Genomic DNA, 115,343 nt, shown 5'->3' with positions numbered 1-115,343 from the left:
AAGGACGCATGCGGGCCGGGTTGTCTGGCTGCGGACTTCATCGAGACGGTAGACCTCATGCTAGCGGCATGGGCGAGATTGCGCAGGTGCGCCCGCGCCGCACAAGCACGTATTGCATGTCACAGGTCCTTGCCGAAGGCGAAAGCCGCGCGGCACCAAAACACTTCCGGAGACCCGAGCCATGACCCATCCGCTGGACCTGACCGCCAAGGCGATCGCCGACGGCATCCGCTCGGGTGCCTTCAGCGTCGAGACAGTGGTGGGCGAGTCCGTCCGCCGCACCAAAGCGGTCAGCCAGACCCTCAATCCGTTCGCCATCATCCGCGAGGAACAGGCGCTGGAAGCCGCGCGCCAGGCGGACCTGGCCGTGGCGCGTGGCGAGGCGACCGGGCCGCTGCATGGCGTGCCGTTCGCGGCCAAGGACCTGACGCCGACCGCCGGCGACCTGACGACGCTCGGTTCATGGACGCGTGGAAACTGGGTGCCGACCGAGACGGCGCTCTGCATCCGCCGCCTGGAGGCCGCCGGCGCCATACTGATGGGCAAGACGACGACGCCGGAGTTCGCCTTTTCCAGCTTCACCAACAGCCCGCGTTGGGGCCTGACCCGCAATCCGTGGAACCCAGAGCGCACCAGCGGCGGCTCTTCCGGGGGAGCGGGGGTAGCCGTGGCAACCGGCGTCGTGCCGTTCGCGGAAGGCACGGACATGGGCGGCTCGGTGCGCATTCCGGCTGCCTTCTGCGGTGTCGTCGGATTGAAGCCCAGCCTCGGCCGTATCCCGATGACCATCCTGCCAAGCGTCTTCGACAACATCTCGCATTTCGGACCGCTGGCGCGCAGCGTTGCCGACGCCGTCGCCTTCATGGAGACGGCGGCGGGCGGCAGTGACGAGGACATCACCTCGCTGCCGATCGGATTCGACGGCGCGGCGGCACGGCGAGAAGGGCTCGAAGGCAAGCGCTTCGCGCTGTCGATCGACCTCGGCTATTACGCCATCCAGCCGCAGGTCGAAGCGGTCATCCGCCAAGCGGTCTCCGAGATGCGCAGGGCTGGTGCCGTCGTCGACGAAGTGCCGATGGGCTGGACGCGCGCCGTCAACGACGAATGGTTCGATCTCTGGTGCGTCTTCATGTCGGCCTTCTTTGGCGGCGAGCTCACTGACCATCGCCACCATATGGACCCGCCGGTCGTATCCATGATCGAACGCGGGCTGGCAATGAATGCGACCGCCTACAAGCGGGTCGAGCTGTTGCGTACCTCCATGTGGCGCGACATGGCGCGGCTCTACGAACGCTACGATGCCCTGCTGTGCCCGACCTGCGCCATCACCGCGCCTGCCGTGACAGAGACCGATGACGACCATGCCGCGACACTGCCCGACGGCCGCTTCAAGGGGCTCGACCTGACCTGCCCCTTCAACATGCTGCCGCAATTGCCGGCGCTGTCGCTGCCGGCCGGATTTGCCGCTGACGGGCTGCCGGTCGGCCTGCAGATCGTCGGACGGCGCTTCGCCGACGAACAGGTCCTGTCCATGGCGGCGGCCGTGGAAGCACGGTTGACCGCCGCCGGCCTCAATGCGCCGCCGATGGCCGCAGTGGGCCGGTCGCTGGAACGTTGAAGGAGCGATCAGGTCTCATCCTCACCCGAACCGCGCAGCCGTCCACGTGCCACCCGCCGCATTCGACTCCACCGCCGCCGCGACGAACTTCACGCCGCGGGCGCCGTCGACGACATCGGGCACCTGCGCGGCGCGCGCCGGATCGACGGCGCCACCCGAACGATGGGCGCGGATGATGTCGGCGGCGTCGCGGTAGAAATTGGCGAAGGCCTCGATATAGCCTTCGGGATGCGCCGCCGGCATGCGCGATACGCGGCGGCTCTCTTGCGTCGAGCCATGGCCGCCGCGCACCAGCGTGCGGGTTTCCTCGCCGTAGATGGAAAAGCGCAGTTCCTCTGGCCGCGCGCCAGACCATTCGAGCCCGGCTCTGTCGCCATAGATGCGCACCGACAGATCATTATAGTGGCCGGGCGATGTCTGGCTGGCCAGGATCGTGCCGCGTGCCCCGCCTGTCCAGCGCACCAGCACATGCGCGTTGTCGTCGAGCCGGCGCCCCGGCACCGCGGTGAACAGGTCGGCCGAGACAGCCTCGGCCTCGCAGCCAGAGATGTAGCTCGCCAGGTTGAAGGCATGCACGCCGATATCGGCCAGCACCGCCGACTGCCCTGCCCTTGCCGGGTCAGTGCGCCACTCCGCCTGCTTCTGGCCCTCGGCGTCGATCGGTTTAGTCAGCCAGTCCTGGACATAGGCGCCATGCACGGAAACGATGCGCCCGAGTTCGCCCGCCGCCACCATCTCGCGCGCCTGGCGGACCATGGCGTAGCCGGTGTTGTTGAGGGTGACGACGAAGCGGCGTTTTTTCGCCCGCGCCAGCGCCACCAGCGCCTCGGCGTCGGCCAGCGTCGTCGACAGCGGCTTGTCGCAGATCACGTCGATGCCGGCTTCGAGGAAGGCTGTCGCGATCGGCGCGTGCAGATGGTTGGGGGTGACGATGACGACCGCCTCGATGCCGTCCGGCCGCGCCGCTTCGGCCTGCGCCATGGCGCGATAATCGGCATAGCTGCGCTCCGGCGCGATGCCGATCTCGGCGGCCGATGCGGCGGCGTTCTCAGGATCCGAGGACAGCGCGCCGGCGACCAGCGCGATCTGGTCGTCGAGGCGCATGGCCAGCCGATGCACGGCGCCGATGAAGGCATTGCGGCCGCCGCCAACCATGCCGACCCGCAAACGTTGGCGTGTCGATCCATCCGATGTTGCATAGACCATGATTTTTCAAACTCCTCCGGGCGGGCCGTTTCTGAGGACGTGCGAGCCAACGGCGCCGCCAGCGCTTTCGAACACGATTTCCAATTTCCATATTGTAAAACGATCGTGCCGCGCTAGCCTGAAATCATGAGTGGGGCAGGCAAAACATCCGGACGGTCCATTGCCGACGAGGCGGCGACCCGCAAGCGCGGGCGCTCGCTGGCGGCACTCGGCTACATCCAGCCGCAGACCTATGAGGAACTGCGCGCGGTGCTGTCGTCCGGCACGGTGCATTTCCCCAAGCGGCTGCGCCAGGTCGCCATCTTCCTGTGGCAGCATCCGAGCGACGTCGCGCTCGGCACCATCGCGCAGGTGGCGGCACAGGCCGGCGTGCAGCCTTCGACGCTGGTGCGCTTCGCCCAGATCTTCGGCTATGCCGGCTTTTCCGATTTCCAGGGCCTGTTCAAAGACCACGTCAAGGGCTCATGGCCGGAAGGACGCGGCGAGCAGCGGGCCGAGACCGAACCCAACGCCAACCTGCATTTCCTGCATGGCATGGTCGGCGCCTCGCAGGCCTCGCTTGGCCGCATCGAGAGCGGCTTCGACGTCAAGAGTTTCGAGAAGATGGTGGCGCTGCTGGCAGCCGCCGACCTGATCTATGTCATCGGCTCCAAGCGCGCCTTCCCCGTCACCACCTATCTGTCGCTGACGCTGTCGCAGCAAGGCGTGCGCAACGTGCTGGTCGACAATGTCGGCTCCACCGCGCTCGACCAGGTCGGCTGCATCGGCAGGCAGGACGCCGTGCTGGCGGTCTCCTTCAGTCCCTACAATTCGATCACGCCCGACCTCGTCGCCGTGGCGCATGAGCGCAACGCCCGCATCGTCACCATCACCGACAGCACCTTCAGCCCGCTGATCCGGCTGTCGGACGCCTGGCTGGAGGTGGTGGAATCCGACTTCGCCGGCTTCCGCTCGCTGGCTGCGTCGCTGGCGGTCGGCATGGCGCTGGTCCAAGGCGTCGCCGCGCGCCGTGGCCAATGAAGCGACACTGGCACAATTGACTATCGGGAATTCACGTTCCATATTTCTAAAAATAGAAACTTTGTTCCGGGAGGAGGAATGGAGCTTCAACTCAACGGCAAGGTGGCGCTGGTCACCGGTGCGACGCAAGGCATCGGCCGCGCTATCGCCGAGACACTCGCGCGTGCCGGCGCCGGCGGCCTGCTGGTCACCGGCCGCGAGAAGGCACGCGGCGACGCGGTGGCGGCGGAGCTTTCGCAGTTGGGCACGCCGACCGTCTTCGTCGCGGCCGACCTCGCCGACCCCGAAGCCCCCGACCTGTTGGCGAAGGCCTGCATAAATCGCTTCGGCCGCATCGATGCTTTGGTCAACGCCGCCGGCTTGACCGACCGCGCGTCCTTCCTGGATGCCGACCTCGACGACTGGGCGTCACTGTTCGCCGTCAATGCACGTGCGCCGTTCTTCCTGATGCAGGCAGCCATCGCCGACATGAAAAAGCGCGGCCAGGGCGGCGCCATTCTCAACATCCTGTCGATCAACGCGCATTGCGGCTCGCCGGAACTCGCCGTCTACTCCGCCACCAAAGGCGCGCTGGCGACGCTGACCAAGAATGCCGCCAACGCCCATCGCGTCGACCGCATCCGCGTCAATGGCATCAATGTCGGCTGGACCGACACGCCGGCCGAACGCGCCATGCAAGCCGACACGCTGGGCAACGGACCCGGCTGGCTCGACGCCGCCAACGCCTCGCAGCCTTTCGGCCGCCTGTTCTCGACCAACGATATCGCGAACCTTGCGGTCTTCCTGCTCTCCGATGCGGCGGGACCGATGACCGGCACGCTGGTCGACCAGGAACAGTGGGTGATCGGGGCGAACCGGTGAGCGTTGCCGCCTCCCCCGAGACGCTTGGGCCTGCGCTGCTCGATCGTTTGCCTGCGACTGTCCAGAAGCCGGCCTATGACCGCGCGACGCTTGCGCCCGGCATGGCCCATCTCGGCGTCGGCGCCTTTCACCGCTGCCATCAGGCCGAATACACCGACGATTTGCTGGCCAGTCATTTCGATCGCTGGGGCGTGGTCGGCATCAACATCCGACCACCCAGCCTCGCCGGCACGCTCGGCAGCCAAGGCGGCCTCTACACGCGGCTGATCCGCGAAAACAGCCGCATCGAAGCGCGCGTCATCGGCAGCATCGTCAAGGTTGTCGACAGCCAGGCGAGTGCGGCGCCAGCGCTCGAGGTCTTGTCCTCCCCAGACATCGACCTTGTGACGATGACGGTGACGGAAAAAGGCTATTGCCACATCCCGTCGAGCGGCGTGCTCGATCTCGACAATCCAGACATCGTCCATGACCTTGCCAACCCGGAGAAGCCGCGCAGCGTTCCCGGCATCATGGCGCGGGCATTGGAACTGCGCAGGGCGACGCATGGAAGGCCGCTGACCCTTCTGTCCTGCGACAACATCCCGACCAATGGCACCATTCTGGCCAATGTCGTGCAGGCCTTCGCGCAGCGGCGCGGCAACGCCCTCGCCGACTGGATATCAGCCCACGCCGCTTTCCCCTCGGCCATGGTCGACCGCATCGCGCCGGCAACCACGCAAGCCGACCTCGACACAGTCCAGCGGCGCTATGGCTACCGCGATGCGGCGGTCGTCGTCAGCGAGCCGTTCCGCCAATGGGTGATCGAGAAAAAGTTCGCCGGCCGCGTGCCGCGCTGGGACCGGGTCGGCGCCAGCTTCGTCGACGACGTAACACCGTTCGAGCATCTCAAGATGCGGGTGCTCAACGGCGCGCAGACGACGCTCGCCACGCTCGGCGTGCTGGCCGGCTTCGAGCACACATCAGACGCCATCGCCGACCCGCTACTATCGGCCTTCGTGCGGCGCATGCTGGTCGAGGAGACGCTGCCGACACTGATGCCTGTGCCGGGCATGGAGAAGCTTGCCTATGTCGCCCAATGCCTCGGCCGGCTGAAGAACACCGCGATCCGCCATCGCAACCACCAGATCGCCACCGACGGCTCGCAAAAGATCGTCCAGCGCCTGCTCAACCCAATCCGCGAGCGCTTGCGTCAAGGCGCAAGCATCGCGCTGCTGGCGGTGCCGGTCGCCGGTTGGATGGCCTATCTGATCCAGGCTTCGGAAAAATTCGGCAAACGCTGGCCAGTGTCGGACCCCTATGCCGGCAAGGTCGCGGCGATTGCCGACGCAACCGGCCGCGATGCACAGGCGCTAGCGTCCGGCATCCTTGCCATCGACACGATTTTCGACCCCGGCCTTGCCGTGAACGATGTTTTCCGTAGGGCCGTCACATCGGCGCTCGACGGCTTGCTTTCGGACGATCCGATGGCAACCGTCAGGCGCAATTTGAAACAAGCCGACACCACACGGTTGAAGCGGCCCGCACAATCGGCATTATAGGAGCTGGGAGGCACGATGAAACTTGGACTGCTCACCGCACCCTTCGCGGAGACGCCGCTTGGCGAGGTCGCCGGCTGGGCAAGTTCGGCGGGTTTCGAGGCGCTGGAAATCGCCTGCTGGCCGAAATCCTCCGGCGCCAGCCGCCGTTATGCCGGCACCAGCCACATCGACGCCGCCTCGACCTCATCCTCACAGGCGAGCGAGATCGTCGCCTCGCTGGCGGAAAAGAATATTTCCGTCTCCGGCCTTGGTTACTACCCCAATCCGCTGCATCCCGATCCCGCGCACCGCGAGGCGGTGATCGGCCATCTCAAGAAGGTAATCGTGCTGGCTGCCAATATGGGCGTGCCGCTGGTCAATACCTTCTGCGGCGGCGATGCCTCGAAAACCGTCGACGTCAACTGGCAGGAGGCGCTCACGATCTGGCCTGATATCGTCGCCCATGCGCGCGACCATGGCGTCAAGCTAGCCTTCGAGAACTGCCCGATGATCTTCAGCTATGACGAGTGGCCGGGTGGGCACAACATCGCCTATTCGCCACAAATCTGGCGCCGAATCCTCGAGGCTTGGGGCGGCGATGTCGGCATGAATTTCGACCCCTCGCATCTGGTCTGGCAGATGATCGACCAAGCCCGCTTCATCCGGGAATTCGGCCCCTACATGCTGCATGCTCATGCCAAGGACCTGATGATTGACCATGATGGACTTTATGAGCACGGAATCCTTTCGGCTGGGATAGGCTGGCAGGTGCCGCACATGCCGGGCCTCGGCGATGTCGACTGGAAAATCATCTTCTCCGGCCTCTACCGGGCCGGCTATGACGGCCCCATCATCATCGAGCACGAGGACAGGCGATTTGAAGGCAGCGACGATCAGGTAAAGCGGGGCTTCCTGCTTGCCCGCGACGTGCTGCGACCGTTCGTCAAATGACCGCGGAAATGCATGTCGCCCAAAGGGCGGAGAATTTCTGGGGACAGCGACATGCGAGAACAAGAATTTAAGCCGCGCCGCCTGAATCTCTTTCTACGCGACGCGGTTTAACGACTTGGAATTGAACTGAAAAAACAATGTGGAGGAAGTCTGACATGAAAAAATATCTGACCATGGTCCCGCTGCTTGCCGGCGCGGCCTTCCTGGCCTCGGTGGGCGCCTCGTCCGCTGCGGGCAAATACACCATCGGCATCTCCAACACCGTGCAGGGCAATGGCTGGCGCGAGGAGATGGTCTGCGCCATGAAGGCGCAGGCGTTGGCTTCCGGCGAGGTCGCCAAGCTCAACATCGCCCACCGCAACACGGATGCTGCCGGCCAGCTGGAAGACATCCGCAACCTGATCAGCGCCAAGGTCGACGCCATCGTCGTCAACCCGGCCGATCCGGCCGGCATCAAGGCGGGCCTCGAGGAAGCCACCAAGGCCGGCATCGTCGTCGTCGCCGTCGACCAGGCGGTCACCGAACCGTCCGCCTACATCATCTCCAACAACCAGGAGCAATACGCCTATCTCGGCGCCAAGTGGCTGTTCCAGCAGATGGGCGGCAAGGGCGAGGTGTTCTACATGCGCGGTGCGGCCGGCGCGTCCGCCGACAGCGACCGCGACAAGGGCTTCAAGAAGGCGCTGGCCGAGTTCCCCGACGTGAAGGTCGCGCAGGAAGTCTTCACCGGCTGGCAGCAGGACCAGGCCAAGCAGCAGATGCTGTCCTTCCTCGCCACCGGCACGCCGATCAACGGCATCTGGACGTCCGGCATCGACAACGTCATCGTCGACGCGCTGGTCGAGTCGCAGGCGCCGCTGGTGCCGGTGGTCGGCGCCGACAATGCCGGCTTCGTCGGCCAGCTCAGCTCGGTCAAGGGCCTCGTTGGTGCGGCGGTGACCAACCCCGGCTCGATCGGCGGTGCCGGCGTGACACTCGCGCTGCAGATCCTCGACGGCAAGAAGCCGGCGCAGCAGACCGTGCTGGTCGAGCCGCAGCTGTGGGAGAACGCGACCGAGGAAGGCAAGGCCAAGCTGAAGGCTGCCGCCGACCCGTCGCTGAGCCCTGAATGGCCGGTCTCTATCTCGATCCCGGACTGGACCACCTACACCAAGGACCAGATCGTAGCGTGCAAGGGCCCGGGGGAGTAGGTCTGGGGCTTCGCTGCTGACTATCGGTCGGCGCTGCCCCTCACTGTCCTGCCGGACATCTCTCCCCGTGAATGGGGAGAGAGCAGCTGGCCGCAACGCCAGTGACATCGCCCTCTCCCCGTTTCTATAGGGAGAGGATGCCGGCAGGCAGGTAAGGGGCGGCGTCAACTCGAAATGATTTGAGCCACATGATCGAGAACCAAACAATTTGACCACCAGTCCCCTCCTCGACGCCACCGGCGTCGCCAAGAATTACGGCGCGGTTGCCGCGCTGCGCAACGCGTCGCTGTCCGTCCTGCCGGGCGAGGTGCATGCGCTGATGGGCGCCAATGGAGCCGGCAAGTCGACGCTGGTGAAGATCCTGACCGGCGCTATTTCTGCCAACGCGGGCCGCATCCTGATCCGGGGCGAGGCGCGTGACATACGCTCGCCCGCCGCCGCGCGTCGCGCCGGCCTGTTGCCCGTCTACCAGGAGCCGTCGCTGATCCCCGATCTCGACGTGCTGTCCAATCTGCGGCTGACCGGCACGCCGGTCGAGCCGTTCCGCGCCTGGGTGCGCGAACTCGGCATTCCCGACCTCGATATCCGCGACACCGCGCGCGACATTCCGCTGGCCGTGCTGCGCGTGCTCGACCTGGCGCGGGCGCTGGCCGTCGAACCCGACGTGCTGCTGCTCGACGAGATGACCGCGGCCCTGCCCGCCAACCTTGCCGAAAAGGTGCTGGAAGTGGTGCGTCGCCAGGGCGACAGCGGCCGCGCGGTGATCTTCATTTCCCACCGCTTCGTCGAGATCTCGGCGCTCTGCGACCGCGCCACCGTGCTGCGCGACGGCGAGACCGTCGGCGTCGTCGACATCGTGCCCGGCGTCGAGGAACAGATCGTCGAGCTAATGCTCGGCGCCCGCATCGTGAAGACCCATGTCGCGGCGCGCAGCGCTGCCCAGAAGGCTGCGCCCGCCGCTGCCCGCCCGCGCCTCTCGGTGCGCAATCTGCGCGTCGGCACCAAGCTCAACGACGTCTCCTTCGATCTCGCCGATGGCGAGGTCGCCGGCGTCGTGGCGCTCGAAGGCCAGGGCCAGGACGAGCTGTTCGCCGCCCTGGCCGGCTCGATCCGGCCGTCTGGCGGCGCAATAGAAGTCGACGGCCAGCCGGTGAAGTTTTCCCACCCGATCGACGCTATCCGCGCCGGCCTCGCCTATGTGCCGGGTGACCGCGCCGAAGCGCTCGCCATGCAGCGCTCGGTGCGCGAGAACATTGCCCTGCCCTTCAGCGCCGCCCTGCACAACTGGGGGCCGATTGCCATGCGCCAGGAGCGCGCCAAGGTGGTCAGCGCCATCGAGCGGCTGCAGATCGACACCCGCGCGCAAGGCGAGGTGCAGCGCCTGTCCGGCGGCAACCAGCAGAAGGTGACCATCGCCCGCTGGATCGCCGCCGACACGCGGACCCTTTTGTGCTTCGACCCGACGCGCGGCATCGATGTCGGCACCAAGCAGGAGATCTACAAATTGCTGCGCGAGCTCGCCGGCCACGGCAAGTCGGTGCTGTTCTACACCTCCGAACTGGAAGAGGTGCAGCGCGTCTGCGACCGCGTCGTCGTCATCTTCGGCGGCCGTGTCGTCGATATCTTCCCGGTCGAGGAGGCCGACGAGCCGGCGCTGATGCGCGCCGCCTACGGCCTGCCGCGCGGCGCCAAGGCCGATATCGGCATCCTTGCCGATCCCCACTCCTCCTCTCCGGAGACCTCGCGTTCCCCGGATTCGACCGCGCCAGGGACGACGCCATGAGCCATTTCCTGCGCCGCCAGGGCTGGGTCTTCGGCCTGTTCGTCCTCTTCGTCGTGCTGTTCATCGTCACCAGGCTGATCCAGCCGGCCTATGGCAGCAACGATTTCGGCTCGCTGGTGCGCGCCGTGCTGCCCTACGCCTTTGCCGTCGCCGCACAGACCGTGGTCGTCATTGCCGGCGGCATCGACCTGTCGGTCGCCGCCATGATGGCACTGACCAGCGTCACCGCCGCCTCGATGATGAATGGCGCCTCGGAGGAATACGCGCTGTTCGTGGTGCCCTTCGTGCTCGCCATGGGCCTCGTGCTCGGCGCCGTCAACGGCCTGCTCATCGTCGTCACCCGCGTGCCCGACATCGTCGTCACGCTGGCCACTTTGTTCGTGCTGCAGGGCGCTGCGCTGCTGGTGCTCGACGCACCGGGCGGTGCCGCCGCCGAATGGCTGAAGGGGCTGATCTCAGGCACCGTGCCGATACCGGGCCTGCCCGACGGCATCGATGCCTGGCTGCCGAAGGCGCTGCTGGTGCTCGTCATCTGCCTCTGCATCATCTGGATCCCGCTCCGGCGCTCGCGCCTCGGCCTCTCCATCTACGCCATCGGCTCGAGCGAACTGGCGGCGTTCCGGAGCGGTGTGCCCGTCGCACGCACCCGCATCATCGCCTACGCGCTGTCCGGTCTGTTCGCCGCTTTTGGCGGGCTGGCGCTGACCATGAGCACCGGCATCGGCGCGCCCATCCCCGGCCCCTATCTGCTCGCCAGCGTCGCGGCGGTGGTGCTGGGCGGCGTGGCGCTCGGCGGCGGCAAGGGCGGCCTGCTCGGCCCGATCGTCGCCGTCTTCGTCTTGCGGTTGGTGCGCACCGACCTGACGCTGCTCGCGATTGACCCCAACGTCACCGCCATCATCGAAGGCGCCATCATGGTCGCCGTGGTGATGTTCGGCGCCTTCATCACAATGCGGAGCCGGCAGTCATGAGCAATGCCGCAACCATCCCCCAACCCGTCCCCTTCGGTCGCCGCGTCAAACGCTTCATGGCCGACCGGCCGCTGATCCCGCTGATCATCCTGCTCGTCATCCTGGTGGTGATCCTGCAGATCCTGCGCCCGGGCATCGTCAACGAACGCTGGATCGCCAACACCATCAAATTTGCCATCCCGTTGGCGATCCTCGCCGGCTGCCAGACCATGACCATGCTGACCGGCGGCATCGACCTCTCGGTCGGCACGGTGGCGACGATGAGCGCCTTCATCATGGCGACGCAAGTCGTCAACCAGGACCCGGCGGTGGCTTTCCTGCTGGCGATGATGCCGGCGGTGCTGATCGGTCTCGTCAACGGCATCGGAGTCGGCGTCTTCCGCGTCCACCCGCTGATCATGACGCTCGGCACCAGCCTGATCGGCACCGGCTGCCTGCAGGTCTACCAGCGCACGGTGATTGCGTCGGGCGCCAAGATCCCCGACTTCCTCGCCTGGCTCGGCACCGGCCTGACATACGGCGTGCCCAACGCCCTGCTGCTCTTCGTGCCGCTGGCCGCTCTGATCGTCTTCACTCTCAGCCGCACCGGCTTCGGCCGCCTGCTCTACGCCGTCGGTGACAATGAGCGCGCAACGCGCCTCTCCGGCGTGCGCTACTGGCAGGTGATAACAGCGCTCTACGTCATCTCCAGCGTGCTCGCCGGCATCACCGGCCTGCTCTATATCGGCCTGATCAAGGCGCCTTCGCTGTCGCTCGCCGAACCGCTGGTGCTGCCTTCGGTGGCCGCAGCCGTGATCGGCGGCACCTCGATCTTCGGCGGCCGCGGCGGCTACACCGGCACCATCATCGGCGCGCTGATCCTGACCGTGCTGACGACGCTGCTGACCATCCTGCAGATGCCGGAGGGAGCGAGAAGGATATTGTTCGGGCTGATAGTGCTGTTCGTGACGGCGGCTTATCTGCGGATTGTGGAGGAGCGGTAGGGGGTGGCGATGAAGCGACCGTCAGTTCCTGACCGTAGTGGACAATCCGCATTCACACAGACCCCAAGCGGTGGCTGATCAGATAGGCCGCTAAAGGACCTTTTTCGCTCGCTGATCGCCTTGGTCCGCCAAGTCCTTGCATCGGCCGACGAAGCGGCGCCAGCCACCGAAGGACGAGATGTCGGAGGCACCGCTGAGGCCAGCGGTCTCAACCAGAAAACCCTTGGCCGAACTGCCGTCCTCAAGCTCGATGGTGCCGATGCCGAGCGGTGGCGGGATGGCCGCGACGAAACGGCCGAAGGCATCGGCGGACAGCCGCCAGACCTCGACCTCGACCGCGGAGCCGCCTTCGGCGACACGGATCAGCCCGGGCTTTGGCACGGACTGACCGGCCAGCGCATAGAGTCTGTAGGCGGCGGAGGTTCTTGCCGCGCGCGAGAACTGTGCGCCGAGCTGGCTTAGCTGGCCGTTGAGCGGCATGCCCGAAAGATGCGCGCCAACAACCACCAGATCGATCATCTCATCGGGCGCGCATTCGCCAAGGGGCGCGTGGCTGGGCTGCTGCCAGCCGGTTGCACCGAGGACAAGGCCGCTGGCGGCATGGATATCCCGGGCCAGGGCCGCTATGAGGACATCCCTGCCCGCCGCAGCGAGCAAGGTCACGCTCATCGGCAGCCCATCATCGCGCTTGCCGGTCGGCACGGCGATGCCGCACATGTCGAGCAGATTGACGAAATTGGTGTAGGTGCCGAGCCGGCTGTTGGTGGTGACCGGATCGGCGAGCACCGCATCGAGCGCATAATGCGTTGGCGCGGTCGGCACGCAGAACAGGTCGACCGAGGCGATGACCGAAGCGAGCTTCGCCTTGTAATCCTGAAGCGCATAGAGCCCCTTGAAGGCGTCGGCCGCCGAAAGGCTTCGCGCGCCGCCGATGATCTTGCGCGTCACCGGATGCATGGCCGCTTCGTTGACCTCCATGAAGTCGCGGACCGCCGCGTAACGTTCTGCCACCCAGGCGCCTTCGTAGAGAAGGTTGGCGGTGGCGTAGAAGTCGGCGAACGGGATTTCGACCAGCCGGCAGCCAAGCTTTTCCAGCAAGGCAAGAGCAGTCTCGAACCCGACCTGCATGGAAGTGTCGCCAAAGAATTTCAGATCGACCTTCGCAGGCACACCGACGCTCAGCATCGGTGGGCGCGCGGTCAGGGCCGGCACCTTGATCGCGCGCGAATAGGCGTCGGCGGCATCCTTGGCAGCGGCGACGCCGAACACCGCATAAGCGTCATCGACGGTCAACGCGAACACCGAGATGCAGTCGAGCGTGCGGCAGGCCGGCACGACCCCGGCGGCTGACAGCGCACCGACGGTTGGCTTCAGCCCGACGATGTTGTTGAGACCGGCCGGAATGCGCCCGGACCCAGCCGTATCGGTGCCGAGCGCGAAGGAGACGATGCCACGCGCCGTCGCCACTGCCGACCCCGACGAGGAGCCGCCGGGGACCAGGCTGGCATCGACGGCGTTCCTCGGGATCGGATACGGCGTGCGCACGCCGACAAGGCCGGTGGCGAACTGGTCGAGATTGGTCTTTCCGACCACCAGCGCACCAGCGGCCTTCAGCCGGGCGACGACAGTGGCGTCCTTCTCCGGCATATAGGCATATTCGGCGCAGGCCGCCGTGGTCGGCAAGCCGGCGACATCGATGTTGTCCTTCACCGCGAACGGCACGCCCCACAGTGGCTTGGTGACCGGATCGAACGGTCCGAGCTTTTGCGCCTGCGCTAGCAGGTCCGCCTTGCCGGCGAGATGGATGAAGATGCCTGGATCATCGGCTGCCTCGACGCGGGCATGAACGGCATCGATCATGGCGGCGACAGGGACACCGCTGGCATAGGCCGCGTGCAGGCTGCCGATGTCGAAGCGGATATCGCTCATTTCGCCTCCCCCAGAATGATCACCGGCAGGTCCCACTGGATCAGCACGACGCAGCCGTCCTTCGTCCACACCGAATGCTCGGTCCCGACCGGGTTCAGGATGACGCTGCCGGCCGGATAGTCGCCATTTTCGTCGCTCTGCGTGCCCTCGAGCACGACGATGGTTTCAAGCCCGGCATGGCGGTGACGCGGCACGCCGGCGCCGGCCCGGTAGTTGAGGATCGCCACCGAGGGTTCGACAGGTCCGCCCTTCAGCAACCAGTGCACCGTGATGCCCTCGCGAAAAGGCTCGAATGTCATATCGCGCCAGCCACCACCGATAAGGCCGGCAAAACTCACATTAGCCATTGGCAATTCCCTGCAGCACCTGGTCGGTCGTCGCTGTCCAACCGACGATGGCGCCTTGGGCGCGGATCATGGCAAGGGCCGCTGCCTTGAACTCCGGGAAATAGCTTTCCGTTGCGTCTTCGGCCAACAGGCACTCATAGCCGCGATCATTGGCCTCGCGCATTGTCGTCTGTACGCAGACCTCGGTGGTGACGCCGGCGAAAACGAGTTGCCGCGCGCCAAGCCGCCTCAGGTCGTCGCCAAAACTGGTCGCGTAGAAAGCGCCCTTTCCCGGCTTCTCGATAACGATCTCGCCTGGCAGCGGCGCCAGTTCGTCTAGGATTGCCGTACCCGGCTCACCGACGATCAGCACGCGGCCCATCGGCCCGACATCGCCGATGCGGATCGACGGATTGCCGCGGTTGCGCTTGGCCGGCGGCAGATCGGAAAGGTCGGCCCTGTGGCATTCCATCGTATGGATCACCGGCAGGCCGGCGCCGCGGAACCCCTCGATCAGCTTCTTCACCGTCGGCACGATGGCCGTGACGCGGCTGACATCGTTGCCAAGGCTGGCGCCGAAGCCGCCGGGCTCGGCGAAATCGCGCTGCATGTCGATGACCACCAGCGCCAGGGTGCCCAGCTTGAAGCCGAAGGCAAAAGGCTGCGCATCGATTTCAGCCATCAGTGATGCCCCGCCATATGCTCGCCAATGGTCTGCACGCTCGCCTGCGCTATTGGCGTCTCGTAGACCAGCGCGCCGTCCGACATGACGAAGATGCGGTCCGACAGTTCCAGCAGCTCGTCGAGGTCTTCCGACATCAAAAGCACGGCCGCACCCGCATTGCGTGCCTTCATGATGCGGGCGCGGATCTCGGCCACTGCCGAGAAATCGAGGCCGAAACAGGGATTGGAGACAATGAGCAAGTCGACCTCGCCGGTCAGTTCGCGCGCCAGCACGGCGCGCTGCACATTGCCGCCCGACAGCGAGGCGATGGGCGACGACAGCGATGCGGTCTTGACCTTGAACTGCTCGACCAGCCTGGTGCTGAACGCGCGGATGGCACTGGTGCTGATCCAACTCACCGGCCTGCCGTTGCCGTCCACGTCGAAGGTGCGGAACGAGATGTTCTCGGCGACCGTCATTCTCGGGGCGCAGGCATTCTTCAGCGGCTCCTCCGGAATGAGCCGCACGTTGAGCGCCCGCGCCTCGGCGCGCGTCGCGGCATAGGTCGAGCCGCGCACCAGCACCTCGCCCGCCTCGCATGGACGCTGGCCGGCCAGCACTTCCAGAAACTCCTTCTGGCCGTTGCCGGAAATACCGGCAATGCCGACAATCTCGCCCGAGCGCACGCCGAGATCGACGATGCTGATCGACTTCAGCCCGGTTCTATCGGGCGCCTTCAGGGACCTGATCTTCAGCACCGTCTCGGCATCGGGTTTCGGCGCGGCGCGGCTGTCGAGCGCGGCGATCGGCTGGTCACCGATCATCATCGCCGCCATCGCCTTGTGGTCGAGGTCGGCGACGCAACCGGTTCCCGTAAGCTTGCCCTTGCGCAGCACGCTGACATCGTCGGCGAAGGCCGTAACCTCATGGAACTTGTGCGAGATCATCAGCACGGTAAGGTCGCCTGCTCTTGTCATGTCGCGGACAAGACCCAGCACCTCCTGCGCCTCGCCAGGCGTCAGCACCGAGGTCGGCTCGTCCAGCACCAGGAAACTGCGGCCGAGATAGAGCTGCTTGATGATTTCGAGCTTCTGCTTCTCGCCGGCCGCAAGCTCCGCCACCTTCACATCGAGTGGCAGCTTGAACGGCATCCGCTCCATGAACGCGGCAAGGTCGGCGCGTTCCTTGCGCCAGTCGATGATACCTGGAACCTTCTCGCGCGAGATGACGAGGTTCTCCGCTCCCGTCAGCGACGGCACCAGCGTGAAATGCTGGTAGACCATGCCGAGCCCGACCGCCGAGGCGCCCCTTGGACTGGCGATCTTGACTTCCCGATCATCGACCAGGATGTCGCCGGAGGTCGGGTGATAAAAGCCCATCATGCATTTGACCAGGGTCGACTTGCCGGCACCATTCTCGCCGAGCAGCGCGTGGAAGGAGCCTGCCGGCACCTTTACGGAGACGCCGTCCAGCGCCGTGAAGCCGCCGAAGCGCATGGTCATGCCGATGGTTTCGACGCCGACCGCTTTTCTGACGTTGTCACTCATCGTGGCCCCTCATGGCATCCCCTCAGGGCAGCTGCGCGACGAGCGCCTTCGAATTCGACACCGTGCCGAAGACGCCGCCCTGCATCTTGATCATCTTGATGGCCGCCAGGTGGTTGCCGTGGTCGGTCGCCCCACAGCAATCCTCCAGCATCATGCACTCATAGCCGCGGTCATTGGCCTCGCGCATGGTGGTGTGCACGCAGACATCGGTGGTGATGCCGGTCAGCACGATATTCTGGATGCCGCGCTGGTTGAGGATCAGCTCCAGATCGGTCGCGCAGAACGAGCCCTTGCCGGGCTTGTCGATGATCGGCTCGCCCTCGATTGGATAAAGATCGGGGATGATGTCCCAGCCCGGCTCGCCGCGCACCAGGATGCGCCCGCAGGGACCAGCATCGCCGATGCCGGCATTGATGCGGCGCGAGCGCCAGCGCTTGTTGGCAGGCAGGTCGGCGAGATCGGGCCGGTGCCCCTCACGCGTATGGATGATGGTGTAGCCCTTGGCCCGCATCGCCGACAGCACGGCCTTGATCGGTTCGATCGGCGCGCGCACCAGCGACAGGTCATAGCCCATATGGTCGACATAGCCGCCCGGCCCGCAGAAGTCGGTCTGCATGTCGATGATGATCAGCGCCGTGTTGTCGGGCCGCAGATCGCCATTGTAGGGCCACGGATAGGGCTCGGCGTCGATCGTGTGCTGGATGAATTCGGCTCTGGCGTTCATAGGCAAAACTCCAGTCTCATTTGGTTATCGACAGTTCACCCGGCGCACCCGCGAGCGAGCGTGTCGGTGACGAGGTGGCGATCATGATGATGAGGGTGAGGATGTAGGGAGCGGCGTAGAACATGTAATAGCCCTGCGTCACGCCGACCGATTGCAGCGCCGGGCCGAGAGCGCCCGCCCCGCCGAACAGAAGGGCGGCGGCAAAGCAGCCGAGCGGGTTCCAGCGTGCGAAGATGACCAGCGCCACTGCCATCAGGCCCTGGCCCGACGAGATGCGCTCGGTCCAGCTGCCGGGATAGTAGAGCGACAGATAGGCGCCGCCGATGCCGGCCAGCGCGCCGCCGACGCCGGTGGCCAGTAGCCGCACCGTATCGGGGTTGAGACCCATGGCGCGGGCCGCGTCGGAACTGTCGCCGACGACGCGCACGATGAGGCCGGCGCGGGTGTTGCGGAAGGCCCACCACAGGATGACCGAAAGCACCGCCCCGATCAGGAACAGCACGTTGACGTCGAGCGCGGCCTGCACCTGCAGTATGTCGGACCAGCCGCCGAAGGGAATGGCCGGCAAATTGGGCGCCTTCGGCTTGATGAAAGGCTTGCCGAAGAAGAAAGCCAGGCCCGAGCCGAACAGCATCAGCGCGATGCCGATGGCGATGTCGTTTACCTTCGGAAATTTGCAGATCCAGCCATGGAACAGGCCGAAGCACAGGCCGGCGCCGGCTGCGGCGAGTAGGCCGAGCCAGGGCGAGTTGGTCATAACCGCCACCGCATAGGCGGTCATGGCGCCGAAGACGAGCGTGCCTTCGAGCCCCAGATTGATGCGGCCGGAACGCTCGGTGATCGCCTCGCCCAGCGAGACGAAGATGAAAGGCGTCGACACGCGGATGGCGCCGCCCAGAATGGCCAGCGGCACGCCCCAGAGGCCGATCTCGGTCGCGTCCATCAGGCGGCTCCCTTCCAGAGATCGGGATTGAAGGCCTTGAGGCGACCATAAAAGGTTTCGCTGAACAGGATGACGATGAAGATCATGCCCTGGAGCACAAGCACGGTGGCGTCTGGCAGGTCCATGCGGCGCTGGATCAGCCCGCCCGAAGCGTCGATGCCGCCAAGCAGGATGGCGACCGGGATGATGGCCAGCGGGTTGTGGCGAGCGAGGAAGGCGACGAGGATGCCGGTGTAGCCGTAGCCCGCGGCGAGCGAGGCATTGGCGCTGCCCTGGACGGCGGCGACTTCCAGCATGCCGGCGAGCCCGGCAAAGCCGCCGGCCAGCGCGGTGAAGCCGACGATGAGCGGCCCGACGGCCAGCCCTTGCACCTGTGCCGCGCGCACATTGCCGCCGGCGATGCGCGCGGCGAAACCCCAGCGGGTCTTTTCGATCAGCACCCAGGACAGAATGCAGGCGAAGATACCGGCGACAAGCCCCCAATGCACGTCCATGCCCGGAATGTTGCCGATGCGATAGATGTCCGCCAGCGGCTGCGTCGACGGCTTGTTGAGCGAGGCCGGATCGCGCAGCGGCCCTTCCACCAGCTGGTTCATCAGCGCGATGGCTATGTAGGCCATCAGCAGGCTGGAGATGGTTTCGTTGACAGCTCGGTAGTGGCGCAGCGCGCCGACGGCACCGATCCAGATGCCGCCGGCGGCCATGCCAGCCACGCCCATGGCAAGAATGACGATGAAGGATGGCGCGCCGCTCAGCGCCACGCCGATGGCGGCGGCACCGACGCCGCCGAGCACGATGGCGCCCTCGCCGCCGATGACGACGAGGCCAAGCCGCGCCGGCAGCGCCACGCAGAGCGCCGCCAAAAGCAGAGGTGCGGCCCGCGACAGCGAGTTCTGGATGGAGAACCAGGAGCCGAAGCCACCCCGCCACATGGTTTCATAGAGCAGGACCGGCGACTTGCCGACAGCCAGGATGAACAGGCTGAACAGGGCCATGCCGACGACCAGCGCCACCAATGGAATGACGAAAGCTTCCGCCCGCCGCGCGATCCATTCCAGCGCCGCCGGATATCCTTTGGCGCCGAACATTACCGGCACGCCGGCCCCTGTCACCGTATCCGCCATCGCCCCGTTCCCCTCTGATCAGGCGGTCGAGCCGACGACCCCGTCGACCAGATAGTCCATGCTTTCGAGCTCGATCGCGGTCTCCGGGAAGGCCTGGCCTTCGGTGGCGACGACGACGCCCTTGTTGCTCTTCAGCGGACCCTTGATGACGGCGAAGCCGCCCTTCATCATCTCGGCCAGCGTGGCGTCGAACTGCTTGCGCGCCGGCTCGCCGACGGCGGGGCCGAGCGGGCTCATCTTGACGAAGCCGTCGGCCAGGCCGCCGCGGGTGAAGTTCGGCAGCGGCTTGCCGCCCGTGAGGTCGTCGACGAACATCTTGTAGACCTTGGCCCAATTCCATTCCGCGCCGGTGAGATACTTTTCCGGCGCCAGCGGGCTCTGGTTGGCGTGATAACCGCAGACGAAGGCGCCGCGGCCGGCCGCGGTCTCGACCACGACCTTCGGGCTGTCGACATGGCAGGTGATGACGTCGGCGCCCTGGTCGACCAGCGCGTTGGTGGCTTCGGCTTCCTTGACCGCCAGCGACCATTCGCCGGTGAAGATGACCTGGCAGGTGATCGTCGGATCGACAGAACGTGCGCCGAGCAGGAAGGAATTGATGTTGAGCAGCACCTGCGGGATGGGCTTGGCCGCAACGAAGCCGAGCTTCTTGCTCTTCGAGGTGTGACCGGCGACGACGCCGTTGAGATACTGGCCCATGCCGATATAGCCGAAATACGAGCCGGCATTCATCGGATGCTTGTCTTTGTTCCACATGCCGCCGCAATGGCGGAACTGCACGTCGGGGAATTTCGCGCACATGGCCAGCATATGCGGGTCGAAATAACCGAAGGAGGTCGGAAAGATCAGCGAGGCACCGTCGAGGTTGATCATCGATTCCATCGTCTTCTGGACATCGACCGTCTCCGGCACGTTCTCCTCCTCGACGACGGTGATGCCCTCAATGCCCTTCAGCGCCGCCGCACCCTCGGCATGCGCCTGGTTGTAGCCATAGTCGTCTTTCGGCCCGACATAGATGAAGCCTACGGTGGCGGCGGCGGCAAAGGCCCGGCTGACGGGAAAGGCCGCGGAGGCAAGTCCGAGTGCCGCTCCGGCGGCGGAGGTCTTGAGCAACTGGCGGCGGTTAAGCATGGATCTGTCGGTCATGTGAATGCTCCCCTGTAGGACCCATCCGGGTCGGTTAACGCCTTCTCAATAAAGTGCATGCAATCACCGTGCCAATTCAGGAATCGAAATTTCGTCAATGAAATCAATTGATATGGAAATGATGCGTGCACAAGTGAGAGGCAATTGCATGCACTTTTTGCCTTGAAAACAGCCAATTTGACAGGCAGATTAAAACATAGGCATAGAGGTTGCGGCCTGAGTCGGGATCATGCCGTTTGGCCGCTGGATTTCATGGCTTGAGACGCCGAAGCATGGGAGGCGAAGCGGACGTGTCGGGAAAGCGCAGCTTGATCCGGTCGGGCACGACCGTCGATCAGATGGTGCGGGCGATTGGCGACCGCATCGTCACCGGCTTCCTTCGCCCAGGTGAAAAGCTCGACGAGACTTCGCTTGCCGCCCGCTTCGACGTATCACGCACGCCGGTGCGCGAGGCGCTCGGCCAGCTCAGCGCCATGGGCCTGGTCGAGAGACGACCCAATCGGGGCGCCATCGTCGCCGTCGTCACGCACGAGCATCTCGCCTCGATGTTCGAGAGCATGGCCGAACTGGAGGCGATCTGCGCCCGCTTTTCCGCCGAGCGCATGACCAGCAGCGAACGCCGCACCTTCGAGATCGAGCATCAGGCCTCGGCCCGGCTGGTGCAGCTGGGCGCCGAGGAGGACTATGAATATTTCAACACCGAGTTCCACAGCCGGCTTTATCGCGGCGCTCACAGCACGCATATCTGCGAAATGACCGTGATGACACGCAGCCGGCTGGCGCCGTTCCGCCGCGCGCAATTCATGCTGCCCGGCCGTCTGGCCAAATCCTGGCAGGAGCACGACGCCATCGTCACCGCAATCATGCGCGGCGACGGCGCTGCCGCCGGCAAGGCTGCGCGAGACCACGTCTCGATCGTCAGCGAGGCAAGCGCCGTCTTTGCCATAGGCGACCAGCCGAAGGCCGGAAGCACGACACCGGTCACGGCGGGCTGACAATCCACCTGGCGGCGGCACCTGGCGCCGAAGATGCGGCCAGCTTGAGCGCCCGTCTTCCCCCCACACTCCCCTGCCGCTGGCCGCTGGTGCTGCCTTCGGTGGCCGCCTCGGTGATCGGCGGCACCTCGCTCTTCGGCGGCCGCGGCGGCTACACCGGCACCATCATCGGCGCCGTCCTCACCCGCACCGTGCTGACGACGCTGCTGCCCCCTCCTGCAAATGCAGGAGGGGGCAAGGCGGATCTTGGTCGGGCTGATCGCGCTCGTGACGGCGGCGTATTTGCTGATTGTGGAGGAGAGGTAGGGGCGCGGACCCGAATGTCCGCTTCGCGCCGCATAGCGGTCATTTCGGCCCCGTCGCGCCCCCCAAAAGCGGAGGTCGGCTACGGCGAAACGGTGACAACTCTCGCCGCCACCTTTGCATTGCACAGTGTGTAGACGCGAAATTCAAAGGTGCCCATTTCATCTCCTTTTTATGGATCCTTAGGCCCAGGACTGCAGCACGGCTGCGTCCGCCAGGATCATGAAAGTAAAGCCGATCGCCGGGGCGAGGTGCTTGAAGCCCTCGCGTGCCTTGATCAGCGTGCCCAGCGCGGCGAGGATCAAAAGCGTGAGACCAACCAGCGCGATGATTCGCGTGGATGGAAACAGCAAAGCCGCTGCCCCTGCGAGCTCCAGACCCGCCGTCAACAAACGCCACCCTTTGGGGTAGCCCCAGCGTTGGAAGTCCGCTTCGGCGTTCCCGGCATTGATGAGGTTGGCCAGGCCTGCGCCGGCGAACGCCAGCGCAACGATCCCGTTCAAAACCAGGGCGACGCTCATCGCGGAGCTCCTTCCGTCGGGTAGGCACCCATCTGGTGTAGGACCTCCTGCAGATTGAGTTCGTCCCAGTGCTCGACGAACCGATCACCTTCGACGCGCCAGATATCGATCGAGCGCATGGTAATTTCGGCGCCCGATGCCGGAACACCAATGAACGGTCCGGTGTGGCGGGCCGTGTAGGTGTAACGGCCGACGACGCGGTCGCCGACGGCAAAGGCGTCCTCGACGACGACGTGGGTGTCGGAGAGCGTTTCGAACCAGTGGCCCATGAACTCAACGACACCGGCCAGGCCGGGCCGGACGCCGGGGTTGTGGTTGACGTAGTCTTCAGAAACCAGTTCGGCGAAGCGTTCAGCGTTGTGGCTGTTCATGATGTCGGCGAACAGGTGAGCTAGATCGACGGGGTTGCGCATGTTGACCTCTATGAGTTATAAGGCGATACACAATCGTATCGTATAAAGTCATATAAGACGGAATCGTATCGTATGCAAGAAGGAAGTTCCAGAAAGTGGCGGGACGACGATCCGCGCAGGCTGCGGATGGCCGAGACGAGGGCTTCGATCCTGCGTGCGGCGCGTCCCATTCTGCTGAGGGATGGCCTCGGCGGAACGACGCTGGACCGGGTCGCGGCGGAAGGGGGCATCGCGAAAATGACCCTCTATCGTCACTTCCCAAGTAAGGAGGCGTTGTTTGAGGGCTTGGTCACCGCGATGTGTGAGTACATGCGCGAGGGAATCGAGAACGCCGCGACACCCGACATCAACAAGCCCAGGGCGGACCGGCTTGCTGAAGAGTTGCACGCCTTCACGACGGCCCTTCTTGAGCCGGACGCGCTGGCGCTCTATCGCTTGATCGTCGCTGACGGATGGCGCTTTCCCGCTCTGTCTAGGGCGTTTGACCTTTCCGGCACGCGCGTTATTCGGCAGCGCATAGCGGGGTTACTTGAGCCTGGCGCAGTCCCTTCCAACGAGTCACTGACAATCGCTGGCGGGATCGTGGCGCTGGCACTAGGGGATGCCTATCAGCGCGCGATCATGGGCATCGTCGAAGAGGGAGACGCCGAGGTGTTTGAACACCAAATCGAAGCTGCCATTGCTTACGGGCTTAGCCGCCATAGCCCTTCTTGAACGTCCGCTATCACCATCTGATTGTCAGAAGCTGACGGACCGCTTCCGGCCCATACTGAGACGTTGCGGCCTTGATGCTAAGCGTCCGTCCACCCTAGTTCTCGGGGGAAAAGTTGCCGAAGTGCGAGAGGCCGAAGCGCGAGGCCACGGCCGTAACCGTTTGCTCGCCGGGGTGGCGCGGAGCACGGTGCGGCGCTATGCAGTTGGTGAGTGTAGCTGCTAACCCCAGCGATTGAACGAGGGGACGGTGTCCGTGAGACCGCGTTCTGCGCCGTGCGGTCCCACGGGCAAATGGACAACGCATTCCCGCACACGTCTCGCAGTAAAGTTGGTATGTATATGCGAGGGAGAGGGTAACAGATGAAACACAATCTTGGCTTGCTGTCCGACGCGACGCCGACGCTCCTGTTTCCGAAGACGTGATGCAAAAGCAAGGTCAGGTCTCATGTCTTCTCCAGATGTGACCGGCTCATCCCGCCCCGCGGGCTGGGGCTTGGCCCCAAAGCTGTTTACAACCCTCGTCCTTCTTGGCGCGATCGCGGTCCTGGTGACCGGGGTGCTCGGTTACTTCCGCGCCCGCGACGCTCTCGAAAAAGCAGTCTTCGACCAACTCACGGCCGCCCGTCAGACCAAGGCGCGCCAGGTTGAAACCTACTTCCGCACGATCCGGGCGGAGCTGCGCCTGCTTGCCACTTCCAAGATGGTGGTCGATGCGACACGCGAGTTCCGGATCGCGGTCGACGAACTCGACCGGGCAGGCGCGCCGCCTGAACTGCGGCAGAAGGTCGGCGATTGGTACGCTGAGAACGTCATCCCCGGAATGACGCGCACCCTGGGCAGGGAAGCAGCCCTGTCGGACTACCTGCCGGTCGGTGGTGCCCCCTACTATCTGCAGTATCACTACATTGTGGAAAATCCCAACCCGGCGGAGCGGCGCAAGCTTCTCGACGACGCCGGCGACGGAAGCGAATACTCCAGGCTGCATGCCATATATCATCCATTGATGCGCGCTGCGGCCACCACGGTCGGCTTTTTCGATTTCATGATTGCCGATCCCAAATCAGGTCGCCTGATCTATACGGTCGAGAAAGAGGTGGATTTCACCACGTCCCTTCAGTTGGGTCCGTACCGCCGCACCAATGTCGCGGCCGCCGTCGTCCGCTGCTCGCAGATCGCAGACCCTTCAGCCATCTGCCTCGAAGATTTCGCCTCCTATGCGCCATCAGGCGGCGCACCGATTGCCTTCATGGTAGCACCGGTGATTGCCCAGGGCGTCGTCATCGGCGCGCTGGTCGCGCAACTGTCGAATGATGAGATCGACAACGTTGTCACCGGCAACCGCCGCTGGCGGCAGGAAGGGTTCGGCGACACGGGTGAGGCCTATCTCGTCGGACCCGATTATCTGGCGCGCTCTGGCCCGCGGGCGTTCTACGAGAACCGGGATAACTTCTTCGCCGACCTCAAATCCGCCGGCGCTTCGGACGAGGAGATCGCCGCCATTCAGCGCTACGGGACACCAGTGCTGCATCAGCGCATCGACACCAAGGCCACCCGTGCCGCGCTCGCCGGTGTCGAGGGCGCAGGCGAGATCATCGGATACCGTGGCGTCCCGACGCTCGCTTCGTGGGGCCCGCTCGCGATTCCCGGCGTCAACTGGGCACTCGTCGCCAAGGTCGACAGCGCCGAGGCCTTCACACCGATCGCCCAGCTCCGCAGAGACCTGCTCGTCGTCGGCGGACTTGCGCTGCTCGTGGTGGCCGCCACCGCCGCCTGGCTCTCGCGCGCGCTGCTCGGACCGCTCCGCGATCTCACTGCCGGGGTGAAACGTTTCTCTGCTGGCGACTATGCGGTCAGCGTGCCGGTCCGCACGCGCGACGAGATTGGCGAGCTCTGCTCAGCCTTCAATGGCATGGTTGAGGATCTGCACCAAAAGAATGTCGTGATCGAGAACAAGAACCGCGAGAACGAGCAGCTGCTGCTCAACGTCCTGCCGGCACCGATCGCCAACCGGCTGCGCGCTGGCGAGGAGAGGATCGCCGACGGCTTCGCCGAGGTCACGGTCGCCTTCGCAGACCTGGTCGGGTTCACGGCACTGACATCGGGGATGCCGCCGCACGATGTCGTGACGTTTCTCAACGGACTCTTCACGCGCTTCGACGTTGCCGCCAATGATCTCGGTATCGAGAAGATCAAGACGGTGGGCGACGCCTATATGGCGGTGTGCGGCCTACCCGTGCCGGTGGCCAACCACGCCGAGCGCATGGTCCGCATGGCCATCCGCATGGTCCACATTACCCGCGAGCACGCGATGGAACACAACGTCTCGATCAAGGTCAGGGTTGGCGTCAACAGCGGGCCGGTGGTCGCCGGCGTCATTGGGAAGAGTAAGTACATCTATGATTTATGGGGTGACACAGTGAACCTGGCGAGCCGCATGGAGTCTGGCGGAATTCCCGATTCTGTTCAGGTGACGCGCCCCGTCTACGAACAGCTCAAGGACCAATTCGTCTTCGAGCCGCGCGGCGCTATCGAAGTCAAGGGCAAAGGAAAAGTGGAAGCCTGGGTATTGAGATTTTAGCCGCGGGGGCACCTCCGATGCCAGCTTGCCCTCGACCTGTCCGCCGCCAATGGCTTTCGCCGCGGCGCGACTGGGCGCCCTGATCCTCACCGTGCTGACGACGCTGCTGACGATCCTGCAAATGCCGGAGGGGGCAAGGCGGATCTTGTTCGGGCTGATCGTGCTGTTCGCGACGGCGGCGCATTTACGGATCGTGGAGGAGCGGGGAGTGGGGCGGGAGTGGCTGCTTTGGGCCGAGAGAGGACTGGCAGCTTCAAGACTCGAATCGTCAGAAGCGGACATTCAGCTTCTTGGGGGCATCGATGTGATCTCCCCGAAGCCGACATCGCCCCTGGCTCTTCCCGCATTGCTCTCGATCGCGCAATTGCACCTTGCGCGCCTATCCCGATTTTCGGATCGGAATTGAAGCCAGTTGCTAGTCGGGCAATCCTGCCAAGCGCATGCATTCGATGAGGTCGTCAGCCATCTTGGGGTCAACAAACATTGGATTCTTCCGCAGGGCACGCAGCGAGTAGCGCGGAATCAGGCGGAGCAGCTCGTCGACGTAATGCTTGGCTTCCTTGGGGCGACCTTGACGAGCATAGGAACACGCCAATGTCACTAGCGCGCCGAACAGAGCGGGATCTTGTTGAAGCCCCTTCTTCGAAACGTCGATCGCTTTTTCATAATCGCCGAGGAAGAAATAAGCGTGTCCCATCGCGTCATATAGCCAGGTTCCGCGAGAATCGCGTGGGTTGCCGCGTTCCGCTCTTTGGCAAGCAGCCAAGCCACCTTCCAAATCGCCACGAAACACCAGCGCATGCCCCAAGACCGCGTAGGCCTCGGCATAGTTCGAATTGAGCTCTATCGCCCGTTGGGCCACCCTGATGGCCTGCTCTGTCTCTCCGGTCACCGCCAGCATGAACGCCAGAGACTGATTGGCCTGCGGGTTTGTTGGCGCCAGGTGAACCGCCTTCTCCGCCCAGCGCCGGGCCTCTTCGAAGGCCAGGCGCGCCGGACGAATCCATCCGCGCAACCCGATGTGCACGTGGCATTGACCAAGCAGGGCGTGAGCATTGGCGAAATCGGGGTCGATCTCGATCGCTCTTCTGAGATCGGCAATCGCCGCTTCCACATCCTGCTTCGTCATCCTGTGATAGGCGGCGATCGCCCGCAAATAGTGGTCCCATGCACCGAGATCGTCCGGCCGTTTTCCTCGCGCCCGCTCGATCTCAGCCAACGTGATTTCGGGTCCGACTACCGACGCGATGCTGGCCACGATGTCGTCCTGCAACTCGAAGAGATCATCCATCTTGCGGTCGTATCGCTGTGCCCATACATGGCGATCTGACTCCGCATCGATCAACTGGGCGTTGATTCGCACGCGGTCACCGGCCCGGCGCACACTGCCTTCGAGAATATACCGGACCCCGAGCTCCCGCCTAATCTTCTTCACGTCAACGGCCTTGCCCTTATAGGTAAAGGCGGAGTTGCGCGCGATAACAAACAACCATTCGAAACGCGAAAGTGCCGTCGTCAGATCTTCGGATATGCCATCCGAGAAATACTCTTGGGCATGATCATCGGACATGTTGTCGAACGGCAGGACGGCGATCGACGGTTTGGCCGGCAAGGGAATAGGGCCAGCCGGTTGGCTCGACACGCTCGCCGCAACCACTCGATACGTCCGTACGGGATCTGCGATATTTCTTACCTGGTGAGTTCCGAAGTCCTGGAACCCGGCGTCGAGTTTGCCTTTTACCTGATCGAAGGCCATGCCGGAGATACAGATGCCGCCTGGGTCAGCCAGCTTTTCAAGTCGCGCCGCGACGTTGACGCCATCGCCATAGATGTCTTCGCCATCGATGATGATATCGCCTACATTCACACCAATCCGAAAGGAGATCGACGCGCTATCGGGCATTGCGAGATTTCGTTCGGCAACGCGACGTTGAATGCAGACTGCACAGTCCACCGCATCGACCGCACTGGCGAACTCAATTAATGCTCCATCGCCCATGAGCTTCACCAGACGCCCTCGATACTCGGTGAGGATCGGGCTTATCAAATTGCGGCGCAGTTCCTTGAGCGCACTCAGTGTTCCTGTCTCGTCCGCTCCCATGAGGCGGCTGTAGCCCACGACGTCAGCCGACATTATAGCAGCAAGACGCCGCTGAACGCGTTGCTTCGTCATTCCCTTCCGCCTCTGGCTAACGCTGGTCGCAAGTGTATCGCCCACTGCCTTGGTGTGTCTACGAAGGTCTCGTTTCCCCAAATTCGACAGGCCACCGCGCGATGCGGCGACTGGCGCGGATCCGTCAATCGGGCATGGTCCGCCGTGGAAGAAGGAGCGCGAGATGATCGCTGAGGTCGCTCATCGTAACCGGCGCCGTGTCTGGAACTGCTTGCCCAAACAGGTACATGCCGGGTGCCTCGACTACGCCGCCGTCGTGACGTGTCCGGCCTTTGCGACGACTTTAGAGAACGGCAGGTTTGACAAATGCCATGGCGCCTCTCGAATGTCCGAGAAAGGCGCAAAGCTGTCGTTCACGTCGCGGCAGAGGTAGGTCGGTCTTGGGTCAGAAGCGCGGCCGATCATCAAGTGCCGCCGCCACGCGCACGCCGCCCCGCCCCTCACCAAAACCCAACCAGCGATCTCAGCATCGCCTTGGCGCCAACCGCTTGCCGGCACGTCTTGCGAAACCCCGACCGTCCTCAAGCACGTCATCGTCGATGTCCCTCAGGATGATGCGCGCATTGCGCCATCCGAGCCTGGCGAGGGCGGATGCCAGCTCCGCGCGGGCGGAGTTGAACGGGGTCTGGTCAGCTGTCGGGGTAGCGGCCTGGTCGATGTCATTGCTGGCGCCGAGCGTGTGGCGTGGCATGTCCACGCTGCTGCGGACGTCGAACGGCCGGGAACGGCCAAGAAAATGCGAGACTATATGCAGGGACAGAGCCGGTTCTGAAACGAGCTGCTCATAGCTTACGAAATGCACCGGTGCGCCGGCGCGGCGCAGGGAATCCATGGCGAAGTAGAACTGGTTCCAGTAGTCGGCCGGCGACTGGAACCTGTATTCCATTCGCTTTGGCTGCGTGAAATCCTGTCTTACCTCAAACGGCTTGCTGACAAACGAGCCGAGATTCCCGTTCGGCTTGAAGATGGTATCGTTCCTGGCCAGGCGATACCACGACAGGATCTGGCTGACCGGATCCTTGCTCATGACGATGATGGGCAAGTCGCCATAGTCTATGTCGCGCCCGTTCATGAGGGCTGGAAAAATCCCGTGTTTCCAGAACCCCTGATCGAAGACGACCGGCACGCCCAGATAGCGTTCGAGCAGATATTTCGCGAGATTTGTGCCCGATCTCGGCACCCCCATGACTCGCACGGCGGCATCGCCATGCAGAGTCCGCGCCCCGCCGGGGGTCGACGTCTTCACGATCGTTCCCATTCCCGAAAACATCGGCAGCTCACCCATTGATTTGCTCCAGCTGCGGCCTTGCTTGCGCGACCGTGGGGACCCAGGCTCGGCTCGAGCCGAGCGCTGTGACATGGTCGACTATGGTCGCGAAAAATTCGCGCTCGCGGATCGGTCGGTATCGCAACGCGATCGTTGCACGCAGCTGGCCGAGCCACGCCGGATCCGTGCAGGCTTTGGCGACCGCCGCGCACCATGCCTCGACATCGCGCGCCGGAATTGTCGGCATCAGGCCTTGCGTCGCCTCCGTCAGGGATGGCGCATCCGAGATGAGAACCGGCAGTCCGAAATCGAGGCACTCGGCCGCTCCCAGGCCCCAGCCCTCCACCGCGGACGGGTAGACGCTGAACTCGGCGTCGCGATAGAGCTCCGCAAGCTGCCGGTCGCTGAGATTGGAGCGGAACTGAACATGCTCGCCAAGCTCCGGATGCTGCGCCATGAAGGCGACCAGCTCCTCGTACATCCACCCCCATCGGCCGCACAGCACGAGCGTTGGCAACCGCTCACCCAGCAGCGGCAGGAGTCGATGCCAGACCTTGAGCAGCAGGATGTGGTTCTTCCTGATCTCGATCGTCGAGCAGTAGAGAACGAACTTGCGGCCCTGGTTCTGCCGCTCGAAGGACATCTCGCGATCGGCGACGCCTTCCCTGAGAAAGGCGCCCGGCGATGCAACCGCGACCAGCGGAATCCGACGAAAGCTGGAAGCGCTCGCATGGCATCTCACCCGCTCGGCGGTGTATTTCGACACGCAGATGAGCAGGCGCGAATTCTCCAGCTGCCATGCCGTGTTGCGCACGAAGCCGCGGGCGTGATGAGGACCGACGAATTGCGGGAAGTCGATCGGGATGAGGTCGTGCATCAGCGTGAAGATGCCGGACCTGGCTTTGTTCGGGCGCTTGATCGCGGCAAGTTCGTGCACGCTGGCGCTCGAGAGAAAGCACATGGCGTTCTCTTCCTTCAGCGGATCCTTTGTATCCAGCCTGCATGGACACAGGGCTGATTTCATGATCTTGAAAAGGCGGATGGCCGTCTTGGACAGCTGAAACTTCAGCCCCCTTCTCTTCTCGCTGCCCGAGAGGAAGATCGCCGCCACGCGATCGAACTCGCGCCCGGGAGCGAAGGGGGCTGCCCGCATGATCGACAGAACTTTCCAGAGGCGGGCCAGATACGAGCTCCCCTCCCCGCCGACAGGCTGCTCCAGCTCATCGTCAACCAACTGCCTTAGATAGCGAAGTTCCGCGTCATCCAGCATCTGGCCCCGCCCGTGCGCGTCGACGATGAAGAAGCCGATCGGCGAGGCCTTCCATCGCAGCGCCTGACGAATGAGTGCCGTTTCGACGCGCGGGATGCCCACCGGCGGATGAGGCCCCCAGCGGAACGGCAGGCTGGCATCGATATACAGCTTTTTCAATGACTTACCCTTGCTGTTGCGATCGGCTCTATCAGGCAATTCTTCTGCCGGGACAGACCTCACACCGATCAAGCCGCATGGTTGCGGCTGTGCTTGTTCAGATCTGCGCCTCGAGGTGCCGGCTTTCAAAAGGGCGCCCCAAGGGTTGGGTTTCAATACGTGGGAAAATTACCCACGTCAAGCGCACCGCACAAAAACCGTCCCCGTCAGGAAGGACGGTCGCCGCGGTTCGCCAAAGGTCAGATGGGAAAATGAAGCGGCGGGAGTTGATTTGTGGGTAATTTTCCCACAATCTGATCCAGTCAGCGACGCATGCAGATGAGGAGCACGTGACCGGACCTGCCACGCAGGTGTGCCGGCATCAAAGTTCGGCGGATCACTCGCCCCCCGTGTGATCCGCGGAAAGCAGCCGTACCCAAAAAGCTCGAACAAGCCCCCCTTAACGAGCTCGTCGTACGGCCGCGCCGGCCGGTCTGTCTCATCGCAAAGGACAGACCGGCCGGATCGCCGCTTCCTCTGGAGGAAGTTCGCTTCCTCTGGAGGAAGTTCGCTTCCTCCGGAATAACCCGATCGCTAGGGCGCGCCTGGCCCGCCGCCAGGACCACCTGGACCGCCGGGCTGGCCCCCGGGCGGCTCGCCCGGTCCGTTCGGCCCCCCTGGCGGCTGACCGGGCGCACCAGGTTGGTCTGGCGATCGTTGGCCGGCATTCTGCTCACGCGACGCCGATACGATGTTGCCCTCACGATCGAACCCGACAGCGAGAAACGCCCGGACATTGGCTGTCGATTTCGAATCGCCGTTCTGGTCATCGACGGCGACGCCCAGCCCCGATTCCAGCCGCTGTCCCCGGCGCTGCAGGAAAGTCTCGTAGAGCACGTTTGCAACCGTGGCCTGCGGGACCGGAGCTTCCGCCTCCAGATGCACCACCTTGTATCCACCCTTGGCCTTGGTCAGGGTCAGCTGAACGCGCCGGTTGGCAAGCGCTGACGATTCCGGTCCGATCTTGAGCCGTCCGACCAGCAATGCGCCCGACTTCACGATTGCCAGGCCGCGAACCGAATAGTGCGACTCATGCGGCCTGGCCTCGACCAGGCTCGCGACGATTGTCCCATCGGGCCGACGGATGCCGTGGACGGCCACGATATCGCCCGTCGCGATCTTCAATCCGCCCAGAATCTGGCTGATGTCGACCTGCTGGCCCAGGACCCGCATCGACCCGGCGCTTGCGCGTTCGACAGGCCCAATCACCTCGCTGGTGACATGGATCGCAGAGGTGACGACGAGCCCTGCCTTTTGCACCACCGCGACCCGCACGACATGCCCCATCTTCAGGCTGCTCGAGTTGACGCGGACGCCATCCACCCAGACCGGCACATCCGGCTGATAGCTAACGCGCACGTCATTGACGAAAATACTGCCGAAGCGCTGTATGGTTCCCACGATGCCGGTGCCGCCGATGCCTTGATCGCCGTCCATCCCCGCAGTCCAGCCGGTGCCGCCAATCCCCTGGTCTTTCGACGGCTCCGTCGCTCTTGCGAACAGGCTGAAAAACACTGCCGGCACGGCAGCGCCGAGCGTGAGGAAATCGCGCCGCGTCGGCCTCCGGTTCCAGCTCATGCCGTCTCTCCGCCAGCGCCCTTGTGCTGGGGCAATTCCTCGGCAACCAGCGAAGTCCCATCGGATCTCAGAATATAGACACCGTAGTTCCACCGGCTGGTCCCGCCGGGATCGGTTTGAATGGCCTGGTTGGCGTATTTGTTCAAACGCAGCAGCGTTTCGACCGCGACTTCGCGGCTGTAGATTTCGAGTGATCTGGCAAGGTCCGCGGACAGGCCGTCATAGTGGACGGCCCGTTCGAGGAAAGGCGGATCGTCGGCCATGACGTTTTCGACCGCGGCGGCCGCATGGTCGCCGAGATTCCGGGCAAAGTAGTAAAGCCGAACCTCGCCGTCTCCGCGCGGCACCATGGCCCCTTCCATCAGGACAATGCGATCCTTCCCGTCGATTTCAACCAGCTGCCGGTCAAGCCAATCGTCCAGAACAGCTCTCGGCCGCAAATCGCGGGTTACCGATTCCACAAGGCCGGCAAATGACGGCCCTCCCGCCTCACTCGTTCGCGCCAGGGGCAACGGCACGCCCTTGGCGTCGACAAACAGCGGATCCGCAAGCCAGCGCGCGACAATCGCACTCGTCCTGGAAACGGACTCGGGCACCACCCGAACCGGCGCGCCGGCGCCCCTCAACCGGCTGACTTCCTTGCGGTGGACGCCTGTCAGCAAGCTGACCCTGCTGTCCGTCTGTTGCTTGTCGGGCAGCGCAAATTCATGCTCCGCCACATTGACATAGAGCTGACGCAACAGATCGACGAAGGTTGGAAACGTCACCCCGCACTTGATGGCCAGCCGCACCAGGGGGCGAAGAACCCGGTTCAACGCGTTCTGGACCCAATCGGGATCCAATTGTCCCGCCGATCTGCTCATCGCCGTCCCTCACAATTCCGAAAATCGGCCATCCATCTTAAAATTCCGCGCGAAAATAGCGCGTGGGAAATGCTTCCACAATAGGTTGACATGTGTGATATTTTCCCACAATATGCATCGCCGATACGATCGCCGACGGAGATGTCTTTTGAAGAAGCCTTATGCAAAACCAGCCATGATCAAGACGCAAGCAATGGTCGAGGACGTTCCAATTCAATTCGGTGACATCACCGATGCCTATTTCAGTAAGGAGAGGCGCGTCGATTCCATCGTTCCCATTGCCGCTGGTATTGTATCGTCTTACGTCACGAACAACGCCCTGCCCGCAGCTGAACTCCCCGAGTTCATAAACACGATATACGCTTCGCTTAAGGCCATTTCAGATGGGATTCCCGACGTCAGGCCTGATGCGGTCAAAGCTGCTGTGCCTGTAAGAAAATCCGTCACACCCGATTTCATCGTCTGCCTGGAGGACGGCAAGCGTTTCAAGTCGTTGAAGCGGCATATCGAGGCGCACTATGGTCTTACACCGGATCAGTATCGAAAGAAGTGGAGCTTGCCTTCCAACTACCCGATGGTGGCGCCAAATTATTCCGCAACCCGCTCGAAACTGGCCAAATCCATGGGCCTCGGCCGAAAGCCAAAGTAGTTTTTCGGCCGGCTAAGACGGAGGCCATTTGAGGATGGTGGGCGGAAACTGGCGCCGCCCACCTCACACCGCCAGACGCCCCTGCTCCGCCTCTTCGGCGTTGGGGTCGCCCGGTGCGGTTGCCCAGGCCAGCTCAACCAGCGTCACGGTGCGCCGGCCTGTCCCGTCGAGCTGGCAGACGATGAGGCCCTGCTCCTCGATATAGGTCAGCAGGCGCCGGGCGCGGCGCAGCGAGTGGGAGCCGTAGGCGCGGGCGATCGCGGCATCGCTCGGGCACGGCCAGCCCTCCTTCGCGGCGCGGGCGATCATCATGAACACGCCTTGCATGTCGTCGGGCAGCAGCGAGGCGCGCACCGAGACGTCCTGCCAGGCGTCATCGCCTGCCGCCATGTCGGAGCCGAGGCCGGCGCGGGCGCGCGTCAGCATGCGGCGGAACTCCGGTAGATCCGGCACGACCGAAGCCAGGCCCTCGATGCGGCAACGCACGACGAACTCCTGATAGAGCACACCGATGACGCGGAAGCCCGCGTCAGGTTGGGCGAGAATGGCGCGCAGCACACGGTCGACGCGCTCGCGGCGCTCGGCCAGATCCTCGGCGCTGATTTGCGGCTCCACCGGATCGGGGCGGATTTCCAGCGCCGCCGACTTCGCCGCCATCAGTTGGTCGAGCAGGTCGGGCGACGCCGTCCGGCGCGGCGCGCGCGCGGTCTCGGGCGGCGGCGCTGCCAGAATGATGGCGCGCGCGTCCTCGAGCGCGGATTCCGGCAGCGGCATCAGCCGCGGCGTGCCATTGCGCGGACTTGTATCGGTCGGGCCGATGCGCAGGCCGAGCGGCCGGCGCGACAGCGCCGGGCCGAGCGCCATGAACTGCCCGCGCTCCAGGTCGCGAAACGCCTCCGCCTGCCGCCGTTCCATGCCCAAAAGGTCGGCGGCGCGCGCCATGTCGATGTCGAGGAAGGTGCGGCCCATAAGGAAATTGGACGCCTCGGCGGCGACGTTCTTGGCGAGCTTGGCCAGCCGCTGGGTGGCGATGATGCCGGCAAGCCCGCGTTTGCGGCCACGGCACATCAAATTGGTCATGGCGCCGAGCGAGAGTTTACGCGCCTCGTCGGAAACCTCGCCGGCCACCGCCGGCGCGAACAGCTGCGCCTCGTCCACCACCACCAGCATCGGGTACCAGTGGTCGCGGGCAACCTCGAACAGCCCGCCGAGGAAGGCGGCGGCGCGCCGCATCTGGTTCTCGGCGTCGAGCCCTTCGAGATTGAGCACGGTGGAGACGCGGTGGATGCGCGCCCGCTCGCCGGCGCTCTGCAGGCCGCGTTCGGTATGCTCCTCGGCATCGATCACCAGGTGGCCGAAACGGTCGCCCAGTGACACGAAGTCACCTTCGGGGTCGATGATGGTCTGCTGCACCCAGGGGGAACTCTGCTCCAGCAGACGCCGCAGCAGATGCGATTTTCCGGAGCCCGAATTGCCCTGCACCAGCAAGCGGGTCGCCAGCAGCTCCTCGAGGTCCAGGGTCGCCGGGGCGCCTGCGGTCGTGTGTCCCATCTCGATCGCAACGGTCATGGTCGACTCAGGCGCTCCTTCGCAGACGGACTTATCAACCGGATCACAGCCCGTCGAGCGCCGATGGCCGGCCGCTGCGCGTTGCGCACAGCTGTGGGACCGTCTCCGGACCGTCGCGGACAGGCGAACCCTGTGGATAGTAACCAGTCGTTCACCATGTGCCCGCGTTCCGTTTGAAGACGTCCTGCATACGCGTAGCCTGACCTTGCATCGCGTCCCCAACGTGGTGCGTCCCAACCGCCCCCTGGCGACCGACGTTTTCAAGTTCCCTCTCTAAGTATATGTCGGTCGCCAACTTCGGCTCACCCCCGCCGGGTTCTGACTTCGTCAGGACTCGCCCGCTGGCGCAAACTTTGGGTTGACCGCCCCTGACGGCGAGGCGACACTTCCCCGACGCTAGAGGTGCGAGGAGGAATTGCGATGGACGAGCCCGAACGGTGGCGCCACATGTCGACGGCGCCGAGGGATGGCAGCCGCATCCTTGTCACGGTTCGCCCGTCCGAACAGGGACCGGCGGAAGTCGACCTCGCCTATTGGTCACGCGCCGACCAGTTCGCCAGCGAAGGCTGGCGCGCGTCGGACTCCTCGCCCGGGCGCGTCGTCGAATATGCCGAACCGGAACTGAAATGCTGGATGCCGCTGCCGACAGCCAATCTCAGCCGCGCCTCCATGCCGGCGCCCTGGGAAGGCGAAGATGCCCAGCAGCTGGACGGCTCGGGGATTTGAGAATGGGTTTCCCTTCTCCCCTCAGAACAAAAACGCAGCCGTGGCGGGATTCGGGCCGGTGCGGCCGTCAGGCGAATCCATGCCCCTGATCGTCTGCAGGTCCTGCGCGTCCAGCTCGAAATCGAAGACATCGAAATTGGCGGCGATGCGATCCCTGCGGATCGACTTTGGAATGACGATCAGCCCTTCCTGAAGGTGCCAGCGGATGATCGTCTGCGCCGCGGACTTGCCATGCTTCCTGGCGATGCCCGCGATGGTCGCGTCGCTCAGCAGCCGGCCGCTGCCCAGCGGGCTCCAGCTTTCGATGCGGATGTCGTGCCTGGCATGAAAGTCCCTGATGCCGCGCTGCTGGAACTGGGGATGCAGCTCGATCTGGTTGACGACGGGGGTCACGCCGGTCTCCGCGATGATCCGCTCCAGATGATCCTGGTTGAAATTCGACACGCCGATCGACTTGATGCGGCCGGCCTGCCTGAGTTCGACTAGCGTCTTCCACGCCTCGACATACTTGTCCTGGCCGGGCACCGGCCAGTGGATCAGAAACAGGTCGAGCTGTTCGATGCCGAGCTTCTCCATCGTCTCGTCGAAGGCCTTGAGGGCTGCGTCGCGCTGGTGTGCGCCGTTGCGCAGCTTGGAGGTGATGAACAGCTCGCCTCGCGGCATGCCGGCGGCGCGGATCGCCTCTCCGACGCCTTCCTCGTTCTGATAGCCCTCGGCGGTGTCGATCAGACGGTAGCCGGCCTCGATCCCCCAGCCCACCACATCAGCGGTGATGTCCTGATCGACCTGCCACACGCCAAGGCCAAGCTGGGGAATGGCGGCGCCGTCGTTCAATGGTAGATGTTCAGGCATATCGGATCCTTGCAAAGATGGTCCAGGCGGTCCGCCCGGTGCACGCCCTATCTAGGTTCGACAGGGGGCAACGGCCAGTCCGAGCGGACGAATTGCGTAAGGATTTCGGACCCCTCGCCGTCAATGGTTCGGCACAGCGGCCTTACCGGGGACGCCGCACCGCGCGCACCACCCCGGCGGATACGCTGCCGCAGAAGAGGCGGTCGCCGCCATCGGATTCCAGCCCTGAGACGCCCACGCCGGCCGGCATGTCGAGCTTCTCCAGAACCTTGCCGGTTTGCGGATCGACGCGGCGCAGGTCGCTCTGCTCGCCTTCCCAGGTGGCGTGCCACAGCTCGCCGTCGACCCACGTCACGCCGGTGACGAAGCGGTTGGATTCGATGGTGCGCAGGATTGCCCCGGTCTCGGGGTCGATCTGGTGTATCCTGCGCTCGCGATACTGCCCCACCCAGAGCGTCCCTTCGGCCCAGGTCAGGCCTGAGTCGCCGCCGCCGCCGGGCGCCGGAATGGTCGCCAGCACCTGACCGGTATCCGGGTCGATCTTCTGGATGCGGTCGTTGGCGAGCTGGAAGAAATGCTGGCCGTCATAGGCCGTGCCGGCATGCGCTGCGACATCGATCGAGCGCAGCGCCTGCCCGCTTTCCGGATCGAAGGCGTTCAGCTTCTCGCCCGAGGCAAACCAGACATTCTGCCCGTCAAAGCTCACCCCGTGCACGGTGTTCACACCCGCAAAGGGTCCATACTCGCGCAGGATTTCGGCCGCTGAATGTTTCATGTCTTATCCTCACCAAGGTCGGGCATGCCCGTTTGTTTGAGCATCATCTTTTCCGAAAACCGGATTCCACTTTTCGGGATCATCTTCTAGCCGTTCGGCAGCGGTGCCGGGAGTAACAAGGTGGTCGTGAATCCCGCCACCGGCGGTGTCATCCAGCGGCGCGCCCGGCCGTGCCCGAACGACTGCACCTTGCCGGCCTCGCCAAGCTGCTCCAATGCCCGCTGCACGCTGCGCTGGCCGGTGCCAAGCGCCAGCGCCAGCGCCGAGCTCGCCCAGGATTCCCCATCGGCAAGGAAGGCCAGCACCGCCGCGTGCCGCTCCTCGATCGGCCGCGCCAGCACCACCACCTCGCGCGCCTGGCGTGGCGCCAGCGCGAAGCCTTGGCTCGTCGCGCCGATGTCGGTAAGCGTGCGCAGTTCGGCGCGCAGCCGGCCGATCTCGACCCGCAGCCTGGCCCGATGCGATTCATCGGCGTGCCTGCCGCCAAAAGCCTGTGCGATAAGCGTCGCTCGCGACACATCCGCCGGCCATGCTTCGGCCAGCGTGCGTGCCAGTGCAAACAGCACCGGGCGCGTTGCCAGCGAGATCGTGGTTTCCTGTTGGCGCACGATATAGCGCAAGGCATCGACGACCAATGCCGGCGACGCTTGCAACGCCTCGACCTCCTCGAGCAGCAACGGGCGCTGCTGGCCACGCGCGATCAGCCGCGCCGCTGGCGTGTCCAACGCCAGGAATGCGCTGTCGACCTCGGCCATCAACCCCGGGATGCCGGCCCGGCGGGCGGCGTGGCGCGCCCACTCCAACGCCGTGCGCGCGGCTCTCGTCTTGAGGCGCCGCATCGCGATGCCGGCGACGGCCAGTTCGTGCGCGGCTCTCGCGGCCGGCGGAAGCGGCGCCGGGTCGAGCCCGGCCAGCACGTCTTCAGCCTCGTCGAGGCGCCCAATCAGCAACAGGCGCCGCACTTTGAGGTGGCCGGCATGCGCGGCGTTCAGCCGGTCGCCATGCTTTTCCAGCGTCGCTCGCGCCGTATCAAGCGCCTTGGCCGGCCAGCCGAGGTCACGTGAGACCAGCGCGATCTCGGCCTCGGCGACGACGCATCTGGCGCGCGCCACCGCCTCTTTCGGCCCGAAGGCGCGCGCGGCCCGCCGCAGCAGCGCCTTGGCACGGTCGAGGTCGCCGAGCTGTGCCATCGCGATGCCGCGCAACGCCAGCGCCGGCGCGTCCTCGCGCAAGGCGACGCGGTCCAGCGCGCCGAGCGGATCGCCCGCGGCCAGCGCCAGTGCCGCTGCCGTGATCAGCGAGTCCATTCAAATCCCGTCACACTTGTAACTCCCACCCTCAGCACTGCTCGCCCTAACTTAAGTCATGACCGCCAACCAGCAAGCCGTATCGGCAACAGGCGGCACGCTAGGGAGAACGACAATGACCGGGATGATGACCTAGCCATCAGGACTGGCTGAAGGCGCCGTAGCCGCCGTTGACGCCAATATCGGCATTCGCTAGCCTGAGCATCTCAGGTATAAATATTAAGCATCTCATAAGGGATAACTGACAATGCCTGACTCCGAAGACCTCCCTCTCCACGCCACGAACGGCACGGCCGGACGCCACCCCTGCTGCGGTGGGCCTGTCCAATCAAATCCCGTCACACTTGTAACTCCCGCCGCAGCACTTCATCGCCCTACTCTACCGCACGATCCGCAAGCAACAACACGCCGCCACGGCACGACGACAGACTGACAAAGGAGACGAGCAATGACCAAGCACACAGCAATGAAGACCCCACCGATCGTTTCACAGCAGGCGTGGGAAGCCGCGCGCGAAGAGCTGCTGGTGAAGGAGAAGGCAACGCTGCGCGCCAAGGACGCGCTGGCGGCCGAGCGCCGGCGGATGCCATGGATGGAAGTGGACAAGGCCTATGTGTTCGAAGGGCCGAATGGCAAGGCGAGCCTGCTCGATCTGTTCGAAGGCCGCCGCCAGCTGATCGTTTACCGCGCCTTCTTCGAACCGGGGGTTCATGGCTGGCCCGATCACGCCTGCCGCGGCTGTTCGCTCGGCGCCGACCAGGTCGGCCACCTCGCCCATCTCAACGCCCGCAACACCACGCTTGCCTACGCCTCGCGCGCACCGCAGGCCGATATCGCACGGCTGAAGAAGCGGATGGGCTGGGAGATGCCCTGGTACACCATCACAGACAGCTTCGACAAAGACTTCGGCGTCGACGAATGGCACGGCCACAACGTGTTCATCCACGACGGCGATCGTATCTTCCGCACCTATTTCATCAACAGCCGCGGCGACGAGGCGATGGGCACCGTCTGGAGCTACCTCGACGCGACGCCGCTCGGCCGCCAGGAGATCTGGGAGGACTCGCCCGAAGGCTATCCGCAGACGCCGCTCTACAGCTGGTGGAACTGGCACGACAATTACGAGGCCGCACCCGACCAGAAATGGGCCGAAGTATCGGCTGCCGGCGAGGCGGCGTTCCGGGACAAGGGCCAGTAAGGACCAGGCTGAAGCTCCTGGCCGCCTATCCAGCTTGGGTTCCTCGCCCCGCCAAACGCGGGGGCGAGGTGGCCACGAAGCGGGCGGAGAAGGGGCTTTCGTAGGGCGCAGCCCCTCTCCGTCTTGGCTTCGCCGAGCCACCTCTCCCCCACATTGTGGGGGAGAGGAACTCAAGTCCCGCCGGGTCGCGTCGCGCACAGAGATATATCCATCAAGGAAAACACCATGAGCGATATCCATTCTGGCACCGGCAGTGAGGCTCCTGAAAACATGGTCTCACTTGGCATCGCCGACTGGCTGTGTCTCGCCGCGGCGCCGGCCTTTGCATTGATGGCACTGTTCACCTGCATTCAGGGCGAGTCCTCCGCGCTGTGCATCGGCGCCAGCGCCTCGCCCCTCACCGGCATGCCGGCGATGTATCTGATGATGAGCGCCGTCCATCTGGCGCCCTGGCTGAGGGTGATGTCCGGCCGGCAGGCTCGCCAACAATGAGGCTGGTCAGGCTGAGAGCACCGGGGGGCTTGGACAACCTCGAACTGGTCGAGGAAGACCATCCCCAGCCAGAGCCGGGTGAAGTGCTGGTCAGGATCCGCGCCTGTTCGTTGAACATGCGTGACGATTTCGCGGTGCAGGGCAAGGTCCCGTTCGCAGATGGCCGCGTTCCACTCTCCGATGGCGCAGGCGAGGTGATTGCGCTCGGCGACGATGTCGATGCGTTCAAGGCTGGAGACAGCGTCGTCAGCACCTTCTATCCCTGGTGGCTGGGCGGTGAGATGATGCCGGCCACCCGGCGCGACATACCGGGAGAAAGTTTTGACGGCTTCGCCAGCGAGTATGTCTGCATGCCGGCGCACGCCTTCACCAAGGCCCCGGTGGGCTATACGCATGTGGAGGCGGCAACGCTCACCTGTACGGGCGTCACCGCCTGGCGCGGCCTGGTTGTGTGCGGCAAGGTCAAGCCCGGCGACACGGTGCTGCTGCTCGGCACGGGCAGCGTATCGCTGTTTGCGCTGCAGTTCGCCAAAGCCGCCGGCGCCCGGGTCATTGCCACCTCTTCCGACGAGGAGAAGCTGGAAAGGCTCGCGCTCCTCGGGGCTGACGCCGTCATCAACTACAAGGCCGTGCCGGACTGGGGCCGCAAGGCCAGGGATCTGACCGACGGACGCGGCGTCGATCACGTGATCGAGGTTGGCGGGCCCGCCACGCTGGCGCAGTCGATAGCCGCATGCCGGACGGGCGGCCACATCGCCCTGATCGGCGTCCTCACCGGCTTCGCGGCGGAAGTGTCGATTCCGGCCCTGTTTTCGAACCAGATCCGCATCAGCGGCATTTCCATTGGCAGCAGGGCGGACCAGGAGGACATGATCCGAGCGATAGAGGCCAACCGCCTGAAGCCGCTCATCGACCGCCGTTTTTCGCTTGAGGACATCGCCGCCGCCTTCACGCACTACGAAGCGCAAAAGCATTTCGGCAAAGTCTGCCTCGAACTTTGAGCGCCCCGGACGCGCCCTGCCCGCCGCCAACGCGTCGACCATCCATCAGCAACCGCTAATTGACAGTCCGAAGGAAACGGCGCTGACTGACTGCACAGGTGGATCGCGGCAACAGGCGGGCGATATCGACCGCCGCCGTCACCTGGGGAGGATGCCATGCCAACAATCATTGGCCATCACAACATCACGAAAGACAGCAAGCACTGGCTCAGTTCACCCAAGCGCAAGGAGCTTTTCGGCTCCCTTGGGATCACCAACATCCGCACATTCGTCGATCCGCAGAACCCGAAACAAGTGGCTCTGATGATGGACGTTCCGGACATGGATGCCCTGGCGGCAATGATGCAGAGCCAGGCAGCGGCCGACGCGATGGCCTTCGATGGCGTGGTGCCGGAGTCGCTTGTGATCCTGGTCGAAGCGAAGGGCTAAGGCCCTGCTTTCCATTCGACCTAATGCAGGTGCCTGAGCTTGTCGGGATTGCGCATGACATAGATGGCCGCGATCTTTCCGTCCTCGATGTCGAGTGCGGTCGTCTGCAGTTCGCCATCGGCTTCCAGCGTGACGAAGCCGGGCAATCCGTTGACGAAACCGACACGAACAAGCGTCGAGCCGTTCTTCTGAAGCCAGGCCGCCACACGCTCATATTGCTGCATGACGGCATCGAAGCCCAGCACCACTTCCGTGGCTGCCGGACGCTTTCCGCCGCCGTCGGCATGGGCGCTGACATCGGCCGTCAGCATCGCACCAAGCTCCTTCATGTCGCCGCTGCGCGAGGCCGCGAAAAACGCCTCGGCCAGTTCGAGGCCGCGTTGCTTTTCCACCTTGAAACGCGGTCTCGCCTGGCGGACATGGGTGCGCGCGCGGGCGGCGAGCTGGCGGCAGGCGGCAGGTTCGCGCTGGATGGCGGCGGCGACCTCCTCGAACCCCAGCCCGAACACATCGTGCAGCAGAAACGCCGCCCGCTCGAGCGGAGAAAGGCGTTCCAGCACCAGCATCATCGGCAGGGTGACGTCTTCCACTTCGTCCTCTTCCACGACGGGATCGGGAAGCCAGGGGCCGACATAGGTCTCACGCCGGCGGCGCGCGGATTTGAGCTGGTCGAGACAAAGCCGCGTGACGGTGCGGCGCAGGAATGCCGCAGGCTCACGCACCTCGCTGCGGTCGGCCCGCATCCAGCGGACGAAGGCCTCCTGCACGACATCCTCGGCGTCCGCCACGGAGCCAAGCATGCGGTAGGCGACGCGCATCAGCGTCGGACGCAGCGGGTCGAAACCCGCCGCCGCATGCTCGGATCCCGCGTTCGCCATCAGGCGGCCGCCGCCTTGGCCGCGGACCTGATCGCCGCCGGATCGGCCCAGCCACCGAACCCGACCGCGAGGCGGTTGTAGCCATTGATGACATTGATCATCAGGGTCAGCTTGACTTGCTCCTCCGGCGTGAACTCCGCCTCCAGGGCGTCATAGGCGCTTTCATGCGTATGGCCTTCGCAAATCCGCGTCAGCGCCTCGGTCCAGCCGAGCGCGGCGCGTTCGCGATCGGTATAGCAAGGCGCCTCGCGCCACGCCGACAACAGGTAGATGCGCTGCTCGGTTTCGCCGTCCTCGCGCGCAAACACCGTATGCATGTTGAGGCAATTGGCGCAGCCGTTGATCTGGGATGCACGGATCTTCACAAGCTCGGCCAGGCTGGGCTCGAGGCTCGAGGAAATGGCAAAGGCGGCGCGTTGCCATTCCTTCATCAGCGAAGGGGCGGCGGCGAAGAGATCGAGTTTTGCGGTCATGATTGGCTTCCTTCTGTTGGTGCCGACATCATGACGAGGCAGGATCCGCCGGTGTGACATGCAGGTTAATTTTCTGGCGCGGCCAGATTTCGGTGCGCGTCGTCAGAGCGAGCGAGAGGCAACACCACGGTATGCTGCGGCTTTCGCGCAAACGGCGCCGCGCAGATTGCTTCATCTCCCGGCCGCCTCGGCCGTAAGCGCCAGCATGACTTCGGCCTCGAAAGCGCCGGGCGCATGGTTAGCCTCGACCAGTTGCCGTTTATCCCATTCACGGGCGATGCGACCTTCTGCCAGAAGCACGGCGCGGTTGCATAGACCGGGAACGGCTTCCACGACATGGGTAGAGATGATGACGGCGTGGCGACCGCTGGCGGCCACGGCGCGGATGATGCGCTTGACCTCCCAGGCGGCGAGCGGATCGAGGCCATTCAGGGATTCGTCGAAGATCAGCAGCGGCGGCGCGCCGAGCAATGCCGCTGCGATGGCAATCTTGGCCCGCGTGCCAAGCGAATACTCCGCAATCGGCCGTTCGATCCAGCGCCTCAGCCCCAGACGCTCGGCGACGTCGACGCAAGGCCAGTCGTCTTCTGCGCAACCGCGGATCGATGCGACGAGCTGGAGATACTGGCGTCCGGTGAGCGCCGTCGGCAGTTCAGGCGGATCGATGGCCAGACCGAAGCCGGCTTTGGCGCGCTTGGGCGCGCTGGCGAGATCGACGCCATCGATCGCCACACTTCCTGCGTCCAGGCGGATCTGACCGGTGATCGCCTTGAGCAAGGTGGACTTGCCGGAACCGTTGGCGCCGAGCAGGCCGAGGATGTCGCACCGGTTGAGTGCCACGCCGATGCCGCTGATGACAGAGCGGCCGCCATAACCTGCGCTCAGGCCGAGAACGGCGAGAACTTCGGCAAGATCGTCGCTGCTATCCATGGCGATACCTTTGTTGTGCCCTGTGCCACAGCCACAACACCAGTGCAGCAAAGCCGATCAGCACAGTGCGGCTGTATTCGAGCGACTCGTAGCTGGTGTAGGCGATGGCGCTGAGGAAGCTCAGCGCGGCGACGAATGGGGCGGTCATGAAATAGGCGGCAAAGACCGCATAGGCGCCGTTCAGCACGAGAAGCCAGAAACCGCTGGCTAGCGGCATTGCCCAGGCCGAAGGCTCCGCCGCCACCGCAGCGCCAGCCGACAACAGGAAGAAGGCGACCGACAACTGGAAGGGAAGCCGCGCCAGGCGCAGCCAAGCCCTGGTGAAACCCAGCGGGGCGGTGCGCAGCACGGGCGATCCAAGCGGGTGGAAACGCGCGCTCAGCATGAACACGATGAGGCCGCCGGTCAAACCGGCCATGGCGGCCGGGCCGGCGCTGCGATGGATAAGGCTGGTGGCGGCGGCAAGACCGGCTGCCAGACCGAGCAGGGCCGCCGCTGCGATCAGGCGCCACGACGGCCTCACATGGCCAGCCGGCAACCCCCAGGCCCAGCTGCCGAGCCATGCTGGAGTCGAACGGTCGAAGGCGCTGAGCAAGGGGCGGCCTGCGCCCCTTGCGACGGCCAAAGCCGCCGTGCCGACACGGATCCGCCCAGGGTCCCTCCACAGGCGCCAGCCGGCTGCCGTGCCGAAGCCGGCGGCAAACAAGATCGCCGCGCCGAGGGTCCAGACCGGCGCCAGCGGTTTTGCAATTACGGCACAGCCAAGACCGACCGCTGCCGCGACCGTGACGGCAAGCGGAACACCCAACGCAAAAGCCGCGACGGCGGCCATGCGCCGGAGTTCTCCTGATGACAAAGGCAATGCCTTCAGGAAAGGAGCGAAGGCTCGTGACAGGCAAAGGCCGGCGAGAGCGCTGCCGCTGAGGCCTCCAAGGCCGACAAGTGCTGTCGGCAAGCCAAGCAGCCACAGCGCCTGTGCCCGCCGCAGCGCGGCTGCCGCCGCTTGTAACGCGACAACGATGTCGGCAATGGCATAGGCAAGCAAAGCACTGCCGCCGAGCGCGATCCAGGCAAGGTCGCGGCGGCGCATCGAACGCAAGCCAGCCAGCAACTCGCGCCGGAGCAGGGTCAGGACAAGCCTGTCGTGCCGCATTGTTCCATCCTCGCGATCGCCAGCCAGCTTGGATATCGACATAAGTCGGCGGCGATTGTGCCGCCAGTAGGGCCGCGGCGGTTCAATTTCCGCCACCCCGGTAGGCACGGGCTATGCGTTTGAACCGGCATCGATGCGGCCGGCACGGCAATCATCGAAATAGCCCTGCCGGGCGACTCCGCCGCGCTTAGGTCGCGATATCATTGACCGGTAGCAATGGCTTGGGGAGGTCAACCTCCCCAAGCCCGATGCGCAGCTCGATCTCGATGTCGCGGCAGATTTGTGAGATCGGAACATCGTTGGCGTTGCCCTCGAAAGGGTTGGCGCTGCTCTCGCCGACCTGGTCGAGAGACATGTATGCCCAACCCAGAAGCGTGCTGAACGGGATCGTCAGCCAGATCGCGATCGGGCCGAGCGCGCCGCCCAGTTTGCCCATGTCGGCAAAGACCGGAACCACGCCGAACGGCAACAGCGTGCAGAAGATCATGACGAACATGGAGCTGACGATGGCGTATTGCCGCGGATATGGGTTGTTCTTGATGCGATCGCAGCGCACCTGCTGATCATGGAAGTCGCGGATCAGCTTCGTGAGCTCGACATAGATCTGCGGAGGGATTTTGGCCTCCTTGAACAACCCATTGACCTGGACCGATTGCATTTCAAGCAGGGTTATCGCCGGATGCGGCGACTTCAGGACGTCGTCGGACTGTTCGCCCAGCAGCGCAGGCAGTTCATTGGCAAGCGAGCCTGAATCCTCCTGGATATGGTAGCGCCGCCGGAATTCGACATTGGCGGCCCGCCCCATGGATTCCCATGGCATCGGCCGCCGCAGCGCGAAGCGTAGTGCCGTCAACCAGGCGAGATGGTGGTAGATGAGTTGCCTGGCTGTCGGCACATCGTTGAAGTCCCTGCAGAAATTGGACCACATCCGGCTGCTGGCTGTAATTTGCGCAAAGGCCTGCAGGGCTTCACTGCTGCGGGTGAATACCTGCGAATTCTTGAACCCGGCAACGAGGGACACGGTGGTGCCGAGCACGAGCACCACCGACCATGGCACCGAGAACCCGGCGATGCCCGGAAGACGGTAGGCCGCCACAGCCAGTCCGCTCACCACCACCATGTAGATGACACTGCGCCGTGACCAGAGTGCGAAATCTGTCACCTTGTAGGAACGGCCTACATACATCGGATGCCCCCGAAAGCGTGGACGAAAAGCAAATCAAGTCATCACGCCTAGCATACCGTTTGCTCATCATGAATGGCCGTTCCTGGCATGGAACAGAGTCCAACAGGTCACTGAACAAGCCTGCTGTTGCAGGGTCGATATCAAGTCGCCCTCACCGCGCCTTCCCCGCCCCGAAACGCAACCCGTCCATCAGCAGCGACACCAGCCGGCGCGAGCGGTCGCGCCATTCCGGGGTGTCGGGCGCCGAGTAGATGCCGGACAGCGCGTGCAGCACATCGGAAGCGTCGACGTCGCCGCGGATGGTGCCGTCGGCCACCGCCGCCTCGACGAGTTGCCGCAGGGCCTGAGACACCCGGCCCGACGTGTCGGAGAACAGCGTCGAATTGGTGGTGAGCAGGATGCGCAGGCTGGTCGCCAGGCCGCGCTTGGTGGCGATGTAGTCGACGAAGCGCTGCATCCACTGCTCCAGCGCGACATCGGACGGATGTTTTCCGGCGAGTTCGCCGGCAGCCGCGCACAACCCTTCCGCCTCGCGCCGGTAGACCACCTCGACCAGATGCTCGCGCGTCGGAAAATGCCGGTAGAGCGTTCCGATGCCGACGCCGGCGCGGCGCGCGATCTCTTCCAGCGACGCGTCGATGCCACGCTCGGCAAAGACGGCGGCCGCCACCTCGACCAGCCGGTCGCGGTTGCGCTGCGCGTCGGCGCGCAGCGGCTTGGTCTCTGCGACCTCTTCAGCGATGGTTGACGGCTCGGCAGCCAATTTTTTTCTCCACGTTGTGTCAGGGGCTTGAACCCGGCCGGGTCAACCCCCACGTAATAAACGGAGGCGCCTCCGCTTTAGTGGAGTGCCTTCATCATATAAGAAGGGGAACCGGTATGTCACGTCTTTCGAACCGCCCCGCCATCTTCTGACGCCCTTGCCCTCGCCTGCCCCGGCACCAAATCATCCCCATCCGCGTCAAGCAACTGGAGCCAGACGCCCATGACCAAAACGACAATTCCCATCCATCTCGACATCAACGGCCATCGCCACACCCTGCAACTCGAGCCGCGCGTCACGCTGCTCGATGCCTTGCGCGACCGGCTCGGCCTGACCGGCACCAAGAAAGGCTGCGACCACGGCCAGTGCGGCGCCTGCACCGTGCATGTCGACGGTGAGCGCGTGCTCGCCTGCCTGACGCTGGCCGCGCAGGCCGAGGGCCGCACCGTCACCACCATAGAGGGGCTTGCACGGGAGGGCGAACTGCATCCCGTGCAGGCTGCCTTCCTCGAGCAGGACGCCTTCCAGTGCGGCTATTGCACCCCCGGCCAGATCATGTCGGCGGTCGCCTGCATCCGCGAGGGCCATGCCGGCTCCGACGACGAAATCCGCGAATACATGGCCGGCAATCTCTGCCGCTGCGGCGCCTATCCGCACATCGTCGCCGCTGTCCGCCAGGCAGCCCTGGAGGTCGCATCATGAGGGATTTTTCGTACCTGCGCGCCACGTCGGTCGAGGCGGCACGCCAGGCAGCCGCCCTGCCCGGCGCCATGCTGCTTGCCGGCGGCACCACACTCGTCGATCTCGCCAAATGCGGCGTCGCCGAGCCCGACAGCCTGGTCGACATCACCCATCTCAAGGGGCTGGCCACGATCGACGTGAGCGAGCGCGGCGCCACCATCGGCGCACTGGCCAAGATGGGTCATGTCGCCGACCACGCCGACATCAAGCGCCGCTTCCCCGCCGTCTCCGAAGCGCTGTGGCAGGCGGCTTCGGCGCAGATCCGCAACATGGCGACCATCGGCGGCAACCTGATGCAGCGCACGCGCTGTCCCTATTTCCGCGATCCCTCGAATTTCCCTGCCTGCAACAAGCGGGAACCCGGCAGCGGCTGTTCGGCGCTCGGCGGCGTCACAAGAGGACACGCGGTGCTCGGTACCAGCGACGCCTGCATCGCCATGTATCCGGGTGACCTGGCCGTGGCCTTGGTCGCTTTCGACGCGATCGCCCATCTCGGCGAGCGCCGGGTTTCGGTCGACGACTTCTTTCTCTTGCCCGGCACCACGCCCGACAGGGAACACGCGATCGAACCGGGCGAAATGATCACCGCGATCGAGATCCCCGGCTCCGCCGCCGCGCGGCGTTCGACCTATCTGAAGATCCGCGACCGGCAATCCTACGAGTTTGCCGCGGCAAGTGCTGCTGTCGGCATCGAATTCGAGGCCGACGGACGCACCATCCGGGACTTGCGCGTGGCGCTCGGCGGCGTCGCGACCAAACCGTGGCGGGCGCGGGCCGTGGAAGAGGCGCTGAAAGGCAAGGTGCTGGAGCCGGACGCCGTCCGCGCCGCCAGCCTGCTCGCCGTCGAAGGCGCCGTCGACCATGGCGCCAACCACTACAAGATCGAACTGGCGCCGCGCGTCGTCGCCCGCGCCATCCTAAAAATGGGAGAAACGGCATGACCGTTCACAACATGAGACATGGTGATGCGTCCGATGGCGGCGCCGATGCCGTTGGCGGCCGGCTGTCGCGCGTCGACGGCCCGACGAAGATCACGGGCTCCGCGAAATACGCCGTCGAGCAGCAACTCGAAGGGCTCGCTTACGCCGTGCTGGTCGAAAGCACGATTGCATCAGGCAAGGTGCGCTCGATCGATACCGCAGCGGCCGAAGCAGCGCCTGGCGTGCTCAAGGTGTTGACGCCGGACACCATCATCAGCCTCAGGACCGCCTCGGACTGGTTCGGCACGCCGCCGCCCGATGCGCCCTATTGCCCGCTGGCGCGCGACATTACCTTCTCGGGCCAGCATGTCGCTGCCGTGGTCGCGGAAACCTTCGAACAGGCGGTCGCCGCCGCGGCACTGGTCAAGGTCAGCTATGACGAGACCCCTTCCATCGTCGACCTCAGCGATGCCAAGGCCGGTGACGGCATTCCGATCGACGCCATGACCAAGGAATGGGGCGACGCGCAAGGCGCCTTCGCCTCGGCCCCGGTCAGGATCTGCGCCGCCTACAACACGCCGCGCGAATACCAGGCACCGATGGAGCCGCATGGCCTCATCGCGCACTGGCAAGGCGACAAGCTCACCGTGTGGGAGCCGAGCCAGTGGCTGGACGGCATGGCGCGCACCTATGCCGAATGGTTCGGCGTGCCGTTCGAGAATGTGCGGCTGGTCTCGCCCTATATCGGTGGTGGCTTCGGCTCCAAGGCACTGGCGCTCAGCCATGGCGCGGTGGCAGCGTGTGCAGCGAAAATGCTCGGCCGGCCGGTGAGGCTGGTGATGACCCGGCCACAAACCTTCACCGGCTATGGCGGACGCGCCGCGACACGCCAGACGGTGACGATCGGCGCCGACGCGGACGGAAAAATCCAGTCGATCGTGCATCGCGGCATCAATGAAACGTCGATCGACGGCATGTGGGTCGAGCCGCTGGGATCGGTCACCTCGATCATGTACGCGACGCCGAATTTCTCGTCGAAGCAGAATGTCGTGCGGGTGAATTCGGTGGTGCCGGGCGCCATGCGCGCGCCGGGCGAAAACCCCTCGGCCTTCGGCATCGAAAGTGCCATCGACGAACTCGCCTACGAGGTCGGCATCGATCCGCTGGAGATCCGCCTGAGAAACTATGCCGAGCAGGATCCGCACGCCAAAAAAGCCTGGTCGACCAGGCAGTTACGCGAGGCCTTTGCTGCAGGTGCCGAACGCTTCGGCTGGTCGAAGCGCGGGCCCGCACCGCGTTCGATGCGCGACGGCAACCAGCTGATCGGTTGGGGTGTCGCCGCCGGCACCTATCCGGTGCGGCGCGCCTATGGCGAGGCAATCGTGCGCATCCTCGCCGACGGCTCGGTCGAGGTCGAAAGCTCCTCGATCGACATGGGCCAGGGCACCTACACGATCCTGGCGCAGACCGCCGCCGAGACAGTCGGGGTGCCGGCCGACAATGTCGTGGTGAAGCTGGGCGACTCCCGCTTCCCCCGCGCCGGCGTCGCCGGCGGGTCGCGGCTGGCCGGCGTCATGACCGGCGCCGTCTACAAGGCGGCAACCGCGGCGCTCGACCAGTTGGTCGGGCTGGCGATCAGCGATCCGCGCTCGCCTTTCCACGCACTGCAGGCCAACACGCTGGTCGTGGCCAACGGCCGTATTTCATCGCCGCGCGGCGACGGTCCCGATCTCTCGATCGCCGAACTGCTGGCGAGCGTCGGCCGCGACCACATCGAGGCCACCGGCGACACCATGCCGGCCAACTCGACGGCGCAGGATCGCTACAAGAACTACACCACCATCGCCATGGCGCTGCCGCACACCGAGGGCGACTATTCCCGCCACAGCTGGTGCGCGCATTTCATCGAGGTGCGCGTCGACGAGGATTTCGGCACGGTGCGCGTGTCCCGCGTGGTGTCGGCGCTGGATTCCGGTCGGCTCTACAATCCCAAACTCGCCGAAAGCCAGTGGAAGGGCGGCATCATCATGGGCATCGGCCAGGCGCTGCTCGAAGAAGGCATCATGGACCGCCGCCACGGCCGCATCGTCAACAACAACCTCGCCGACTATCTGGTGCCGACCAATGCCGACATTCCCGATATCGAGGTGATCTCGGTCGGCATCCCCGACCTGCACTCCTCGGTGCTTGGCGGCAAGGGCGTCGGTGAGCTCGCCATTGTCGGCGTCGCACCGGCAATCGCCAACGCGGTCTTCCACGCCACGGGAAAGCGGGTGCGCGACCTGCCGATCACACTGGAGAAGCTGATCTAGAAGTGAACCTGCCATCTCCCCTTTGAGGGGGGATGGCCATCACCCCCCGCCTCGTCAATCTCCAGCGTCTGCCCCTTCCCTACCACTCCAAGCCGAACACCAGCTTGCTGAAGTGCAGGCCGCCGGCGGCTATGTGGGTGTAGGCTTCGGCCGCTTCGTTCGGTGAAAACACCTTGTCGACAACCGGCTCGATCCCAGCCGCACCGATGGCGCGGGCGGCGTCCTGAAGGTCGGACACCGATCCGGTGTTGTTGCCGACCACCTTCAGCGCCTTGATGATGATCGGCAGCAGATTGACCGTGGCCTCGGCGCCGGTGACGAAGCCGATGGTGAACAGCGTGCCGCCGGGCGCGGTGGCGTTGATGGCGCGGGCGAAGGTGGCGGAGCCGCCGGTCTCGACGACGAGGTCGGCGCCAAGGCCGCCGGTCAGCTCCAGCACCTTGCCGTCCCAGTCGGGCGTCGCGCGGTAGTTGATGAGATGATCGGCACCGAGTGCCTTCGCCCGCTCCAGCTTCTCGTCCGACGACGAGGTGATGATGACGGTGGCGCCGGCGGCTTTCGCAAGCTGCAGGGTGAAGATCGAGACGCCGCCGGTGCCGAGCAGCACGACGACGGAGCCCGGCCCGACATCGGCGGCGCGGATGGCGTTCCAGGCGGTGGTGCCGGCGATTGGCAGTGTCGACGCCGCCTCGAAGGAGAGATGCGCTGGGACCGGCACGACCGAATTGGCCGGCAGCGCGACATATTCGGCCAGTGACCCCGGCAGCGAGATGCCGCGCATCTGCGTCATCTCGTAAGGCCGCGGCCGGCCACCGATCCAGCGCGGCTTGGCATGGGCGACGACGCGATCACCGACTGCGAATCTCGTAACGCCCTCACCCAGCGCGACGATCTCGCCGGCGCCGTCGGCGACGGGGATGAGCGGAAAGCTCGGTCCGGGATAATTGCCGCTCGCCACCGCGACATCGACGAAATTGAGGCTCGCCGCGCGCTGGCGGATCAGCACCTCGCCACGCTGCGGTTCGGGGGTGGCAACGGTGGTGGCGCGGAAGGCGTCCAGCCTGGGTTGGCTCAGTTCGATGGCTTTCATGGTTTCACTCCGGTGGGACGATTGATGGGTTGAGTGAACCTAGCTGCTGCGCTATCTCTGGATAATCCTTGCCTTTTGCATTTGAGTACTGCGAATCATGCAGCAATCACACGAACCAGCGGCCCTTGCCGAAATGGCGGCCTTCGCAGCCATCGCCGAGGCGCGTTCCTTCACCAGGGCGGCAGCGCGTGTCGGGCGCGACGCGACCATCCTGTCGCGGCGCCTGCAATCGCTGGAGGAGCGGCTGGGCGTCAGGCTGCTCCATCGCACGACGCGCAGCGTGTCGTTGACGGCAGCCGGTGCCGAATTCCTGGTGCGCGTGCGCGCCATCCTCGCCTCCGTCGACGAGGCCGAGGCCGCCGCGTCGGCACATGCCGGCGGCGGCCCGCGCGGCCTGCTCAGGCTGGCGCTGCCCGGCACGTTCGGGCGCATGTGGATCGGGCCGCTGCTGCCTCAATTCCTTGCCGAATTTCCCGATGTCCGCATCGAGGCCGAATTCTCCAATCGCTTCGCCGATCTGGTCGCCGAGAATTTCGACGTCGCCGTGCGGCTCGGCGCGCTGGAGGATTCGCGCCTGGTGGCGCGCAAGGTAGCGACGCGGCGCCGCCTGCTCTGCGCCGCCCCCTCCTACCTCGCCCGAAGGGGCAGGCCTCAGACACCTCAGGCGCTGCTCGAACATTCCTGCCTGGGCTTCAGCGGCTTCCAGACCTTTCCGGCCTTGCAGATGATCGACCGCGAGGGCCGGCGCGTGCGCGTCGAGGTCTCCGGGCCGTTGGTCTCCGACGATGCCGAGGTGCTGGTCGAGGCCGCCGTGCAAGGCGTCGGCCTGATGATGAGCACCGACTGGCTGGTTGGCCGCGAGCTTGCCGACGGCCGGCTGGTGCCGATCCTGGAGGACTGGACGCTGGCCGACGAAGGCGCGGTCTATGTCGTCACGCCCTCCGCCAAGGGACAAGCCGCCAAGACCCGCGCCTTCGCCGACTGGATCGCCAAGCGCTTCGCGCCGGAGCCGCCCTGGCGGCGGTGAAGCGCCGGTCTCCTCACAAAGGGGGGATTACGCGCTCTCCGCTACTTCCCCTGCTGCTTCATGAACTGGCTGAGCAGATCCACCGGCAGCGGGAACACCACCGTGGACGAGCGCTCGCCGGCGATGTCGTGCAGGGCCTCGAAATAGCGCAGTTGCATGGCCTGCGGCTCGGCCGCCAGGATCTTGCCCGCCTCGACCAGTTTCGCCGCCGCCTGCTGCTCGCCATCGGCGTTGATCACCTTGGCGCGGCGCAGCCGCTCGGCCTCGGCCTGCTTGGCGATGGCGCGGATCATGCTCTCGTTCAGGTCGACATGCTTGATCTCGACATTGGAGACCTTGATGCCCCAGGCATCGGTGCGCTGGTCGAGGATCTCCTGGATATCGCTGTTGAGCTTGTCGCGCTCGGACAGCATTTCGTCGAGTTCGTGCTTGCCGAGCACCGAACGCAGCGTGGTCTGCGCCAGTTGGTTGGTGGCGGCCATGAAGTCCTCGACCTGGATGATCGCCCGTTCGGCGTCGACGATGCGGAAATAGAGCACCGCGTTGACCTTCACAGAGACGTTGTCGCGCGAAATCACGTCCTGCGGAGGCACATCCTGCACCACCACCCGCAGATCGACCTTGACCATCTGCTGGATGAAGGGGACGAGGATGATGAGACCGGGACCTTTGACCCCCGTGAAGCGGCCGAGCGTGAAGACCACACCGCGCTGATATTCCCTGAGAATGCGAATGGCCGCGGACAGGAACATGACCACCACCAGCGCAAGCAACAGATAGGCCACGTAACCGATGCTCATTTTTTTGCTCCATTCCTTCCGGCGTCGCGCCGCCGCACCGTCAGCACGAGATCGCTGATGTCGGTCACCTCGACGCTGTCGCCGGGTGCGATGGGTTCGTCGGCCTTCGCCCGCCAGCGCTCGCCCTGGGCCAGTACATGGCCCTCGCCGCCCTGCCAGTCGAGAATCTGGGCCGACAGTCCGCGCATGGCCTCACCGCCGACACGCGGCAGGCTCTTGCGCGCCGCCCAGACATAGGTCCCCGTCAGCAGCGCCAGCCCAAGCGTCAGCGCGGCGGCGGGACCGATGACGGCCCATGACACGGCGAAGCCCGGACCTTGGGTCTTGAGCAGCACGGTGGCGCCAAGCAGAAAGGCGGCCACGCCGCCGAGTCCAAGCACCACGGTGGGATTGAAGGCCTCGACGACGAGGAAGGCGACGCCGAGCAGCATCAGGGCGAGGCCGGCATAATTGATCGGCAGGAGATTGAGCGCATAGAGCCCAAGCACGAGGCAGATGGTCCCGATGACGCCGGGCGCCACCGCGCCGGGGCTGGTGAACTCGAAGATGATGGCGTAGACGCCGACCAGCATCAGGATGATGGCGACGTTCGGATCGGTGATGACGGAGAGAAGCCGGATGAACCAGCCGGGTTCCAGCGTCTCGACCGGCAGCCCTTTGGTCGCCAGGACCACTTTCCTGCCTGCTACATCGACGGTCCGCCCATCGGCCAGTTGCAACAACTCCGTGGTGTCGTGGGCGACGAAGTCGATCACATGTTCCTGCAGCGCCGCATTGGCCGAAAGGCTCGCCGCTTCGCGCACGGCTTTCTCGCCCCAGTCGCCATTGCGCCCACGCAATTCCGCGAGCGAGCGGATCAAGGCAACCGCGTCATTGGTCACCTTGGCCATCATCGCGTCGCCCGCCGGCCGCCCGGTGGCGTCCTTCTGGTCGCCCTTGTCCTTCTCGCCGCCTGGAAGCGACGGCAGGCCGCCCATCTCGACTGGCGTCGCGGCGCCCAGATTGGTGCCGGGCGCCATCGCCGCGACATGGGTGGCGTAGAGGATATAGGTTCCGGCGCTGGCGGCATGGCCACCGGCCGGCGCGACATAGCCGATGACGGGCACCGGTGAAGCGAGGATATCGGCGATCATCTCGCGCATGGAGGTGACCAGCCCGCCGGGGGTATCGAGCTGAAGGATGAGAACTTCGGCGCCCCGCTTGGCGGCTGCTTCAAGCGCTTCCTCGAGCTGCCTGGTGCTTGCCGGCCCGATGGCGCCGTCAATGGCGACGCTCAGCGCAACCCTCTCGCTCCCGGCCGAAGAGAAGGGAGAAAAGACAGCTGCGGCGACGAAAGCCGCGGCAAGAAGGGCCACCCGCGCGAAGGTCACGCTCAAAGCTCCATGGATTCAATATGGGTTGTATTTTGGCGAAGTCCATGAGGGGAGCTCACGTCGAGGAACGAGGCTGAGCGCGCAATCGCCCTGTCGGGGAGATGGCCGGCAGGCCAGAAGGGCGCAAGAGCAAATACGCGCAGACATGCGCCCGACCTCGCCAGGCCGGCCGGGCTCGTCCGGCAACTGTGGTCTCTGGAAAATCTACTCCGGCGACGGCACCGGCGGCCGCGATGTCAGCGCCGCACCGAAGGCGGCGGCAATCACGGCGGCGATGCCGGCCAGTTGCGGCGCTGTCAGGCTCTCATGCAGGAACAGAAAACCCATCAGCGCGCCCAGGCCCGGCTCCAGGCAGGTCAGCGTGCCGTAGATGCGGGCCGGCATCCTGGTCAGCGCCACCATCTCCAGCCAGAACGGCAGCGCGCTGGAGAACAGCCCGACCAGCAGCGCGCTGGTCAGGATCGATGGCGCGACCAGCGCGGTTCCTGCCTGCGCCACGCCGAAGGGCAGCACCAGGACGGCGGCGATGGCCATGCCGTAGGCGGTGGTGCGCGAGCCGAGTTCGGCGCCCGCCTTCTGGGCGAGCACGATGTAGAGCGCCCAGAAGCAGCCGGCCGCCAGCGCCAGCATCACCCCGGTCGGATCAAGTGGCTGCAGCGAATGAACGAAGGGCGACAACAGCACGATGCCCGCAATGGCGAGCGCGATCCAGGCAAAGTCGCCGGCGCGCCGCGAGGTCAAGGTCGCCACGAGAAGCGGACCGGAAAACTCCAGCGCCACCGCGATGCCGAGCGGAATGGTCGCGAGCGCGGCATAGAACAGAAGGTTGAGCGCGCACAGCGTCACGCCATAGGCGATCAGCCACGGCATGGTGGCGCGCGACGGCCGCATCTGCCACGGCCGCAGCACCGCGATCAGCATCAGCGCGCCGACGACGAGCCTCAGCGTCGTCGTTCCCTGCGCGCCGATCAGCGGGAACAGGCCCTTGGCGAAGGTGGCGCCGATCTGGATCGACACCATGGCGCCCATGAGTGCCGCGATCGGCAAAGGCGCCGCTTCGCGACGGGCAACCGGCGTCGATGTCACTTTGGTCCGTCCTCCCTGCCGCGCGCGTTAGGCCGCATGGATGCCGAATACGGGCAACCGGCCCGCCTGTCGTGAGGCAGGGCGGACTGTCGGCTGGGGCAAGGGCCGGCATCAGCGGTTCGAAAGTCAGCCAGGCATCGCTAAGCGGCGGACGCGACCGAACGCTTGAAGACGATGGTGACCCTCGTGCCCTCGCTGGCGCTCGAATTCACCTCGAATTCCGCCTTGGCATTCTCGGTCAGCGAGCGGGCGATCAGCGCGCCGAGCTTGCCGCGCTTGGGCCATGTCTCGCCTTCCGGCAGGCCGATGCCGTCATCGGCGACGACGATGCGACAGCCATCGCCATCGACGATGCTGTGCAGCGTGATCGTGCCGCCGTCGCGCCCCTGGAAGGCATGCTTGAGCGCATTGGTCAAAAGCTCGTTCACCACCAGCCCGGTCGGCATGGCGACGTTGATCGATACCGGATAGGTGTCGACCTTCATGTCGAGGCGGATGCCCTCGACCGCGTGCGAGTTCATCACCGCCGACGCGATCTGGCTGAGATAGACGCCGAGATCGACTTCATCCTTGTCATCGTCGCCCGACAGCGTCTGGTAGAGAATCGCCAGCGCGTCGACGCGCCCCGCCAGCCTCTCGAAACGCTTCTGGTCCGGCTCGGCCGCGTTGCGGGTTTCGAGGCGGATCAGCGCGGTGATCATCTGCAGATTGTTCTTCACCCGGTGCTGCAGTTCGCGCAACAGCGTGTCCTTCTCGCGGATGCGCTCGTCGATCGAGCGCGCATCCTCCGTCTCGCCATGGGCCGAGACGTCGACCAGCGCCACCAGCCGGAAGCAGACCTTGCCATTGTCGTCCTCGATGACGTTGGAATAGACGTCGACGATCGCCGGTTGGTCTTCTGTCCGCTCCAGCCGGAACGTGCCGACGAAATCAGTCTCCTCTACGACCGCCTCGAAGAGCGCCCGATCCTTCTGCTGGTGCAGGCCGGTGCCGGAAAGCGCCGCCCAGTGTTCCCGGGCAAGCTTCGCCGCCTTGAGACCGGACAGTTTCTCGAATTCCGGATTGGCATAGACGACGCGCTCCTTCGAACCCAGGTCCGAAACGGCAATGGCGATCGGTACCTGGTCGAGGAATTTCTTGAACTGTTCGCTTTCCAGCGCGCTGGCAAGGTCCGGCGTTTCGAGCAACTGCTCGACCGCTTCGGCCTTCTGTGTATCGGATGTCATCTGCGGCGCCTGTGCTGTACGTAGGCGCCATCAATATCAGCGATGCGGCCAGCCCGCCATCGCCAAAGCTGGAGGCGGCCTTTCACGCGCCGCGTAGCCGTCTCGAAGTCGAGGCCTCGCGAACCGATCAGGGCACCGCCAGCTTCGACGCCAGCCGCGGGCCGGTCTTGACGTCGATGATCTCCGGCTTCGCACTGTCGACCGTGCCGTCCCAGCCGCCGCCGAGTGCCTTGTTGAGGGCGATGTAGTTGGTCGCCAGCAGGACACGGCTTTGCAGCAGCGCGTCCTCCGCCGAATAAAGCGACCGTTGGGCGTCGAGCACATCGAGGAGGCCTGTCTCGCCGGCCTTGTAGAGCGTGCCTTCGAGGCTTGCCGCCTCGCCATAGGATTTCGCCGAAGCGGCAAGCTTGCCGATCCTGATGCGCTCCTGCGCCAACAGCACGAGCGCATTCTCCACATCCTCGAGCGCCGTCAGCACCGACGACCGGTAGGCGATGAAATACTGATCGCGCTGCGCCTTGGCGACCTCGACGGCCGCCTGCAGCTGGCCGGCATTGAACAGCGGCACGCTGAGCGTCGGCCCGAACGACCAGCCGATCGAGGAATTCTGGCCGAGATCGCCGAGTTTCAGGGCCGCCGTGCTGATGTCTCCCGTCAGGCTGACCGAGGGATAGCGCGCCGCCTCGGCCTGGCCGATCCTGGCGGTGTATTGCGCGTATTGCCGTTCCGCCATGCGCACGTCGGGGCGCGACAGCAGGATGTCGGCCGGTATCCCGATCGGCATCGGCAGGCGCGGCGTCGGAATCGGCGCGCCGCGCTTCAGCCGCTCGCTGAGTGCGGCCGGCGGGCGGCCTGTCAGCACCGAGATACGATGCACGGCCTCGGCATAGCTTGCTTCCAGCGTCGGAACCGCGGCTTCGGTGCTGCTCGCCTGCCCCATCGCCTTGGCGACATCGGCGGCGGTTGCCGTGCCAGCCAGCGCCATGGTGCGGGTGAGTTCGGCGGTCTGCCTCTGCGATGCGGCCGAGCGCCTGGCGAGCGCGATGCGGGCCTGATAGCCGCGCGCCTGGGCATAATAGGATGCGACATCGCCGACCAGGGTCAGCAGCGTCGAGCGCAGCTCGTCCTCGGAAGCGTCCAGTCCATAGCGTGCGGCCTCGACGCCCCTGTGGTTGGCGCCGAACAGGTCGAGTTCCCAGCTGGCATCGAAGCCGGCCTGGTATTCGCTGTAGATGGCGCTCGAGCCTGACGTCGCCACGGCCGACTTGTTGCGGGTGACCGAGCCGGAGCCGTCCACCGACGGCAGCAATGTGCCGACGCTCTGGCGATAGCTGGCGCGCGCCTCGCGGATCTTGGCCTTGGCGGTGGCGACGTCGAGATTGCCGGCAACCGCTTCGTCGACAAGCGTGTTCAGCACGGGATCACGCAACCTCTGCCACCATCTCGACAATTGTGCCGGCTGGGCGGGTTTGGCCGGCTTCTGGCCGCTCCAGTTTGCCGGCATCGGCAGGATGGGCGTCTGATAATCGGGACCGACGACGCATCCGGCGAGCAAGGCGGCGGAGAGCATAGGCGCAAGGAGGTGCCTCGCGGCCACCGAGCCACGTTCGAAACCTGTCATGTGAAAACCCTTATTGCTGGTTGGCTGTTGCTGGCGTCTCGCCCGTATCCTGCCCAGTATCCAGTTTCGCCGCCTTGCCCTTGAAGATGCGGCGCACCGTGACGAACAGCAGCGGCACCAGGAACACGCCGATTACGGTTGCCGCGATCATGCCGCCCATCACGCCGATGCCGACGGAGTTCTGCGCGCCCGAGCCCGCGCCGCTGGCGATCGCCAGCGGCGTCACGCCGAGGATGAAGGCCAGTGATGTCATCAGGATCGGCCGCAGCCTCTGTCGCGCCGCCTCCAGCGTCGCCTCGACAAGACCCATGCCTGCCGCCTGCCGCTCGATGGCGAACTCGACGATGAGGATGGCGTTCTTGGCGGCGAGACCGATCGTGGTCAGCAGCCCGACCTTGAAATAGACGTCGTTGGTCTGGCCGAACAGGCTTGCCGCCAGCAGCGCGCCGAAGATGCCGATCGGCACCGCGAGCATGACCGCGAACGGGATCGACCAGCTTTCATAGAGTGCTGCCAGGCACAGGAACACGACCAGCGCCGAGATCGCGTAGAGCGACAGCGCCTGGTTGCCGGAAAGGCGCTCCTGGTGCGACAGCCCGGTCCATTCGTGGGAATAGCCGACGGGCAGCCGCGCCACCAGCCTGTCGATCTCGTCCATCGCGGCACCCGAGCTGATGCCGGTGGCCGCCGCCCCCTGGATCTCGACCGCCGCCGAACCATTGTAGCGCTCAAGCCTGGGCGAGCCGAATGTCCAGTGGCTGGAGGCGAAGGCCGAGAACGGCACCATGACGCCGCTGGCATTGCGGACCTGCCATTTGTCCAGGTCTTCCGGCTGCATGCGGAAGTTTGCGTCCGCCTGCAGATACACCGGCTTCACCCGGCCCCGATCGATGAAGTCGTTGACATAGTCGCTGCCCCAGGCGGTCGAGAGCGTGTTGTTGATGTCGGCGAGGCTGACGCCCAGCGCGCTGGCCTTTTCCTGGTCGATGTCGATCGAGAATTGCGGCTGGTCTTCCTGGCCGTTGGGCCTTGTGTTGGCGAGCACCTTGCTCTGCGCCGCGAGGCCCAGAAGCTGGTTGCGCGTCTGGATCAGCGCATCATGGCCGGCGCCATTGATGTCCTGCAGGTAGAAATCGAAGCCGTTGGTGTTGCCGAAGCCCTGGATCGCGGGAGGCGCAAGCGCGAAGACCTGCGCATCCCTGATCTTGGAGAACGCCCCCATGGCGCGGCCGGCAACCGCTTGCGCCGCCAGGGCCGGCGATTTGCGTTTGGCGAAATCCTTCAACGGCACGAACGCAATACCGACATTCTGCCCGGCGCCGCCGAAGCCGAAGCCGGAGGCGGTGAAGACCCCTTCGACGGCGTCCTTTTCGTCCTTGAGATAGTGGTCGGTCACTTGGGCCAGCACCCGCTCGGTGCGGTCCTGCGTCGCGCCGACCGGTAGCGACACGCTGGTGATCAGGATGCCCTGATCCTCTTCCGGCAGGAAGGAACTTGGCAGCCGGGCAAACATCCATCCCATGGCGACAACGATGGCCAGGAAGACGGCGAGGAAGCGCCACGACCGGTTGATGATGCCGTGCGAACCGTCGCGGTAGGCGGTGGTGCCGCGGTCGAAGACACGGTTGAACCAGCCGAACGGACCCGTCTGCGTCGCATGGTCCTTGGCTGGCCGCAGGATGGTGGCGCAAAGTGCGGGCGTCAGCACCAGCGCTACGAGCACCGACAGCACCATCGCCGAGACGATCGTCACCGAGAATTGCCGGTAGATGATGCCGGTCGAACCGCCGAAGAAAGCCATCGGCACGAACACCGCCGAAAGCACGGTGGCGATGCCGACCAGCGCGCCGGTGATTTCGGTCATCGATTTGCGCGTCGCCTCTTTCGGCGACAGCTTTTCTTCCTGCATCACGCGCTCGACATTCTCGACGACGACGATGGCGTCGTCGACGAGCAGGCCGATGGCCAGCACCATGGCGAACATGGTCAGTGTGTTCACGGAATAGCCGAACAGCGACAGCACGCCGAACGTGCCGAGCAGCACCACCGGCACGGCAATCGTCGGGATGATAGTGGCGCGCAGGTTTTGCAGGAAGATGAACATCACCAGGAACACCAGCACGATCGCTTCGGCCAGCGTCTTGACCACCTCCTCGATCGACAGCCGCACGAAGGGCGAGGTGTCGTAGGGGTAGACGACCTCGACCCCTTGCGGGAAGGTCGAGCTCAGGCGGTTGATCGTCGTGCGCACCGCCTCGGCGGTGCTGATGGCGTTGGCGCCGGTCGCCAGGTTGACGGCGACACCGGCAGCCGGCTGGCCGTTGTATCTGGCGGCCGTCGTATAGCTTTCGGCGCCGAGCTCTACGGTGGCGACGTCGTTGAGGCGCACCAGCGAGCCGTCCGTCGTGCTCTTCAGGATGATGTTGCGGAACTGTTCGGCGGTCTGCAGCCGGCTCTTGGCCGTCACCGTTGCATTGAGCTGCTGGCCCTTGCGTTGCGGCATGCCGCCGAGCTGGCCGGCCGAAACCTGCGTGTTCTGCGCCTCGATCGCGGCAGCCACGTCGCTCGGCATCAGGGCATATTTGGCGAGCTTGTCCGGATCGAGCCAGACACGCATGGCATAGCTGGAGCCGAACAGCTGCGTCGAGCCGACACCTTCGACGCGCTTCAGCGTGTCGTTGATGGTGCTGTCGACATAGTCGGCAAGATCGCTCGAGTTCATCTTGCCGTCGCTGGAGACGAAGCCGATGACCATCAGGAAGCCGGTCGAGGATTTGGAGACGGTGATGCCGTTGCTCTGCACCACCTGCGGCAGTTGCGACTGCACCAGCTGCAGCTTGTTCTGCGTCTGCACCTGGGCGGTGTCGGGATCGGCTGCGGTGGTAAAGGTCAGCGTGATCGAAGCCGAACCGGTCGAGGTCGAGGTCGCCGTCATATAGTCGAGATTGTCGATGCCGGTCATGCCTTGTTCGATGACCTTGGTGACCGAGTTCTCGACTGTCTGTGCATCGGCGCCGGGATAGGTCGCGCTGATGTTGACCGTGGTCGGCGCAATCTGCGGATACTGCGAAATCGGCAGCGTGTTGAGCGCCAAAAGGCCGCCCAGCATGATCACGATGGCGATCACCCAGGCGAAGATTGGCCGGTTGATGAAGAATGCGGACATCGCCTCAGTTCCCGGTCGAGGCGCCTAGCGCCGGTTTTTGGCCGCTGTCGGCCACCGTGGACGATGGCGCCGGCACTGAGGAGGTCTGAGCGCGGTCCTTGACCTCGCCGGTCGTCTCGTCGATCGTCACTTCGACACCCGTGGCATCGCCACCAGGGCGCACGAGCTGCATGCCCTCGACGATGACGCGGTCGCCGTCGCCGACACCGGAATCGACCAGCCAGCTGTTGCCGACACTGTTGCGGACCGCGAGCACGCGCGTCTCGACCTTGCCCTGCGCGTTGATGACCATCGCGGTGGCCTCACCCTTGGTGTTGCGGCTGACGGCGCGCTGCGGCACCAGGAAGCTGTTCTGGGCGACACCCTCCTCGACCAGCGCCCGCACATACATGCCGGGCAGAAGCAGGCGGTCGGGATTGGGGAACTCGGCCCGCAGCGCGAAGGTTCCGGTGGTCTGGTCGACATTGGCACCGGCGAATTCCAGCTTGCCGGTCTGCGTATAGATGGTGCCGTTCTCGAGCTTCAGCTTGACGCTGACGTTGGGGCCGCTGAACTTCAGCCGACCTTCATTGATGGCTTGGCGCAAATTGAGCAAATTGGTGCTCGATTGCGTGACATCGACATTGATCGGATCGAGCGCGCGGATGGTGGTGAGCAAGGTATCTTGGTTGGCGGTGACCAGCGCTCCGGGCGTCAGCGAGGACTTGTCGATGCGGCCGGCGATGGGCGCGGTGATCTTGGTGTAGTCGAGGTTGATGCGCGCGGTCTCGACGCTGGCCTTGGCCGACGCCACATCCGCGTTGGCCTGTGCCAGCGTGGCGGCGGCATCGTCATAATCTTGTTTGGAAACAACGTTCTGCTTCAGCAGGCCGGCATAGCGGTCGAACTTGGCCTGCGCGGTCGGAACCGCCGCTTCCGCCTTCTGCTGGGCCGCTTTCGCGCTGTCGTAGGCTGCCTGGTAGCTTGCCGGATCGATCAGGTAAAGCGGCTGCCCGACCACCACCTCGCTGCCCTCCTTGAACAGCCGTGCCTGGATGATGCCGTTCACTTGCGGACGCACATCCGCGGTCAGCGAGGCTGTCGTGCGCCCCGGCAGTTCGGCGGTGATCGCGACCGATTGCGGATGCAGGGTGACGACGCCGACCTCGGGCTTGCCGGCCGCGCCCATGCCGGCGGGCGCCTTGCTTGCCTCCTGCGAACAGGCCGCCAGAAGAACGGTGGCGGCGAACATTGCCGCCCAGGGCACGAGCCGGCGTTGCTTGGCCGACAAAGCAGGCTGACTAGGCTTGATAGGCATGGCCTTGATGATCTTTCGCTGGAGTTGCGGTCGCCGCCAGGGCATCGGATCGTTCAACCAGGAGCCGGCCGAGGAAGCGCTGGATGTCGTCCATGAAGGTGTAGACGACCGGCACGTACACGAGGCTGAGCACGGTCGAGGAGATCAGGCCGCCGATCACGGCGATCGCCATCGGCGCCCGTGTCTCGGCGTCGGCGCCGATGCCGAGCGCAATCGGCAGCATGCCCGCGCCCATCGCGATCGATGTCATGACGATTGGCCGCGCCCGCTTGCGGGCAGCGTCGAGCAGTGCCTCGAAACGGCTCATGCCGCGCTCCTTCTCCGCCACCAGCGCGTGCTCCACCAGCAGGATCGAGTTCTTGGCCGCGATGCCCATCAGCATCAGTATGCCGATCAGCGGCGATATGCCAAGCGCCTTGCCCGTGACCAGCATGAAACCGAGCGCGCCACCGACCGAGAGCGGCAGCGCGACCAGGATGGTCACCGGCTGCACGAAGCTGCGGAACAGCAGGACCAGCGTCAGGTACATCAGCAGGATGCCGGCGGCGATCGCGGTGGCGAAGCCCGAAAACAGTTCCTGCATGCGGGCGGCGTCGCCGCGTGCGAGTTCGTGGACACCTTCTGGCAGATTTTGCATCGCCGGCAGAGCGCGGATGGCCGTGGTTGCTTCCCCGAGCGTGATGCCGGAAAGATTTGCTTCGATCGTGGCGCTGCGGCTGCGCTCCACCCGCGCGATGCTGTTGGGCCCGGCGCTGAAGCTGATGTCGGCGACCGCGCCGAGCGGTACCGTGCCCTTGCTGCCGGTCAGCGGCAGGACGGCGAGTTTCGCCGGGTCGTCGATGGCGCCGTCGGGCAGTGTGACGACGATCGAAACCTGGCGGTCGCCAAGGTTGAATTTCGGCAGGCTGGTGTCGGTATCGCCGATGGTGGCGATCTTCACCGTATCGGCGATCTCGGTCGGCGTGATGCCGAGTTGGGCGGCTTTCGCACTGTCCGGGCGCACGATCAACTCCGGCTTGGTCGTTGCCGCTGTCGAGGTCGGATTGCTGAGACCCGGGACCAACTTCATCTGGTCGATCAGTGCATCGCTGGCTTTCTGCAGCGCATCGCCATTGTCGCCGACCAGCGCAATGGACACCTTGGCGCCCGAAAAACCATCGGCGCCGAACTGGATGCGCGCGCCGGGAATATCGTTGAGCCTGGGAGAGGTTTCGGCCTCGAATTGCTGCTGGCTGACATTGCGCTCAGCGCGCGGCTTCAGATTGACAGTGACATTGGCGCTGCGCACCTCGGCCGACGTCGAACCGGGGTTCGGTCCGCCGCCGGACGTGGCCGCCGTGCCGATCGTGGCAAAGACGCTGTCGACCGCAGGCTCGCCCTTGAGGCGGCTGGTGATCTGCTGCACCACGGCCGCGGTCTGTTCGATGGTCGATCCCGGCTGCAGTTCGACTGATATCACCGAGCGACCGCGATCGGCCGCCGCCATGAATTCCGTCGGCAGCTTTGTCGCCAGCGCCATCGAGCCGGCGAAGAAGGCGATGCCGGTGACGAGCGTGATCCAGCGATGGTCGAGCGCCTTGCGCAGCAACCAGAGATAGGTCGGCACCCAGGCCGGCATGTCGTCCTCGCTGTGGCCGCCGGCGCGCACCAGATAGGCGCCCATCAACGGCGTCAGCATGCGCGCGACCAGCAACGAGAACAGCACCGACACGCAGACTGCAACGGCAAACGAGAAGAAGAATTTTCCAGGAATGCCGGACATGAAGGCGACCGGCAGGAAGACGGCGACGATGGTCGCAGTGGTCGCCACCACGGCCAGCCCGATCTCGTCGGCGGCCTCGATCGCCGCCTGATATGCGCTGCTGCCGGTCTGGCGCATATGGCGCACGATGTTCTCGATCTCGACGATGGCGTCGTCGACCAGAATGCCGACGACCAGCGACAGAGCCAGCAAGGTGATGTTGTTGAGCGAGATGTCGAACGCCGCCATCACCGCGAAGGTCGGGATCAGCGACAGCGGCATGGCGACCGCCGACACCAGTGTGGCCCTGAGGTCTCGCAGGAACAGCCAGACGACGCCGATGGCAAGCAGCGCGCCGAGCCACAGCGCTTCGAACGCGGCATCGTAGCTTTCCTGCACGAAGCCGGAGGACGAAGTGACCTCGGTGAATTTCGCCGCTGCGGTCTTGGCGCCGATGTCGGCGATCGCGGCGCGCGCGGCCTTGACCACGTCGATCTCGCTCGAGCCGACGGACCTGTAGATGTTGAAGGCAACGACCTGCTTGCCATCGAGATAGGCGGCCTGGCGTGGCTTTTCCCAACTGTCGACCACCGTGCCGAGATCGGAAAGCTTGACGTCGCCGGCGCCCGACAGCGCGATGCGGGTGTCGGCCAGCGCCTCGACGGTCGAGGCACTGGCCAGCGTTCTGACCGACTGCTCCTGTCCGCCGATGGCGGTGCGGCCGCCGGGCTGGTTGACGTTGTTGGCAGCGAGCGTCTGGCTGACATCGCCGGCACTGATGCCGAGCGCGGCCAGCCGATCGGGATCGAGCTCGACCCGGATGACCCGGTCGACCCCGCCCGAGCGGGTGATCTTGGACACGCCGTCGACACCGAGCATCGCCTTGGCGACGTCGTTATCGATGTACCAGCTCAGCGCATCGGGCGACATGGTGGGTGCCTCGACCACATAGGTCAGCACCGAATTGCCTGTTGCGTTGACCTTTGCAACGACCGGCGCCTGGGCCGCCGCCGGCAGACTGGATTGCACGCCGGAGACCGCATTGCGGACGTCATTGGCGGCCGTCTCGGGATTGGTGTCGAGCGTGAACTCGACCGATGTGACGGAAGAGCCTTCGCTGATCGAGGTCGAGACATCGTCGACGCCTTCGAGCGTCGCCACGGCGTTCTCGATAACCCGCGCGACCTGCACTTCCATTTCGCTGGGTGCGGCACCCGACTGCGAAACCGTGACGGTGACCATCGGCAGGTCGATGTCGGGCATGTTGTTGGTGCGCAGCTTGGTGAAGCCGTAAAGGCCGGCGATGGTCAGCGACAGGAACAGCACGATGGTCGGCACCGGGTTGCGGATCGACCAGGAGGAAATCGCGTTCATCGGGCGATCTCCCTGGCAGCTGTGGTATCACCGGCACCCGCCTCGCTGGTGGCGACGCGCACGAGATTGCCATCGTTCAGGAAACCGGCGCCGGCAACGACGACACGGTCGCCTTGCGACAGGCCGCTGGAGACCGCGACCCGTCCATTCTGGCGCGCACCGGTTGCAACCGGACGCGCGTCGACCTTGCCGGCCGCGTCGACCACGAAGACCGCCGGCTTGCCATCCTGCCAGACAAGGGCGGCCTCGGCGACACTCAGCTGCCGCGAAGCCGCGGTCGCTATCTCCACGCGAGCGAACATGCCCGGCCGAAGGCCAGACCCCTCGCGCAACGAGACGTAGACGGTGGCAAGCCGCGTGGTCGAATTGACCGTCTCGGCGATCGACGAAACCTGGCCCTTGCTGCTGCGGCCAGCAGCATCGATGACATTTGCCATCTGACCAACCGAAACTGCGGCCAAGTCTTTCTCGGCAACCAGGACGCCGACCTCCAGCCTGCCGTCACGGATGATCTTCATCACTTCCGTGCCGGCCTGAACGATCGAGCCCGCAACGGCAGGCCTGCTTGAGACGATGCCGTCGAAGGGCGCCCGGATGGTGGTTTGATCGAGCTCCGCCTGTAATTTCTGGGCGACGGCCTTCGCCTGCTCGACCTGCGCCTTGTCGGTCTTGACCGCGGTCGCTTTCTCTTCCGCCGTCTCGATGCTGATCGCCTTGCTCACCAGCAATTTGTCGGCGCGCCCGGCGGCGGATTGGGCCGCATCGAGCGTGGCCTGGGCCTGCACAACGGCGGCATTCTGCTCGGCCACTTGCGCATTCAGCAGCAAGGCGTCCAGCCGCGCGACAACATCGCCCGCCCGGACATGGTCGCCTTCGGAGACGAGCACCTCGGTCAATTTCAGGCCCGATGCCTCGGCGCCGATCGTGGCCTCCTGCCAGGCGGCAATGGTACCCGTGGCGCTGATCGATGAGGCAATTGCCTCGGACCGCACCTTTTCGACCGAAACCGTCAAGGTCGCGGCGCGCGGCGCCGCCACCGCCTGCGCGGCGGGATCGACTGTCGCGCGGCCATAGGCGCTCAGCGCCGCCATGGCGCCCAGGGCGATCAGCACCGCCGCCAGGGCAAGATATGTCTTATGCGATCTTGCGGTCATGATTTCCATGGCTGTTGGATCGTTCCGAAAGCGGAAGCGACAGGCGCCAGGCGGCGGAGCTCAGGCGGATCGCGCCCTTCAGCGTGTCGACCGGCAGGGCCGGCGGCATCGCCGCACGATTGACGCGAGCGGCATGGCCGAGCGACAAGCTCGGGCCGACCGATGCGATCAGCCGCAGCATCATGATGGCTTCCCACATTGCTTCCATTCCATGATTTGAACGATCGGATGGCGACCGCCATCGCGCAAAGAAACCGGCCGGCCCGAGAACGGGTAGGATATCGGGCCGGCCGGCGCGCAGCCGGTCAGAGTTGCTCGCCGTTCCCGGGCTGGGGCGGCTGGAGCTGTCTGTCATCGTTGGGCAGGCCTCGGGGGCCGGCTGCATCCTCCGGCGGGCCGCCCCAGGGACCGGGGGGTGGTCCGTGGGGGCGATCCGCCGAAGCGAGGATTTCGAGCTGTTCGGGGGTCAGCGTCGCGCGAAGTGCGGCGATCGCGTCCTTCAGCTTGCCGGCCGAGACCGCCCGTTTGGTCACCTCGTCCGCCAGTTTCTCCTGGAAGGCGAAGGGGTCGGGCTTGCCGCCCTCGGGGCCCTTGGCTTCAAGCCCGCCCGGACCATGATCGGGCCGTGGCAGCGCCAGCACGGCCTGCAGGGCGCTGGTGTAGTCGCGCCAGGCATCGAGCTGTTCGGTCCGCACGCCAATGCGGGTCTCGAGCGCCGCCAGCCGGGCCGCCAGCATGAATTCCGGCGGCGGTCCCATGCGGCGGAGACCAAAGCCTTCCGGCCCAAAACCTTGCGGCCCAAATCCTTGCGGCCCATGCCGCATCGGCCCATGCGGACCGGGCCAGGGCATCGGGCCATGATCTCGCCCTTGCTCCGGGCCATCCTGCAAGGCCATGACTGGTGGCGCCTCCCCGGGTGCCGTGGCGGGGTCGGGCTGCGCCGCCAGCACGGGATGGATGGCCGCGGCGGAAAACAGGCCGAGCGCGAGAAGTCTGCTTCGCATGATGTTGTTCCTTTCTCTCATGCTTCGGACGGCCATGAGGATAGGAAGCGTGTTTGTCCGCTTCGCGTCGGCGTGTTGCCGAAGGTTTCCGCAAAAGGGCAATTTGTTTCCGAATGTTTCCCGCGCCCTGCCGGAAACATTCGGTTGCAATTTTCCGTGCCGCTTGGGCGCGGCTCTCCCTATAATCGCGGCCAAGCAAGGGCACGGTCATGCAGTCACAACCGCATATCCTGGTCGTCGACGACGACCGCGAGATCAGGACGCTTCTTCAACGCTATCTCGACGGCCAGGGCTTTCGCGTCTCGGTGGCAGCGGACCGGCGCGAATGCGAGCAGAAGCTCGCCACCGGCCAGTTCGACCTGACCGTGCTCGACGTCATGCTGCCGGACGGGTCCGGCCTCGATATCTGCCGCAGCCTGCGTGACCGCAAGCCGCACATCCCGGTCATCCTGCTGACGGCGCTGAAGGAGGACGTCGACCGCATCATCGGCCTGGAGCTCGGCGCCGACGACTATCTCGGCAAACCCTTCAACCCGCGCGAGCTGACCGCCCGCATCCGCGCCGTGCTCAGGCGTTCGACACCCGAGGAGGCTCCTGCGCCGCCGCGCGCCCGTGTCTACCGCTTCGCCAGCTACAGGCTGGAACCGGACACCCGCAAGGTGACGGATGCGCAAGGCGAGGTCGTCGATCTCACCGGCGCCGAGTTCGACCTGCTGCAGGTGTTTCTCGACCGTCCCGGCCGCTTGCTGTCACGCGACCAGCTTCTCGACCTGACCCAAGGCCGCGAGCGCGACCCCTTCGAACGCTCGGTCGACGTGCTGATGAGCCGGCTGCGCCGCAAATTCGCCGAGACTGGCGACGGGCCGCTGTTCAAGACCGTCCGAAACGGCGGCTATCAGCTCACCGCGCGCGTCGACACCGTGGAGAACCACGCATGAACTCGCTGCGCCGACGCCTCATCCTGTTGCTGGTCGCCTCGATCGTCGGCGTGGTTGCCCTGGCGACGGCCGCCGTCATCAGCGTCCGCGGTGGCGGGCCGCCGCCGGAATTGACCGTGCCCTGGGTTGCCCAGCAGATGGAACTCGTCGTGCGCCTCCTGCCCGGCCCGATTCCGGACGTTCTACGGGTGCAATTCAGCGACCATGCGGCAGGCGGCAAGGTGGATCGCCCGGAAACGGCGATGCTCAACGACATCCTGCGCCGCCGCGGCCTCGACGTCCTGGCCGTCGTCAGCGACAAGGCGGATGAGCCCGGCCAGCTTGCATCGGTGCGCCTGCCCGACGATCGCTGGGCGATCATGGAGGTTCCCCACATCACGCCGCCAAGACGCGAGTGGCTGGTCCTGGCCGGCTGGATCTCGCTGATCGTCGCCGGCGCCACGGCTGTCTCGGTCTATTTCACCGCCGTGCTGATCCGGCCGCTCGAGATGCTGGAAGCCGCGGTTTCCAAGATCGGATCGGATGGCATGCTGGCGGCGGTGCCGGAAGTCGGTTCGGCCGAGGTCAAGGCGACGGCACACGCGCTGAACCAGCTCTCGTCCCGCCTGAAGACCGCCATGGAAAGCCGCATGCGCCTGGTCGCCGCCGCCGGCCACGACCTGCGCACGCCGATGACGCGCATGCGGCTGCGCGCCGAGTTCCTCGATGACGAGCGCGACAAGTGGCTTCACGATCTCGACGAGCTCGACCGCATCGCCGACAGCGCCATCCGGCTGGTGCGCGAAGAGGTGAACCAGGATGCCGTCGAGCCGGTCGACCTGCAAAAGATGGTGCGCGATATCGAAGCCGAGATGGTCTCGCTCGGCCATGCCGTATCGATCGGGCATCTCGATGCCGTTTCGGTGCAAGCCGGCGCGCTCGGCCTGCGCCGGGCCTTGCGCAACCTGATCGTCAACGCCGCCACCCATGGCAAGGCATGCAGCATCGACCTTGCGGTGGCCGACAGTCGTGCCGTGCTCACCATCTCCGATCATGGACCGGGTATTCCGCCGGAGCTCCTGAACAAGGCGTTCGAACCCTTCTTCCGCGTCGACCCCGGCCGGCTGCAATCCATTCCCGGCGCCGGGCTGGGCCTAGCCATCGCCAAGGAAATCATCGAGCGCTACGGCGGCACCGTGACGCTGGAAAACCGCAAGAGCGGCGGGCTGGCGCAGACGGTGGTGTTCGAGGCGGTGTGATGCGCAAGACGGCGCCGGCACGGCCCGGTTTCACCAGGCAAGCGCGCCCCGTCGCTGACATAGCGGGCGGTCGGGGTCGGCATCCAGGGTCGCCAGCCGCACGACGATCTCGAACGCGCCGCTCCCCTATGCGATGCCCTTGTGCCCGTTGAGGTCGGTGGCGATGTGGCCGGGCGCTGCGCCGTTGACTATGAAAAAGCCGGTGACCATGCTGCATCGCGAAAAACCCCAATGATTCCAATTGATTCGCTACTATGTCGAACCGAGTCCATATAGGCAGAATATAGATTTTCGAATTTTTGTACGTGATTTAAGAAAAATCTGAGCTTTTCTGATTTTTTCGAGCCGGGAATTTTTCAAAACTACCGGAGAGAACAGGCCCGGACGCTTAACAAAAGGCTGAAATGCTGCAGACACCGCCAAAGAAAATGAAAATCTGGCGGGTTTTGTCAATATTTAGCGCCTGCTCACACAAGTATTTCGGTCTGGTAAATTTTTTGTGTTGCGCTGCACAATGTGGTAGCCGAACCATTTCCCGGGGGACTCGTTTTGCGACTAGACATACGCCGTGAAGGATTCCGCCAGGTTGACCATCTTGAGTTGTTCGTGCGTCGATTTCGAGCCCGGGCTGAGCGGACTCGCAAAGCGCGGGTTTGATGCTGCCGCCGCCATGGCGGGCCGCCTTGGCCTGCCGTTCAAAATGGCAAGCTGGCAGCTTCATCGCGGACATCACCGCGGCGGACGCCCCTGATGGCAAACACCCGCGACATCCAACTGGATGCACTGAGGGCCATCGCCGTGACGATGGTGATGTATTCGCATTTCTTCGCGGCGGGAGGATCTTCGTTCTGGGGCCATATCGGCGTGCGGCTGTTCTTCGTGCTGAGCGGCTTCCTGATCACGCGCGTGCTGCTGGAAGCGCGGGCGGCCGCCGAGTTTCAAACCGGCCCTGCGTTGCGATCCTTCTACATCAGGCGGGCGCTGCGGATATTTCCTCCCTATTTCGCCGTCCTGGGCTTCGTCTGGCTGTTTGACCTGGAACAGTCGAGGGCATCGCTGATCTGGCATGCGCTCTATCTGTCGAATTTCTGGTATGCGCTGCACAATAACTGGACGCCCTGGGTTCTCTGCCATTTCTGGAGCCTGAGCATCGAGGAGCAGTTCTATCTCGCCTGGCCACTGATTGTCCTGCTGGTTCCGCGCCGGCGCTTTGAGCCGGTCTGCATCGCCGTCATCCTGCTGTCGCTGGCCTATCGCTTCTACTGGCCGATCACTGCCACCCCGGCGCTGGCACGCGACCTGCTGCCGCCGGCATCCATGGATGCGCTGGCGTCGGGTGCGCTGCTTGCCTGCTGGCGGTCCAGAGGCGCTGCCCTGCCGCAATGGATGCGGCTGGGCTGGCCTGCCTTGGCGGCCGCATTCCTGATGATCGAGTGGTTTGTCCCTGCGCCTGCAGATCCGGCGCTGGAATGGGCTCGCTGGCTGCTGCTGCAAGTCCTGCCCCTGGTACCGCTGATGGTCATCGTCACCGCCTGTTCCAGCGGCCTTGGCGGCATCATCGGCAAGCTTGCCGAACTGCCGCCGCTGCTGGCTCTCGGCCGCATCAGCTACGGCGTTTATCTCTATCATCCGATATTGCTGTCGCTCGCCGTCAAGTCGCAGCCCTGGATCCCGCTCAATGTCTCGGAGCAAGGGCCCGGGCGGCTGCTGGTTGCGAGCGCCGCCACGATTGTCGTGGCCTCGATCTCCTGGCTGATTTTCGAAAGGCCGCTCAACCGCCTGAAGCGCCACTTCCCCTATGTCGCGCCCGGCCATGCCGCACGCGCCGGCCATGCCGGCTGGTTGGCGAGGGCGCCCGGCCGATTGCCCGATGGCCGCGCGCCATCGCTCGACCTCCAGCGAACGGAAGCCAGACGATGACCGCCGTGCCGCTCGTCTCCGTCCTGCTGCCGGTCTACAATGCCGGGCCCTATCTCGCCGCCGCGCTGGGAAGCATCCTGCGGCAGGACTACGGCCGCCTGGAGATCATCGCCGTCAATGACGGATCGACCGACAATTCGCTCGAGATCCTCGAGCGATACCGGCAGGCCGACAGCCGCATCTCGATCATCTCGCGCGAAAACCGTGGCCTCGTCGCGACGCTCAACGAAGGGCTGCGAAAAGCCCAGGGCGAGCTGGTCGCGCGGATGGACGCGGACGACGTCGCCTATCCCTGGCGCTTGTCGCGCCAGGTGGCGCTGTTCGAGCGGCGGCCGGAACTCGGTTTTTGCGGCGCCGGCGTCGATATGTTGATCGGCGGCCGCATCGCCAGGGGCAAGCCAGATCCGGTGTTCCAGCTCGGCCGCATTCCCATACTGGCGATGTTCTTCACGATCTTCATGCACCCGACGGTCGTCTACAACAGGAAGGTCATCGAAGACCACGATCTCCACTACGACAGGACCTATAGGCACGCCGAGGATTTCGATCTTTTCAGGCGGCTGGCCGGCCGCTATCCGGCTGCCATGATGCCCGAAAACCTGGTCGTCTACCGAGTCCATGAGGCAAGCGTGACCAGCCGGCACACCAAGGAGATGCGCAGGACGCATTTGCGGATCGTGGCCGAGAACCTCGAGCGCGAAGGCCTCGCGGAAATCACCCAGGACCTGCGCGAGATCGGCGATGCGGTCAGCCTCGACACGGTTGGCCGTGCGGCCAACTTCATCGTCGCGCTGGAGGAGCGGATTGGCTTGCTGCCGTCCGACACGCGGCCGAGCTTCGAAGCCGGGGCGCTGAACCTGTTCTATTTCCTTTACCAGCTCGTCGCCGACGAAATGCAGCCCTCCCTGACGCATGAATTGCTGACGCGGACCGCGAAGTGGAACGTCATCCGGCGCCGCGAGCGATATGCGCTGCGGCCCGGCGCCTGGGCACCCTGGCTCAGCCGCGCCTCGCTGTCGGCCGGCAGGCACGCGGACGCCATGGCATACTTCTTCAAATCCGCGCCCGCCGCGGCGCTGCTGGCGCCTTATGAGTTGAGCTAGGGGGATGACCGTCAAGACCCACCAACTCCTGCAGCGCGATCGTTCGACGGCGCTTGACGCCGTCCCCGCCGGTCCGCGACCGGAACGATCGGCGCCTGAAGTCAGCTTCATCATCTGTACGCGCAACCGTGTCGCCGTGCTCAAGGCCTGCATCACGTCGGTGCAGGCCGCGTGCCGCGCCCATGCCGGCTTCGCGGCCGAACTCGTGGTCGTCGACAACGGCTCGAGCGACCGCACGGCGGAACACCTGGCCAGCATTGCCGCTACGTCGGACATTCCATTCACGCCCGTTTGCGAGCCACGTCCCGGACTGGCGGCTGCCCGCAACGCCGGTTTGAGGCGCGCGCGGGGCCGTGTGCTGGTCTTCGTCGACGATGATTGCGCGGTCCATTGCGACTACCTGCGCGATCTGGAGCGACACTACGCGTCCGGGGAACACTGGCTCATCCGGGGGGGCCGTGTCGAGCTTGGCGATCAAAGGGATCTGCCTTTCACGATCAAGCGCTCGCGGGTACGCGAGCGGCTGACGCCGGATGTTCATCCCGGCGGTTTCGTGCTGGGCTGCAACATGACGATGCACCGCGATGTCGCGGCCCGTATCGGCTATTTCGACGAACGCTTCGGCGCCGGCGGGTCAATGCGGTCGGCGGAGGATACCGATTACCTCGTGCGAGCGGTGCTGCTCGGCATCGCGGTCGAGTATGTGCCCGACATGACGATATTCCATCATCACGGCCGGCGGGATCGCAAATCCATCGAAAAGCTCCACCGCGACTACAGCCTGGGCAATGGCGGACTCTGCCTGAAACATGTTCGCCATGCGCCCTGGCTGCTTCGTCATTTCTACTGGGCCGCGAGAGCGGCTTTCCGGGAATTGGCGGGCGGGCCTGCGTTCGATCGTGAACTCAACCTGTCGCACTGGCCGATCGTCGGCATGAATTTGCTCGGCGCGGCACGATTTGCGGTTCTCCTGCTGGCGAGACGGCCGCAAGATGCGCCGGTGCGGCAGGATCAACAGGCAAATGCCCAAGTGAGCGAACCGCTGTAATGCCATTGCTGCCGCCAAGCCTGCCGATGCTGTTCCGGGCGCTCGGAAAGAGGCAACTGCGCCTGCTTCCGGCCGTGGTGGTTCTCGGCCTGGCCAGCGCCGTCCTCGAAGGCTTCGGCATCGGCCTGATCATCCCGTTGCTGGGCATTATCATGGGGCACGGGGATGCAGCGGGAATGGCCGGCTTCTCGGCCGTCCTGCAGCATGTCGGAGCGGGCCTGAGCGAGCGCGACCGGCTTGTCGTCATTTCGATCGCCATCCTCGGCTCGATCCTCCTGAAAAACGTTTTCGCCTTCGCCAACACGCTGCTGACGACCTTCATCTACGGCAAGGCAAGTCATTCGATCCGCAGCGCCTTGTCGGAGCGGCTCTTGCGGGTCGGCTACCCGTTCTTCCTGCGGCAGAGTCCGGGCCGGCTGCTCAACATCATCTCCAACGAATCCTGGCGGGCTTCGGATGCGATCCAGATCATGCTGTCGGCCATCGTCAGCGCATCGGCCGCCATCATCCTTTTGGCTTTTCTGCTGCTGCTTTCGTGGCGCATGACGCTGTTGGTCACGCTGGGACTGGCCGCCGTCCAGATCGCGCACGCCATCCTCTCGGCCAATCTGAAAGAGCCCAGCCGCAGCGTCGCCTCGCGCAACTCCCACCTCGCATCGCAGATGCTGCATCTGGTGCATGCCGGACGCCTGATCCGCATCTTCGGACAGGAGAGCCGGGAGAAGGCGATCTTCGATACCGCGTCCGATGCGGTTCGCCGCGCCTCCTTCGTCCTGCTGGTGCGCCAGGGCGCGCTGCCGCCGCTGACGGAGGTTCTCCACGCCGTGCTGTTTCTGGCGGTGGTGATCGGCGCCTGGCTGGCGCAGGTGAGTTTCCCGCTGATCATCGCCTTTGTCATCCTGCTCTACCGGCTGCAGCCGCATATGCGGGCCCTGCAAGGGTCGTGGAGCCAGCTGCAGGGCCTGAGCGGATCGCTCGAAGAGGTGACATGGATGCTGGATCCGTCCGGCCAGCCGCAACCGCCGCAAGGTGACGGACCGTTCCACGGCTTGCGCCAGGGCATCGAGTTCGATGACGTGACGTTCACCTATTCCGGCACCGACCAGCGTGAGGTGGTGCTGCATTCGGCGACGTTCGAAATCCGCGGCGGCCGCTCGACGGCGCTGATCGGCCGCTCGGGCGCAGGCAAGACGACGATCGTCAATCTTCTGTGCCGCTTCGTGGAACCGGACACCGGCAGGATCCTCGTCGACGGATCACCGCTCGATGAGATCGACGCCAGCCAGTGGCGGCGGCACATCGCACTGGCCAGCCAGGAGCTGGAACTGGTCGATGGCACCATTTTTGAAAACATAACCTACGGCCAGGACGCGGCCACGCCCGGCGATGCCGAGCGCGCCGCGAGACTGGCCGAGGCGCACGAATTCGTCGAACGGCTTCCGCTGGGTTACGACACGGTCGTTGGCTACAGGGGTGTCAATCTTTCGGCGGGGCAGAGGCAGCGGATCGCTCTGGCCAGGGCCCTGGTGCGCGATCCCGATCTCCTGATCCTCGACGAAGCCACCAATGCCGTGGACGGACTGTCGGAAGCGGCCATCGTCGAGACCCTGAAGTCGAGAGCCGGCCGCCGCACGACCATCGTCATCAGCCACCATCACAGCACCATCTCGTTCTGCGACGACGTGGTGATCCTCAGCGGCGGCCGGGTGAAGAAGCAGGCCCCTTTCGGCGCTCTGGCGTCGCTCTCCATGGACGAGCTTTACCAGCACGAGCCGCCCGCCACCCCAGGCCGGGCAGGAGCCAGGCGCCGTCGCGCGGAGCCGACGAAGTGAGCTGGAAGCAATTCCAGGAAAAGTGTGAAACGGTTTCCCCGGGAAAAGCGCATAGCGCTTTCCCTGAGGGAATTGCGTCAAGACAAAGAGATAGAGCTGTTCGCCGTTTCCGTGAAACGGTGAACTGCTCTACGGCGTCGCGCGGAGGTTCCTGCGGGCGCGCCGCCTGCCCGCTGCACGTGCTTTCTCCGCCACCACGCCGGTGATCTCGACCACGCTGCCCTCACGCGGTCTGCCGTTGGTGGCCTTGTGCAGCCGCTCGTAGGGCAGCAATTCCTTGATCCGGGCATTGAGGGACACGATTTCGGCCCTGAGGTCCTCGCATTCCTGCCTCTGGACATCGAGCTGTATCTGTTCCGACGCCTGTTGCAGCATAAGCTGTGAAAGATTGGCGTTCACTTTCGAAAGGTTCGCCTTGTCGCTATCGTTTTCATCGGCGAGCGCGGACAATCTTTCATCGGCGATTTTCTTTTCGGCCAGCGTGTCGTTCAATTCAGTCTTGAGCCTGGCGATCTCTCCGGTGGCCTCGCTGTTCTCGTTCGAGGCCGACTCCAGCCGCGATTGCAGCTCCTGGATCTCGGAACGCAACCCGCGCATCTCCGTCTCGCTGCGCGCCAGTTCGGCTTCCCTGTCACCTTCCACCATGCCGGCCGCTTCGGTCATTTCCGACAGCTTCGCCTGTGCCGCCTCGAGCGACTTCTGCAGCCGCATCTCCTCTTTCTCGCTCTTGCCGAGCGCGGCCAGCAGTTCCACAAGCCGCGCTGCTTCGCTGGCATGGATCGCCGAGAGCTCGTCGAGCCTGTGGCGTGCCTGGGATTCCCGCTTCAGCGCCTTGTCGAACTCGATCGACAGGCTGACATGTTTTTCCCGCAGCATCTTGCTCTCGCGCAAGCGCCTGTTGGCCTCGACTGTCCTGGCGGTCAGCCGCTTGGCGATGTCGCCGAAATCCGCGTCGCGTCTTGCGCTCGCATTGGATGTCTCCGCGAGTTCCAGCCTTGTCGCGGCAAGCGCCGCGCGAAGCGCGTCCCTGTCCTGAACCAGGCTTGTCTCGCGCTGTTGCAGCACTTCGCAGGTGCTTTCACGCTCGCGCAGCTTTCTGCCCGCGTCGTGCAGCTTTTCCGACAGCGTTCTTTGTTCCGCGATCAGGCCGGCATTCGTCAGCTCCAGCTCGTTGGCGCGAATGATGTCGCCGTGGAGGATGTTGAGGTATTCGCGCGTCAAATGGTGTGAGGTCGCGATCTCCGACAGCTTGCCGTTGATATCGTCCAGATAATCCCTGGCGTCATGGAAGAGCCCTTCGAAGGCACTCAACGCAGCCAGTCGGGTCTGGGTGTGGGAGGTCAGTCGTGGCCCGGTTTCGGGACTGTCCGCATCGCCGGGATCGTTTGCATTTGCAGCACTGTCCCCATTTGCCGCAATGGCCTCAGGTGGCGGCTCGTCAGGGCCTGCCGCGGCATCCGCGCCATCGCCGCTCTTGGGCGGCGCCTCGTCCTCGGCGTCGAGAGTCGCATCCAGCGCATCCGCCAGATCGATCTCGAGGTCTTGAATTGCTTTATCTACGTCTTCAGCACGCTTGATCAGGCCCTTGAAGTTCATGGCCGAATACCCCTTACGCCATACCCCAACTTGCTACTTAACGAATTGCTAACATATCCTTACATCCGCTAATTGCGCAGGGGAAGCCCCCCATTGGCGGGAGGCAAGGTCGGCACATTTGGGGTTTGGATGCCGCGAACAACCAACGCCGCGGCCGTGGGAAAGCTTGTTCCTTGCCTCACGAGTGTGGGGGGCCGAAGGACAGGCAAGACCCGTGGCGCGCCCCGCGAGATGGCTCGGCAAAGCCGCGCGGGACCTTCAGGGTGGAGATGTGCCGCCGAGAAACTCGCCGCATCCCGGCTTGCCGGACTGCAAGGTGATTGTCGCAGGCGAGACTGAGTGCCTACCTCAAAAGGCGTCTCAGCTGCTTTTGGGGCCGGCACCAACTGGATCGGGGGCCGCTCACTTGGCGCGTTGCCCAGCGCGATGGCGACCCGGTCGCGCCCGTTGCCCTTGGCATCGTAGAGCGCGTGATCCGCGGCATTGGTCAATTCGGCCCAGCCGACGTGAACTTCCGGGTGGGGGTGCTGGCGCAGCCCCCGCCCCGATCCGCTTTGCGGGATCGACCCCCAGGAGTAAAGTCAGCCTGCCATGGCAAGCGGCACGGCGCTCTTGTTGGGGATCTGGATGTCGATTTCCAGCGTCGACATGGTCTCGCCGCGGTCCATCGAGACCTGCAGGTAATCCTGGTCGATCTGCACATGCTTGGCGATGACGGCCATGATCTCCTCGCGCAGGATGGAGACGAGGTCGGGCTGGCTGCGGTTGCGGCGCTCATAGGCGAGCAGCACCTGCAGCCGCTCGCGCGCCACCGGCGCACTGGAGCGCCGCTTGAAGATGTCGAGCAGGTTCATGCCGCCCTCCTTCCCAAAAGACGATCGAGGAAACCCTTGCGCTCGAACGGCACGACGACCGGCAGCTGTTCGCCCTCGAGCCGCCTGGCGGCGTCGATATAGGCTCGTGCCGCGGCGTTGAGCGGTTCCGACAGCGTCACCGGCGAACCGAGGTTGGAGGCCCTGAGCACATCCTGGCTCTCGGGAATGATGCCGAGCAGCGGTGTCGACAGGATCTCCAGCACGTCGTCGATGGAGAGCATTTCGCCGCGCGAGGCGCGCGCCGCGTCGTAGCGCGTGACCAGCACATGCTTGGCGATCTGTTCGCCCTGCTCTGCCCTGAGCGTACGGGCATCGAGCAGGCCGATGATGCGATCGGAATCGCGCACCGAGCTCACTTCCGGATTGGTGACGATGACCGCCTCGTCGGCAAAGCGCATGGCGAGCTGCGCGCCGCGCTCGATGCCGGCCGGGCTGTCGCAGAAGACGTAGTCGAACACCGAGCGCAGCTTGTCGATGACTTCGCCGACGCCCTCCTCGGTCAGCGCATCCTTGTCGCGCGTCTGCGAGGCCGGCAGCAGGAACAGCGTCTCCACCCGCTTGTCGCGGATCAGCGCCTGCGACAGCTTGGCCGAGCCCTGGATGACGTTGACGAGGTCGAACACCACGCGGCGTTCGGCGCCCATGATCAGGTCGAGGTTGCGCAGGCCGACGTCGAAGTCGACAAGGGCCACCTTCTTGCCGGTCTTGGCGACCGCGGCACCAAGGGCTGCCGTCGAGGTCGTCTTGCCGACGCCCCCCTTGCCCGAAGTGACCACCACTACCTTGCCCATGAAAATGCCTCCGTTGTTGTTGCTTTGTTGTTCCTGGTCGAGCGGCCCGGCCGCCCAATATCGGTCGAAATCGATGTCAGCTCAGCGGCGAAACGCGCAGCGCGTCGCCGTCGAGAAACGCCTGCACCGGCTTGCCGCGCGAAACACCTTCCATCTCCTCGGCGGTGACGTACCAGCCGTCGACCGCCAGCAGCTCGGCCTCGTTGCGGCGGCAGAAGATGCGCGCGCCCTTGTTGCCCAGCGCACCCGCCGAAGCGCGCCCGCGCAGCGTGCCATAGACATGGATCGACCCGGCCGCGATGATCTCCGAACCGGACGCGACCGAGCCGAGCACGATGACATCGCCATGCGGATGCACGATCGCCTGGCCGGAGCGGATCGGCGACTTGATCATCAGCGTGCCCGAAGCCTCCTGCGGCTGTGCCGCCTGCGGCTCGCTTTCGCCTGTTAGGCTTGCGCCAGCCTTGCCCTTGCCAGCAGCGCCCGCATCCGCGCGCGCCTCAAGCACCTTGCCCTCGGCCTTGTCGGAAACCTCAGCCCTCGCCTTGCGGCCGGGCAGCAGGCCATCGGTCGTCGCCTCCTTGGCGCCGGTCAGCACCGGCGGCAATTCGGCGCCGAGCGCGGCCCCTTCGAGCTCGATGGCATAGATGCGGATGCCGCGCGTGCCGAGCTCCGCCACCAGCGCCGCGATCTCGCTCGCCTGCGGCTTCATCGTGTTCAGATCGAGCAGCACCGGGCGGCCTGAGAAATAGCCGGGCGAGTTGCCGATCCAGTGGTCCAGCCCCGACAGCCAAGCCCCCAGGGGCGCCTCCGGCGTCAGCGTGAACGCGACGAAGGAGCGGGCGCGAAAGCGAATGGATTTGGCCTCAAGGGGAGCGGCAAAAGTCACTGGCGGCGAATCCTTACTGATAGGTAAACGCTAGCGAGTGAATGGTTAACGAATGGTTAATGGGAGGGGGGTGCAACTTAGCCAGCAGCGCGAGAAATCGGAAGGTCGAATAGGGCCATTATCTGACGCTGACCTGCTACATGCAGAGCCGCAAGCGGCCAGTCGGCTTCCGGAAGATCGCTGCAGCAAAGCGGCCGTTCCGGTTTCTATACCAGCCAGACCGCTAGTCGCGATGCACCGTTAGTGCCTTCGACCCTGAGCACGCTTCCAACGCTGATCCGCCGTAATCTCAAGAATACCAGCGGCGGCGGCGCGTTGTAGCCAGACTTCGGCTTGGTGGGTCTCAAGACCGAAGTAATCAGCGATGTTCGAGGTGCCTTGGGGGGCGTCGAGGGCGGATAAGAGCCGATCACGGAATAGATTAAAGAGAATGTCTCGATAGGACTCTTCGACTTCCTGCTGGGCGGTAGCTTGTTCGTTCGTTGAGAAAAGGGGCAGCGATTCTGGTGCGTCCATCCTCACTTTAAAGAGCGAGCGGATCGGCTGTGCGCGGTTTAGCCACCCGCCAGAAATCTCAATCAGGCCTTCGTTGAGCAGAGCAACATTTCCTTCGCGCGTTTCATGGCCGGTCCGGACAAAAGCCGGAGCCCAGCGATACTTCAGGTTCTCGATGGCGCCATTCCATGTGCCGCCTTTAACGTCACTGTCGGCGACGATCACGACGTCTCCGGCCGCATAAATGTAGCGGTTGCGCTCCATTGCCTGTGTCACGGTGAAGCGAGCGTCCGGCTCGACATGGGACATGAGCAAGAGCTTTCCGCTGCCGATAGCCTGTCGATAGCGTTTTGACAGTACCGTCTTAGAGAGCGAGTCTGCGAGGATGCCTACGACATAACCGCCGTTATCAAGTCCTCCGTCCATTGCAGCCCGGTCTACGCCGCGAGCATCTCCCGACACTGTAACCACACCTTCCGCGGCAGCGCGTTCGCCAATTCCATGTGCGAAGCGGAGGCCTTCCTGCGTGGCATCACGCGATCCGACAACGCCCACCGTTGGACGCTCCAACAATGAAAGATCGCCGGCATAATAGAGGATGGGAGTCGATCCGCCTTTGAGTAGCTTCCTGAAACGCGCGGGGTAGCTGGGATCTGCTCGACTGACCAATCGAATGCCGACCTGGCTCCAGGATTCGACCGCAAGAGCCAAGGCAGTGCCGCGCGAGATCAGGAGGCTAAGCCGTTCTCGATCGACTGGAAGGTCGTCCGGCAATTGCCGAAAAAGGTCAGAAGGGCGCAGTCCACGTTGGTGCAGGGTCTGGGCAACCCGATTGAATTCCATGCGTGTGAGGGGTTTCGCCTTGCCTTCGCCAAATCGCCCTACGAGCAAGGCGGTTGCCTGAGCGTCAGTCGAAAGCGAAGTCGTCATCATCCTGCATTACTCGCAGATGCCAATGCTAAGGCCAATGGAAAAACCAGTCCGCTGCCAGCGGCCCGCAGTAGCGCTCCAACGACAGTCAGCGACCAGCGGGAGTCGGCAATGTCATCCACCAGCAAGACCGGACCATCTTCGACCTCGTCTGGATCGACTTCAAATGCTCCGTCCAAGTTCTGGGCCTGCTGCCAATTGTTCATCATGTTGCGCTGCCGCTGCGTCTCCTGAACTTTGGAAACAGCAGGTCGGAAGGGAATTTCAAGCGCCGCCGCCAACCGCCGCGCGAAATCGGGAACGAGCTCCTCTGATCGGAGGGATGGGATACAAGTCACCCATTCAGGTGCCGGATCCGGTCCCCAACGCTCAATCATCTCAACACAAGCGTCGACGAGTTCGTCAGGAAAACGCCCATCTTCTTTTCCCTGCTCAACAAGCGGGGCCCAACCCGCGTCTCGCCAGATTGAAAGGGCACGACCTTCCTCGTTGCGAAGCTCAGGCCGGATGTTGCCACGCCATCCGTAACTCTCGAACGCGCCAGAAATCCACTGCCGGCGCGCATCAAGTGGCACCTCGCTGCGCTTAATGAAGCGCGCGGCTGCAGTGGTAATCGCGCGATCAGGAAGGATGTCGATGAGGGGCTCGCCGAGGCATACCTCGCATTGCCCGCATTCAGTCGCCTCGAGATCGTCCAACTCGTTGCCTAGAAATTCCATCAAACAGGTCTCCGCGCGCGCATAGTCCTGCACGCGCCGCCATTCAGCTTCTCTTTGCCCCGCCAGCCGTTCAATGCGTGGCCTGTCGACGGCATAGGGATTGGGAGTCCTGTACCAGCGCGAGTCCAGCTTCGTGATGGGGGGATTGTCCTCGACAGCGAGAAGCTTGAGGACTTTCTCGAGCTGACCCCTGCGAAGGTTCACAATCTGAAGAAGGTCATTGATGCTGAGCCCATCATCCGCATCATCCAATGCCGTCAGCACTCGCTCGACATCTCGGTTTCGAGGGAACGCCGCATCGATAAAGTAGCGATTGATTTCGTCGTCTTCTTCGCCGGTCATTAGGATGCCGAGCGCGTGGGCAATGCCACGCCCAGCGCGACCTACCTGTTGATAATAGTGGACAATCGATTGTGGAGCTTGGAAGTGTATGACGAACGCGAGGTCGGGCTTATCGAAGCCCATCCCCAAGGCATTAGTCGAGACCAGAGCCTTAATTTCATTGCGTAGCAACCGTCCCTCGAGTGCCTCGCGAGCGCCTTCGTCCCCATCCGCCTGCCCAAGCGCCCCATAATAGGCTTCGGCGGCAATGCCTTGATCTTGCAGCCATGCCGTCACCGACTTCGCGTCGCGTACGGTCGAGGTGTAGATGATGCCGCTGCCCTCAATCCCCGGAAGCGCGAGCGCCAGCCACGCCAATCGAGAAGCGCGATTTGGCAGATCGACTGTCTGCAAGGCTATGGTCTCCCGCGTGAGCGGACCTCTCTGCAACTCCGTATTGTCGCCGAGCTGAATCAGGACATCCTGCACCACACGCTCATTTGCGGTCGCAGTCGTCGCGAGCACCGCGACATTGGGCGGAAGCTCTCGGAGCAGCCGGTTGATCCGCTGATAGCTTGGCCGAAAATCGTGACCCCAGTCGGAAATACAGTGGGCTTCATCCACCACGAGGAACGCAATATTCTCGGCAATGGGGAGCAGGCATTCTTCCAGAAACTCCGGATTCTCCAGCCTTTCCGGCGAGACAAGGAGCAAGTCGACGTTGCCGGCCCGGACCCGCGCCATGATCTCGGGCCACTCATCCTGGTTGGTGCTGTTGACGGTCTCAGCTGTCAGATGAAGTCCACGCGCAGCTACGATCTGGTTGCGCATAAGCGCGAGAAGGGGGGAAATGATCAACGTTGTCCCGGCACCCTGGTCGCGCAAGATCCTCGTCGAGAGGAAATAGACCATGCTCTTGCCCCAACCGGTCCGCTGGACAAGAAGTACGCGCCGACGCTCATTGGCGATGGCGTCGATAGACGGCCATTGCCCCTCCATGAATTCCGCGGCCTCATTGCCAAGGGCTTGGCGCAACAGGCTGAGAGCTTCCCTTCGAGTTACCAAGCCTTCGCTTCCCTTTTGCTATATGATGGTGGCGCCGGACCAGTGACGTTACGAGAAATTAAGTTTGGCCAATCCGACATCGGTTGGACCGCTTTTTTTGAAGGTTCGACTGTCACAGCTTACATCAAAGAAACCGTGTAATATGCATTTCATTTGCGCTCGGCCCTATCTCGGCAGGATCAAGTCGAGGTCGAATCTAACTCAGATAGGCCCCAATGCAGCCGAGATGGGGCGCTTTCCCACCATTTGCAAGGCTCGACGAAAGGACCTTTAATAGCCTTGGATGCGAGCGAGATCTTTAAGCCATGCCAAGCCGGAAAAAGGGCCATCATCTCGAACGCTGGGAAGTCGCGATGGTCAAAGCAATGCTCGCGACTAAGAGGTACAACGATCAGGACATCCTTGCCTATTTCACGCGGCCAACGCGCTCAATCAACCACCGGCAGATTTCGGAGATCCGGTCGGAAAAGAAGCACAAGGCGATCAAGCTCGCCAATTCTGACCAGCTTGCCGAATTCCTGAATTGTTGGCCGGACGTGGATGGTGAGACAGGCCTCAGCCTAAGGGGCGACGAACTGCTGGTGAAGGCCCGCGAGGCGATGATCGCCGCAGTCCACAACTTCAACTCAGCGGGCCTTCATTTCCGCGCAGAGATATTCATCACCACAGCTATGATCGCTTGGACTTACCTCTGCCATGCATGGTTCAAACGTGAAGGGATCGACTATCGCTACAAAACCAATGGCGCGCCCAAGCTCTTAGGAAGTGGTGCTGAAGCGTATTGGGAGCTAGGCAAATGCTTACGCAACGACAAGCTGCCCGTCGCGAAGGCGGTGCGGCAGAACCTTGAGCTATTGCTCGAGATACGGCACGAGATCGAGCATCGCTCGACTGACCGAATCGACGATGCGCTCGGGCCGCTGATGCAAGCCTGTTGCCTCAACTTCAATGAGGCGATCAGATTTTGGTTCGGCGCGCAGTTCGGGCTCGAGCGCCGCTTGCCGATCGCGCTGCAGTTCGTGACATTTGATGCAGCGCAGGCCGCTGGTCTTAAGAAGGGCCCTTCCCTTCCCCCAACGATCGCTTCCATGATGGACGCCTTTCACGCGAAAATGAGCGACGACGAACTCAAGGATCCCGCGTTCACCTATCGCGTCGCGTTCGTACCGAAGCTCGGCAGCAAGGCGAGCAAATCAGACACCGCCGTCGAATTCATCAAGCCGAATTCGGATGAAGCGCGGGCGATCAATGCGGTATTGCTCAAGGAGATCGACAAGGTACGCTTTACTGCCGGGCAGGTAATCGATGCGATGCACGCAGAAGGATATCCGAGGTTCAACCAAGCAGCGCACACCTCACTATGGAAGGAACTGGATGCCAAGGATCCGACAAAAGGGTTCGGCAAGGTTGGTGACTACAAGAACACGTGGGTCTGGTTCGACAGTTGGCTCGCCCGGGTGCGCGCGCATTGCCAAGAGAATGCCAGCAAGTACGTGGCTGCTGTCTGAGCTTCCGCTTTTGGGAAACGGTGCTACTGGCTCGACGACTGCCATGCGGCGCGAAGTAGCCATTTGTAGCACAGAGAATGAAGGTCTCCGCTGGATGTGCAACGGGCTTTCAGAGTGGTTGCCGTGGCCTAACGTGTATCGCCATTGCGACCGCCATACTAACGGAATTACGAACAACTCAACCCCCTCACCGCCTCTTAAAATACTGCACTCATGCTTCTCCGCCGCCCAGCGCGACGATCATGAAGCAGCCCGCCCCAGGCGCAAAACACCAACCTGACCTGCAATCCAGGCGGGATCGATTGGCGGGCAATTGGGAATCCTCCCGTCGCAAGCACCCACTGCGACGCGACTCTAAAGCAGGTCTTTCGACCGGCGTGGGCCGTTGGATTGCACCCGTGCATAGAGTTTGTTGACACGATGGAACACAGTGGCATTGCCACGAGTGGAACGACGGCCCTACAAACGCCTGACGACGAATTCTCAGGATGGGCAGGCGCTACCATGAGTGGCTGGTTGCATACTCTTCCACTCGCTTGGATGGCTCTCGTCGTGTTCGGGGCCACCTATATCGTCGCGTTCATCTTGCACCAGGGCATCGCCGCCCTTTCCGTGGGCTCCACGGCGCGATCATTCAAGGCGCTTTCGCCTGGCATGTTGCCGCCGCTCGGTATCATCTTTGGCTTGTTTGTGGCGTTCACCGCGGCTCAGGTCTGGAGCGACAACGATCACGCCAATGCGGCAGTCAATCGCGAGGCCAGTGCATTGCGGTCGGTCGTGGTTCTGGCGAGCAGCTTTCCCGGGGAGCCCGAGGCGCGCTTACGCACGCTGGTGCGCAGCTACATCGAGGAAACGACGAGCCAGGAGTGGCCGCTGATGGCCGAGAGCGCGGCGACCCTCACCATAAGCCCGGCGCTCAACGAGGCACTGCGGACGACACTGGCTTTGGCGCCAGGCAATCCCGGCCAGGAGATCGCGCAGCGCGAGATTGCGAGGTGGCTTGAAGACGCCTTTGAGGCGCGTCGCCAACGGATTCTCGTCAGCTCAGCACAAGTCAACCCCACGAAGTGGGCCTGCCTGATCCTGCAAGCCTTCTGTGCTCTTCTCGCGATCGCGATCGTTCATAGTGACAACCGAATGGCATCGGCGATCGCTCTTGGAACTTTTGCGACCGGCGTGGCGGCATCCGTTCTCTTGATTCTCGCCCACGATCGGCCCTTCACGGGAGAGATCGCAGTATCGCCGCAGCCGTTGCTGCAAGTCATGCCGGAAGCCAAAGCGGGCGGCGGCGAATGATACAAGTGCAGAGACGGGTCAATTCCCACTTCGGTGTGGCGCCGGTGACCATGACTGTTTTCGGGATCATTTCGACAGTCCGCGACGAGATCGCCTCGCGGCACTGAGGAAGCAGAATACCAAAACAGCAGCCCCTACGACTCGTCCCTCTCATCGCGCAAATTGGACACAACGCGGCGGTTCTGCGACCTGCAGGCGGCGTTGGGGCAGTCGCGGACGAGCCTGTCCTTGCCGTAGCCCTTGGCCCACATGCGGTTGCGGTCTATGCCGCCGGCGGCGAGGTAGTCCATCACCGTATCGGCGCGCTTCTGCGACAGCGCCGTTTCACTTGCGCCGGGATCGTCGGCGAAACCCTGCAGCTTGAGCAGCCAGCGCGGATGCTTTGCCAACCAGGCGATCTGGGTGTCGAGGGTGGCCTTGGCGACAGAATCGAGCGCCGCCGAACCTTGCGTGAAATAAATGCGGCGGCCGACATTGAGGATAAAATCCTCCTCGCTGCCCGGCTGGACGTTCTGGAAGGCGGCAACCTCGGCGTTGGTGACGTCGGGCGTGGAAGGGGTCAGCGTGGTGCTGGTCGAGCAGGATGCGGTCAGCACCAGCAGGCCGGCGGCGAGCAGGCGGCGCGTGTTTTCAATCATCCGGTTCATGAGGCGCCAATCATTCGACAGTGGTGGAAGCAGGCGCCTGGTCGGCGATGTGCGGCAGGACCTCCACCGCGGTGCCGATCGGGCAGCGCTGGTAGAGGTCGATGATGTCTTCCGGGAACATGCGGATGCAGCCGCTGGAAGCGTCGGTGCCGATGCTCCATGGCTCCAGCGTGCCATGCAGGCGGTAGCCGATGTCGGCGCCGTCGCGGTACAGATAGAGCGCGCGCGGCCCGAGCGGATTGTTGGACGCGCCGCCTTCGATCATGGGCGGTAGCTCCGGCCTGCGCTTACGCATTTCCGGGGGCGGGACCCATTGCGGCCACAACGCGCGGCGGTCGATTGTCGCGCGGCCGTACCATTTGAAGCCCTCCTTGCCGACGCCGACGCCGTAGCGGATGGCGGTCTTGTTTTCCATGATGAGGTAGAGGAAGTGGTGGCGGGTATCGACCACGACGGTGCCGACCGTCTCGCTGCTGAAATACTTGACGATCTGGCGATGCCATCTCTTGTTGATCTTGGCGAAGTTGGTCTTGCGATAGACAAAATTGTTGTCGCTGGCGGTACCGGCGAAATAGGATTTTGCCGTCGCGGCTTGAACAATATTGCCGGTTGCACCGACCGCGACCAGCGCCAGGCCGCCGAGCACGACATCCCTGCGTGATAAAACCATCGGCAATCCCCCATGCCTTAAGCCTGGTGGACCATAGTAGAGAATGATTTCGCCTCAAAGTGGAAAATGCTGCGTTGCCAGACCAGGGTCGAGACTCAATCAAAGCCAGAACGCTATTGTGGTAGCGAGGGTGAGCCGATTTGCTTGGAGAGAGTGTATGATCACGACAGACCGGTTGAAGCTCAGGCCCTGGCGAGAGGCGGATAAGCCCCTGTTGGGCGTTATCCACGCCGATCCGGAGGTGATGCAGTTCCTCGGCGGCACGAAGACCGCCTCTGAGACCAGCGACGTCGTCGAACAACTGATGCGACTTTCCGAAGGCGGCGAGCCGATTTTCTGGGCTGCCGAGCGTATCGGCGACGGGGCGTTGCTCGGCGCGGTCGGCCTGCATCGCCTCGGGACCGATTTTCCTTTCGGCCCGGCCCTGGAGGTGGGCTGGCGGCTTGCTCGCGACCATTGGGGCAAGGGTTATGCGACCGAAGCCGCTCGCGCCGCCCTCGACTATGCATTCGGCAGCCTGGATGCGCCGCGCGTGTACGCATTCACCGCATTGGCGAACAAGCGGTCCGAAACCGTCATGCAGCGGTTGGGGATGAAGAAGGTCGAGGGCGGCGAATTCGCTCACCCTGACCTGTTGCCGACCGATCCGAGCTCAATGCACATGCTGTATGTCGCCGAAGGGACAGTGTGGCAGTCGGGTACCTAGTGCAATTGCGAACAACTCAGCTCCCCTCAATACCGCCTAAGATACCGCACCTCACGCTCGTGCTTCGCGACTGCCTCGCCTTGCTTGGTGTCGGAGCAGGCTAGTCGTGCTAGGATCGCCGGTCGGCGCCCTGCTGCCTCTGCGCAACGCGGCTGCAAGTGCCGGTTGGCGGGCTGACGGCGGCAGATTTTCCCGGCCGCAGATTTTCTGCAGGAGCAAGGGGGCGGTGATGAGCGCAAGGGACCGATTTTTCCGCAGCCTGATGATGGCTGGCCTGTTTGCCGGTGTCTTCTGGATGGATGCCGCCCTGGCGCAGGACGCGGGGTGTAGGTTCGAGCAGGTGGCCGCTACGTCCCGGCAGGTTCTGAGATGTCGGCAAGGCCTTACCATCATTGTCGAAGGCGGCTCTCGTTTCACGCTGGTGGACCGCGATCGAAACGGCATTGTCGATGCGGTCAGGTTGCGGCGCAAGGCGCTGCTGCTCAATGCTCCGGCCGGCTCGATCCCGGATGGCTTCGCGGTTGTCACCCCGCAGGCGATCGCCGCGGCGCGCGGCACCAAATGGGTCGTTGACGTCGGCCAGGGCAAGACGTCAGTTTTCGTCCTCAGGGGCCGCGTCGCCGTAAACCGGCCGGCGTCCAGCGCCGGCGTGGTGCTGGCGCCGGGCGAAGGCGTCGACGTCGCGGCCGGAACAGGCCCACTGACCGTCAAGCGCTGGCCCGCCAAGCGCGTTTCCGCATTGCTGGCCCGTTTCGGCCAGTGAGCTGCCGTGAGCAGGCGAGCGCTTCCGACGCTGATCGCGCTCATCCTGGCGGGTCTTTGGGGCGCCGGCCTGGGCGTCGCGCACTGGCGCGGCAATTTGTGGTTTCTCGATCGCGTCGAAGCAACGATGACCGATCTTCGAACGCTTGTTCGAGGACCAGCGAGGCCACCGGAGCTGATGACCATCGTCGCAATAGACGATGAAGCGGTGCGGCGCGAGGGTACATATCCCCTCAGCCGCGCCACCCTTGCCCGGCTTGTCGATACGATAGCGCGGCTTGGACCGAAAGCCATTGCGCTCGACCTGCTGCTGGTCGATTCCGGGGCAGAAGACAACGACGAGGCGCTGGCGCGTTCGCTGCGCGGGGGTGCAAGCGTCATCGCTGCCGCGGCGGTCTACCCCGGAGGTGAACAATGGACGGTGGGGGAAGGACCCATCGCCCGCGTGCCGAATGCCGAGCGGTTTCTGTGGCCCCTGAAAGCGTTCTCGGATGTCGCGGCTGTCGGCGTCGTCAACGTGGCCACCGACAAGACGGGAACGCCCCGCTTCGTGCCGTTGCTGTTTCGGGCCGGGGATCGGCTGGAAGCGTCTTTCCCCTTGCGTGTCGCCGCCATGGCGGCAGGACAGGATCCGGAAATCGCAGCCGATCATCTATCGCTGGGCGGACGCTCTATCCGGACGGACATCGGTCACATCCTGCCCCTGACATTCTATGGCCCCCGCGGCACGATCCACACGATCAGCGCGGCGACCGTGCTGGACGGAAAATTCGACCCCGGCACGATCCGCGATCGAATTGTCGTGATCGGAGCAACGGCAACCGGCACCGGCGATGTTTTCCCGACACCGTTCGATCCCATACTGCCGGGCGTCGAAGTCATATCGACGGCGATTGCCCATCTGACGGCCGGCGACGGAATAGTGCGAGACCAGTCTGTCCGGCTTGCGGACGCGGGCTTTGCGGTGGTGCTGCCAATGGTCCTTGTCGGGCTGTTGGCATGGCGGCGAAACGCCGGCGGCCTGGCGGCGATCGCCGGCGTGGTCCTGATCTGGCTGGTGGTCAACATGACCGCTTTCTCGCACCACATCTGGCTGAGCGCCGCGCTGCCGATGACCGCCGCCGTGCCGCCGGCCATCCTGTTCGGGGCCGCGCAGCTTTGGCTGGGCAGGAGCCGGGCGCAATTTTTCGCAACGCAGAGCCAATTGCTTCAACGCGTTGAAGCCCCAGGCATGGGGGAGTGGCTGGCCAGGCACGGCGACTTCCTCTCGGACCCCGTTCGGGGAGATGCCGCCATCCTGTTCATTGACCTGTCCGGCTTCACCGGACTGAGTGAATCCCTGGGACCGGTCGCCACGCGCGAGCTCCTGAACGGTTTTCATGCGTTGGTCGGCGAAGAAGTGACGAACTGCGGCGGCGTCGTCACCAGTTTCATGGGTGACGGAGCCATGATCCTGTTCGGTCTGCCGGAACCAGCGGCGAACGACGCCTTCAATGCCGCCAGCTGTTGTGTGGCGCTCTCCAGCCGCACCAACGATTGGCTCGCCTCGTTGCCGGCAGCGACGGCATCCCGGCTCGGCTTCAAGATTGGAGCCCACCACGGAACAATCGTCGCCTCTCGGCTCGGCGGCGAAGGCCGTCAGCACATCGCGGCCATAGGCGACACAGTCAACGTTGCCAGCCGGTTGATGGAGATCGCGGCCGACCAGAATGCCGAAGTCGCGGTGAGTGACAGAATGCTCGATGTCGCCGGCCGCGACTGCGCGCTGTTCAAATCCGGCACCCTGAAAGGACCCGTGGAAACACAGATCCGTGGGCGATCCGGCTCGCTCGCAATCTGGCTTTGGCAGAGTGCAGGGATGCCGCAGTAGAGGGTTGCCGCCAGGCCTGCGGCTTGCCTGCCCTGCCAACAGCGCCCCTCAATGCCGCTTGAAATACTGCACCTCGCGCTCGTGCTTCTCCGCCGCCTCGCGCGTATCGAACGTGCCGAGGTTCCTCCGCTTGCCGGTCTTTTCGTCCTTCTTGCGCGCGCCTACCCTCACGCCGCGAGTTGGACCTCGCGGGCGGCCGCGATCATGACACTCGCGAGCAAGCCGTAGGCTGCCTCCCAGGCCTCGCGCACCGCCGGCGTGAAAGCTGGGCCGAGGCCGGCCGCCAGCGTCTCGATCAGCGCCTGGCCGACGATCGGGTAATGATGCTCCTCGACACCGTAGGTGACGTGACGCTTGGCGAGTTCGCGCACGGTGGGCAGGATGGTCTCGGCACGATCCAGACCATGCACGACAAAGCCCAGACTCGCCATCAGCTTGGCGCCTTGCTTGGTCATGTCTCTCACCGGAAACAGCGCCCGAAGATTCCCGTCGATAGCGAACAGGCGTTCATAGAACAGGGCGGCGGCAGCCGCGCGTATCGGGACGACTTCGCGAAAACTATCCTGGACTAGTCGAATCTGGTCGGGTGTCATCGGCGCGCTCCTGGGTTTGTGGGCAAGGCTCAACTATCTCCCCAGGGCGTTTCGCACGCATGTCGCCTATCGCGTCGATGTGTTTCAGTTATGTCTCAATCTGGTTTCAGGTTGCATTCAGTTGTTTTCAATTTCCTTCCCGCGCCGCAATGTTCGGCAGCCCATCACCTCAATGCCGCTTGAAATACTGCACCTCGCGCTCGTGCTTCTCGGCCGCCTCACGCGTATCGAACGTGCCGAGGTTCCTCCGCTTGCCGGTCTTTTCGTCCTTCTTGCGCGAATAGAGGCGGTATTTTCCGTCCTTGAGTTTCCGGATCATCTGCCGCTCCCTGGATCGATCAGGATTTCCGCTTGGCCTTGAGGCTGCGGGCGGCTTGCTCGACAGCCGCGCGGTCGTGGCCCAGCCTGTCGATCAGCTCCTGCGCCTCGTCGCCCGATATGCCGGTGCGCACCGCCAGCGCCTCGACCGCCAGGATGTCGGAGCTGGCGATCTCGCTTGTTTCCGGCAGGGCGTCGCCTGCCGTCAGCGGCAGGGCTGCCTCGCGGTCGATCTCGGCCGCTGCCTGGTGCCAGTGCCGCTCGGGGTCGCCACCGCCTTCGCGTTCCCAGAGCTCGTATGCGCGCTGCTGGATTTTCTCGTGCCGTTCGTCGCCCATGTCGGTTCCTCCGTTGCGTCAGGGAAGAACGCGGCGCCAATCCAAACGATCCAAAAAATTTGCGTGATCCTGCGCGAAGAGCGTGACCCGCACGAAGGTTAGCGCCCTACGGCGCCCCCCTCTGGCCTGCCGGCCACCTCCCCCACTTGTGGGGAGATTGGCAGCTTCGGCGCCGGCGTTTTTCTCGTGGCCGGTCATTGGCGCAAATCAGCACCATGGACGAATATGTAGCATCGCTGCCCTCACCATGTCAAGAATAAATTCCTATCGCAAGCCACAGGAACAAAAGCCGCCGACCCGCCGGGCTGGCTGCCATCAGGCTTGTTGACCTGAGCTCGCAGCCCTCAGGCGGACGGTAGGAAAAGCGCTCAGACACACTCCAGAAACAAAACTCAACAGTTCGGAAAAACTGGCGAAAAGATCGGCTGGCATAAGCATCCCGCGCGGCCGGAAATTGGCCGCGCTACGCGTTGCCCGGCCAGGACGAGAAAGTATGGAAATGGATCACGGTGTCGATATCGCCGAACTGGATGCGGCCGAACTGGACGCGGCAAGACCGGGCAGCCAGCCCGAGACTTACCGCACAAGCGTCGATGCGCTCGTAAGGGTCGCTCACCACCCAGCAACAGTCGCCCGCGGCCAGATCCTGACGGGCGCCGACTTTGCCCGGCAGGGCCAACCCGGTGAGCGGCTCGATACGGTCTTCGAGCAGCTTGCCGAGACATTTGCGGCGCTGCCGGCGGTGATCTCCGACGGTCGTGTCTGGACGTATCGGGAGCTGGACAGCCGTGCCAACCAGTTCGCCCGCCTGCTGATCAAGCGCGGCGTGCGAAGGGGTGACCGGGTCGGGCTTATCCTCGACCGGTCGGCGGAGACCTATGTTGCGTTGCTGGCGGTGATGAAGGCAGGCGCGGCCTTCGTGCCGCTGGCCACCGCGTTTCCGCAGGAGCGGATGACGCTGATCATCGAAGACGCCAGCGTAAGCCTGATCGTCACCATCGCCGCCTATGCGTCGCGAGCCGATCAACTGCCGGTTCCCCACTTGCTGATCGACAGCGCCGGAGCCGAGATCTCCAGACAGTCCGGCGCGCCGCTGAAGCCGCATGCCAAGACCGCTGTAGCGGACGATACCTGCTACATCCTCTACACCTCGGGCACCACCGGCAAGCCCAAGGGCGTGGTCATCAGGCACCAGAGCTTCGTCAACTTCATCCGGGTCGCCGCCGCATCCTACGGCTACCGGCCGGGCGATCGTGTCTATCAGGGCATGACCATCGCCTTCGACTTTTCCTCCGAAGAGATCTGGGTGCCATTCGTCGCCGGCGCGACGGTCGTGCCGGCACCTGRCCAGATGCCGCTCGTGGGCGAGGAACTGGCGGATTTCCTGCGCCACCATGACATCACCTGCATGGCCTGCAGCCCGACCCTGTTGTCGTCCATGGCCAGCGACGTGCCCAGCCTGCGCACGCTGCTGGTCGGCGGCGAGGCCTGCCCGCACAATCTGGTGGTGCGCTGGTCGAAGCCGGGGCGGCAGATCCTCAACACCTACGGCCCGACCGAAGCGACCGTCACGGCGACGATGGGCGCGCTGACGCCCGACAGTCCAGTGACGATCGGCGCGCCGCTGCCGACCTACTCGATCGTCATTCTCGACGCTTCGCTGCCGCAGCTTGCCGAGCCGGGCGAACTGGGTGAGATCGGCATCGCCGGCATCGGGCTCGCGGTCGGCTATCTCAACAGGCCGGACCTGACGGACCAGAAATTCATCGCCGATTTCCTCGACCTGCCCAACAACCCGTCCAGGCGCATCTACCGGACCGGCGACCTTGGCCGGATCAACGACAAGGGCGAGATCGAGTATAACGGGCGCATCGACACCCAGGTGAAGATCCGCGGCTATCGCATCGAACTCGGCGAGATCGAGGCGGTGCTGCTCGACCAGCCCGAGATCGCACAGGCCGCCGTCACCACCTGGGAGATCGAGCCCGGCCGCGTCGAACTCGTCGCCTACTACGCGCCAAAACCCGGCCTGCCGGCGATCTCCCGCGCCGATCTCGCCCAGACGATGAAGCGGCGCCTGCCCGATTACATGGTGCCGTCCTACCTGGAGGAACTGCCTGTCATCCCGATGACGGTCTCCAACAAGGTGGACCTCCGCCAGCTGCCGAAGCCGACAAGCATCCGGCTTTCGGCCGGCCGCACAATGGTGCCGCCCGGCAATGACGACGAACGCTTTTTGGCCGACGCACTGGCCGCGGTGCTGAAATTCGACGAGGTGTCCGTGGAGGACAATTTCTTCGACGATCTCGGCGCCAACTCGCTGCTGATGGCGCATTTCTGCGCGCGCGTGCGCACCCGCAAGGAATGGGCGACGACGTCCATGCGCGACATCTACCTCTATCCGACCGTGGCGCGCCTCGCCAAACACCTGAGCGTGGCGGAGGAGATGACGACGGCCACCAACGAGCCCGTTCTCACCCGCCAGGCATCGGATCTTGCCTACTGGACCTGCGGCGCCGCGCAGCTCGTGTTTTACGGGCTCTACAGCTATGGGGCGCTGTGGGCGGTCAATGACGGCCTCAACTGGATGTACGACGCGCTCGACGACCCGCTGCAGCTCTATTTGCGCTGCGTGGCGCTTTCGGCCGCCGTGTTCTTCGGCATGTCGGGCTTTGCCGTCGTCGCGAAATGGGTCCTGATCGGCCGCTGGAAGGCCGAGGCGTTTCCCATCTGGGGCCTGCGCTACTTCCGCTTCTGGGTGGTCAAGACCTTGATCCGCACAGCACCCGTGGTGCTGTTCCGCGGCAGCCCGCTCTACAGCTTCTATCTGCAGCTTCTCGGCACCAAGCTCGGGAAAAACGCAGTCATCGAATCGAAATCCGTGCCCGTCTGCACGGATCTCATTTCGATCGGCGCCAACACGATCCTGCGCAAGGAATCGATGATCCTCGGCTATCGGGCCCAGTCCGGCTATATCCACACCGGGCCGCTGACCATCGGCCGCGATGCCTTCGTCGGCGTCGGCTCCACGCTCGACATCGACACGCGGATCGGCGACGGCGCACAGCTCGGCCATTCGTCCTCGCTGCACCGCGGGCAAAGCATCCCGGACGGCGAACGCTGGCATGGATCGCCGGCCGTGCCGACCACGGCGGACTATTGCAAGGTGCGCAACGTCGATCCTTCCAACATCCGGCGCTTCCTCTTCGAAGCGGTGCAGCTGATTGGGCTGTTTGCCATCGTCACCCCGCTGCCGCTCTTGTTCCACAGCTATTGGGAGAATGTCGGCGACGACTATCAGGAGACCATCGGCATCGTCGCGATCGGCACCACGGTCACGCTTTTCGGCTACATCGCCGCCGCCTTTCTCGCGGCGACACTGGTGCCGCGCCTGCTCAGCCTGCTGTTGAAACCCGGCCGCACCTATACGCTTTACGGCTTCCGCTACTGGCTGCAGACCGTCGCCGAATTCTCGAGCAACTCCCGCGTGCTCGGCCTCCTGTTCGGCGACAGTTCGGCAATCGTGCACTACATGCGCGCCATCGGCTGGAACCTCAACAAGGTGGTGCAGACCGGTTCCAACTTCGGCAGCAACCAGCAGCACGAAAACCCGCTGCTGTGCGAGATCGGCACCGAGACCATGGTGTCGGACGGGCTTTTCATGATCAACATGCACAAATCCGCCTCCGCATTCAGGCTCGAGCCGACGCGGATCGGCGAACGCAATTATCTCGGCAACAACATCTACTATCCGCCGGATGGGCGCACCGGCGACAACGTCCTGCTCGGCACCAAGGTGATGGTCCCGATCGATGGGCCGTTGCGCGAGAATGTCGGCCTTCTCGGTTCGCCTTCCTTTGAAATCCCGCGCATGGTGAACCGCGACAAGGAACTCATCGCCGGTGTCGACGAGGACGACCGGCGCCGGCGCATCCCGCACAAGAACCGCCACAACATGGTGACGATCCTGCTGTTCGTGGCTACGCAATGGATCATGCTGTTCGCCACGCTGGCGATCTGGGACCGCGCGCTGAACTACTATACCGAATGGGCGGAGGTCGCCCTCTTCGTCGCCGTGCTTTTGACGTCCGCGATCACCATTCCGTTCTACATCTTCGTGGAACGGGCAAGCCTTGGTTTCGGCAGGCTGAAGCCGCAAATGACGACGATCTACGACGTCGCCTTCTGGCGCCACGAACGCCACTGGAAGCTTGCCGATTCGCCGATCGTGCGCCTGTTCGGCGGCACGCCGTTCCGGCCGATGATCCTGCGCATGCTGGGCGTCAAGGTGGGCAAGCGGGTCTATGACGGCGGCGCGAACCTGACCGAGCGCTCGCTGGTCGAGATCGGCGATGACGTCACGCTCAATGAAGGCTGCGTCATCCAGGCCCATTCTCTGGAAGAAGGCGCGTTCAAGTCCGATTTCATCCGCATCGGCAAGGGCTGCACGCTCGGGCCTTCCGCGTTCGTCCATTACGGCGTCGTGATGGGCGAAGGATCGATGGTCGATGTCGACTCCTTCGTGATGAAGGGTGAAGAGCTGGAGCCCAACTCCATCTGGCGGGGCAACCCAGCCAAGCTGCACCGGTTCGTGACCCCGGTCACGGGCGATGGCGCCAAGGCATCGGCTTGAAGGCCGCAGACATCCGTCTCGTTTCGGTGACCGAGGCCAACCGGGCCTTGGTCGCGTCCCTGGAACTGGCCCCGGAGCAGATGGATTTCGTCGCCAGCAATGCGGAGTCCCTCGACGAAGCCGGGTTTGACGACGACGCGCGTCCGCGCATCGTCATGGCTGGGGATCGTGTCGTCGGTTTCCTGATGTACGAGGCGCCGCAGGATGACGACGAGGCGCGCATCTACCGTTTCATGATCGACCGCATCTGGCAGGGCAAAGGCTACGGCAAGGCTGCGTTGCGTGAAGTGCTGGACGAAATCGGAAGCCTCGGCCACATCAGGCACATTTCAATCTGCTACGAACCGCACAATGAAGCGGCACGACGGCTCTATCGCGCCGCCGGCTTCGTAGAACAAAGGCTCGACGAAGACGGGGAAATGATCGCCGACCTGGTCCTGCCGGCGGACGATCGTTGACGCCGCCGCCCTCCCCTGAAGTCGCGCTTGCGCAAACATCCCTGCTGCGGGCGATGGTCGCCATTGCGCCCAAAAGTGTCCGCATCGGATGCCGGGTCATACGCGACGGCGACGAGGCCCATCTGCTGTCCGAGGAAGCGCGTTCCATCCTCGCGCGCCAGCCGGCCATGCGGCGCGCCAGCGGAGCGGCCCGCTGGATCGCACACGGGCTGCTGGCGGATGTTGGCGTCAACGGCTTCGCCATCCTGCGCGCGCCATCCGGCACGCCGGTCTGGCCCGACGGGATAACCGGTTCGCTCGCCCATGACGACGACATGGCCGTAGCGGCGGTTGCGCATGTTGCCCACATCGCCTCTCTCGGCATCGACGTCGAGCCCGCACAGCCCTTGCCAGACGACATCCTCGCGCTCGTGGCAACCCCTGCGGACCGGACCAACGCGGCGGAGCGGCATCTTGCCGGCCGCATCCTGTTTTGCGCCAAGGAAGCCGTCTACAAGGCGGTCTATCCGCTCGATCGCGAGGTCCTGGGCTATGAGGATATCACCGTGGACCTCGACGCAGGTCGTGCGATGACGAAGAGCGGCCGCAACGTCAGCCTCGCATACTGCGCTGCTCCGCGCGTGGTCGTCTTGGCGTGGGTTGATCCGCGTTAACGCACCCTATTCCCCAACCACCTCCCGATACCCCCTCACCTCGCCATCCAGCCCGCGCAGCCGCCAGCTCTCCCCGTCCCGTCCCTCGACATAGCAAGGCCCGATCGGCACCTTGCCGCCGCCTTCCGGCAGGTCGAGTACATAGACGGGGTTGCAGATGCCCGACAGGCGAGCGCGCAGCGCGGCGGCCAGCGCCTGTCCCTGCGCAATCGTGGTGCGCCGGTGCGCCATGCCCCGCGCGAGGTCGCCATGGTGCAGGTAGTAGGGTTTGACGCCGAGGCGGTACATCAGCTCGCGGCAGAGCTCCTCCAGCACCTCGACCGTGTCGTTGACGCCCTTGAGCAGGACGCTCTGGTTGAGCAGCACGAAGCCGGCTTGCCGCAGCGTGCGGCAGGCGGCTTCCGCAGCGTCGGTGATCTCGCGCGGATGGTTGAAATGGGTGACGACCGTGACCATCAGCCGGCCCTGCAGCGCCGCGACCAGCCCTGACGTGATGCGCGACGGCAGCGCCACCGGCACGCGGGTGTGGATGCGCAGCAGCCGCACATGCGCGATCGCCTCGATGCGGCCACGGATTTCGGCCAGCGCCTTGTCCGGCAGTGACAGCGGGTCGCCGCCGGTCAGGATCACCTCGCGGATTTCGGGGTGACCGGCGATATAGGCCAAGGCCGGCTCCAGCGCCTCGCCCGTATAGCCGCGGCCGATCGACGTCAGCGACTCCTTGCGAAAGCAGAACCGGCAATAGACCGCGCATTGATAGGTCGGGAACAGCAGCACCCGGTCGGCATGGCGATGCGTCAGCCGCGGCACCGGGCTGAACTCGTGGTCGGCGATCGGATCGTCGAGCTCGCCGTCCTGCTCCAGCAATTCGTCGGGCGACGGGATGACCTGCGCCCGGATCGGATCGGCGGGATCGTTCCAGTCGATCAGGTCGAGATAGGTTTTTGGGATGCGCACCTTGTGGTTCGCGGCCGCGGCTTGAGCCGCCGCGCGCTCGCCCGGCGACAGCGGCAGGGAAGCCAGATCGCGCACATGCCGCACGCCGGCGCGGACTTCGGCCTGCCAGGCGGCGTCATCGGTGGGCTCGATTGCGTCTTTGAGGTTGGCGTCTGAAGTCATCGGATATCTCGGGGGCAATTTCTGGCGGAGCTATCGGCCGGATGGCCAGGCGGGTCAACCATCCGCTTGCCGCAGACCCGTCGCATTCCTTCGCATCGGCGGGGCGGAATGCCAGCTGCCGCAGAGCGGACAAGCGATGGATTGCCGCCATCGACCCATCTCCTGCGAGCCCATAGGTATTTAAGCAAAATAGCACTATTCTGCGCAGTCCGGGGTTCAGGGAAAACGGATGGATTTCAGCACAGGCCATGGCTACCTGCTCATCGGCGGCCTCATCCTGGTTGGCGCCGGGCTGCTGATCCTGTCGCTGATCGTCAATCTGCGCGTCGCCCACAGTGTGCGCGACGACGTGCGCCACCGCGAAAAGCTGCTGGAATACTACCGCAACATCTTTTCGCAGCTGGGCGTGATCCTGATCGGCATCGGCGTGTCGCTGTTCATCTTCTTTTTCCAGCAGAATTACCAGGACCAGCGCCGACGCGAAACGGAACTCCAGCAGGTTCTGTCCAAGCTGGCGGCGCGCATCGCCCGCGGCGCTCCCGTCGCCGGGTCGCTTGGCGAATTCGACGCACTGCTGGATGAAGGCGGGGCCTATGTCAGTCCCGAACTTGGTGGAACCAACGCCGCGATCGGCGCGCAGGGAGCGGAGCTCGGCAAGCAGGTCGGCGAGATCCTGTTGGTCGAGCGCGACGTCGACGTCCGGGACTTCGATATCCTCAACCTGTCGCGCGATTTCGAATCGTCGTTCGTCGTCAACGAGCTCGATCCGACGCTCTGGTTCGACATCGTGCGCGACGAGAGCGAGATCAAATATGCCACCACCCAGCTCGCCCTCGACTACAAGGACCTGCAGGATGCGATCGGCGGCGAGCCGGTCGAACTTGCGATCGCCAATCCTGAAAAGGCGCGCAAGATCAAGCACGAGGTGCTCGACATCTTCTACGATGCCGACCTCCTGCGCCAGCGCAGCAGGCGATTTCTCGGCCGTGCGTGCTGGCTCCTCAGCCACGGGCGCAGCTTCGTCAGCCTTGCACCGGTGGATGCAATCGAAGCCGATGCGAGATCGCATCAGGAATGGATCGACCGGTCGAAACCCTTGCTGACGCAGGCGAAGTCGGGCAACGGCGATTGCTTCAAACTGCTCCAGTACGGCCAGGCGCCCTGAGTCGAGAATGAGCGGGCAAGGCCCGCCGCTCCGACAGCGCGTCGTGTCTGAACGGGTTCAGGTGATGCGCTTCATGTCATTGTCCAAAACCGCTGCGCACTTTTGGGCCCGGGCCGCATAAATTGAGGTTGATTGATCGATCAAACATCGGGGCTGAGGTGAACAATCGCATCGATCTTTGCGACGATTCCTCATCGGGCAAGTACATCTGGAACGATGAACTGCGGCACAAGACGTGCGATCGGCCGCCGGTTGTTGCCCCTGTCAGCCCTTAGTTACCCACGCGCCGCAGCGTGCCGAGATGATGCCGCTAGCACTCGATCTGAGCGATGGGCAGCCCACGGCGGCCCCGGCCCGGAAGAGCTTATTCTTGATTGTCAACGCGCTGCAGGATCGCGCGGTAACGGCTGCACACGGCGGCATCCCTGTAGAAGTCCACTTCCGTATCGACAATCTCGTCAAGGCTTAGTCCAGGGTAATGTGCCTTGACCTTTGCCAGAACCTCCTGCGCTTGCTCGATTTCGCCCAGTTCGGAATGGCAGACGATAAGACGAACGAGCGACCACGGTGGTACAGTTACCATTTTCGCGTAGCAGGCCGTTGCCTCGCGGTATCGTCCAGCCGTGGTCAGGATGATACCGCGAAAGTCTCCATACCATCCCACAGCGTATGGGTCGCGGCGCTGGGCTTCGTTTATCTCAACGAGCGCCTCATCAGGCCTATCCGTGTAGTTGAGGTGAAGCGCGCGGATACTAAGAATGAACGGATCGTTCGGATTGAGGGCAACTGCCCGGTCAAGGCTGATTTCAGCCTGCCTGAATTGGCGCAGATACAAGTGAGCAAAACCCGTGGCGAGATGCCCATAGGCCTCGTCGGGGTCAAGCTGCAGTGCAGTTCTTGCGATCTTCAGTCCGGAGTGCAAAACGTCTGGATTGTAATAGATCCAGAAGAACTTGAGGGTCTCGACAAAGCTGAGCAAGGCGTGGGCAGCAGCAAACCGCGGATCGAGCTTTACCGCCTCGCGCAGAAATGGTTCAGCTTCGCGCACCGTGTCATAGTCATAGGTTGCTGCCAGCTGCAGCGCCCGCAGGTAAAAGTCATAGGCCGACATGTTGACGGTCGGCCTGCCCCTGGCACGCGACGCAATCGCGGTTCTGGCCTGCCGTGCCAGACGCGCCGCAATCATCTGGGTAATTTCGTCCTGGATGGCGAAAATGTCGTCGAGTTCCCGGTCGTAGTGTTCGCCCCAGATATGAGCCATTGAGGACGCATCGATCAGTTGCACGGCGATCCGCACCCGGTTGCCGATCTTCCGCACGCTGCCTTCGACGACGTACTGGACGCCAAGTCTCTTTGCCACCTCGGCCAGGTCATTCGCCTTGCCGCGGAACTGGAAGGAGGAGTTCCGCGCAATGACAAGAAACTCCTTGAACTTGCCAAGCTCGGCGATGATGTCTTCGGTAATCCCGTCGCTAAAATAGTCTTGCTCCGGGTCGCCGCTCATGTTGTCTAAGGGAAGTATGACGATGGACGGTCTGGACGGCGCCTCGGCCGTAGCCGCGAAGGGCTTGGGACCAGCATATTTATAGCCGCGACCATGCACGGTTGCGATCATCTCGGCAGACAGCAGCTTTCGCAGCGCCGAAATGTGGACCTGCAGCGTGTTCTCCTCCACCACCACGCCGGGCCAGACCGCATCGAAAAGTTCGGTCTTGCCGATCACCTCGTCCGGCCTCTCGAGCAACATGGCGAGGATGTCGAAGGAACGAGCCGAAAGCTCCACCGGCCCTTTCGGCCCCAGCAGCAGCCGTTCGGCTCGTTTCAAACGATAGTTCCCAAACTCCAGGTCCATCAGCCAAGAACCCATCCCTCGCCGGCAAAGATAATCCAAGATGACCCTGAAGGCGAACTTCAGGGCTGTTCAGGACTCTTCAGCTCCTGACCAAGGACCTGAGTGGGAAGCGGTGTCATTCTCAGTCTCACAGGAGGACACCATGGCTGACATCTCCACCACTGCCCCGACTACCGTCAGACGCCTTAATCTGCCACGGCTAAGCTTTCCGAGGCTTGCAATCGGCGCAACGCTCAACGCCATATGCGGTGTGATGGGCGACGCATTCAAAATGGCCTACCTGGCCCCATACGCCAGTCTTCGTCGCCAGCCGCTGATCGTCCCGGACGATGATCTCGAAGGCCGGGATCCCAGTTGGTGACGTGCTCAGCCCCTAGTCGCCCACCCGCTGCAGCGTGCCGAGATGATTGTCATCGAGAAAACCGATGGTCACGGCCGATGCCTTGCCGTCGGGGCCGACGACAAAGCTCACGCCGGTGGGCCTGTCCGGCGTCTCGGCATCCGGGAAGGTCAGGAACAGGTCGCCGTCGAAATGCGTCAATGAATAGGACCGGGCGCCGGCCGGGCCCACCTTGAGCACAAGGCCGTCTCCTGCTGTCGACACGACCGCGTCGCCGAAAAAGTCGTTGGCGTAGCGGCCGGCATAGGCACTGGCCGGCCCGACCGGCCTTGCCGGAGAAGGCGGCGTGGCATAGGTGGCCTTCGCTGCCGCGACCGCCGGGCCGAACAGGCCTGCATAGATCCCATCCCATGCCTTGACCCAATCCTTGCCGACCGTACCGTCGAAGACGAGGTCTGCGAAACTGTCGGACAGCCCCTCCGGCAGGCCTGTCGGAAAGGCGTTGGTGACGATGACGATGCCAAGCTTGTTCTCCGGGAAGATTGTCACCAGCGTACGTGCGCCGACGCTGAAAGCGCCCGCATGACCCCAGCTCAGGCCATGCCGGCCGAATTCGACATTCCAGCCGAGGCCGTAGAAGGACTCGCCGCCGGAGACGGGGTTCTTGCCCCGCGTCATCAGCGGCACATGCGTCTGACCCAGCGCATCGGCGGCAATCAGTGTCTTGCCGGCATAGACGCCGTTGCCGATGATGAGGCGCACCCATTGCGAGAGATCACGAGCCGTGGAGCTGACACCGCCGGCGGGCGCCTGCGCATCCGGATCGCGCTCTATCTCAGCGGCCCAGGCGCGATCGATCTTGACGTGAAGCGCGGCGCGATTGGTGTGCTTGATGAAATCCGAATGGCGGGAACTGGTCGAGGCCATGCCAAGCGGACGGTAGAGCTTTTCCTCGGCGACTTCCTCCCACGGCTTGCCTGTCGGCGTCGCGGCCGCCACGGCACCTTCGGTCAGTCCGAAATTGCTGTAGGAGTAGCCGGCGCGAAAGCTCGACGATGGCGGCACGTACCGCAGGCGATGCAGAATCTCGGCGCGGTCGTAGCCAATGTCCTCGAGGTCGTCTCCGGCGGTGCCCGGAAGCCCGCTGCGGTGCGAAAACAGGTCGCGGACGGTAAGCTGACTGGTCGGATAGGGATCGGCCAGCCGGAAGGCCGGATCGAGGTCGGCGATCTTCGAATCCCAGGACACGATCCCGTCGCTGACCAGCGCCGCCACGACGGTGGCGGAGACCGGCTTGGAAAGGGAGGCGATCTGGAACACCGTGTCGGCGTCGACGGCCTCAGGCTTGCCGGCCTCGCGATGCCCGAAACCCTTCAGGAAGATCACCTCGTCATCGTGCACGACGGCGATGGCGAGACCGGGTACGGCACCGTCCGCGACGGCGGCTTCGGCAAGCGCTTCAAGCTTGGACAGGGCCGCAGTGATCCGCTCGGGCGTGATGCCGTCGGCCGGCGCCGCCTGCGGCCAAAGCACCATGGCGGCGGTGAAGGCCCAAATCCACCGATGCAGAATCCACCAATGACAGAGATTCCGATTCAGACGCATGCGCCAGCCTCCTCCCGTGCATTCACTTTGCGATCATACAGGCCGGCGCGGGTGAGGCCAGCCCGCGCGCCATCCATAATGGGCGAGGAATCCGGCCCTGCCGTCAGCCCTCGGGGCCCATGCGGGCCAGGCAGCGGGCCTGGTCGCGCGGGCGGCCGAGTTCCTGATAGCGTGAGGCCGCCTCGTCGAAGGCGGCGAGCGCGCGGATCTCGTGGTTCTGCGCCCGCCGCTGCACACCGCGCGCTTCCCAAAGGGCGGCCGCCCAGGGGCCGCCATGCCACATGCCGGCGATGCGCTCGGCGTCGTTCAGGCGGCGGTCGACCTGGTCCAGTTCGCCCGCCTCGGCGAGCGCGATCGCAGAGGCCGTACGCAGCGCCATCGAACAGGGCTGGCAGGCGCCGTGGGTCAACAGCCGGTCGCCGGCGAGGATCTCCTGCGCCACCATCTTGGGTGTCGCCGCCGCCCGCACGGCCAGCGCCTGCATGCGCATGATCAGGTGCGGCGACAGCCATGAGCGTTCGGCGTCGGTGAGACCGCGCTGGATGAGCCGGCTGGCGCGCCATTTCTGGCCGCGCTCCAGTGCGATCTCGGCCAGCCGCTCTATGGCGAGCACGCGGCCGGCCACCGCGTCCGCCTCAAGCAACAGCCGCTCGCCCTCGGTCAGATGGCGCTCGGCCTCGTCGAGGTCGCCCGAGAACAGCGCCGCCTCGCCCAGAAGCAGGCAGGCAAGCCCGCGGCCGGCATTCGATCCGGCCTCCTCGGCCACAGTGAGCAGCTCGCGGGCAAGGCCTGCAACTTCGGCATGGCCCGAGGCGCTGCACAGGCAGAATTCGGACAGGCAAAGGTGGCCATCGAAGACATGCTGCACAAAGGCCGGCTTGGCGCGAACCCATTCGATGAATTCGGAACGGAACAGTTGCGGCCACTGCGCCCGCATCATCGAGGCGAGGCCGAGCAGCGCGCTCGCCTCGCCGACTTCGCGCGGCAGATCGGCGCCGAGCGCCAGGTCGCGGGTGTGCCTGGCGATCTCGCTTGCCTTGTCGAACTCGCCGCTTTGCAGATGCACCAGGCCCCAGGCAAGCGAAGTGCGGAGCGCTCCGACGGGCTGACGGTCTCGGCGCCGGAGAGTGCCAGCGCCTTCTCGTAAAGGGCAATGGTCGCCGCACTCGGCCCGACGCCGAGTTCGGCGTGCAGGTTGTCGCGCAGCTGGTTGAACTGGCGGATGGCTTCGACGCGGTTGCCGGCATCGAGTGCCGCCTGCATCAGCGCGCATTGGGCCTGCTCGTCGGCGGGGTCGAGCGCGATCAGGCGCTGCCACAGGCCGCCGGCGCGCAAGAGGTCGCTGTAGCGCTGCTGCAATTGCGCGCGCGGCGTGTCGAGCCACTCGACGAAAAGATCGTCCGGCAAAAGCCTGCCACCATAGAGGCCGGCGGCGCGCTCATAGGCGCTCCTGTCACTTCCGCGCAGCGCCGCCTTGGCGGCGGCCTCGAAGCTTTCGGCGTCGATCTCGAGCTCGGCATGCGGGGCAAGCGAGACGATGTCGTTGCTCACCTCGATCAGGTCGTGGGCCCCAAGCGCACGGCGCGCGAAATGAATGGCCTTGCGCAGATTGGCGCCGGCCGCCTCGGGATCGGCATCGGGCCAGAAAATTTCCATGGCCTGCTCGCGGTGGATGCGATGGCCAGACTTGAGCGCCAGCAGCTTGACCAGGGCCGAGGCGCGGTCGCGCCGCCAGTCGGCCGCCGGGATCGGGCGGCCATCGACGCTGACGGCGAAGCGGCCGAGCAGAAGGATCGAAACGCGCATGCAGGCACCATCAGGAAAGCCCGGCCATGGCGGCGCCAGAACCCGTCACCAGCCAGGGAGCGTTGGGGAACGCTGGCGGAACATAGATTTCCTAATTTGCCCTCGCAATCGAATTCCAACCGGAAAGGAAAGCAACCATGTCACTCCGTATCGCAGACATCGCCCCCGACTTCACCGCCGAGACCACCGAAGGCACGATCAGCTTCCACGAATGGCTGGGCAAGGGCTGGGGCATCCTGTTCTCCCACCCCAAGGGCTACACGCCGGTGTGCACGACCGAACTCGGCTATATGGCGCGCCTCAAGCCCGAGTTCGACAAGCGCGGCGTCAAGGTCATCGGCCTCTCCGTCGACCCGGTCGAGAAGCACGCGGGCTGGGCCAAGGACATCGCCGAGACGCAAGGCATGGCGCCGAACTTCCCGATGATCGGCGACCCGACGCTCGCCATCTCGCAGCTCTACGACATGTTGCCGGCGTCGGCCGGCAACAGCGCCGACGGGCGCACCGCCGCCGACAACCAGACGGTGCGCAACGTCTATGTCATTGGCCCGGACAAGAAGATCAAGCTGGTGATATCCTACCCGATGACGACGGGCCGCAACTTCGACGAGGTGCTGCGCGTGGTGGATTCCCTGCAGCTGACGGCCAAGCACCGCCTGGCGACGCCGGTCAACTGGAAGCCGGGCGACGACGTCATCATCGCGGGATCGGTGTCGAACGACGAAGCCAAGCAACTCTACCCGCAAGGCTGGAAGGAGCCGAAGCCTTACATCCGCATCGTGCCGCAGCCAGTCCTGACCTGACATCAGCCAAACGACGAGGACTTGGACGGCCAATACTTTGGCGGCGAGGACACAGGAAGTCCCCGCCGCCACGACGGGAATGATCGGTCAACCAGGAAATATTGGTGGGGAACAAAGATGAACACTGCAACCAAACCGCATATCGTCGTGCTGGGAGCCGGTTTCGGCGGCCTGGAACTGACGACGCTGCTTTCCGAAGCGATGGGCGACAGCATCGATGTGACGCTGATCGACCAGAGCGATTCCTTCGTGTTCGGCTTTTCAAAGCTGGACGTGATGTTCGGCCTGAAGACGCCGCAGGCAGTGCGCCTGCCCTACAAAAGCTACGCCAAGCCCGGCGTCAGGATGCTGAAGCGCACGATAACCTCGATCGACCCCGAAAGACGCCGGGTGACCACCAATGACGGCGTGTTCGACGCCGACCACCTCGTCGTCGCGCTGGGTGCCGAATATGATTTCGACGCCACGCCAGGGCTTTCGGGAACCAACGAGTTCTACACCGTGGCGGGGGCGGAGCGGTTGCGCGACGTGCTGCCGACCTTCAGGAAAGGCAAGGCGATGGTCGGCGTCTGCGGGGCGCCCTACAAGTGCCCGCCGGCGCCCAGCGAATGCGTGCTGATGCTGCATGACTATCTGGTCAGGCAGGGCGTGCGCGAGGCCTGCGAGATCGCCCTGGTGCTGCCGCTGGGCAGCCCGGTACCACCCTCGCCCGACACCTCGCGGGCGCTGCTGGCGGCCTTTGCCGAACGCGGCATCAAGTTCGTCCCCACCAGGCGCGTCGCCTCCGTCGACAATGCCCGCAATGTGGCGGTGCTCGACGACGGCACGGAAATGCCGTTCGATCTCTTCCTCGGTGTTCCCAAGCATCGCGTGCCGCCAGTGGTGCTGGAGAGCGGCATGGCCGAGAACGGCTGGATCCCGGTCAACCCACGTACGCTCGAAACAAAATACGAGAACGTCTACGCCGTCGGCGACGGCGCCAACACCGGCACGCCCAAGGCCGGCGTGTTCGCCGAGGGTGCGGCGCGCGCCGTTGCCAGCGGGCTCATCGCAAAACTGCGCCAGAGCGGCAGCGGCTCGCTCTATGACGGCTTCGGCACCTGCTATATCGAGTTCGGCGGCGGCCGCATCGGCAAGGTCGAGGTCGATTTCTTCTCGGGTCCAGCTCCAACCGGCACCTACTACGAACCCTCGGTGGCGCTGCGCGCCGACAAGGAGACCTTTGGATCGAGCCGGCGCTCGCGCTGGTTCGGCCTCTGAGGCCGGAGCATCGAGAGCGCTCGGGGGCCCGGTACCCCCGGCGCGATCCTGCTGCGCGAGGCGCGCAGGCGAGCCCCTACACTGTTTGCGCCAAGGCCTCGCGGCGATCACCTCGTCGACCGGGACTGCAATCTTGGCTATCCTGTCGGCATGACGGTGGTCCACGAGGACACCGCCACGGAGGGATGCTGCGATGGGTGAAACTTCGGCCGGCTTGCCGCGGTACGTGGATGCCGTTCAGCGCTTTCGCATCGAGGATGAAGTCGCGTGCCTTCACGGCGACCCCTCGACCGGCATCAATGCCTATATCGAATGCTGTGGCCGCTACACAGGCGAGAACCGGCTGGCGCTGCGCGCCATCTCCGCCAGCGGTGAGCTCAAGGAATTCTCGTTCGACGATCTCGCCGACATGTCGGCCCGCGTCGGCACCATGCTGAAGGAAGCCGGCGTCGGCCCCGGCGATGTCGTCGCCGGCATGCTGCCGCGTATTCCCGAACTTGTGGCGCTCATCCTCGGCACCTGGCGCATTGGCGCGGTCTATCAGCCGATGTTCACCGCCTTCGGCCCAAAGGCCATCGACCAGCGGCTGAAGACCAGCGGCGCCAAGCTCGTCGTCACCAACATGGCCAATCGCGGCAAGCTCGACGAGGTCGAGGACTGCCCTCGCGCCGCGACCATCCTTGGCCAGGGCGAAGCGTTGCCGGCCGGCGACATCGATTTCCGCGCTGCGCTGGCTGCCGCCTCGACAATCTGCGAGCCGGTGCTGCGCAAGGGCGACGACCTGTTCATGATGATGTCGACCTCGGGCACGACCGGCCTGCCCAAGGGCGTGCCGGTGCCGCTGCGCGCGCTGCTGGCCTTCGGCGCCTATATGCGCGATGCCATCGGGCTCACCCAAGACGACGTCTTCTGGAACATTGCCGATCCGGGCTGGGCCTACGGCCTCTACTACGCCATCACTGGCCCCTTGCTGCTCGGCATCGCGACGACCTTCAACGAGAGCGCCTTCACCGCCAAAAGCACCTACGACCTCATCGAGCGCCTTGGCGTCACCAGCCTTGCCGGGTCGCCGACCGCCTTCCGCCTGCTGCTGGCCGAAGGGCCGCAGGCCGCTGCCCGCATCAAGGGCCGGCTGCGTGTGGTGAGCAGCGCCGGCGAACCGCTCAACCCGGAAGTGATCCGCTGGTTCGACGCCCATCTCGGCGTGCCGATCCATGACCATTACGGCCAGACCGAGAACGGCATGATGGTCAACAACCATCACGGCCTGTCGCACCCGGTGCGTCCGGGATCGGCCGGCTTTGCCATGCCGGGCTACCGCATCGTCGTGCTGGACGAGGCGGGCCAGGAGCTTGGCCCCAACCAGCCCGGCATCCTCGCCGTCGACATCGCCAACTCGCCGCTGTGCTGGTTCGACGGCTACCACCAGGCGGAAACCCCCGCGATTTCGGGCGGCTATTACCGCAGCGGCGACACGGTCGAGTTCGAGCCGGACGGCTCGGTCAGCTTCATCGGCCGCGCCGACGACGTCATCACCTCGGCCGGCTATCGCATCGGGCCGTTCGATGTCGAAAGCGCGCTGATCGAGCATCCCGCGGTCAACGAGGCGGCCGTCGTCGGCGTGCCCGATCCGCAGCGCACCGAAATCGTCAAGGCTTTCGTCATCCTGGCATCTTCGTTTCGCGGCAGCCCGGAACTCGCCGAGGAACTGGCGCAGCATGTCAGGAAGCGGCTCTCGGCCCACGCCTATCCGCGCGAAATCGATTTCGTCAGCGAACTGCCGAAAACGCCGAGCGGCAAGATCCAGCGGTTCTTGCTGAGGAAGGCCGAGGTGGAGAAGCGCAAACGGGACTGATGCAGGGAGGACACGGCGCCAAGGCTGCGCCGCGCTCCCTGTGTTTCTCCGAAGCCTGATCTTTTTTTCAACATGCTCGTTGCGCATTGTCTTCCGGATAAGACCGAAATTTGGGGTATGTCATGCGGTTGGTGTGGACCATCATCTTCGCGCTCGCGACCGGCACGGCTTTCGCGGCCTCGCCCGAGGACGACTATATCGCCGCACGCGACAAGGCGATTTCCGCTATCGCGGCAATGGAAAGCGCGAACGAACCTGTTGAAACGCTCGATGCCGCCGGGACGAAGGCGCTGGCCGATCTCGAAAAGCGTCTGTCCGCCATTCTCGGCCCGCTGGCGGTTGCGGGTTTTCCGGCGACCGGCACGATCAATATCGAAAGCCTGAGCGACTCCGATATCGGCTTCGGCATGCTCGACGGATTGCGATATGCCAAAGGTGACGACGGCCCGAGCCTCGTGGCAACGACGCGGGGGCTGCTCGAGCGCTGGCTCCAGTCGAGAGCCGCCGAGATGGACGCGAGCTTCAGACTGCCCGCCGGCATCGATGCGGCGCTGAAGCTCGATGCCTTCTACACCCAGGCCATCAACAGCGACGCCGCGTTCACGGGGACGCTCGACTTTCCGCTGAAGAAACCTGAAGGCGCCGACATCGCCCTTGCACGGCTCGGCGGCTGGGCGCAGGACATCGGACCGAACCCCGACCAGCAGGTCATCGTCACCATCGTCAAGGGCAACAGCGTCATGATCGCCTCGGCGCCCGCGGCACCGCCTGTTCCGAAGATCGCGGCCTGCGACGCCCTGTGGGCCTCGGCGGACGCCGCCGCCCAGAAATTCCAGGAGGCCTACCAGGCCTCGGATCTCAAGGACCAAGAGTCGTATGATGCCGGCAATGCCGCCTGGGAAAAAGGTGATGCCGACTATCGCGCCTGCATGGGCGAGCACCTGCCAGGCGAGGCGGTCTTCCCGGCACTGCTCGCCCAAGCCCAGGAGCTTGCCGACCACATGGCCGGCAAGTAGGCCTCCTCCCGGCGCATCGGCGCCGCGCCTCCTCAGCCCCGTTGCTTCCGGTCCAGTGCGCCGGTCATCGTGCTGCGCCGACCTTGCCTCGGCAGGGTGGCTCGGCGAGGCAAGGCTCGGTCAGGCGCTAGTCCTTGGCGCGATAGGCTTCCGGGACGACGAACACTTCGTCGGCCCGGCCATAGCCGCCGTCGGCGACTTCCTCCACCAGCACCATCGTGTAGGGCCTTGCGGCTTCGCCGAAGAAGTCGACGAACATCGCGGTCGTTCGATGGATGAGGTCTTCCTTCTGCGCCTTGGACAGAGCCGCCTGCGGCATCTTGATGTTGGCGAATGGCATGATCGTTTCCTTTGCTCTCGAAGTTGATGTCAGGCAGTGGGATGGAGCAGGTCGGCAAGGCCGATCCGTTCCATGAGTTGCGCGCGGACGCGATCGGCAACGCCATTGACGATCGTCGCGCCATCGTCCGAGGGGTCGATGTGGACGCGCAGCGGGCGCCTTCCGTGCGGCATCGCGACGAGGTCGACGATGGCCGCCGCGATATCAGCCGGATCGGCGTTAGCCGGCTCAAGCGCGGCCAGTCCCTTCAGCACCCGATCATCGACCCCGGCGTAGGGCCCGGACCAGTAGAGCGCGGCGCGCTCCGCATCCGCGGGCGCCGCCGCATGGTGAAAATGCTCGGTGCCCTTGGTGAAGGCGCCCGGCACGACGATGGTCGTCTCGATGCCGAAGCGGGCAAGTTCCAGCGCATAGCTCTGCGCCAGCGCATCCATGCCGGCCTTGGCCGCGAAATAGGCCGCAAGGAAGGGCGGGGTTCCGCCACGCGTGCTGCTCGAACCGACCCAGATCATCTGGCCCCGGCCAAGAGAGCGCATATGCGGCAAGGCCGCCCGGTTGACACGCTGGGTGCCGACGACGTTGACGTCATAGAGCTGTGCCAGCTGTTCGGGCGCGAATGCCTCGGTCGGTCCAAACCCCATGTGCCCGGCATTGTGGATGAGCACGTCGAGCTGGCCGGCCTCGCTGAGGATCAGCCGGACCGCCGTCTCGGCCGAAGCGTCCGAGGTGACATCGAGCGCGATGGCCTTGAGCGCCACGCCCTCGTCGCGGGCGAACTTCTCGATTTCGGCTGCCGCAACACCGCCGCGCGCCGCCGGGTCGCGCATCGAGGCATAGACCGTGTGGCCAGCTTTCGCCAGCGCCCGCGCCGTCATTGCGCCGAAGCCGCTGGAGGCACCTGTGATCAGAATTGTCTGTTGCATGATTGTCTCCTCAGACCACGCCGCCATTGGCGCGGATGATTTGCCCGTTGACCCAGCCGCTGTCCGGCCCGGCCAGGAACGACACCAGCCCGGCAATGTCGTCGGGCTGGCCGAGCCGGCCGAGCGGGATCATCTTGCCGATGGCCTCGATCTGCGCCTCGCTCTTGCCGTCCGTGAACAGGGCGGTCTCGATCGGCCCCGGCGCCACCGCATTGACGGTGACACGGCGCGCGCCAAGCTCCTTGGCCAGGATGTGCGTCATCGCCTCGACGCCCGCCTTGGTGGCGGCATAGACGCCGTAACCCGGCTGATAGAGCCCGACGACGCTGCTCGAGAAATTGATGATGCGGCCGCCGTCGCGAAGCCGGCGCGCGCCTTCCCGCATGCCGCGGAACACGCCGCCGAGATTGATCGCGATTTGCGTATCGAAAGACGCGTCGTCGGTCTGCACGATCGGCGCCGTCTTCATGATGCCGGCATTGTTGACGAGAATGTCGATGCCGCCAAATGCCTTCTCGCCGGCGTCGAACAGCGCGGCGATGCCGGCCGGATCGGCGATATCGGCCTGCACGGCGATCGCCTTGCCGCCGCCGGCTTCGATCGCACGCACAAGCTCTTCGGCCTCCGCGCGTCCCCTTGCATAGTTGACGACGACGGCGACGCCGTCGCGGGCGAGCCGCTGTGCGATGGCGGCACCGATGCCCTTGGAGGCGCCGGTCACGATCGCGGCTCTGGTTTGATTGCCCGTACTTGTCTGCTGATTTGCCATGGACGTGTCTCCGTGTTGTTGGTGACGCAGATATAGGCCAAGCGATCTTCCGGATAATCAGCCGCCTATTGACATCACTATTCGGAAACTGCGAACAACGAGCATGGATCGTCTGGACACCATGCGGCTCTTCGTTCGCGTCCTGGAGCGGCGCAGCTTCACCGCTGCTGCCGCCGATCTCGCCCTGCCGCGTTCGACCGCGACGGAAGCGATAAGGCGGCTGGAAGAGCATCTCGGGGCGCGCCTGCTCGAGCGAACGACACGGCAGGTGAACGCCACCCAGGACGGCGAAGCCTATTACCGGCGCTGCCTGTCGATCCTTGCCGAAATCGAGGACGCCGAGGCCGCTTTCCGCAATGCCGAGCCCTACGGGCTGCTGCGCATCGACGCCAGCACACTGCTTACCCGCACATTCCTTTTGCCGCGCCTGCCGGAGAGTTTCTTGCCCGCTATCCCCGCATCGACCTACAGATCGGCCAGAGCGACCGGCTGGTCGATCTCGTGCGCGAGGGCGTCGACTGCGTGATCCGCGTCGGCGAACCGCCCGACAGCGGCATGATCATGCGGCGGCTGGCGATGGTCCGCGAGA

100 protein-coding genes and 3 pseudogenes (2 of these 103 only partly in view) are annotated in these 115,343 nt (G+C 64.5%); 45 read left to right on the top strand and 58 right to left on the bottom strand.

Translation table 11 applies throughout. The features are described from left to right. Positions 1-41, bottom strand: partial view of a helix-turn-helix transcriptional regulator gene (locus AC1D10_RS30705; protein ID WP_477278553.1) — the 5' portion only. It extends 778 nt beyond the left edge of the window; only the first 41 of its 819 coding nucleotides appear in the window; the start codon lies at positions 39-41; the stop codon falls past the left edge of the window. A 140-nt stretch (positions 42-181) separates the two neighbouring features. On the opposite strand from AC1D10_RS30705, the gene AC1D10_RS30700 reads away from it, so the two are divergent. Continuing rightward, positions 182-1,618, top strand: coding sequence for an amidase (locus AC1D10_RS30700; protein WP_477278552.1), 1,437 nt, complete (start codon positions 182-184; stop codon positions 1,616-1,618). Between the two features lie 21 nt (positions 1,619-1,639). On the opposite strand, the gene AC1D10_RS30695 is transcribed toward AC1D10_RS30700, so the two are convergent. Then, positions 1,640-2,824, bottom strand: coding sequence for a Gfo/Idh/MocA family protein (locus AC1D10_RS30695; protein ID WP_477278551.1), 1,185 nt, complete (start codon positions 2,822-2,824; stop codon positions 1,640-1,642). Between the two features lie 126 nt (positions 2,825-2,950). Between AC1D10_RS30695 and AC1D10_RS30690 the strand changes: the two genes are divergently transcribed. From AC1D10_RS30690 to AC1D10_RS30655, 8 genes are all read left to right on the top strand, one after another. Continuing rightward, the gene (locus AC1D10_RS30690; protein WP_477278550.1) at positions 2,951-3,844 is read left to right on the top strand and encodes a MurR/RpiR family transcriptional regulator; all 894 of its coding nucleotides are present in this window, start codon (positions 2,951-2,953) and stop codon (positions 3,842-3,844) included. A gap of 78 nt (positions 3,845-3,922) precedes the next feature. Beyond that, complete coding sequence (locus tag AC1D10_RS30685) at positions 3,923-4,705, top strand: SDR family oxidoreductase (protein WP_477278549.1); 783 nt, start codon at positions 3,923-3,925, stop codon at positions 4,703-4,705. Continuing rightward, positions 4,702-6,243 carry a mannitol dehydrogenase family protein gene (locus AC1D10_RS30680; RefSeq protein WP_477278548.1) on the top strand — a complete coding sequence of 514 codons (1,542 nt, stop codon included), beginning with the start codon at positions 4,702-4,704 and terminating at the stop codon, positions 6,241-6,243. Before AC1D10_RS30685 ends, AC1D10_RS30680 begins: the two co-directional genes overlap by 4 nt. Positions 6,244-6,258: 15 nt before the next feature. Continuing rightward, positions 6,259-7,173, top strand: coding sequence for a sugar phosphate isomerase/epimerase family protein (locus AC1D10_RS30675; RefSeq protein WP_477278547.1), 915 nt, complete (start codon positions 6,259-6,261; stop codon positions 7,171-7,173). A gap of 155 nt (positions 7,174-7,328) precedes the next feature. Then, positions 7,329-8,363, top strand: a complete 1,035-nt coding sequence (locus AC1D10_RS30670; protein ID WP_379099248.1) for an ABC transporter substrate-binding protein — start codon at positions 7,329-7,331, stop codon at positions 8,361-8,363. A 208-nt stretch (positions 8,364-8,571) separates the two neighbouring features. Beyond that, positions 8,572-10,146 carry a sugar ABC transporter ATP-binding protein gene (locus AC1D10_RS30665; protein WP_477278546.1) on the top strand — a complete coding sequence of 525 codons (1,575 nt, stop codon included), beginning with the start codon at positions 8,572-8,574 and terminating at the stop codon, positions 10,144-10,146. Beyond that, positions 10,143-11,117, top strand: coding sequence for an ABC transporter permease (locus tag AC1D10_RS30660; RefSeq protein ID WP_477278545.1), 975 nt, complete (start codon positions 10,143-10,145; stop codon positions 11,115-11,117). Before AC1D10_RS30665 ends, AC1D10_RS30660 begins: the two co-directional genes overlap by 4 nt. Continuing rightward, a complete protein-coding gene (locus AC1D10_RS30655) occupies positions 11,114-12,100 on the top strand; it encodes an ABC transporter permease (RefSeq protein ID WP_477278544.1) in 987 nt (328 codons plus the stop codon). Before AC1D10_RS30660 ends, AC1D10_RS30655 begins: the two co-directional genes overlap by 4 nt. A 90-nt stretch (positions 12,101-12,190) precedes the next feature. Here the strand turns inward: AC1D10_RS30655 and atzF are convergent, their stop codons facing one another. Genes atzF through AC1D10_RS30615 form a run of 8 tightly spaced genes read right to left on the bottom strand, consistent with a single transcriptional unit; the run spans position 12,191 to position 20,503 of the window. Further along, positions 12,191-14,029, bottom strand: coding sequence for an allophanate hydrolase (atzF, locus tag AC1D10_RS30650; RefSeq protein WP_477278543.1), 1,839 nt, complete (start codon positions 14,027-14,029; stop codon positions 12,191-12,193). Next, the gene (locus tag AC1D10_RS30645; protein ID WP_477278542.1) at positions 14,026-14,376 is read right to left on the bottom strand and encodes a cupin domain-containing protein; all 351 of its coding nucleotides are present in this window, start codon (positions 14,374-14,376) and stop codon (positions 14,026-14,028) included. The genes atzF and AC1D10_RS30645 overlap by 4 nt, the downstream gene beginning before the upstream one ends. Further along, entirely contained in the window at positions 14,369-15,037 is a 669-nt protein-coding gene (locus AC1D10_RS30640; RefSeq protein ID WP_477278541.1) for a cysteine hydrolase family protein, read from the bottom strand. Before AC1D10_RS30640 ends, AC1D10_RS30645 begins: the two co-directional genes overlap by 8 nt. Next, positions 15,037-16,566, bottom strand: coding sequence for an ABC transporter ATP-binding protein (locus AC1D10_RS30635; protein WP_477278540.1), 1,530 nt, complete (start codon positions 16,564-16,566; stop codon positions 15,037-15,039). Before AC1D10_RS30635 ends, AC1D10_RS30640 begins: the two co-directional genes overlap by 1 nt. Before the next feature lie 22 nt (positions 16,567-16,588). Continuing rightward, complete coding sequence (gene biuH / locus AC1D10_RS30630) at positions 16,589-17,290, bottom strand: biuret amidohydrolase (protein WP_379099270.1); 702 nt, start codon at positions 17,288-17,290, stop codon at positions 16,589-16,591. Positions 17,291-17,306: 16 nt separating this feature from the next. Next, positions 17,307-18,233, bottom strand: coding sequence for an ABC transporter permease (locus AC1D10_RS30625; RefSeq protein ID WP_477278539.1), 927 nt, complete (start codon positions 18,231-18,233; stop codon positions 17,307-17,309). Next, positions 18,233-19,321: an ABC transporter permease gene (locus AC1D10_RS30620; protein WP_477278651.1), complete on the bottom strand. Its 1,089-nt coding sequence runs from the start codon at positions 19,319-19,321 to the stop codon at positions 18,233-18,235. Before AC1D10_RS30620 ends, AC1D10_RS30625 begins: the two co-directional genes overlap by 1 nt. A 54-nt stretch (positions 19,322-19,375) precedes the next feature. Next, complete coding sequence (locus AC1D10_RS30615) at positions 19,376-20,503, bottom strand: BMP family ABC transporter substrate-binding protein (RefSeq protein WP_477278538.1); 1,128 nt, start codon at positions 20,501-20,503, stop codon at positions 19,376-19,378. A 272-nt stretch (positions 20,504-20,775) separates the two neighbouring features. Here AC1D10_RS30615 and AC1D10_RS30610 point away from each other — a divergent pair, with 272 nt between their 5' ends. Together AC1D10_RS30610 and AC1D10_RS30605 are read left to right on the top strand one after the other, a co-directional pair. Beyond that, complete coding sequence (locus AC1D10_RS30610; RefSeq protein WP_477278537.1) at positions 20,776-21,498, top strand: GntR family transcriptional regulator; 723 nt, start codon at positions 20,776-20,778, stop codon at positions 21,496-21,498. Between the two features lie 77 nt (positions 21,499-21,575). Beyond that, positions 21,576-21,804 (top strand): annotated as a pseudogene (locus tag AC1D10_RS30605) (ABC transporter permease); the annotation flags it as partial. 179 nt (positions 21,805-21,983) lie between these two features. Here the strand turns inward: AC1D10_RS30605 and AC1D10_RS30600 are convergent. Next, on the bottom strand, positions 21,984-22,322 hold the full coding sequence (locus AC1D10_RS30600) for a DoxX family protein (protein WP_477278536.1): 339 nt from the start codon (positions 22,320-22,322) through the stop codon (positions 21,984-21,986). Then, on the bottom strand, positions 22,319-22,735 hold the full coding sequence (locus AC1D10_RS30595; RefSeq protein WP_477278535.1) for an ester cyclase: 417 nt from the start codon (positions 22,733-22,735) through the stop codon (positions 22,319-22,321). Before AC1D10_RS30595 ends, AC1D10_RS30600 begins: the two co-directional genes overlap by 4 nt. A 72-nt stretch (positions 22,736-22,807) precedes the next feature. Between AC1D10_RS30595 and AC1D10_RS30590 the strand changes: the two genes are divergently transcribed. The 3 genes and pseudogenes from AC1D10_RS30590 to AC1D10_RS30580 all read left to right on the top strand — a co-directional run. Then, on the top strand, positions 22,808-23,449 hold the full coding sequence (locus AC1D10_RS30590) for a TetR/AcrR family transcriptional regulator (RefSeq protein ID WP_477278534.1): 642 nt from the start codon (positions 22,808-22,810) through the stop codon (positions 23,447-23,449). Between the two features lie 445 nt (positions 23,450-23,894). After that, on the top strand, positions 23,895-26,027 hold the full coding sequence (locus AC1D10_RS30585; RefSeq protein ID WP_477278533.1) for an adenylate/guanylate cyclase domain-containing protein: 2,133 nt from the start codon (positions 23,895-23,897) through the stop codon (positions 26,025-26,027). 70 nt (positions 26,028-26,097) lie between these two features. Next, a pseudogene (locus AC1D10_RS30580) lies at positions 26,098-26,232 on the top strand (ABC transporter permease); the annotation flags it as partial. A gap of 210 nt (positions 26,233-26,442) precedes the next feature. Here AC1D10_RS30580 and AC1D10_RS30575 read toward each other — a convergent pair. The 5 genes from AC1D10_RS30575 to AC1D10_RS30555 form a co-directional block, all read right to left on the bottom strand. Beyond that, complete coding sequence (locus tag AC1D10_RS30575) at positions 26,443-28,200, bottom strand: adenylate/guanylate cyclase domain-containing protein (RefSeq protein WP_477278532.1); 1,758 nt, start codon at positions 28,198-28,200, stop codon at positions 26,443-26,445. A gap of 463 nt (positions 28,201-28,663) precedes the next feature. Beyond that, positions 28,664-29,485: a hypothetical protein gene (locus tag AC1D10_RS30570; protein WP_477278531.1), complete on the bottom strand. Its 822-nt coding sequence runs from the start codon at positions 29,483-29,485 to the stop codon at positions 28,664-28,666. Then, complete coding sequence (locus AC1D10_RS30565) at positions 29,478-30,896, bottom strand: glycosyltransferase (RefSeq protein WP_477278530.1); 1,419 nt, start codon at positions 30,894-30,896, stop codon at positions 29,478-29,480. The genes AC1D10_RS30570 and AC1D10_RS30565 overlap by 8 nt, the downstream gene beginning before the upstream one ends. Before the next feature lie 573 nt (positions 30,897-31,469). Next, a complete protein-coding gene (locus tag AC1D10_RS30560; RefSeq protein ID WP_477278529.1) occupies positions 31,470-32,513 on the bottom strand; it encodes a DUF5666 domain-containing protein in 1,044 nt (347 codons plus the stop codon). After that, positions 32,510-33,376, bottom strand: a complete 867-nt coding sequence (locus AC1D10_RS30555) for a DUF6502 family protein (protein ID WP_477278528.1) — start codon at positions 33,374-33,376, stop codon at positions 32,510-32,512. Before AC1D10_RS30555 ends, AC1D10_RS30560 begins: the two co-directional genes overlap by 4 nt. A 148-nt stretch (positions 33,377-33,524) precedes the next feature. Between AC1D10_RS30555 and AC1D10_RS30550 the strand changes: the two genes are divergently transcribed. Continuing rightward, positions 33,525-34,025, top strand: coding sequence for a Ros/MucR family transcriptional regulator (locus AC1D10_RS30550; protein ID WP_477278527.1), 501 nt, complete (start codon positions 33,525-33,527; stop codon positions 34,023-34,025). A 63-nt stretch (positions 34,026-34,088) separates the two neighbouring features. Here AC1D10_RS30550 and AC1D10_RS30545 read toward each other — a convergent pair whose 3' ends face one another. Further along, a complete protein-coding gene (locus AC1D10_RS30545) occupies positions 34,089-35,594 on the bottom strand; it encodes a helicase HerA domain-containing protein (protein ID WP_477278526.1) in 1,506 nt (501 codons plus the stop codon). A gap of 420 nt (positions 35,595-36,014) precedes the next feature. On the opposite strand from AC1D10_RS30545, the gene AC1D10_RS30540 reads away from it, so the two are divergent. Further along, a complete protein-coding gene (locus AC1D10_RS30540; protein WP_056591812.1) occupies positions 36,015-36,320 on the top strand; it encodes a hypothetical protein in 306 nt (101 codons plus the stop codon). Between the two features lie 21 nt (positions 36,321-36,341). On the opposite strand, the gene AC1D10_RS30535 is transcribed toward AC1D10_RS30540, so the two are convergent. The 3 genes from AC1D10_RS30535 to AC1D10_RS30525 all read right to left on the bottom strand — a co-directional run bounded on the left by AC1D10_RS30535 (position 36,342) and on the right by AC1D10_RS30525 (position 39,254). Then, entirely contained in the window at positions 36,342-37,172 is an 831-nt protein-coding gene (locus AC1D10_RS30535; protein ID WP_477278525.1) for an aldo/keto reductase, read from the bottom strand. Between the two features lie 142 nt (positions 37,173-37,314). Continuing rightward, entirely contained in the window at positions 37,315-37,947 is a 633-nt protein-coding gene (locus AC1D10_RS30530) for a Vgb family protein (protein WP_477278524.1), read from the bottom strand. An 86-nt stretch (positions 37,948-38,033) separates the two neighbouring features. After that, the gene (locus AC1D10_RS30525; RefSeq protein WP_477278523.1) at positions 38,034-39,254 is read right to left on the bottom strand and encodes a helix-turn-helix domain-containing protein; all 1,221 of its coding nucleotides are present in this window, start codon (positions 39,252-39,254) and stop codon (positions 38,034-38,036) included. 448 nt (positions 39,255-39,702) lie between these two features. Between AC1D10_RS30525 and AC1D10_RS30520 the strand changes: the two genes are divergently transcribed. The 4 genes from AC1D10_RS30520 (at position 39,703) to AC1D10_RS30505 (ending at position 42,374) form a co-directional block, all read left to right on the top strand. Next, positions 39,703-40,452: a DUF899 domain-containing protein gene (locus tag AC1D10_RS30520; protein WP_477278522.1), complete on the top strand. Its 750-nt coding sequence runs from the start codon at positions 39,703-39,705 to the stop codon at positions 40,450-40,452. Positions 40,453-40,677: 225 nt separating this feature from the next. After that, a complete protein-coding gene (locus AC1D10_RS30515; protein ID WP_477278521.1) occupies positions 40,678-40,944 on the top strand; it encodes a hypothetical protein in 267 nt (88 codons plus the stop codon). Then, complete coding sequence (locus AC1D10_RS30510; RefSeq protein ID WP_477278520.1) at positions 40,941-41,945, top strand: zinc-dependent alcohol dehydrogenase family protein; 1,005 nt, start codon at positions 40,941-40,943, stop codon at positions 41,943-41,945. The genes AC1D10_RS30515 and AC1D10_RS30510 overlap by 4 nt, the downstream gene beginning before the upstream one ends. A gap of 156 nt (positions 41,946-42,101) precedes the next feature. Next, positions 42,102-42,374: a hypothetical protein gene (locus tag AC1D10_RS30505; RefSeq protein ID WP_379099301.1), complete on the top strand. Its 273-nt coding sequence runs from the start codon at positions 42,102-42,104 to the stop codon at positions 42,372-42,374. A gap of 20 nt (positions 42,375-42,394) precedes the next feature. Here AC1D10_RS30505 and AC1D10_RS30500 read toward each other — a convergent pair whose 3' ends face one another. The 6 genes from AC1D10_RS30500 to AC1D10_RS30475 all read right to left on the bottom strand — a co-directional run bounded on the left by AC1D10_RS30500 (position 42,395) and on the right by AC1D10_RS30475 (position 47,757). Then, on the bottom strand, positions 42,395-43,252 hold the full coding sequence (locus AC1D10_RS30500; RefSeq protein ID WP_477278519.1) for a sigma-70 family RNA polymerase sigma factor: 858 nt from the start codon (positions 43,250-43,252) through the stop codon (positions 42,395-42,397). Then, complete coding sequence (locus AC1D10_RS30495) at positions 43,252-43,725, bottom strand: carboxymuconolactone decarboxylase family protein (RefSeq protein WP_477278518.1); 474 nt, start codon at positions 43,723-43,725, stop codon at positions 43,252-43,254. The genes AC1D10_RS30500 and AC1D10_RS30495 overlap by 1 nt, the downstream gene beginning before the upstream one ends. A gap of 171 nt (positions 43,726-43,896) precedes the next feature. Further along, positions 43,897-44,655 carry an ATP-binding cassette domain-containing protein gene (locus AC1D10_RS30490; RefSeq protein WP_477278517.1) on the bottom strand — a complete coding sequence of 253 codons (759 nt, stop codon included), beginning with the start codon at positions 44,653-44,655 and terminating at the stop codon, positions 43,897-43,899. Beyond that, positions 44,648-45,808 carry a hypothetical protein gene (locus AC1D10_RS30485; protein WP_477278516.1) on the bottom strand — a complete coding sequence of 387 codons (1,161 nt, stop codon included), beginning with the start codon at positions 45,806-45,808 and terminating at the stop codon, positions 44,648-44,650. The genes AC1D10_RS30490 and AC1D10_RS30485 overlap by 8 nt, the downstream gene beginning before the upstream one ends. A 187-nt stretch (positions 45,809-45,995) precedes the next feature. Beyond that, entirely contained in the window at positions 45,996-46,994 is a 999-nt protein-coding gene (locus AC1D10_RS30480; protein ID WP_477278515.1) for a bestrophin family protein, read from the bottom strand. Between the two features lie 151 nt (positions 46,995-47,145). Beyond that, positions 47,146-47,757: a TetR/AcrR family transcriptional regulator gene (locus AC1D10_RS30475; protein ID WP_477278514.1), complete on the bottom strand. Its 612-nt coding sequence runs from the start codon at positions 47,755-47,757 to the stop codon at positions 47,146-47,148. Positions 47,758-47,979: 222 nt separating this feature from the next. On the opposite strand from AC1D10_RS30475, the gene AC1D10_RS30470 reads away from it, so the two are divergent. The 3 genes from AC1D10_RS30470 to AC1D10_RS30460 are packed head-to-tail and all read left to right on the top strand — an operon-like array spanning position 47,980 to position 51,730. Then, positions 47,980-48,459 carry a (2Fe-2S)-binding protein gene (locus AC1D10_RS30470; protein WP_477278513.1) on the top strand — a complete coding sequence of 160 codons (480 nt, stop codon included), beginning with the start codon at positions 47,980-47,982 and terminating at the stop codon, positions 48,457-48,459. Then, complete coding sequence (locus AC1D10_RS30465) at positions 48,456-49,439, top strand: FAD binding domain-containing protein (RefSeq protein ID WP_477278512.1); 984 nt, start codon at positions 48,456-48,458, stop codon at positions 49,437-49,439. Before AC1D10_RS30470 ends, AC1D10_RS30465 begins: the two co-directional genes overlap by 4 nt. After that, positions 49,436-51,730, top strand: a complete 2,295-nt coding sequence (locus AC1D10_RS30460) for a xanthine dehydrogenase family protein molybdopterin-binding subunit (protein ID WP_477278511.1) — start codon at positions 49,436-49,438, stop codon at positions 51,728-51,730. The genes AC1D10_RS30465 and AC1D10_RS30460 overlap by 4 nt, the downstream gene beginning before the upstream one ends. Before the next feature lie 79 nt (positions 51,731-51,809). Here the strand turns inward: AC1D10_RS30460 and AC1D10_RS30455 are convergent, their stop codons facing one another. After that, on the bottom strand, positions 51,810-52,820 hold the full coding sequence (locus AC1D10_RS30455; protein ID WP_477278510.1) for a zinc-dependent alcohol dehydrogenase family protein: 1,011 nt from the start codon (positions 52,818-52,820) through the stop codon (positions 51,810-51,812). A 97-nt stretch (positions 52,821-52,917) separates the two neighbouring features. Between AC1D10_RS30455 and AC1D10_RS30450 the strand changes: the two genes are divergently transcribed. Continuing rightward, positions 52,918-53,847, top strand: a complete 930-nt coding sequence (locus AC1D10_RS30450) for a LysR family transcriptional regulator (protein ID WP_477278509.1) — start codon at positions 52,918-52,920, stop codon at positions 53,845-53,847. 41 nt (positions 53,848-53,888) lie between these two features. Here AC1D10_RS30450 and AC1D10_RS30445 read toward each other — a convergent pair whose 3' ends face one another. From AC1D10_RS30445 to AC1D10_RS30395, 11 genes are all read right to left on the bottom strand, one after another. Next, the gene (locus AC1D10_RS30445) at positions 53,889-54,647 is read right to left on the bottom strand and encodes a slipin family protein (protein WP_477278508.1); all 759 of its coding nucleotides are present in this window, start codon (positions 54,645-54,647) and stop codon (positions 53,889-53,891) included. After that, the gene (locus AC1D10_RS30440) at positions 54,644-56,017 is read right to left on the bottom strand and encodes an NfeD family protein (protein WP_477278507.1); all 1,374 of its coding nucleotides are present in this window, start codon (positions 56,015-56,017) and stop codon (positions 54,644-54,646) included. Before AC1D10_RS30440 ends, AC1D10_RS30445 begins: the two co-directional genes overlap by 4 nt. Positions 56,018-56,224: 207 nt before the next feature. Next, positions 56,225-57,106, bottom strand: coding sequence for an EamA family transporter (locus AC1D10_RS30435; RefSeq protein ID WP_477278506.1), 882 nt, complete (start codon positions 57,104-57,106; stop codon positions 56,225-56,227). Between the two features lie 140 nt (positions 57,107-57,246). Beyond that, entirely contained in the window at positions 57,247-58,332 is a 1,086-nt protein-coding gene (locus AC1D10_RS30430) for a sensor histidine kinase (protein WP_477278505.1), read from the bottom strand. Between the two features lie 127 nt (positions 58,333-58,459). Next, complete coding sequence (locus tag AC1D10_RS30425) at positions 58,460-59,953, bottom strand: efflux transporter outer membrane subunit (protein WP_477278504.1); 1,494 nt, start codon at positions 59,951-59,953, stop codon at positions 58,460-58,462. Positions 59,954-59,963: 10 nt separating this feature from the next. Then, positions 59,964-63,119 (bottom strand): efflux RND transporter permease subunit, encoded by a 3,156-nt coding sequence (locus tag AC1D10_RS30420; RefSeq protein ID WP_477278503.1) that lies wholly within the window; start codon positions 63,117-63,119, stop codon positions 59,964-59,966. Between the two features lie 4 nt (positions 63,120-63,123). After that, positions 63,124-64,416, bottom strand: a complete 1,293-nt coding sequence (locus AC1D10_RS30415; RefSeq protein WP_477278502.1) for an efflux RND transporter periplasmic adaptor subunit — start codon at positions 64,414-64,416, stop codon at positions 63,124-63,126. Further along, positions 64,400-67,531 (bottom strand): efflux RND transporter permease subunit, encoded by a 3,132-nt coding sequence (locus AC1D10_RS30410; RefSeq protein ID WP_477278501.1) that lies wholly within the window; start codon positions 67,529-67,531, stop codon positions 64,400-64,402. Before AC1D10_RS30410 ends, AC1D10_RS30415 begins: the two co-directional genes overlap by 17 nt. Further along, positions 67,528-68,685 carry an efflux RND transporter periplasmic adaptor subunit gene (locus tag AC1D10_RS30405; RefSeq protein WP_477278500.1) on the bottom strand — a complete coding sequence of 386 codons (1,158 nt, stop codon included), beginning with the start codon at positions 68,683-68,685 and terminating at the stop codon, positions 67,528-67,530. The genes AC1D10_RS30410 and AC1D10_RS30405 overlap by 4 nt, the downstream gene beginning before the upstream one ends. After that, positions 68,666-68,884, bottom strand: coding sequence for a hypothetical protein (locus tag AC1D10_RS30400; RefSeq protein WP_477278499.1), 219 nt, complete (start codon positions 68,882-68,884; stop codon positions 68,666-68,668). Before AC1D10_RS30400 ends, AC1D10_RS30405 begins: the two co-directional genes overlap by 20 nt. Before the next feature lie 106 nt (positions 68,885-68,990). Continuing rightward, positions 68,991-69,689 (bottom strand): hypothetical protein, encoded by a 699-nt coding sequence (locus AC1D10_RS30395; RefSeq protein WP_477278498.1) that lies wholly within the window; start codon positions 69,687-69,689, stop codon positions 68,991-68,993. A gap of 209 nt (positions 69,690-69,898) precedes the next feature. Between AC1D10_RS30395 and AC1D10_RS30390 the strand changes: the two genes are divergently transcribed. The 6 genes from AC1D10_RS30390 to AC1D10_RS30365 all read left to right on the top strand — a co-directional run bounded on the left by AC1D10_RS30390 (position 69,899) and on the right by AC1D10_RS30365 (position 77,768). Continuing rightward, the gene (locus AC1D10_RS30390) at positions 69,899-70,627 is read left to right on the top strand and encodes a response regulator (RefSeq protein WP_477278497.1); all 729 of its coding nucleotides are present in this window, start codon (positions 69,899-69,901) and stop codon (positions 70,625-70,627) included. After that, positions 70,624-71,865, top strand: coding sequence for an ATP-binding protein (locus tag AC1D10_RS30385; RefSeq protein WP_477278496.1), 1,242 nt, complete (start codon positions 70,624-70,626; stop codon positions 71,863-71,865). The genes AC1D10_RS30390 and AC1D10_RS30385 overlap by 4 nt, the downstream gene beginning before the upstream one ends. Before the next feature lie 750 nt (positions 71,866-72,615). Beyond that, complete coding sequence (locus AC1D10_RS30380) at positions 72,616-73,785, top strand: acyltransferase family protein (protein WP_477278495.1); 1,170 nt, start codon at positions 72,616-72,618, stop codon at positions 73,783-73,785. After that, entirely contained in the window at positions 73,782-74,888 is a 1,107-nt protein-coding gene (locus AC1D10_RS30375) for a glycosyltransferase family 2 protein (protein WP_477278494.1), read from the top strand. The genes AC1D10_RS30380 and AC1D10_RS30375 overlap by 4 nt, the downstream gene beginning before the upstream one ends. A gap of 4 nt (positions 74,889-74,892) precedes the next feature. Next, positions 74,893-75,936 (top strand): glycosyltransferase family 2 protein, encoded by a 1,044-nt coding sequence (locus tag AC1D10_RS30370; protein WP_477278493.1) that lies wholly within the window; start codon positions 74,893-74,895, stop codon positions 75,934-75,936. After that, the gene (locus AC1D10_RS30365) at positions 75,936-77,768 is read left to right on the top strand and encodes an ABC transporter ATP-binding protein (RefSeq protein ID WP_477278492.1); all 1,833 of its coding nucleotides are present in this window, start codon (positions 75,936-75,938) and stop codon (positions 77,766-77,768) included. The genes AC1D10_RS30370 and AC1D10_RS30365 overlap by 1 nt, the downstream gene beginning before the upstream one ends. A gap of 129 nt (positions 77,769-77,897) precedes the next feature. Here AC1D10_RS30365 and AC1D10_RS30360 read toward each other — a convergent pair whose 3' ends face one another. The 6 genes from AC1D10_RS30360 to AC1D10_RS30335 form a co-directional block, all read right to left on the bottom strand. After that, complete coding sequence (locus AC1D10_RS30360) at positions 77,898-79,364, bottom strand: coiled-coil domain-containing protein (protein ID WP_477278491.1); 1,467 nt, start codon at positions 79,362-79,364, stop codon at positions 77,898-77,900. A gap of 581 nt (positions 79,365-79,945) precedes the next feature. Further along, on the bottom strand, positions 79,946-80,218 hold the full coding sequence (gene minE, locus AC1D10_RS30355) for a cell division topological specificity factor MinE (protein WP_024501686.1): 273 nt from the start codon (positions 80,216-80,218) through the stop codon (positions 79,946-79,948). Further along, positions 80,215-81,030, bottom strand: a complete 816-nt coding sequence (minD, locus tag AC1D10_RS30350; protein ID WP_477278490.1) for a septum site-determining protein MinD — start codon at positions 81,028-81,030, stop codon at positions 80,215-80,217. The genes minE and minD overlap by 4 nt, the downstream gene beginning before the upstream one ends. Positions 81,031-81,106: 76 nt before the next feature. Further along, complete coding sequence (gene minC / locus AC1D10_RS30345; protein WP_477278489.1) at positions 81,107-81,919, bottom strand: septum site-determining protein MinC; 813 nt, start codon at positions 81,917-81,919, stop codon at positions 81,107-81,109. A 240-nt stretch (positions 81,920-82,159) separates the two neighbouring features. Then, positions 82,160-83,347, bottom strand: a complete 1,188-nt coding sequence (locus AC1D10_RS30340; RefSeq protein ID WP_477278488.1) for a DNA-processing protein DprA — start codon at positions 83,345-83,347, stop codon at positions 82,160-82,162. After that, positions 83,344-85,419, bottom strand: coding sequence for a RecQ family ATP-dependent DNA helicase (locus tag AC1D10_RS30335; protein ID WP_477278487.1), 2,076 nt, complete (start codon positions 85,417-85,419; stop codon positions 83,344-83,346). Before AC1D10_RS30335 ends, AC1D10_RS30340 begins: the two co-directional genes overlap by 4 nt. Positions 85,420-85,802: 383 nt before the next feature. On the opposite strand from AC1D10_RS30335, the gene AC1D10_RS30330 reads away from it, so the two are divergent. Together AC1D10_RS30330 and AC1D10_RS30325 are read left to right on the top strand one after the other, a co-directional pair. Next, complete coding sequence (locus tag AC1D10_RS30330) at positions 85,803-86,957, top strand: DUF3644 domain-containing protein (RefSeq protein WP_477278486.1); 1,155 nt, start codon at positions 85,803-85,805, stop codon at positions 86,955-86,957. A gap of 504 nt (positions 86,958-87,461) precedes the next feature. Further along, a complete protein-coding gene (locus AC1D10_RS30325) occupies positions 87,462-88,253 on the top strand; it encodes a bestrophin-like domain (protein WP_477278485.1) in 792 nt (263 codons plus the stop codon). 134 nt (positions 88,254-88,387) lie between these two features. Here AC1D10_RS30325 and AC1D10_RS30320 read toward each other — a convergent pair whose 3' ends face one another. Next, positions 88,388-88,900 carry an OmpA family protein gene (locus tag AC1D10_RS30320; RefSeq protein WP_477278484.1) on the bottom strand — a complete coding sequence of 171 codons (513 nt, stop codon included), beginning with the start codon at positions 88,898-88,900 and terminating at the stop codon, positions 88,388-88,390. Between the two features lie 10 nt (positions 88,901-88,910). After that, positions 88,911-89,570 (bottom strand): L,D-transpeptidase, encoded by a 660-nt coding sequence (locus tag AC1D10_RS30315; RefSeq protein WP_477278483.1) that lies wholly within the window; start codon positions 89,568-89,570, stop codon positions 88,911-88,913. A 157-nt stretch (positions 89,571-89,727) separates the two neighbouring features. Here AC1D10_RS30315 and AC1D10_RS30310 point away from each other — a divergent pair, with 157 nt between their 5' ends. The 3 genes from AC1D10_RS30310 (at position 89,728) to AC1D10_RS30300 (ending at position 92,908) form a co-directional block, all read left to right on the top strand. Continuing rightward, positions 89,728-90,276 carry a GNAT family N-acetyltransferase gene (locus tag AC1D10_RS30310; protein ID WP_477278482.1) on the top strand — a complete coding sequence of 183 codons (549 nt, stop codon included), beginning with the start codon at positions 89,728-89,730 and terminating at the stop codon, positions 90,274-90,276. 229 nt (positions 90,277-90,505) lie between these two features. Next, positions 90,506-91,039, top strand: coding sequence for a FecR domain-containing protein (locus AC1D10_RS30305; RefSeq protein WP_477278481.1), 534 nt, complete (start codon positions 90,506-90,508; stop codon positions 91,037-91,039). A gap of 6 nt (positions 91,040-91,045) precedes the next feature. Continuing rightward, entirely contained in the window at positions 91,046-92,908 is a 1,863-nt protein-coding gene (locus AC1D10_RS30300) for a CHASE2 domain-containing protein (RefSeq protein WP_477278480.1), read from the top strand. A 48-nt stretch (positions 92,909-92,956) separates the two neighbouring features. On the opposite strand, the gene AC1D10_RS30295 is transcribed toward AC1D10_RS30300, so the two are convergent. The 4 genes from AC1D10_RS30295 to AC1D10_RS30280 form a co-directional block, all read right to left on the bottom strand. Continuing rightward, positions 92,957-93,079 carry a hypothetical protein gene (locus AC1D10_RS30295; RefSeq protein WP_477278479.1) on the bottom strand — a complete coding sequence of 41 codons (123 nt, stop codon included), beginning with the start codon at positions 93,077-93,079 and terminating at the stop codon, positions 92,957-92,959. After that, the gene (locus tag AC1D10_RS30290) at positions 93,076-93,501 is read right to left on the bottom strand and encodes a globin family protein (RefSeq protein WP_111543346.1); all 426 of its coding nucleotides are present in this window, start codon (positions 93,499-93,501) and stop codon (positions 93,076-93,078) included. The genes AC1D10_RS30295 and AC1D10_RS30290 overlap by 4 nt, the downstream gene beginning before the upstream one ends. Positions 93,502-93,670: 169 nt before the next feature. Next, positions 93,671-93,820 (bottom strand): hypothetical protein, encoded by a 150-nt coding sequence (locus AC1D10_RS30285; RefSeq protein WP_023677295.1) that lies wholly within the window; start codon positions 93,818-93,820, stop codon positions 93,671-93,673. A gap of 19 nt (positions 93,821-93,839) precedes the next feature. Beyond that, positions 93,840-94,157 (bottom strand): DUF2934 domain-containing protein, encoded by a 318-nt coding sequence (locus AC1D10_RS30280; protein WP_477278478.1) that lies wholly within the window; start codon positions 94,155-94,157, stop codon positions 93,840-93,842. 493 nt (positions 94,158-94,650) lie between these two features. Here AC1D10_RS30280 and AC1D10_RS30275 point away from each other — a divergent pair, with 493 nt between their 5' ends. Genes AC1D10_RS30275 through AC1D10_RS30265 form a run of 3 tightly spaced genes read left to right on the top strand, consistent with a single transcriptional unit; the run spans position 94,651 to position 99,901 of the window. Next, complete coding sequence (locus AC1D10_RS30275) at positions 94,651-98,790, top strand: Pls/PosA family non-ribosomal peptide synthetase (RefSeq protein WP_477278477.1); 4,140 nt, start codon at positions 94,651-94,653, stop codon at positions 98,788-98,790. After that, positions 98,787-99,248 (top strand): GNAT family N-acetyltransferase, encoded by a 462-nt coding sequence (locus tag AC1D10_RS30270; protein WP_477278476.1) that lies wholly within the window; start codon positions 98,787-98,789, stop codon positions 99,246-99,248. Before AC1D10_RS30275 ends, AC1D10_RS30270 begins: the two co-directional genes overlap by 4 nt. Further along, positions 99,245-99,901, top strand: coding sequence for a 4'-phosphopantetheinyl transferase family protein (locus tag AC1D10_RS30265; protein ID WP_477278475.1), 657 nt, complete (start codon positions 99,245-99,247; stop codon positions 99,899-99,901). Before AC1D10_RS30270 ends, AC1D10_RS30265 begins: the two co-directional genes overlap by 4 nt. A 6-nt stretch (positions 99,902-99,907) precedes the next feature. Here the strand turns inward: AC1D10_RS30265 and AC1D10_RS30260 are convergent, their stop codons facing one another. Then, the gene (locus AC1D10_RS30260; protein WP_477278474.1) at positions 99,908-101,020 is read right to left on the bottom strand and encodes a KamA family radical SAM protein; all 1,113 of its coding nucleotides are present in this window, start codon (positions 101,018-101,020) and stop codon (positions 99,908-99,910) included. Between the two features lie 229 nt (positions 101,021-101,249). Between AC1D10_RS30260 and AC1D10_RS30255 the strand changes: the two genes are divergently transcribed. Next, positions 101,250-102,185 (top strand): hypothetical protein, encoded by a 936-nt coding sequence (locus tag AC1D10_RS30255; RefSeq protein ID WP_477278473.1) that lies wholly within the window; start codon positions 101,250-101,252, stop codon positions 102,183-102,185. A gap of 364 nt (positions 102,186-102,549) precedes the next feature. On the opposite strand, the gene AC1D10_RS30250 is transcribed toward AC1D10_RS30255, so the two are convergent. Further along, positions 102,550-104,037, bottom strand: coding sequence for a winged helix-turn-helix domain-containing tetratricopeptide repeat protein (locus AC1D10_RS30250; RefSeq protein WP_477278472.1), 1,488 nt, complete (start codon positions 104,035-104,037; stop codon positions 102,550-102,552). A 142-nt stretch (positions 104,038-104,179) separates the two neighbouring features. Between AC1D10_RS30250 and AC1D10_RS30245 the strand changes: the two genes are divergently transcribed. Further along, positions 104,180-104,398 (top strand): hypothetical protein, encoded by a 219-nt coding sequence (locus AC1D10_RS30245; protein ID WP_477278471.1) that lies wholly within the window; start codon positions 104,180-104,182, stop codon positions 104,396-104,398. 12 nt (positions 104,399-104,410) lie between these two features. On the opposite strand, the gene AC1D10_RS30240 is transcribed toward AC1D10_RS30245, so the two are convergent. Further along, the gene (locus AC1D10_RS30240) at positions 104,411-105,982 is read right to left on the bottom strand and encodes a serine hydrolase (RefSeq protein ID WP_477278470.1); all 1,572 of its coding nucleotides are present in this window, start codon (positions 105,980-105,982) and stop codon (positions 104,411-104,413) included. 936 nt (positions 105,983-106,918) lie between these two features. Further along, complete coding sequence (locus tag AC1D10_RS30235; protein WP_477278469.1) at positions 106,919-107,788, bottom strand: AfsR/SARP family transcriptional regulator; 870 nt, start codon at positions 107,786-107,788, stop codon at positions 106,919-106,921. Between the two features lie 137 nt (positions 107,789-107,925). Here AC1D10_RS30235 and AC1D10_RS30230 point away from each other — a divergent pair, with 137 nt between their 5' ends. The 4 genes from AC1D10_RS30230 to AC1D10_RS30215 all read left to right on the top strand — a co-directional run bounded on the left by AC1D10_RS30230 (position 107,926) and on the right by AC1D10_RS30215 (position 112,722). After that, positions 107,926-108,591, top strand: coding sequence for a peroxiredoxin (locus AC1D10_RS30230; protein ID WP_477278468.1), 666 nt, complete (start codon positions 107,926-107,928; stop codon positions 108,589-108,591). Positions 108,592-108,708: 117 nt separating this feature from the next. Continuing rightward, a complete protein-coding gene (locus AC1D10_RS30225) occupies positions 108,709-109,851 on the top strand; it encodes an NAD(P)/FAD-dependent oxidoreductase (protein ID WP_477278467.1) in 1,143 nt (380 codons plus the stop codon). Between the two features lie 193 nt (positions 109,852-110,044). Beyond that, entirely contained in the window at positions 110,045-111,706 is a 1,662-nt protein-coding gene (locus tag AC1D10_RS30220; protein ID WP_477278466.1) for an acyl-CoA synthetase, read from the top strand. A gap of 122 nt (positions 111,707-111,828) precedes the next feature. Beyond that, positions 111,829-112,722, top strand: a complete 894-nt coding sequence (locus AC1D10_RS30215; RefSeq protein ID WP_477278465.1) for a hypothetical protein — start codon at positions 111,829-111,831, stop codon at positions 112,720-112,722. 127 nt (positions 112,723-112,849) lie between these two features. Here the strand turns inward: AC1D10_RS30215 and AC1D10_RS30210 are convergent, their stop codons facing one another. The 3 genes from AC1D10_RS30210 to AC1D10_RS30200 are packed head-to-tail and all read right to left on the bottom strand — an operon-like array spanning position 112,850 to position 114,754. Next, positions 112,850-113,062, bottom strand: a complete 213-nt coding sequence (locus AC1D10_RS30210) for a tautomerase family protein (protein WP_477278464.1) — start codon at positions 113,060-113,062, stop codon at positions 112,850-112,852. Between the two features lie 29 nt (positions 113,063-113,091). Then, complete coding sequence (locus tag AC1D10_RS30205; protein WP_477278650.1) at positions 113,092-113,988, bottom strand: SDR family oxidoreductase; 897 nt, start codon at positions 113,986-113,988, stop codon at positions 113,092-113,094. 7 nt (positions 113,989-113,995) lie between these two features. Then, a complete protein-coding gene (locus tag AC1D10_RS30200; protein WP_477278463.1) occupies positions 113,996-114,754 on the bottom strand; it encodes an SDR family oxidoreductase in 759 nt (252 codons plus the stop codon). Between the two features lie 103 nt (positions 114,755-114,857). Here AC1D10_RS30200 and AC1D10_RS30195 point away from each other — a divergent pair. Beyond that, a pseudogene (locus tag AC1D10_RS30195) lies at positions 114,858-115,343 on the top strand (LysR family transcriptional regulator); it runs 410 nt beyond the window's last position.

The organism is Mesorhizobium sp. P2_A8, assembly GCF_056404935.1.
This window is presented reverse-complemented; position numbering and strand designations above follow the sequence as displayed.

Coding starts and splice junctions, on each gene's coding strand:
- AC1D10_RS30390 (WP_477278497.1), top strand. CDS start 69,899: ATGCAGTCACAACCGCATATCCTGGTCGTCGACGACGACCGCGAGATC.
- AC1D10_RS30210 (WP_477278464.1), bottom strand. CDS start 113,062: ATGCCATTCGCCAACATCAAGATGCCGCAGGCGGCTCTGTCCAAGGCG.
- AC1D10_RS30545 (WP_477278526.1), bottom strand. CDS start 35,594: ATGACCGTTGCGATCGAGATGGGACACACGACCGCAGGCGCCCCGGCG.
- AC1D10_RS30330 (WP_477278486.1), top strand. CDS start 85,803: ATGGTCAAAGCAATGCTCGCGACTAAGAGGTACAACGATCAGGACATC.
- AC1D10_RS30615 (WP_477278538.1), bottom strand. CDS start 20,503: ATGACCGACAGATCCATGCTTAACCGCCGCCAGTTGCTCAAGACCTCC.
- AC1D10_RS30305 (WP_477278481.1), top strand. CDS start 90,506: ATGAGCGCAAGGGACCGATTTTTCCGCAGCCTGATGATGGCTGGCCTG.
- biuH (WP_379099270.1), bottom strand. CDS start 17,290: ATGAACGCCAGAGCCGAATTCATCCAGCACACGATCGACGCCGAGCCC.
- AC1D10_RS30690 (WP_477278550.1), top strand. CDS start 2,951: ATGAGTGGGGCAGGCAAAACATCCGGACGGTCCATTGCCGACGAGGCG.
- AC1D10_RS30455 (WP_477278510.1), bottom strand. CDS start 52,820: ATGAAAGCCATCGAACTGAGCCAACCCAGGCTGGACGCCTTCCGCGCC.
- AC1D10_RS30505 (WP_379099301.1), top strand. CDS start 42,102: ATGCCAACAATCATTGGCCATCACAACATCACGAAAGACAGCAAGCAC.
- AC1D10_RS30370 (WP_477278493.1), top strand. CDS start 74,893: ATGACCGTCAAGACCCACCAACTCCTGCAGCGCGATCGTTCGACGGCG.
- minD (WP_477278490.1), bottom strand. CDS start 81,030: ATGGGCAAGGTAGTGGTGGTCACTTCGGGCAAGGGGGGCGTCGGCAAG.
- AC1D10_RS30480 (WP_477278515.1), bottom strand. CDS start 46,994: ATGTATGTAGGCCGTTCCTACAAGGTGACAGATTTCGCACTCTGGTCA.
- AC1D10_RS30510 (WP_477278520.1), top strand. CDS start 40,941: ATGAGGCTGGTCAGGCTGAGAGCACCGGGGGGCTTGGACAACCTCGAA.
- AC1D10_RS30695 (WP_477278551.1), bottom strand. CDS start 2,824: ATGGTCTATGCAACATCGGATGGATCGACACGCCAACGTTTGCGGGTC.
- AC1D10_RS30540 (WP_056591812.1), top strand. CDS start 36,015: ATGGACGAGCCCGAACGGTGGCGCCACATGTCGACGGCGCCGAGGGAT.
- AC1D10_RS30240 (WP_477278470.1), bottom strand. CDS start 105,982: ATGCGTCTGAATCGGAATCTCTGTCATTGGTGGATTCTGCATCGGTGG.
- AC1D10_RS30260 (WP_477278474.1), bottom strand. CDS start 101,020: ATGACTTCAGACGCCAACCTCAAAGACGCAATCGAGCCCACCGATGAC.
- AC1D10_RS30250 (WP_477278472.1), bottom strand. CDS start 104,037: ATGGACCTGGAGTTTGGGAACTATCGTTTGAAACGAGCCGAACGGCTG.
- AC1D10_RS30220 (WP_477278466.1), top strand. CDS start 110,045: ATGGGTGAAACTTCGGCCGGCTTGCCGCGGTACGTGGATGCCGTTCAG.
- AC1D10_RS30280 (WP_477278478.1), bottom strand. CDS start 94,157: ATGGGCGACGAACGGCACGAGAAAATCCAGCAGCGCGCATACGAGCTC.
- AC1D10_RS30415 (WP_477278502.1), bottom strand. CDS start 64,416: ATGCCTATCAAGCCTAGTCAGCCTGCTTTGTCGGCCAAGCAACGCCGG.
- AC1D10_RS30315 (WP_477278483.1), bottom strand. CDS start 89,570: ATGGTTTTATCACGCAGGGATGTCGTGCTCGGCGGCCTGGCGCTGGTC.
- AC1D10_RS30500 (WP_477278519.1), bottom strand. CDS start 43,252: ATGGCGAACGCGGGATCCGAGCATGCGGCGGCGGGTTTCGACCCGCTG.
- AC1D10_RS30420 (WP_477278503.1), bottom strand. CDS start 63,119: ATGTCCGCATTCTTCATCAACCGGCCAATCTTCGCCTGGGTGATCGCC.
- AC1D10_RS30225 (WP_477278467.1), top strand. CDS start 108,709: ATGAACACTGCAACCAAACCGCATATCGTCGTGCTGGGAGCCGGTTTC.
- AC1D10_RS30290 (WP_111543346.1), bottom strand. CDS start 93,501: ATGACACCCGACCAGATTCGACTAGTCCAGGATAGTTTTCGCGAAGTC.
- AC1D10_RS30325 (WP_477278485.1), top strand. CDS start 87,462: ATGAGTGGCTGGTTGCATACTCTTCCACTCGCTTGGATGGCTCTCGTC.
- AC1D10_RS30495 (WP_477278518.1), bottom strand. CDS start 43,725: ATGACCGCAAAACTCGATCTCTTCGCCGCCGCCCCTTCGCTGATGAAG.
- AC1D10_RS30450 (WP_477278509.1), top strand. CDS start 52,918: ATGCAGCAATCACACGAACCAGCGGCCCTTGCCGAAATGGCGGCCTTC.
- atzF (WP_477278543.1), bottom strand. CDS start 14,029: ATGAGCGATATCCGCTTCGACATCGGCAGCCTGCACGCGGCCTATGCC.
- AC1D10_RS30360 (WP_477278491.1), bottom strand. CDS start 79,364: ATGAACTTCAAGGGCCTGATCAAGCGTGCTGAAGACGTAGATAAAGCA.
- AC1D10_RS30595 (WP_477278535.1), bottom strand. CDS start 22,735: ATGCGCAACCCCGTCGATCTAGCTCACCTGTTCGCCGACATCATGAAC.
- AC1D10_RS30255 (WP_477278473.1), top strand. CDS start 101,250: ATGGATTTCAGCACAGGCCATGGCTACCTGCTCATCGGCGGCCTCATC.
- AC1D10_RS30470 (WP_477278513.1), top strand. CDS start 47,980: ATGACCAAAACGACAATTCCCATCCATCTCGACATCAACGGCCATCGC.
- AC1D10_RS30465 (WP_477278512.1), top strand. CDS start 48,456: ATGAGGGATTTTTCGTACCTGCGCGCCACGTCGGTCGAGGCGGCACGC.
- AC1D10_RS30700 (WP_477278552.1), top strand. CDS start 182: ATGACCCATCCGCTGGACCTGACCGCCAAGGCGATCGCCGACGGCATC.
- AC1D10_RS30285 (WP_023677295.1), bottom strand. CDS start 93,820: ATGATCCGGAAACTCAAGGACGGAAAATACCGCCTCTATTCGCGCAAG.
- AC1D10_RS30485 (WP_477278516.1), bottom strand. CDS start 45,808: ATGCGGCACGACAGGCTTGTCCTGACCCTGCTCCGGCGCGAGTTGCTG.
- AC1D10_RS30515 (WP_477278521.1), top strand. CDS start 40,678: ATGAGCGATATCCATTCTGGCACCGGCAGTGAGGCTCCTGAAAACATG.
- AC1D10_RS30310 (WP_477278482.1), top strand. CDS start 89,728: ATGATCACGACAGACCGGTTGAAGCTCAGGCCCTGGCGAGAGGCGGAT.
- AC1D10_RS30600 (WP_477278536.1), bottom strand. CDS start 22,322: ATGAGCGTCGCCCTGGTTTTGAACGGGATCGTTGCGCTGGCGTTCGCC.
- AC1D10_RS30555 (WP_477278528.1), bottom strand. CDS start 33,376: ATGAGCAGATCGGCGGGACAATTGGATCCCGATTGGGTCCAGAACGCG.
- AC1D10_RS30490 (WP_477278517.1), bottom strand. CDS start 44,655: ATGGATAGCAGCGACGATCTTGCCGAAGTTCTCGCCGTTCTCGGCCTG.
- AC1D10_RS30235 (WP_477278469.1), bottom strand. CDS start 107,788: ATGCGCGTTTCGATCCTTCTGCTCGGCCGCTTCGCCGTCAGCGTCGAT.
- AC1D10_RS30535 (WP_477278525.1), bottom strand. CDS start 37,172: ATGCCTGAACATCTACCATTGAACGACGGCGCCGCCATTCCCCAGCTT.
- AC1D10_RS30670 (WP_379099248.1), top strand. CDS start 7,329: ATGAAAAAATATCTGACCATGGTCCCGCTGCTTGCCGGCGCGGCCTTC.
- AC1D10_RS30585 (WP_477278533.1), top strand. CDS start 23,895: ATGTCTTCTCCAGATGTGACCGGCTCATCCCGCCCCGCGGGCTGGGGC.
- AC1D10_RS30375 (WP_477278494.1), top strand. CDS start 73,782: ATGACCGCCGTGCCGCTCGTCTCCGTCCTGCTGCCGGTCTACAATGCC.
- AC1D10_RS30575 (WP_477278532.1), bottom strand. CDS start 28,200: ATGACGAAGCAACGCGTTCAGCGGCGTCTTGCTGCTATAATGTCGGCT.
- AC1D10_RS30675 (WP_477278547.1), top strand. CDS start 6,259: ATGAAACTTGGACTGCTCACCGCACCCTTCGCGGAGACGCCGCTTGGC.
- AC1D10_RS30425 (WP_477278504.1), bottom strand. CDS start 59,953: ATGACAGGTTTCGAACGTGGCTCGGTGGCCGCGAGGCACCTCCTTGCG.
- AC1D10_RS30645 (WP_477278542.1), bottom strand. CDS start 14,376: ATGGCTAATGTGAGTTTTGCCGGCCTTATCGGTGGTGGCTGGCGCGAT.
- AC1D10_RS30625 (WP_477278539.1), bottom strand. CDS start 18,233: ATGGACGCGACCGAGATCGGCCTCTGGGGCGTGCCGCTGGCCATTCTG.
- AC1D10_RS30405 (WP_477278500.1), bottom strand. CDS start 68,685: ATGACCGCAAGATCGCATAAGACATATCTTGCCCTGGCGGCGGTGCTG.
- AC1D10_RS30610 (WP_477278537.1), top strand. CDS start 20,776: ATGGGAGGCGAAGCGGACGTGTCGGGAAAGCGCAGCTTGATCCGGTCG.
- AC1D10_RS30635 (WP_477278540.1), bottom strand. CDS start 16,566: ATGAGTGACAACGTCAGAAAAGCGGTCGGCGTCGAAACCATCGGCATG.
- AC1D10_RS30445 (WP_477278508.1), bottom strand. CDS start 54,647: ATGAGCATCGGTTACGTGGCCTATCTGTTGCTTGCGCTGGTGGTGGTC.
- AC1D10_RS30525 (WP_477278523.1), bottom strand. CDS start 39,254: ATGGACTCGCTGATCACGGCAGCGGCACTGGCGCTGGCCGCGGGCGAT.
- AC1D10_RS30340 (WP_477278488.1), bottom strand. CDS start 83,347: ATGATGACGACTTCGCTTTCGACTGACGCTCAGGCAACCGCCTTGCTC.
- AC1D10_RS30400 (WP_477278499.1), bottom strand. CDS start 68,884: ATGTGGGAAGCCATCATGATGCTGCGGCTGATCGCATCGGTCGGCCCG.
- AC1D10_RS30590 (WP_477278534.1), top strand. CDS start 22,808: ATGCAAGAAGGAAGTTCCAGAAAGTGGCGGGACGACGATCCGCGCAGG.
- AC1D10_RS30380 (WP_477278495.1), top strand. CDS start 72,616: ATGGCAAACACCCGCGACATCCAACTGGATGCACTGAGGGCCATCGCC.
- AC1D10_RS30620 (WP_477278651.1), bottom strand. CDS start 19,321: ATGTTCGGCGCCAAAGGATATCCGGCGGCGCTGGAATGGATCGCGCGG.
- AC1D10_RS30215 (WP_477278465.1), top strand. CDS start 111,829: ATGCGGTTGGTGTGGACCATCATCTTCGCGCTCGCGACCGGCACGGCT.
- AC1D10_RS30530 (WP_477278524.1), bottom strand. CDS start 37,947: ATGAAACATTCAGCGGCCGAAATCCTGCGCGAGTATGGACCCTTTGCG.
- AC1D10_RS30385 (WP_477278496.1), top strand. CDS start 70,624: ATGAACTCGCTGCGCCGACGCCTCATCCTGTTGCTGGTCGCCTCGATC.
- AC1D10_RS30460 (WP_477278511.1), top strand. CDS start 49,436: ATGACCGTTCACAACATGAGACATGGTGATGCGTCCGATGGCGGCGCC.
- AC1D10_RS30655 (WP_477278544.1), top strand. CDS start 11,114: ATGAGCAATGCCGCAACCATCCCCCAACCCGTCCCCTTCGGTCGCCGC.
- AC1D10_RS30230 (WP_477278468.1), top strand. CDS start 107,926: ATGTCACTCCGTATCGCAGACATCGCCCCCGACTTCACCGCCGAGACC.
- AC1D10_RS30570 (WP_477278531.1), bottom strand. CDS start 29,485: ATGGGTGAGCTGCCGATGTTTTCGGGAATGGGAACGATCGTGAAGACG.
- AC1D10_RS30395 (WP_477278498.1), bottom strand. CDS start 69,689: ATGCGAAGCAGACTTCTCGCGCTCGGCCTGTTTTCCGCCGCGGCCATC.
- AC1D10_RS30430 (WP_477278505.1), bottom strand. CDS start 58,332: ATGACATCCGATACACAGAAGGCCGAAGCGGTCGAGCAGTTGCTCGAA.
- AC1D10_RS30520 (WP_477278522.1), top strand. CDS start 39,703: ATGACCAAGCACACAGCAATGAAGACCCCACCGATCGTTTCACAGCAG.
- AC1D10_RS30560 (WP_477278529.1), bottom strand. CDS start 32,513: ATGAGCTGGAACCGGAGGCCGACGCGGCGCGATTTCCTCACGCTCGGC.
- AC1D10_RS30410 (WP_477278501.1), bottom strand. CDS start 67,531: ATGAACGCGATTTCCTCCTGGTCGATCCGCAACCCGGTGCCGACCATC.
- AC1D10_RS30660 (WP_477278545.1), top strand. CDS start 10,143: ATGAGCCATTTCCTGCGCCGCCAGGGCTGGGTCTTCGGCCTGTTCGTC.
- minE (WP_024501686.1), bottom strand. CDS start 80,218: ATGAACCTGCTCGACATCTTCAAGCGGCGCTCCAGTGCGCCGGTGGCG.
- AC1D10_RS30365 (WP_477278492.1), top strand. CDS start 75,936: ATGCCATTGCTGCCGCCAAGCCTGCCGATGCTGTTCCGGGCGCTCGGA.
- AC1D10_RS30200 (WP_477278463.1), bottom strand. CDS start 114,754: ATGGCAAATCAGCAGACAAGTACGGGCAATCAAACCAGAGCCGCGATC.
- AC1D10_RS30245 (WP_477278471.1), top strand. CDS start 104,180: ATGGCTGACATCTCCACCACTGCCCCGACTACCGTCAGACGCCTTAAT.
- AC1D10_RS30685 (WP_477278549.1), top strand. CDS start 3,923: ATGGAGCTTCAACTCAACGGCAAGGTGGCGCTGGTCACCGGTGCGACG.
- AC1D10_RS30320 (WP_477278484.1), bottom strand. CDS start 88,900: ATGAACCGGATGATTGAAAACACGCGCCGCCTGCTCGCCGCCGGCCTG.
- AC1D10_RS30640 (WP_477278541.1), bottom strand. CDS start 15,037: ATGGCTGAAATCGATGCGCAGCCTTTTGCCTTCGGCTTCAAGCTGGGC.